The organism is Mesorhizobium sp. USDA 4413 (genome assembly GCF_056280365.1).
Map to the genome: position 1 here is coordinate 5,448,469 of NZ_JBVPRP010000001.1, position 113,770 is coordinate 5,562,238.

Sequence of the window (113,770 nt, forward strand, 5' to 3'; positions counted from 1 at the left end):
CTTCACCACCCAGGGCAATTTCTCGCGCTTCTTCCGCGACCATGTCGGCGTGCCGCCCACGCTCTACCGCGAAGCCGCAAGAGCGACGGCCTGAGGCGCCTGTTTTTCCGACTGGTTGATACGCACTTAAGACGCATTGATAAGCGCCGGCCCGTCGGCCGCCATAGCCTGCTCCCGATCTTTGCAAGGGAACCAGTCTATGGCGAAAGTCACCATTTCCAGCGTCATCGACGCGCCGGTCGAGCAGGTCTGGGCGCGCATCCGCGACTTCAACGGCCTGCCGGGCTGGCATCCGCGCATGGTGGAAAGCCATATCGAGGACGGCAAGGACGCCACCACGATCGGCTGCGTGCGCAATTTCCAACTGGTCAGCGGCGCGCGGCTGCGCGAGAAGCTTCTTGACTTCTCGGATGAGAACTTCCTGGTCAGCTACTCGATACTCGAAACGCCGCAGCCGCTCACCAATCACAAGGCGACGCTGCAATTGCGGCGTGTCACCGACGGCAACCGCACCTACGCCGAATGGACGGCAAGCTTCGACGCCGCGCCCGAGGAAGCCGACAAGCTGGCCGAGGGCATGGGCGCCAACGTCTTCCAGGGCGGCTTCAACGCCCTGAAAGCCCATTTCGCCGGCCAGAGCTGACGGGAGCGCGCCATGTCGCTTGCGCTGCAGACTTTTTCGAGCGTGAAAGACGCCAACGCCGCGCTGCAGGCCGCGGGCACGCGCTATCTGGGCGGCGGCACGCTTGTCGTCCGCGCGGCCAATGAAGGCGACGTTTCCGTCTCCAGCCTCGTCCGCGTCACCGATCCCGGCCTGTCGCAAATCGCGGTTTCCGGCGGCAAAGTCCGGCTCGGCGCTTCGGTCACCATGGCCGCGATTGCCCGTCATCCAGAGCTCTCCGCGCTTGCGCCGGCAGCGCGCGCCGTCGGCGGGCCGGCGATCCGCAACATGGCGACCGTCGGCGGCAATCTGTTCGCCCCTGCCCCTTATGGCGACTTCGCCGTGGCGCTGCTGGCGCTGGACGCGACCGTCGTCACCGAAGACGGCGAACTGCCGATCGAGACATTCCTGGCGGACCGCGACACCAGCCGCGCCGTCGTCACCGCCGTCAGCCTGTCGTTGCCCAAGACCGAGAGCTTCCGCTTTCTCAAAATATCGCGCGTCAAGCCGAAAGGGATCTCGGTGCTGAGCATCGCGGCGCTGATGCAACGCACTGCCGACGGCACCGTCACCTCCGCGCGCATCGCGCTTGGCTGCATGGCCGACCGGCCGATGCGCGCCAAAGCTGCGGAAAGGGCATTGCTTGGCTGTAAGCTCACGCCCGAGGAGATCGCGCCGGCGCTTGCGGCGGCTGGCGAAGGCATCTCGCCGATCACCGACCCGATCGCCAGCGCCTGGTATCGTGCCGAGGTGCTGCCAGTCCACCTCGGCAGGGTGCTGCTTGCTTAGTTTTGCCCGTCGGGGGCGCGTCTGTCCGAAGTCTCGGGCAGGCGCGCAGGGAGGAAAAATGGCTAAGGTCCCAGTTCAATTCACGCTCAACGGCTCCGAAAAGGCCGAATTCATTGAGAGCGGCACGACGCTGCTCCACGCCCTGCGCGACAAGATCGGCGATACGTCGCCCAAGGGCGGCTGCCACCAAGGCACCTGCGGCGCCTGCTCGGTCATCATCGATGGCGAGTTGCGGCTCTCCTGCCTGACACTGGCAGAAACCTGCAACGGCGCCGACATCAGGACGACCGCAGGTCTTGCCGAAGGCGGCGTGCTGCATCCGCTGCAGCGCGCCTTCCTGGATGCCTTCGCTACGCAATGCGGCTTCTGCACGCCGGGCATGATCATGGCCGCCAAGGTGCTGCTCGACCGCACGCCGAACCCGAGCCGTGAGGACGTGGTCGAGGCGCTCTCCGGCAACATCTGCCGCTGCACCGGCTACGAGCCGATCATCCAGGCGGTGCTGACCGCCGCGCGCGCCAATTCGCAGAACGCCGTTTGAGGGACCGCCCATGGAACTGCGCAAAGATTACTTCGCCGATGTCCGCAAGGACGGCCTCAACGAGATCGGCCAGCCGCGGCCGCGCCTGGATTCGCCGGGACATGTCACTGGCAAGACCGCCTATTTTGCCGACCGCAATTTTCCGGGCATGCTGCATCTGAAGATGGTGCGCAGCCCGCACCACCATGCCCGCATCCGCTCGATCGATACGGCCGAAGCGGAAAAGCATCCGGGCGTCGTCAAGGTGCTGACCGCCAGGGACGTGCCACACAATGTCTACACCATCCTGATCCTGATCCAGATCGGCCCCGAGGACGAAACCGTGCTCGCCGACGGCAAGGTGCGTTGGAAGGGCGAGGCGGTGGTGGCCGTCCTGGCCGAGACGGAACGCGCGGCGCAGGAAGCGGCCGCCAAGGTGAAGGTCGACTATGAGGTGCTCCCCGCGGTCTTCGATATGGAAGAGGCGCTGAAGCCCGGCGCGCCTTTGGTCAACGAATATCACGGCCAGAACTACTATCTTTACGACAGCGGCGAGTGCCGCAAGGTGCGCTTCGGCGATGTCGAGGCAGGCTTTGCCCAGGCAGACCACATTCTCGAACAGACCTACCAGTCCTCCCCGATCGAGCATGCGCCGACTGAGACGACCGGCTGCGTGGTGGCGCCCGAAGGCAACGACCGCTTCACCTGCTACACCAATACCCAGGCGATGTTCTTCACCCTCGACAACACCTCGATCATCCTGCAGATGCCGGGCTCGAAGCTGCACTTCGTCGGCGGCACCGTCGGCGGCGGCTTCGGCGGCAAGGTCGACGTCATCGTCGAGCCGATCGCCATCCTCGGAGCCAAGCTAACCGGACGCCCGGTCTGTTTTATCTACAGCCGCGAGGAGGAGATGCAGATCTCGTCGCCACGCGCGGCCGAAAAGGTCGTCATCAAGGACGGCGTCATGAAGGACGGCCGCATCGTCGCGCGCAAGGTGACCGGCTACACCGACGCCGGCGCCTATTCGCGCCACTCGCCCTATGGCGCGCAGAAAGGCGCGGCCCACTATCCCGGCCCCTACACGATCCCGAATGTCTGGATCGACACCTATTGCGTCTACACCAACCGCACGCCTTCGTCGGCCATGCGCGGCTTCGGCGTCACCATTGGCGACTTCGCGCTGGAGGTGCAGATGGACAAGCTGGCACGGCTGATCGGCATGGACCCGCTCGAATTCCGCTTCATCAACGCCTATCGCGACGGCGACATGAAGGCGCATCGCCAGCCGACCGAGGGCGCCGCGCTGATCGAATGCATGCAGGAAGCCTCGCGCGCCGCCAATTGGCCGGTGGCGGAAAAATACATGGCGATGTCCTCCTACAGGAAGGGAGCCTGAGATGGCGATCCGGCGTGGACGCGGCGTCGCCGCGATCAACTATCCGACCGGCATGAATCTCGGCGGCGACCCGACCCAGGCGCTGGTGCACTCGACGCCGACCGGCAATTTCATGGTTACGCTCTCCAGCGTCGATCTCGGACAGGGCATGAAACAGATCATGGCGCAGATCTGCGCCGAGACGATCGGCGTGCCGACCGACCGCGTCGTCATCGACACCGCCGACACCGACACCGGCCCGCACTGCATGGGCACCTTCGCCTCGCGCGGCACGCACCGCGCCGGCAACGCCGTCATCCAGGCGGCCAAGGAAGCCCGCCAGGTGATGCTGGAAGTGGCGGCCGAGGAGCTTGAGGTGAACGCCTCCGATCTCGAGACCGACGGCCAGGGCACCATCCAGGTCAAAGGCGCGCCGCAGAAATCGATCTCGATCTTCGACGTCGCGCTGTCGGCGCATTTCAAGCGCGGCCGCTCGATCTCCGGCCGCGGCATGTTCCTCATCCCGCGCTCCTATCCGGAGAAGGAGACCGGCGCGATGAAGCCGTCCACCTGCTATGCCCATGCCTGCACGGTGGCCGAGGTCGAGGTCGACGACGAGACCGGCGAAGTGACGGTGCTCACCGTGAAGAACGTGTTCGAGATCGGCCGTGCGCTGAACCCGAAGATGGTCGAGCAGCAGCTGGTCGGCGGCTCCTGGATGGGCATCAGCCACGCGCTCTACGAAACGACCGAGCCCTATTATCCGAGCCGCGACCATGGCGGCACCGATTTCAACCAGTATCTGATGCCGGGTCCGGGCGATCTCGCCGAGACCGAGATCATCGTGCTGGAGCGTCCCTCGGCCGATGGGCCGTTCGGCGCCAAGGGACCGGGCGAGATGTGCGCCAACCCGCAAATCCCGGCCATCGCCAATGCCGTGTTCGATGCGGTCGGGGTACGCATCGACACCCTGCCGATCACGCCCGAACGCATCCTGCGCGCGCTGAAGGCGCAGGCCGCGGGCTGAGCGGGACGATGACCCGCGCCGACGCTGTTGAAGTCGCCGCTTCGCCGGAGGCTATCGCCGAGCGCCTTGCCGCTTCGCGCTACCTGGCCGACGACAGCCTCGCCACCGCGATCTTCCTGGCGATCCGCCTGGGTAAGCCGCTGTTGCTCGAAGGCGCGCCGGGCGTCGGCAAGACCGAAGCCGCGAAGGCGGTTGCCCAACTGCTGGGCCGCGAGCTCGTGCGCCTGCAATGCTATGAAGGCATCGATGCCGGGCATGCGCTCTACGAATGGAACTACCAGCGCCAGCTGCTTGCGATCCGCCATGCCGGCGAACACGAGATCGACATCTATGACGACCGCTTCCTGATCGCCCGGCCGCTGCTGCAGGTGCTGCGGGCGCCGGAGCAGCGCGTGCTTCTGGTAGACGAGATCGACCGCTCCGACCATGAGTTCGAGGCGCTGCTGCTCGAATTCCTCTCCGACTTCCAGATCAGCATTCCGGAGCGCGGCACCATCCGCGCCGATTTACAGCCGATCGCCATCCTAACCTCCAACCGCACCCGCGAGCTCGCCGAGGCGCTGCGCCGGCGCTGCGTCTATCACTGGATCGGCTATCCCGACGCCCAGCGCGAGGCCGAGATCATCATGCTGCGCGCAAGCGATGTCGCCGAGGCGACCGCGAGAGCCGTCGCGAACGCCGTGCAGGAGATCCGCGCGCGTCCGCTGGCCAAACCGCCGGGCATCGCCGAAGCGGTCGAATGGGCCAATGCCGCCACCATCCTTGAAAAAGGGGGCAGCCCATGGCCGGAAGCCTTCCGCCGCGCCGTCGGCGTGCTGATCAAGGACGAGGAGGATTTGTCCGCGATCGCGCCGGAGCTGGGCAGGATTGTCGAGGAGGCGCTGGGGTGATGAGCAAAGGGGGGCGCGAAGGAATGAAGCGTGGGGAAAGCTTGCCTCGTCCTGCCATGCCTTTCCTCGGCTTCGCTCGCCTGTTGCGCCGTCACGCTTTCGCCATCGCGCCGGAACAGATCACCAGCTTCATGCAAGCGGTCACCCTGCTCGGACCGCGCTCGATGAATGACATCCGCGAGGCGGCACTCGCCACGCTGGCACCCTCGCCCGATCGCCGCGGTGAATTCGAGGCGCATTTCCGCGCCTATTTCTATGGCGACGCCAAGCCTTCGATTGCAGGCGAGGAGGAAGACGAAACCCGCGTCAAGGACGATCGCGGCACGCATAAGGAAGAGAACCAGATCGCCCGTCAGGAGAAAGGCGGCGAGCTGTCCTCGGCGCTCGAACAATTGAGCAGCCGCGATTTCCAGCGCGACGCCGATGGGCTTGGCCGGTTCCGTCGGCGGCTGGCCTCCGCCCTGCCCGTGCGCCGTTCCTTCCGCACCGCCCGCACGCGTTCGCGCGGCACGCTCGACCTCAGGCGCTCGCTCAGCGAAATCGTCAGTGCCGATGGCGACATCCCCTCGCCGCTGCTGCGTCGCCGCCAGACCGTGCCGCGAAAACTGCTGCTGCTCATCGATGTTTCCGGCTCGATGAAGCTGCACACCTCCGATTACCTCAACCTGGCCCACGCCGCCGTGCAAGGCGCGGGCCGCGCGGAAGTTTTTACCTTCGGCACACGGCTTACCCGCATCACTTCGGCGCTGCGCGTCCGCGATCGCGAGCAGGCGCTCGCCCGCGCCGCGGCGCTTGTCGACGATTGGGACGGCGGCACCCGCATGGGGCCGACACTGCTCGCCTTCCTTTCGGTGCCGCGTTTTTCCGCCTTCGCTCGCGGCGCCTGCGTCGTCATCCTGTCCGATGGCCTGGAACGCGGCGACCATGCCGAACTGGAGATCGCAATGCGCCGGCTGAGTGCCCGTGCCTTCCGGCTGTCGCTGGCGACGCCGCTCGCCGGCGATCCGCGCTTTCGGCCCGCAACGTCGGCGCTCCGCGCCATCTTGCCGCTGCTCGACGACCTGGTCGACGGCTCGTCGATCGGAAGCCTGACCGCTTTCATCCTGTCGCTCGCCCGTCCGGCGCCTGCGGCCGATTCCATCTGGAAAAGGGTATCGTGATGCAGAAAGCCATCGACGCGCATTTCCACATCTGGCGGCAAAAGGACCAGCCCTGGCTGGTCGGGCCGATGGTGCCGCGCATCTTCGGCCCCTACGAGCCGATCCGTCGCGACTATCCGATCACGGAGTTCCTCGAAGACCAGAAAGGCTCAGGCGTCGACAAGGCCGTCTATGTGCAGACCAACTGGGCCAAGGAGGATTTCGAGAAGGAAGTCGCCTTCCTGCAGAAGACGGCGGAAGAAACCGGCTGGCCGCACGCCATCGTTGGCTATGCCGACATGACGGCCGACGACGTGCGCCCGCAGATCGACCGTTTGATGAAATACAAGCTGCTGCGCGGCGTGCGCATGCAGCTCCACTGGCACGAGACGCCCGCCTTTCGCTTCGCCGCTTCGGCCGACCAGGTGATCGATCCGAAGGTGCGGAAGAACGTAGCGCGGCTGAAGGATTACGGCCTCTCCTTCGACCTCCAGCTCTTCCCGGCGCAGATGAAGGACGGACTGACCCTTGTCGGTGAAAACCCTGAGACGAATTTCATCCTCACCCATGCCGGCATGCTGACCGGCATGGAGCCGGAAACCACCGAAGCATGGAAGGCCGGCCTGCGCACGCTCGCCGCCGCGCCCAATTTCCACGCCAAGCTCTCCGGGCTCGGCACGTTCGAGCACCGTAACAACCCCAAACTTATCGCCTACATCGTTTACAACGCGATCGAAATCCTCGGCAGCGAGCGGCTGATGTTCGGCTCGAACTTTCCGATCGAAAAGCTCTGGACCAGCCACGCCGAGCTGATCAAGGCGCACCGTGCGGCAGTGGCCAGGCACGGCGCGAAAGCGGAGGCGGACATCTTCTGGAATACAGCGGAGAAGGTTTACCGGCCGGTTTAGCGCCGCCTTTCCTTCTCCCCTTGTGGGAGAAGGTGGATCGGCGCGCAGCGCCGAGACGGATGAGGGGTGTTCCAGCGGAGTGAGACGTTGGCTTTCCCTGGAGCACCCCTCATCCGTCGCCTTCGGCGACACCTTCTCCCACAAGGGGAGAAGGGGAAGTCGGTTTCACTTCACCTCGAATTGCGGGTCGAGCGGAATCTGCATCGCCGTGACGAGATGATTGGTCTGCCCCGCCAGGCCGATGATTGACACTAGCTCGCCGTGCTGCGCGTCGGTCATGCCCTTGGCCCGCGCCGCGGCCGTATGCGAGTGGATGCAATAGGAACAGCCATTGGCGGTCGAGACGGCGATATAAATCATCTCCTTGGTCAGCGGATCGATGGCGCTGTCGGCGACCATCACCGCCTTGAGCTGCTCCCACACCCGCTTCAGCGACGCCGGATCATTGGCCAGCCCGCGCCAGAAATTGTTGACGAAATCGGATTTGCGCGTCGCGCGGATATCGTCGAACACGGCCTTCACCGCCGGGATCTTTTCGATCTCGGCATCGGTAAGGAGTTTTGTCGTGGCCATGGCGTGATCCTCTGGTTTGAATCGTTGGTCGAATTCGTTGAATTAAGCGTTGCGCATAGACGGCTAACTCGTTTGTCCGATTCAGTTTTTAGCGCGGGAAAGCGCGCGGCCGCGGAGGTTGGCCGAAGCACCTCAGCTTCGTCATTCTAGGGCGGAGCAAGGAGCGAAGCGACGCGCGCAGACCCTAGAATCCTGTGTGTTGGTTTCGGTGTATGGTTGAAGTGGGAAGGAGACCGAGTGGATCCTGGTCGTCCTTTCGGACAGGCCGTGGCATGGCCCGGTCCCTTCCCACCGGTGAACCATCAACCTGAACAGTTGCACGGGGCTGTTCCAAGCAGACCCCGCACCACAGGAAGAGGCGTGGACATGATAATGCAGAACTATGTCGGCTGCGACATCTCAAAGCAGTGGCTGGACTTTTTTGATGAGACAAGCGGCCGTCTTCGGCGCATCGACAACCAGGCCGATGCGATCGCGGCCTATGTGGCGGGGCTTGATCCCAGTCGGGACTTCGTCGTCATGGAGGCGACGGGTGTCCATGACCGGCTGCTGCGCCATGCGCTGGCCAAGGCCGGCGTGCCGTTCTCGCGGCACAATCCGGCGCACACACACCATTATGCCAAGTCGACCAGACGGCGCGCCAAGACCGATCCGCTCGACGCCAGGATGCTGAGCGACTATGGCCGCCGCTACAACCCTGAGGCCGAGCCGGCGCCGCGCGAAGAAGTCGAGCAGCTTCAATCGCTTGCCGCTCATCGCGATCAACTGGTCGGGATGCGGGCAACGCTGAAGAAGCAACTCGGCGAGGCCTTCCAGGAGATCGTCATCACCAGCCTCAAAGGCCTGATCGCCGGCCTCGATGCACGCATCAAGGCGTTCGAGGGCCAGATCGCCGAAGTCATTCGTCAAGCCGAGGACGCCGCCCGCGATTACACGCTCATGGTCTCCGTGCCCGGCGTCTCCAAGGTCGGCGCATTCTCGCTGCTGGCGCTCTTGCCCGAGCTCGGCAAGCGCTCACCCAAGGCGATCGCCGCGCTCGTCGGCCTTGCCCCCTTCGACAACAAGAGCGGCAAGCTCACACGCAGGAGCCAGATCCAGGGCGGGCGATCACGCGTGCGCCGCGCCCTCTACATGGCAGCCCTAACGGCCATCAGAACCTGCGACCGGTTCAAAACCTTCTACACAGCGCTTGCTGCCCGGTCGGGCTCCAAGAAACTCGCCATCATCGCCGTCGCAAGGAAGCTCTTGGTCGTGCTCAACGCTATCATCAGAGACAAAACCGCATTCGCATGAACACAGTTGCCATGCCGTGACCTCGCGCGAAGGGTGCAGCGGAGCAGAATTCTGGACCGTAGCGGCGCCTAAAAGTAACGGAATGGATCCTCGGGTCTGCGCGCGTCGCTTCGGTCCTTGCTCCGCCCGTGGATGACGACATACCGGGCGCCTCGGTTAATCTCCATGGATGTTGATCCAACGTTGCGATTGTCCCTTTGCCCTGACGACTAATGCACTGCCGCATACATGATCTTCTCCTCCGTCGCCTCCGCCGGAGAGAACTCCTCGACGATGCGGCCCTGCCGGCAGACCAGGATACGGTCGGATAGGTTCATGATCTCGGGCAGGTAGGACGAGATGACGACCACGGCGAGACCCTCGTCGGCCAGCCGGTTGATGATCTGATGGATCTCGGCGATGGCGCCGACATCGACGCCGCGCGTCGGCTCGTCGAAGATGACAATGCGCGGCTGCTGCACCAGTCCCTTGCCGATCACCACTTTCTGCTGGTTGCCGCCGGATAGCTCGACCACGCGGGCATTGTCGTTGATCGCCTTGATGTTGAGCGTCTTCGTCCATTCGGCCGAAAGCTGCCGCATCTCCTGCTGATTGATGACCCAGCCCTTTTCGCGGCCGGCGGCAAGCAGCCCTCCGAACAGGTTCTCGGCAATGCCCATCGTCTCGAAGATGCCTTCGCTCTTGCGGTCCTCGGTGACATAAACGATGCCGTCGGCCACGGCCTCGCTCGGCACCAGGTAGCGCACCGGCTTGTCGTCGAGCTCGATCGCGCCACCGCGGAGGAAATCGCGCTTGTAGATGCCCGAGACGATCTTGAACGTCTCGGTACGGCCCGATCCGATCAGCCCGAAGACGCCTGTGATCTGGCCTTCGAAGATCGAAAAGGAATTGTTGCGCACGATGTTGCTCATCGAGATGTCCTGTACCGAGAGCACTTTCTTGCCGGCTTTGCGCAATTTCGTCTCGTCACGCTGGCGGTAGATCTGCCCCGTCAGCGAGCGCCCGACCATGGCGGCGACGATCCTGTCGCGGTCGAAAGCCGATGTTTCGTCGGTGATCACGAGTTCGCCATCACGCAGGATGGTGATGCGGTCTGCGATCATCAGCGCCTCTTCCAGCGCATGGCTGATGAAGACGATAGAGACGCCCCGGGCCTTCAGCCGGCGGATCAGTGCGAAGAAATGGCGCTTCTCCTCCGGCGTCAGCGTCGCCGTCGGTTCATCGAAGATGATGATCTCGGCATTGTGGTGGACGGCGCGCGCGATCTCGACCATCTGCCGCTTGGCCGCACCAAGCGTCGCCACCATGGCGTTGGGGTCGACCGGGAAATTCAGCGACTGAAGAAACTGCTGCGCCGAGATGTAAGTGCCGCGCAGCCGGTTGAGGAATTTCTCGGTGCCGAGATAGAGGTTCTGCGCCACCGTCATCGACGGCACCAGGCTGGTCTCCTGGAACACCATCGCGATGCCGGCCTCCAGCGCGGCATACGGCGAGGCGTAAGCCGTCTCGACGCCCTTGTGGAACATCTTGCCCGACGTCGCCTCGACGACGCCCGCGATGATCTTGGTCAGCGTCGACTTGCCGGCGCCGTTCTCGCCGAGCAGCGCGTGGATCTCGCCTTTCCTCAGATCGAACGTGACGTTCTTCACCGCCGGCACGCCGCGATAGGTCTTGGTGACGTTTTCGAGACGGACGATCGGTTCCATCAGAAACCTCCCGCGATTGCGTCGAGCGCCAGCACGCAATCACCGCCTTTCGAGGCGACGAACAGGCGTCCGCCCTGTTCCGCGATGCTGCAGATGCCGTGGCGCGTGCCGTTGGCGCGGCTATGCAGGCTGAATTGCGGCTGCAGGCTCCGGTCGAGCCTCACGACGAGGCCATAAGAGCGGCTGGGCGACCAGGGCTTATGGATACCCATCGTGCGGATGCCGCCGCATTGCAGCGGCTCGAGGAAGCTGCGGTTTGAGGCCAGCGCCGGCGCGATCCAATAGGCCGGCGGCACCTGGTCGATCATGTCCCGGCGATAATGCGTTTCCCGCAGCACGAATTCGATCAGCCGGTTGCGCGGCGCGAAAAGGGCCAGCCAGGCCCCACCGTCGCCGGCCGGCGAGAGCCGCGCGGGATAGCCCGGCAGATGAGTAAGCACAGTTGAGCGGTTTCCATTCGCGCCGTCGAAGAGCACAAGCTGATGGCGCCAGCTTTCGCTCACCAGCACATCGGCACCTACCGGGTGAAGCCCATAGGGAAAGGCGATGTCGCCGGCGATCTTCTGAAAACCGATGCCTCCTCGGCCGCATCGCCACAGCGCACCGGACGACCCCTTCTTCATCAGGTCGGCCGCCCATTGCGACGGCGCATGTTCGGCGGAGCCGTTGGCCAGCCACAGCGTGCCGTCATTGGCATAGGCAAGCGCCGTGATGCAGCGGATCTCGGCGGGCAACGAGACCTCCTTGCCGGCGATCAGCAGTCTGCCGCTTTCGAGCCCGACCGTCAGTTCGCTGGCGGGCGACAGCGCCAGCGCGGTGACGGGGGATTGAAAGGTCTCGACCACGACGGGCTCGGAACCGGCCGCAACCGCAAGGATCGCGTTGCCGCTGGAGACGAGCAACTGGCCATCGGCCATCAGCAGGTTGTCCGGCTCGGTCAGCTCGGCAAAGGCCGGCGCGTCGTCCAGCCGCGTGTTGGGACGGAAGGCGCCGTCGAGCGGCGGAATGGTGACCGCCTTGCCGCGAAAGACGTCCAGGATGGGATCGAGGATCATGGCTTGCCTCCCCAATAGGAGGCGGGGCTCGTCCAGGTCGGGTCGGCGCCCTCGATCTTGTAGCGCCCGATGCGGTTGTTGAGGATGCCGCCGACGAAAAGATAGCCCTTGTGCTCGCGCATCGAGGTGACCATCGGATGCGCGTTGCCCGAAAGATCGCCGAGCGTCTCGACGATGCCGCCCTTCTCGTTAAATTTCACCACGCCGCCGGTGTTGATGTTGGGGAACAGCCATTCGTCCTGCGGCAGGCGCCGGGTCATGCGCTTGCGCATATCGGGATGGCGCAAGGAGAGATCGAAGCTCGGCGTGCGCATGCCGAGCCACGCCATCCAGTAATTGCCGTCGGAGGCGCGATTGATGTTGTCGGGATAGCCCGGCATGTCGCGGATGACACATTCGGCGGTGCCGGCCTTCGGGCCTTCCAACCAGTAGCGATGCACGCGGCACGCCCAGCTTTCGGCGAAGAACAGCGACTTGCCGTCATGCGCCATGCACACGCCGTTGGTGTAGCGGTAGCCGTCGAGCAGCGTCTTGGTCGAGCCGTCCTTCGGGTCGTAGACCAAAAGGCGACCGGTGGCGCGGTTCTCGATCGAGTCCAGCGCCCAATCATGGGCATCATAGCGCTTGGTCGAATCCGTGAAATAGATGCGGCCGTCGGGCGCAATGTCGCAATCGTTAGGGTCGCGCAGGCGCGCATCGTCGACGATCGAGGTCCAGGAGCGCGCGGTCTCCGCCGACAGGCGCTTTACCTCACGCTCGGGCGAGACCGAATAGAGCCCCATGGCGCCGACGCAGCTGATCAGGTTGCCGTCCTTGTCGAAGGCCAAGCCCAGCGGAAAGCCGCCGATATGCGCAAATACCTCGGAGCGCTTGTAGTCCGGCGCGAAGAAACGCACGATCTCGCCGTGGCGGGTGCCGCAATAGAGATGGTCGTCGCGGTCGAGGATAACGTCTTCGGGTCCCTCCAGCTCGCCAAACCCGATATGGTCCGCGGCCGACAGCCGGTTGTCGAGCTCGTAGGACGTGCCGGAGCCCGGCGCGGCCGATTGCGTCTCGCCCATCTTGAGGTAGACCGGCGCGACATAGACCTCGTTCAGCACCTTGTGGCGGTTCTTCAGCCAGCGGATGTCGATGGTGACGGCGACGGCCAAAAGGATGCCGAGCACCATCTGGTTGGTGCCGGTGCCGTAGCCCAGTCGGATCAATCCGTTGGTCATGGTGAGCACGATGATCGCGCCCATCAGCCCCTTGACCACCGAGCCGCGTCCGCCGCCTAGGCTGACGCCGCCGACCACCGCCGCCGTCAGCGCCATGATTTCGAGGTTGAGGCCGGTGCCCGGCCCTGCCCCACTCAAGCGGCAGGCGATGAGAAAGCCGCCGATCGAGGCGCAGAAGCCGGAAAAGACATAAGTCATGAACACGGTGCGACGCACACGGATGCCGGCATTGTGCGCCGAGCGTCGGGAGCCGCCCACCGCCAGCACATGCCAGCCCGGCCGCGAGCGCGTCAGCGCGATATGCGTGACGACGGCAAGAATGATCGCCAGCCAGACCGAGACCGACAGGCCCCAGAAGGTGCCGTCGCCGATGAAGTCGAGCACGTCGGAGCTCGCTTGGGACAGCTGCACGTCGGCGGCATAGGCGGTGACTAGGATATCGAACAGCGCTCGCCCGAAGATGAAGGTAACCAGCGTGGTGAGGAAGGCGCGCAACCTGAGATAGCCGACCAGGTAACCGTTGATGGCGCCGAAGACGAGCCCGGTGCAAAACGCCCCGACCAAGGCCAGCCAGATCGACTGTTCGAGGATGAAGAAGACAAAGACGGCGGAAAAACAGGACAGCGCGAAGATCGAGCCGACCGAAAGATCGATGCCGCCGCCCAGCATCACCACGGTCATGCCGATGACCACCAGCGAGAACTCGCCAAGCTGGCGTGTCGATTCCTGCAGTGAGGTAAGCTTGAAGAAGCCCGGAATGGCCGAGCCGAACACGCCGAGCGTCGCCACCAACGCCAAGAAGGGAATAGCGTTGTCGGTCCAGCGTTTGGTCAGGATCTCGCCGACCAGATGGTCGGGCACGAGGTTGTAGCGCCAGGCCTGGAGGCGTTCACGGAAAGTCATCGGCTGTTGCTGTCATGAAACGGGAAAGAGGTGGCTGGAACGATCCGGCCACCTCACGGGATGCTTTTTGGGCGCGCGGCTTATTTCGCCGCCGCTTCGGCCTGCAGCGCCTTCAGGTCCCAGCAACTGTCGGGCTTGAGGTCGGCCTTGGTCGTCGCCTTCTCCAGCGTGTAGATGTAGGTGTGCGACGTGCCGGCCGGCTGGCCGCTCTGCAGCAGGAACTTGATAATGGCGTTCATGTCGCCCGACTGGCGGGCAAGATCCGTCATCACCACGGCGCCATAGGTGCCGTCTTCCAGCTTGTCGCAATCGGCCGCCTTCTCGCCGCCGCCGGTGGTGACCAGGAACACCTTGCCCTCGAGCTTCGCGTCGCGGATCGCGGCCGAGGCGCCGGTGGCGTCGCCATCCCAGAAGTCGATGATCGAGCAGATATCCGGATGCTGCTGCAGCATCGTCGTCGTCACATTGCGCGAGGTGGTCGCGTCCCAGTTAGAGTCCGGCTTTGCCACCACTTGGAAGTCGGGATGCTTCTCCAGCACCTTCATGATGCCGGCATACTGGTAGAGGCTGGAGGAGTTCGCCTGGTCGCCCTGCACCAGCCCGATCTTCTTGGACGAATTCTCGCCGCAGCCCTTGATCGCTGCTTCCGCCTCGAGCTGGCCGAGCTTGTCCCAGTCGCTGCCAACGAAGGCGTCAGCCGGGAAATTCGCTGGATTGTCGACCAGGATAACATAGGTGCCGGCGGCCTGCGCCTTCTTCATCAGCTTTGAATAGGAGTTGAGGTCGGGCGCGTGGATGATCAGCACGTCGGGCCGAGTGTCGGACGCGATGGCGTCGGTGATCGCCTGCGCGCCGGCATCGACCACCCAGTTCGGATCGCGGGTCTCGAACGTGCCGCCCCAGGCCTCGACCTCCTTCTTCAGATAATGCGCCCAGCCCTGCGCCAGGTCGAAGCCCATCGCCAGCGGCACCAGCATGACACGCTTGCCGTTGAGCGCCTTGGCATAGGCGGCAGGACCGGGATCGTCGGCGGCGAAGCCCGGCGCTGCGAAGGCGGTAATGGCGAGCGCCGTGGCGGCGGCCATCAATGTTTTCAACAGTTTCATGTTACATCCTCTGGTTCGGTTTTCATTGCCGGCCGATCGTCGCGATCGCCCCGGGTACCCCAAGATGGGCTAGCCCATCTGCTCTAAATGTCACCCTGCTGCGCCGTCTGCTCGTCGCGCGGATTGATGATGCCGTCGACGATGATGGCTCCGAGCAGGATCGCCGCCTTGATCAGGTTCTGGTAGAGCAGCGGAATGTCGATGATGGTCATGGCGTTGAGCAGGATGCCGATCAGCGCCGCCCCCACCAGCACGTTGCGCACCCCGCCCCTGCCGCCCGAAAGGCCGATGCCGCCGATCACCGCCACCAAAACGATGTCGTAGAGCAGCGTCGAATTGACGATACGGGTGTTGATCGAATGCAGGCTGGCTGCCGTCAAAAGCCCGGCGATCAGCGCCACGAAAGCCGAGAGCACATAGCGCAGCACCAGCATGGGCCGCACCGGAACGCCGATGTTGCGGGCAGCGACCGGATTGTCGCCGGCAAAATAAATGAAACGGCCCCATTTGGTGTAGTGCAGGAACAGGAAGACTAGGAAAGCCAGCCCGGCAAAGACGAACACCTCGACCGGAATATCGAGGAAGCGAACGCCGCCGAGCAGCTCGACCCAGTGTCCGCCGGGAACCGGCACGGCATCCTGCGTGATCAGTTGCGACCGCACATAGCCGAACACGAAAGAGCCGGTGGCCAAAGTGACGAAGATCGCCGGCACGTCGGCATAGGCGACGAGGAAACCGTTGAGCAGGCCGATGGCGAGTACGCCCGCCAGCACATAGACGAAGGCGAGCCCGTCCGAGGTTCCGGTGTTGAGCAATTGCAGGTACCAGGCGACTGACATCGCCATGATCGCGACCGCCGAGAGGTCGATGCCGCGGCCGATGATGACGACCGCCATGCCGAGCGCCAGGATGCCGAGCACCGAGACCGAGCGGACGATGGCGACCAGATTGTCGGCCGTCAGGAACCCGGGCAGGCCGAGCGCAGCGGCGGCGAACAGCAGGATGGCGATGGCAAAAACGATGCCTTCCTGATTAAGGCGCCTCCAGTTCAGCCAGCCGGTCGCATTCATGGCTTATGTCTTTCGCCCCGATGGCAAGGCTTGCCGGCCTCCATCCCGCACGAAAGCTAATCGGCTCAACAGCGGCTCGTCAAATGAATCCGCGTTCAAGACCCGCGCCTCTCCGACTATTTGCCGAGTGGACGCATCGATTACCGAAACTGGCGCAATAGGCGGAAACTCTTGTGCTTTTTGGCGGTTCGCCAACGCGATCGCGCGATCTGTGGAAGAACCCGTGCGAAGGCGGCGCCGCTGGCGCAATTTGCGTCCGCAAAATGCGCCCCGGCGCGACCTCAATTGTTTGTCGAATGGCCTGAAACCTCGGCGCCGGCATTGGCCGGCAAGATCAGGAAGCGCATCGCCGCGAGGTATCGAGCTGGGACACGGCTGCGTTGTCGGGAGTGCCGATCATGACCCGCTGGTTGAACAGCGTAAGGCCGGACCAGTCCAGAGCTTATCCAACAAACTTCCGTGTCCCGGTTTCGCCTGTTATGGATGAGCCCGGGGGTGGCCGAGGAAAACGCATGAAGCCCATCTATATCGACTACCTCAATGCTCTCGACATTGACGCACTTGCAATGACCGACGCCGAGATCATCGGCGCCGTCGAGGCCGGGCTCGTCGCGCAGGGTAACGGCCAGACCGTTATCGAGCCGCGCGTCCATCTCGAGCCCGATCCCTCCTTCCACGGCCACTTCAACGTGCTGCGCGGCTATGTGGCGCCGCTCGATGCGGCAGGCGTCAAGATCGTCGGCGATTATGTCGGCAACTACATGCATGGCCTGCCGTCGGAATTCGGCATCCTCAATCTTTTCGATCCGCGCACCGGCACGCCGCGCGCCATCCTCGACGCCACCGTCATCACCGACATGCGCACCGGCGCCGTCACGGCCATCGGTGCCAAGCATCTGGCGAAGAAGTCGTCAAAAGTGCTCGCCCATATCGGCGCGCGCGGCACCGCCTACTGGAACGTGCGCCTGCTCGACCATCTCTTCGATTTCGACGAGATCCGCGTCCATTCGCGACGGCCCGACAGCCGCGATAGCTTTGCCGCGAAGCTCGCGGGCGACCTGAGCAAGCCGGTCATCGCCGTGGCCGACTGGAAAGGCTGCGTCGAAGGCGCCGATATCGTCGTCGAAGCCTCGCGGCTGCCGGAACCGCAGCCGCTGCTCAAGACCGAATGGATCAAGCGGGGCGCGCTGGTGGTGCCCTATGGCACGATGAGCGCGGTCGAGCTGTCGCTGACCGACATCATGCAGAAGATCGTCGTCGACGACTGGGGCCAATGCAAAAGCGGCAAATTCGGCTCGCTGCGCGCCCATGTCGAGACGGGACGGCTGAGCGAAGCGACGCTGCATGCCGAGCTGGGCCAGATCGCCGCCGGCCTCAAGGCAGGCCGGCAAAGCGATGGCGAGACGATCCTGTTTTGGCATCGCGGCCTCTCGCTGTCCGACATCGCGCTCGGTAAGGCCATGCTCGCCAAGGCCAGCGAAAAGGGCATCGGCCAGAGGCTGCGCTTCGCATGAGCCCGCTCGTTCTCACCGGTGCGGGCGTCAGCATCGAGGATGTGGTTGCCGCCGCGCGCAACGCCTGCAAGGTCGAGGTCACGCCGGCCGTCCTCGAAAGGCTCGACAAGGCACGCCAGGTCCTCGATGCCGCCGCGGCCGGCGGCCAGCAGATATACGGGCTGAACAGGGGCCTCGGCGCCAATCTCGTCACCGCGGTCGAAGGTGACGCGAGCGCCTTCCAGCGCCAGCTGATCGAAGGCCGCAGCGCCGCGGTCGGCGAGGCCCTGCCGACGCCGGCGGTGCGGGCGGCGATGTTTGCCCGTCTTGCCATGCTCGCGCCCGGCGGCTCGGGCCTGTCGCCGCGCGTATTCACCGCGCTGGTCGAAGCGCTCAATGCCGGCGTGCATCCGGTGATGCCGTCGCTGGGCTCGATCGGCGCCGGCGACCTTTTGCTGATGACGGCGATCGCCCGCGTGCTGGTCGGCGATGGCGAAGCCGAATATCAGGGCCGCCGCATGCCTGCCGCCAAGGCGCTGATGATGGCGCGGCTGGCACCCGTCAGCCTTTCGCCGAAGGACGGTCTCTCCCTGATCAACGCCTCGGCGGTTTCAGCCGGGACCGGAGCGCTGGCGCTGACTGACGCGCTGTCGGCGCTCGACCAGCAGCAACAGGCCGGCGCGCTGACGATGGAAGCCATCGGCGCCAACCGCACCATCCTCGATCCGCGCCAGCATCAGGCGCGTCCGGGTGCCTGCCAGCAACTTGCGGCGAAAGCCCTGCGCGACCTGCTGGCCCGCGATGAAGCGCCGGCGCCGACCACCATCCAGGATCCGCTGTCGATCCGCTGCATGCCCTCGATCCATGGCGCGCTGATCCAGGCGATCGACCATGCCAGGCTGGCTGTCGAGATCGAGCTCAACGCCGCCGCCGACAATCCGCTGGTGCTTGCCGAGGATGAGCTGGTCATGTCGACCGGCAATTTCCACACCGCGTCGCTGGCGCTCGCCTTCGAGACGCTTGGCCTGGCGATCGCGCAATGCGCGGCGGCATCCGCCGCGCGCTTCGTCCAGCTCACCGGCTCGACGCGTCATGGCCTGCCGAAATACCTCTCGCCGGTGGGCGGCGCTTCCGCCGGCTTCGTGCCGCTGCAGAAGACGGTGACGGCCATCCTGGCCGCGATCCGCCACAAGGCCAATCCGGTGATGCTCGATTTCCTGCCTGTGTCCGAGGGCGTCGAGGATCACGCCACGCAGACGCCGCTCGCCGTCGCGAAATGCGCCGAGATGATCGCGCTGTGGCGGCGGCTGATTACCTTCGAGCTGATGGCGGCAGCGCAGGCTGTCGATTTGCGCGAGGGTATGACGCTCGCGCCGGCCACGGGCACAATCCACGCGGCCGTGCGCTCGCATGTGGCGACGCTCAAGGAAGACAGGCCGCTCGGCATCGATGCGGAAGCGCTTTACGCCGCCCTCGCCAGCGGAATTTGGCAAGGTCTCCCGGCAACCGGCTGACGCTTTTCGACCCTGGGTTCAGGGCTTTGCCTCCACCTTCTTCATGAAGAGGGTAAGCTCGTCCGGATCCATGTGCACGATATGCCTGTGTTCCGGATAGGCGCCGCTGTTGACGTCGGCGACATATTCGGAAAACGCCGCGATGCGCTCCTGCTGCAGCCGGTCATATTCGGCGGCGAAGTTGCGGTAGACTTTCGAGTGGCGCGGCATGTGACCGCGATTGGTGCCGAGAATATCCTCGGCAAACAGGTACTGGGCGTCGCAGCCGGTGCCCGCGCCCATCGACAGCATGATCAGCGAGGTGCGCTCGGAAATCGCCTTCGCCACCTCGACCGGCACGACCTCGATCTCGGCGCCGATCGCGCCGGCGGCTTCCAGCTGCTTCACCGCCTCGAACACCTTCATCGCCGTGTCGGCGGTCTTGCCGACGGCCTTGAAGCCGCCGGTCCAGGTGGCGCGAGACGGGATTAGACCGACATGGCCGATGACGGGGATGGCGTCATCGGCCATGCGCTTGATCGTGGCATAGCCGGCGCTGCAATAGACGGCGTCGGCGCTTGCCTTGTAGAGGCGGAACGCCCAGCGCACGAAATCGTCGGCCGTGCCGATCTCGTAAAAATTGTCGCCCGGCATGGTGAAGAGGCTGGGCGCGGCATCGCGATATTGCGGATTGAGCACCAGCTCAGGCGGCACGGAGACGATATCCACCCCTGCCCGCTCGGCGGCCTCCGCCTCCTCCAGCGTCAGCACGCGCAGCATGGTCAATTGCCGCTTGCCCTTCATGGCACGCAGATCGGCAACGGTTGGTCTCTTTCGGCTCATTGATGTATCCCTGTTGATTCGCAAACGGCCCTCAGCCGATATCGATCATCACCTTACCGGCCTCGACCCGGACCGGATAGGTCTTGAGGTTGACGCAGACCGGCGCGCCCTTGGCCTCGCCGGTCTTGTAGTTGAAGCGGCCATTGTGCTTGGGGCATTCGATGATGTCGTCCATGACCAGCCCGTCGGCCAAATGCGCTTTTTCATGCGTGCAGTAGCCGTCGGTGGCGAAGAATGCGTCGTCCGGCGAGCGGTAGATCGCGAACGTGCGGCCGCCATGGTCGAAGCGGATCACATCCTCCTCGTCCACATCGTCCACCGCGCATGCTTCGACCCACTCCGCCATCGTCCTTCTCCGGCCATCATATTCTCTGGATTGCATGCGGCGCCTATTCGGCGGCGGCCGCCGTTATGTCGAGATCATGGAATTCGCCGCGATAGGGCTTGGCCGTCGGCGGCAGTTCGCGCTTGAGATAGTAGTCCTCATATTTCAGCTGCCTGAGCAGCACCGGCCAGACCTCGCGATAGGCGTGCCACATCGACGGATTCGCCACCGGCAGATCGTGCTTGATCAGCTCATGCAGCTTCGGCAGCGCGTGGTAAGGCACCATCGGGAACATGTGGTGCTCCACATGGTAGTTCATGTTCCAGTAGATGAACCGGCTGATCGGGTTCATGTAGACGGTGCGCGTGTTCAGCCGGTGATCGGTGACATTGTCGGCCAGTCCGATATGCTGCAACAGCCCCGTCAGCACCATGTGCCAGGTGCCGTAAAGGCGCGGCACGCCGATCAGCACCAGCGGTATCCACGACCTAAGCGCGATCGCGACAGCGATCGTCACGGCATAGACGACCATATGCCAGCGCGCTGCGATCACCGCCTTGTGCTGCTCCATCTCAGGGATGTAGCTCTTCTCGTCGTCCGACAATGTACCGAAGGCTTGGCGCACCAACGTCGGCAGCGAATAGCGGAAGTCGAGGATGCCGGTGAAGGCCAAAGCCGCCTTGATGAGGTCCGGCGGCCGCATCACCGCGATCTCGGCGTCGCGGCCGACAATGATGGTGTCGGTGTGGTGGCGCGCATGGCTCCAGCGCCACTGCACGGGGTTGCGCATCAGCATGAAGGAGGCGATGTGGTAGACGACGTCGTTCATCCAGCGCGTGCGGAAGGCGGTGCCGTGGCCGCATTCGTGCCAGCGTGAGTCGCTCGAAGAGCCATAGAGCACGCCATAAACGAACAGGAACGGAACGACCCACCATGTGCCCCAGAACCAGACGATGCCGGCCGCCGAGCCCAGGATCGCAGAAATCCATATGATGGTGTCGCGGATCGCCGGCCCGTCGGAACGCTGCATCAATTCCTTCATGGTCTTGCGCGGCACGTCCGTGTGGTACCATTCGGCCGAGGCGAGCCCGGTCTCAATCGCCCTGCGCGTGCTTTCGCCGACAAGGCTGTAGTCGCGCTTCTTTGCCACCGTCACATCGGCCTCCAATCTTCACGCAGAGCTGGCAATCCGGTCCGCCGGCCGGAGAGCTCGCTATGGATAAATGTCGCGCTCATGCCCTCCCCGCCAGTCTTGGGAAATTGCCGGATGGTTGAGGATAATCCTGCTCTGGCTGACGGGCGATGGCCGCGATCCTTCGTTCCGCATCTGCGATCGCATCCTTGCCATCGAGGACGCGAAACACCGCGTCATATGCGCGGGTCTCGCCATGCTCCAGCCAGATCATCTCACCGCGCTCGCGCGCAGCCAGGTTGCCGAGCACATGGTGCGTCGAGGGCTCGATGCCAAGCGCATACTGCCCGGCCTGGAAATTCTGCCACTCGTAGCAACAAGGCAATTGGTCCTTGCGGGTGACGACCTCGAAGCCGAGGCCAAGCCGGTCGTTGACGACGGCGACCGGCACTTCGCCCTTGCTGTCGGCGCCCAGCTCATGCTGCCAGACCTGTTCGCTGAAGCCGAGCTGAGGCCCGGAAACGGTACGGTAGCCGACCTTCTGCGCCTGGTAGCGTTCGCCGGCATGTGCTGCCCAGACCACGTCACGGATCGGCGCCAGATAGCGCGAGCCTTCGTCGAGAAGCGGATGCCCGACATTGACATGATAGAAATACATATGCGGCGTGCGATGGAAGCCGTGATTGACGACCCGGTCCGAAAGCCGGATCTCGCTGCCGCCGACATCGGCCTCGATGCGGCGGATGAGATGCAAATCTTCGCCGAACACGCTTGCCTGCTGGACGATTCCCTCCGCCCACAAAACGCAGCGGTCGCCGTCCCAGTTTTCGCCATAGCCGGTGAGCCGCGCCGGAATGGTGCCGACGCGTCCATGCAGCGAGTGCGTCACCGTCTTGCGGCCCGGGTAATTGTAGTTCTCCGCCGGCACCTTGTTGCGGCCGAGAATGTGGTCGAGGCCGCAGGTGACCAGCAGGCCGGAGAAGGACCGTCCCCAGGCAAAGCCGTCCTCGCCTTCATAGTCGTGGAGGCCCGGGTTGCGAAAACCGCTCGGCGAATGCCAGCCGATCGCCTGGCCCTTGTATTCGCAATCGGCAATGTCGAGTGCACGGTCGATTAGCGCCGTGAAGCGCAGGCCCGACCCTGTGCGGAATTCGAGCATGCGGATGCCGCGCTCGACGCCGTCGCCGAGCGTCATCAGCCGCACGCCTGCGAATTGCGACAGCATGCCGGAACGTTCCGCGACCTGCCGCCGTGAAAGCGTCTGTCCGTAGAGCTTCACCATGCCGTCACTGCGCCCTTTTCATCAGGGCCGACAGGTCGGCGCCGGTTATCAGGCTTTCCACGGTCAGAAGGTCGGTGTCGGCGACCGTCTGCTCGGCGACGATCTCGCCGCGGCGCATGACGATGATGCGATCGGCGACTTCGAACACATGGTGGATGTTGTGGGTGATCAGAAGCACCGAATGCCCGGCCTCGCGCATCTCCTTGACGAAGCGCAGCACGCCATGCGTTTCCTCGACGCCGAGATTGTTGGTCGGCTCGTCGAGGATGATCACCTTGGCGGCGAACTGCATGGCGCGCGAGATGGCGATCGACTGGCGCTCGCCGCCGGACAGCGTCGAGACCAAGGCGTCGGCGTCGAGCTTCTTCGAAATGCCGACGCGCTTGAGCAGCGCCGAGGCCGCATCGCGCAGCTTGGCGAGGTCGAGCGGCGCGAACACGCCGAGCCATTTGAGATTGACCGGCTCGCGGCCGAGGAACAGGTTGCGTGCGATGCTGAGGTCGGGCGCAAGCGAAGTGTCCTGATGGATGGTCTCGATGCCGAGATCCATTGCCTCGCGCGTCGAGCGGATCGAGACCTTCTCACCCCGCACATAGATGTCGCCGCGATCGATCGGGAAGACGCCGGAGATCGCCTTGATCAGCGTCGACTTGCCGGCGCCGTTATCGCCAAGCAGCGCGACCACCTCGCCCTCCTTGAGCGTCAGCGAGGCATTCTTCAGCGCGCGCACGCTGCCGAAGGATTTTTGTAAGTTCTGCAGCCGGAGCACTTCCTGCATCATTGTCAGCTCCTTGCGGCGTTTTTCTGCAGCAGAGCGTGCAGGATGAGCATGGCGAGGATGATGACGCCGACGAAGATGTTGTAGGCGAGCCCCGGCACGCCGACGAGCACGATGCCGTTGCGGATCGCGCGCAGCATCAGCGCGCCGACGATGGTGCCGAGGATGGTGCCTCGCCCGCCGGTCAGCGCCGTGCCGCCGACCACCACCATGGCGATCACTTCGAGCTCATAGCCGGTTCCCGCCACCGGCGAGGCCGCCGAGATGCGGAAGGCGCTGATCATGCCGGCAAGCCCTGCGAGCACCGAGGTCAGGGTGAAAAGCCAGATCTTGACGGCGTCGGCCGGCACGCCGCGCGCCACCGCCGCGTTGCGGTTGGAGCCGATGGCGCTGATCCAGTTGCCGAGCTTGGCGTAGCGCAGCACATAGACCGCAAGCAGCGAGAGCCCGATGAACCACCAGAGCGAGGTGTAGAAGCGGAACGCGCCGATGTTGAAGCTGCCGGCGAGCAGCGTGACGAAAAAGCCCGGCTGGTCCCAGGACTTCAACGGAAAGCCCTGCGTGATGTAGAGCGCGGCGCCGCGTACGATAAGCAGCATCGACAGCGTCACCAGGAAGGACGAGATGCCGATCTTGGTGACGATGACGCCGTTGATGGCGCCGATCGCGATGCAGAGCAGCAGCCCGGCGAGCAGCGCCACGCCGATATCGACGCCGGCGTTCTGTACCAGGAGCATCACCACGACGGGGGCGAGCGCGAAGACCGCGCCGACCGACAGGTCGAATTCGCCGGCGGTCAGAAGCAGCGTCATGCCGAGCGCGATAATGCCGAGCTCCGGCAGGAACGCCATCATGTTGGAGATGTTGAGCGGCGACAGGAAATTGCCGTCGGCAACCGCGAACACCACCAGAAGCACGACGAGGATGACGAAGGAGGAGAATTGCGGCGAGCGCATCAGACTCGACTTGGCCTTCGCACGCCCCGCGCCATCTTCCGCTGTAACTGCCCCGGCTTGCTGGACCATGACTTGCTGAACCATGCTTTCTGCGTGGCGCCCGACGTTCACACGACGGGCGCCAGTTCTCTCACTTCTTGTCGTAGAGCTTCAGGATCGGCTCGACGCTGGAGGCGTCGTAGAGGCCGAAGGTGTGGATGTCGTAGCCGATCGGCTCGCCCGAAGCGGCGAGGCCGAGCAGCGCGACCGGCATGAAGCCCTGGGCCGACGGATACTGCCAGGCGGCGGCGTTGACGAAGCCGTCCTTGACCGCCTGGGCCGTCTCCTTGGAATTGCCCCAGCCGACGACCGGAATCTTGCCGGCCGGAATGCCCGCGCCGTCGAACACCCGCTTGACGCTGGCCGCAACGGAGTCGCCCAGCGCAATGATCGCCGGCGGATTGTTGGCGACCATATAGTCGGTCATCTTGGCGATGATGCCGGCCGGATCGGTGCCGCAGTCGACCACGTCATACTTGATGCCGAGCGGATCGAAGACGCCGGCGATGCCCTCGGTCTCGAGTTGCTGGTAGCTGGCGCCGGGCACCTCGACCGGCAGGAACACCTTGTCTCCCTGCTTCACCATCTTATGGTCGACGAGATACTTCGCCCAGATGGCGCCGGCTTCCTTGAGGTCGGCGCCGACATAGGCCTGGCGACCGGTTGCCGGATCGTCGGTGTTGAAGAACACGATCGGAATGCCGGCGGCCTTGGCGGCCTTCACTTCCTCGGTCCACAGACCTGGCTGCGCCGAGGTCGTAGCGATGCCGTCCGGCTTAGCGGCGAGCGCCGAGTTGAAGGCCTCCTTCTGCGCCGCCATATCGCCGCCGCTGAAGGAGATCTTGCAGGTCACCTTGAGCTGGTCGCAGGCCTTGGTCGCGCCGGCGTTCCAGTCGATCCAGAACGCGTCCGACGGGCCGCCATGCGACAAGAGATAAAACGTCTTCTGGCCGTCCTGCGCCTGCGCAGCTGAGCCGAAGGCGAGGCCCGCAAGCACAGTCGCCGCGGCCGCCAGTTTCAATCCGAATTTCAACATCTCGTTTCCTCCACTTGTCTGGTGCAAGCCGCAGGCGCCGCCGCGAAGCGCGGCGCCTGCGCAATCTCAGAGGCCGTTCTCGCGGAACTTCCCGTCGAGGAACTTCTTGGCGCGCGGCACGTCCTCTTCCGACAGATGTTCGATTATCACCGGGATGTTCGGATGCTTCTCGGCGAGACGCTTGAGGTAGAGGTCGTAATTCAGCGAGCCGAGGCCCGGCGCCGGCAGCTCGATCTCGCCGACACCGCGGAAGGTGTGGCTTTCCATTGCGTCGGCGTCACCGATATCGGCATGCTTCTCGGACTTGTCGTCGCCCGAGCGCTTCACGTCCTTGGCATGGGCGATCTTGATCTTGTCGGTCAGCGTGTCGAAGACCTGGTTGAGGATCTGGTCCATACGGTCGATGTTGTGGGACTCGAAATAATTGGTCGGGTCCATCAGCAGGCCGAGGCCGGGATGGTCGACCTGCGCGAACATCTTCACCGTCTCCTCGACCGAGCCGACGACGTTGTTGACATAGGTCTCGAGCAGGAACACCGCGCCGTGATCGTAAGCCGTCTGGGCAAGGTCGGCGATCACCTTGCGGCATTCCTCAAAACCTTCCTCGGTCTTGTTCTTCGGGTGATGCACCCAGTCGGACTCTGTGTTGTAGGTGCCGGTTTCCGAGATCACGTAAGGCGAGCCGAAATGGCGCGCATTGCGGATGATCTCCTTGAGATAACCGACGCGCTTCTCGCGCTCCGCTTTGTCCGGGTGGATGATGTTGGTGTAGCCCGACACGCAGCAGACCGGCAGGTTATGGTCGCGGAAGACATCCCGCACCCTCTTCGCCTTGTCCTTGGTGATCTGGCCCGCCGACAGGTCGATGTCCTTGAAGTGCAGGTCGAGCTGCACCGTGTTGAAACCGAGACCGCGGATCTTCTTTGCCGTCTCTTCGAGGCCGTACGGGAAATAGCCCGTGAAAATGCCTGCCTGCATCATGGTGTGAATTCCTCCTTGTAGCGATTCAGTTGATTCAGTTTGTCGGGATCTCGGAGAGCTTGACCGTGCGGCCCGCGGCCATCGAGCGATAGCCTGCCTCGACCAGCGCCATGGTCTTGACGTTGTCGGCAACGGAAAGCGCCGGCGGCGTGCCCGTCTTCACGGCATGCTGCAGCTGTTCCATCACGCCGATGAAGGCATGCGGGAACCACATCGTTTCCCAGCTCGGGCTCACCCATTCCCCGCCGGTCGTCTCGGCCGAAGCGTAGGTCAGCGTCGAGGCGGCACCCGTCGGCCAGCCGATCGTGCCCTTGGCGACGCCCTTGGTGCCGTCGACACGCCAGTTGATATGCTGGTCGTCCCTATAACCCTCTTGGCGCGGGCCGGACCAAACGTCCTCCAGCGACACGGCAAGCACGCCCGACGGGAAGCGCAGCGTCGATACGGTGATGCCGTCGGAGTGATCGAACTGGGTGCGCGGGTCCTTTCGCGTCAGCGTCGTGATCTCGTCCGGGTCGCCGAAAAGGAAGCGCAACACGTCGAGATGGTGCACGCTCATATTGGCGAGCGTCAGCCGGTCGTAGCCCTGAAGGAAGGTCTGCCAGTGCGGGATCGCATGCATGTCGATCTGCGCGAAGACGATGTCGCCGAGCGCGCCGCTGTCGATGATCTGCTTCAGGACGCGCATCGATTGGTCGTAGCGCATGTTCTGGTTGACCGAGAGGATCTTGCCGGCCTTCGCCGCCTCGTCACGCAGCTTGACGGCCTCCTCGACCGACAGCGCCAGCGGCTTTTGCGCCAGGATCGCCTTGATGTGCTTCTGCTTCAGCGCATGGCGGATCAGCGCCGGCTGCTGGTCGGGCGGGAAGGCAAGATCGATGATCTCGACTTGTTCGTCCTCGATCAGATGTTCCGGCGTGTCGTGCACCGTCGGAATGCCCCAGCGGGTGGCGACCTTCTCGGCGTTCGCCTTGGTGCGCGAGGCGATCGCCACAACCGGAAAGCCTGCTTCCTTGTAGGCCGCCAGATGACACTCGGCCATGATCATACCGGCGCCGACGCAGCCGATTTTGTAGTCCCTGGTGCGAACCTTGACGTCCGGCTCGAAGCCTTTTTCTGCCATTTCTTCCTCCCGAAATTCTGTCGCCGCGGCGGCCGTCACAACGCGCCTCCGTCCCGGCCGAAATAATGCACTCTGGCCGGCTCGCAGGATATCGCCACCATCGCATCCGGCCTGATGTCGGGCTGGCCGCGCAGCAGCGCCCTGAGCCGCGCCTGCCCGGCAGCGAGTGTCACCACGGTGTAGCCGCCGAGCGGCTCGACCTCGAACACCCGCGCCGGGCGGCCCGAGCCCCCTTCCGCCGTCTCGTTGTCCGTCCACGGCCGGACCTTGATGTCTTCCGGCCTGAGCCCGATCTCGATCGCCTCGGCCGGCGCTTTGTCGTCGGCGATGCGGATCACGCCTTCCGCAGCCTCGATCCCGCTTGCGCCGCGCACCGACGGCAGGATGTTCATCATCGGCGAGCCGAGCATGCGCGCCACATAGGCGCTGGCCGGACGGTCGTAGATTTCGGCCGGCGCGCCGATCTGCCTGATCCGGCCGTTCTCCAGGATCGCCATGCGGTCGGCGACCGACATCGCCTCCTCCTGGTCATGCGTGACATAGATCAGCGTCTTGCCGAGCTCGCGCTGGATGCGCTTCAGCTCGACGCGCGTTTCCTCGCGCAGCCTGGCATCGAGCGCCGAGATCGGATCGTCCATCAGATAGGCGGCCGGATCGCGCACCAGGGCGCGCGCGATCGCCACGCGCTGCCGCTCGCCGCCGGAAAGCTGCGCCGGCGGCTTGTGCAGGATATGGCCGATATGCAGCTTAGCTGCGACGTCGGCGAGGCGCTTTTCGATCTCGGCCTCGGCCACCTTCCGCTCGACCAGCGGGAAGCGGACATTGTCGCGCGCGCTCATATGCGGGAACAGCGCAAGGTTCTGGAACACCATGGCGACGTTGCGCTCGGCTGGCGAGACGCTGTTGACCGGCTTGCCGCCGATCAGGATCTCGCCCTCGTCCGGCTGCTCCAATCCGAGCACCAGCCGCAGGATCGTCGACTTGCCGGACAGCGGCGGCCCGAAGAAGCAGAAGAACTCGTTGTCGTTGACGGTGAAGGAAGCATCGTCCACGGCAAGTGTTTTGCCGTAGCGCTTGGTGACATTGCGGAAAACGATATCGGCCATGGCTCAGCCCGCCCTCACTGCAAGGCCGGTGGCTGCGTCGAAGACGCGCACCGACGAGGCCGGCGGCGCCACGACCGCCGTCTGCCCGACCGACAGGCCGACATCGTTCTCGAACACCGCCTTGACCGCACTCTCGCCTTCGCCCAGATGGACGATGGTGCGCGCGCCGATCCGCTCGACGAAGCTCACCGGCATCGAGAGCCCGCGCACGGCAAGCGTCACCTGCTCCGGCCGGAAACCGTAAAGCACGTCGCCACGCACCGCGCGCACGGCCGAAGCCAGGTCATCCGACAAGGGCGGTGTGACGCCGAGCGGTCCGAGGTCAATCACCAGCCCGCGGTCGCTTTGCGCCGGCCTGCCCTTCAGCAGGTTCATGCCCGGCGCGCCGATGAAGCGCGCGACGAAGACATTGGCCGGGTTGTTGTAGACCTCGAGCGGCGTGCCGACCTGCTGCAGCACGCCGTGATCCATCACCGCGATGCGGTCGGCCATGGTCATGGCCTCGAGCTGGTCATGCGTGACATAGACCATGGTCTGCCTGAACTGGCGCTGCAGCTGCTTGAGCTCGGTGCGCATCACCGCGCGGAAGGCCGCGTCGACATTGGAGAGCGGCTCGTCGAGCAGGAAGATCGCCGGCTCCATGATCGCCGAGCGGCCGATCGCCACGCGCTGCAGGATGTTGACCGACAGCCTGTCGGCCTTGCGGTCGAGCAGCGGCGAAAGCTGCAGCATCTCGGCGATGGCGCCGACGCGGCGATCGATCTCGGCCTTGGCGGTGCCGCGCATCTTCGGACCGTAGGCGAGGTTCTGCCGCACCGTCATATGGGTGAAGATGGCGTAGTTCTGGAAGACGAAACCGACGCCGCGCCGCCCCATCGGGACGCCGGCCATGTCGCGCTCGCCGAACAGGATCTTGCCGCTGGTCGGCTCTTCCATGCCGGCGATCATGTTCATCGTCGTCGATTTGCCGCAACCCGATGGTCCAAGCAGCGCCATGAACTCGCCATCGGCGATCTCGAGGTCCATCGTCTTCAGCGCGGCGAAGTCGCCGAACTTTTTGACCAGGTTTTGCAAGTGGATCGCGCTCATGCCGGCACCTCCCGGCTCTTCGCCATGCGCTTCATGGCGTAGACCGCGACGATCGAAAGCACGATCAGGATGGCGAGCGCGATGGCCGCCACATAGCCCCAGATCAGGTCCTGGGTGGTGACCTTGTAGATGTAGACGGAGATCGTCTCGGTGGCGACGCCCGGGCCGCCGCCGGTCATGATATAGAGCGTGTCGAAGATCTTGAAGTTCTCAATCACCCTTATCGCCAAGGCGATGATGATGATCGTCTTCATCTTCGGCAGCACGATGGTGGTGAAGCGCTGCCAGGCATTGGCGCCGAGCAATGTGGCCGCTTTCATTTGATCCTCCGGTACACCGACCAGGCCGGCGAGCAGGATGAGGAACATCAGCGGCGTCCACTGCCAGATGTCGGCGATCATCACCGCGATCAGCGCCAGGTTCGGATCGGAAAGCCAGGCGATCGTCACCGGCGTGCCGACGATGCGCGACAGGATGTCGTTCACCGGGCCGCCTGACTGGAACAGCATGAAGAACATGTAGCCGGCGACCGCTGGCACGACCATCATCGGCATCAGCAGGATCGAATAGAAGATGCGCTTGCCGGGAAAGTCGTCGGCGAAAAGCGTCGCCAGCGCCAGACCCAGCAGGAACTCCGCCGGCACGCAGACCAGCATAACGATCGCCGTGCGCTGCAAGGCGCTCCAGAAGCGTGTGTCGGCCGCGAGGTCGGTATAGTTGGCGAAGCTGTTCCACATCTCCGAGGCGTTCCACCAGCCGATGCCCGAAAGCGGCGACCAGTCGGTGACGCTGATGTAGAGCTGCATCAGAAGCGGAAAGGCCGAGATGAACAGCACCAGGATCTGCGCCGGCAAGGTCAGGCGGAAGCCCAGCCGCGCGCCCTCGTCAGGCGCGACGGACTTCGTCCGCGCGTCCATCTTGTCCTCCGAAATCGTCGCCGTCAGCGCGCTCATTGCTTGAGCGCTCCGAACGTCAGCCCGCGCACCAGATGGCGCTGGATGGCGATGCCCATGATCACCGGCGGCACCGCCGCGATCAGGCCGAGCGCGGCCTTGGCGCCGTAGAGCTGTCCGGTCATCGAGGACGACAGCGACGCCATGTAGACGGGAATCGTCACCCATTCGCGCGTCGTCAGCAGCAGCGCGATGAGATAATCCGACCAGTTGAGGATGAAGACGAAGAGCGCGGCGCTCGCCAGCGGCGCGCGCATCATCGGCAGCGTGATGCGGGTGAAGACGCGCAGCCGCGAGCAGCCCTCCACGAGCGCCGCTTCCTCGATCTCGCGCGGCATGTCGTCGAAGAAGGTCTTCATCAGCCAGAAGGCGAAGGGCAGCGTGACGATGCCATAGATCAGCGCCAGCCCCCACCATGTGTCGTTGAGGTTGAGGAACGCCCACATGATCATCACCGGGATCATCACCGCCATCGGCGGAAACAGCCTGAGCTGGATAAGCGCCAGCGGCAGGTTCTGGCCGGAGCCGAAGCGCGACAGGCCGTAGGCGGCGGCGGTGCCGGCCGACATGGCGATCACGGTCCCGAACACCGCCGACAAGAGCGACGACAGGATCGGCTTCACCGCCGTGTGGTCGAGCGCGACGATCAGGTCGTTGGTGGAGTGGCCGAACACGAATCGGAAATTGGCAAGCGTCGGCTGCTTCGGCCACCAGGTCAGGTCGGCGCCGGTCGCCGACCATTCGCCGATCGGCTTGAAGGCCATCGACACCATCCACAGGATCGGCACCAGCGTCACCGCCATCGCCGCGAGGATCGCGGCGTAGCGGAACATCTCGAAGGGAACGGAACGCTTCATCTGGCTGCTTTGCTGGTGGCGTTAGGAAGGAGGGGAAGAGCTGACGCCCCTCCCCTCCGGTTCTGATCCAGGGAGGCGGATCAGCTGATTGGATCGAGAACCGTGGGCCAGGCCTCCTTGTTGGTCTTGATGGCTTCGAGGAGCTTGTCCTCGCCGATGCGGCGCGCGATCTTCTTCCATTCGCGTTCGGTGTCGGCCATCGCCTGCTCCGGCGTCTTGGCCTTGGTCAGCGAGGCCACGAGGTTCTCGTCGAGCGCGTTGTGGAAGGCCGTGGCGCCGGGGTAGTTGATGGTCGGCACCGTGCGTGCCACCGTCTCGCGCACCACGTCCATGTGGTAGGCGTGATAGGTCTGGCGCACGAGCGGATCGGAGAAGTCCGAGAGCCGGAACGGATCGAGATAGCCGCCGGGATTGGCGCTCATCCAGGCATAGATGCGGGCAGAACCCAGCCACTGCAGCAGAAGGTAAGCGGCTTCGGGGTTCTTCGACTGCGACGAGACCATGCCGGTCAGCGAGAACCACAGAACCGAACGGCTGATCAGCTTGCCGTCGATCTCGCGTCCCGGCGGCAGCATCGATCCGATCTTGCCGGTGACGGCCGAATCCTTGTTGCCGGCATTGTCGAGGAATTTCGGCAGGTTGGAGAAGGCGCAGGTCATCGCAGCACCTCCCTTGGCAAAGTTGCCGTACTGCTCCGGCCAGCCCCACGAGATCGCGTCAGGCGAATGATGCGCCAGCGACTCCACATACTCCTTGGTGGCGGCGATACCGTGCTCGGAATTGATCAGCGGCTTGCCGTCGTCGCCGAACAGGAACTGGTTGGGCGAGGCCATCGAGACATAGCGCTGGTACCAGTTGGTGTAGCCCCAGCCCTGGTTGCGCAGGTCGGTCGAGCCGAACAGGCCCTTGTCCGGCCGCTGGAAGAAGGCCGCGACGTCGCTGTGCTGCTTCCAGGTCTTCGGCGGGGCAAGGTCGTAGCCGTATTTGTCCTTGAAGGCCTTCTGCTCGGCGGCGTCGCCGAACAGGTCGGCGCGGTAGACCCAGGTCTGGAAATCGCCGTCCAGCGACACGCCATAGGTCGAGCCGCGATACTGGTTGAGCAGCGACACTCCCTTGGCGCCGTTGACGTAACCCTGCTTCGGATCGTCCCATTCCGGCTTGTGCTTGGCGACGAAGTCGTCGAGCTTGGCGATGCCGCCGGTTTCGGCAAGATCGCCGAGGCGGTTCCATTCGGTCGAATAGATGTCGTAGGCCCCACCCTTGGTGGAGATGTCCTGCATCGTCTTGGTGAATTCCTGGCCGTTCGGCAGGCCGACGATCTCGATCTGGATGCCGGTTTCCTTCTCCCACAGATCCTTGATCGATGGCGCGCCGGCCGGGAAAGGCTTGGTCAGCTGGCCGATCGAGCCGTCGGACAGACCGAGAACGATTTTCGCCGGCGCCTTGCCGGCCGCCTTCAGCGCCTTGGCCGCCTCGACCGCGCGCCCTTCCGGCGTGTCGGGCCCGTACTGATAGCGCTCCGCGCCGTCGAAGCCGGTCGGCCCGCCGATCATGCCGGGCGCCAGCGCGTCTGCCGCGAAGGCGCGGCCGGGGCGAATGAATTGCGGTGCAATACCGGTCGCGGCGACGAACACCGCGGCCTTTCCTCCGGACGCCAGCAGGCGGCGCCGCGACATGCGGATCAATTGAGACATCGAATTCCTCCCTCGGGCCCGTTCCTCCATGGCCCGCGTGAGGGATATTGACGACAGCGTGTGAAGCCTGTCAACATCATAAATACTCAAAATACGTCATAAAATCGCAAGTGAGGGAGAAAATGCAGTCCGCCGAACCCATCATATCGCTCCCATTGCTTGGATTTGAGGGGCTTTCGCCGCGATCCGACCAGCTTGGCCGGACCTTCGGCGCCTTATGTACCGCGCCGGCTTGCGCGCAAGCCAAGGGCGGTTACATCATTTCACATCAGAATCGCGGTTGCGGCTGAGCGTTTCCGCGGAACTGAGTGGAAGCTGCGTGATTCTGATGCTTGCGATGAGGTGCTCGACGTGCGGTCAACCCTGACAGACATAGCCCGGGAAGCCGGCGTTTCTCCTGCCACGGTCGACCGTGTGCTGAACAACCGCCCGGGGGTGCGGGCACGCACGCGCGAGATCGTCATCGAGATGGCGCAGCGCCTGGGCTACATCGCCGAAACGCCGAACGGAAGTCAGCCGCGCGCCGTGCCGGGGCAGACGATAAGGCTCGACTTCGCCCTGCCGGCCGGCACCAACTCCTTCATCAAGCTCTTGCACCGGCACATCGAGGCGCAGGCGTTGACACGGCCCGATCTCGACGTCCGCGTCACCACCATCGAAGGCTTCAACCCCGACCGGCTCGCCCGCCTGCTGCAGGATCTGCACGGCCAGACCCAAGGTGTGGGCGTCATCGCGCTCGACCACCCGACGGTGCGCGAGGTGATCCGGTCGCTGTCGGCCAGCGATATCAAGGTCGTCACCATCGCCTCCGACATCCTGCATGTGCCGCGGGTCGCCTATATCGGCATCGACAACCGCGCCGCGGGCCGGCTTGCCGGCTATCTGCTCAACCGCTTCATGGGCGCCGGCCGTCCGGGCAAGGTGGCGTTGTTCGCAGGCTCGCTCGCCTATCGCGGCCATGAGGAACGCGAGATGGGTTTTCGCCATATCGTCGCCGAGGAATCTCCCAACCTCGAAATCGTCGAGATGCGCGAAATGCTCGATGACCGCGAGAAGGCCTATTCGGAAGCCTCCGCCCTGCTCGAGCGCCATCCGGATCTCGCCGCGATCTACAATGTCGGCGCCGGCAATACCGGCATCGCCCGCGCGCTGAAGGAGCGCGGACGCGCGAAGGAGATCCTCTTCCTCGGCCATGAGGTGACGGACGGCACGAAGGAGCTTTTGCTCGACGGCACGCTCGACGCGGTGATCGACCAGAATCCGCGCGTCGAGGCCAGGGAGGCGCTCAACATCCTGTCGCATTCGGTCAGGGGATTGCCCTACGAGCTCCATCAGCCACGGTTGCAGGTCATCTTCCGCGAGAGCATCCCGGAGATTTGAATCGTCTCGTCCTGGCTTCGAGCAGCAGCAGTTTCAGGCCGCGATCAGCACAGTGCTGTCCGGCGACCAGCTGAGCACCACGGGCTGACCTTCGGCCAGCCTCTCGGCCCCGGTGTTCTGGACGATCACCTTCAGCGTCTGGCCGTCGCGCTCGACGAAATAGGTGCTGTTGTTGCCGGCGAAGATGCGCTTCGAGACCCACCCTGCGAGCACGTTCGCATTGCCGGCACCGGCAGTCGCAGCGCCGGTCGAGATCCGGATGCGCTCCGGCCGCACGGCACAGCTCGCCTTGGCGCCGGCCGGCACCGATGCGCCTGTCGAAGCGGCGATCGTCGTGCCGTCCGACAGCTTGATCCCGGAGCCGGTCGCGTCGCCGCGAAAGATATTGGCGTCGCCGAGGAAGGTCGCGGCGAATTCGCTTTGCGGCCTGTCGTAAATCTCTTCCGGCGGCCCTTCCTGCACCAGCCGGCCGTCACGCAGGATGCCGATCCGATCGCTCATTGTCAGCGCCTCTTCCTGGTCATGCGTGACGAAGATGGTGGTGATGCCGATCTCGCGCTGGATGCGCTTCAATTCGATCTGCATGTCGACGCGCAGCGCCTTGTCGAGCGCGCCGAGCGGCTCGTCGAGAAGCAACACGCGCGGCTTGGTGACGATGGCCCGCGCCAGCGCCACGCGCTGGCGCTGGCCGCCCGAGAGCTGGTGCGGCTTTCGCCCGCCGAGCTTGCCGAGCTGCACGAGGTCGAGCGCGCGCTGCACTTCCGCTGCAATGGTCGCCTTCGGCTCGCCGCGCACCGAAAGGCCGAACGCGACATTGTCGGCGACGCTCATATTGGGAAACAGCGCATAGTTCTGGAACACCATGCCGATGCGCCGCTTCTCGACCGGCACGCGCTCGACGCTTTCGCCGCCGATGGCGATGCGGCCTGAGTCCGGAAAGTCGAAGCCGGCGATCTGCCTGAGCAGCGTCGTCTTGCCGCTGCCGGAGGGCCCGAGCAGCGCGTAGAAGCCGCCGTCCGGAAAATCGATCGAGACATCGTCCAGCGCCTTGTGCGCACCGAAACTGCGGGAGACGTTCGCTACCTGGACGCCGGCCATTATTATTTCTCTCCGCCGAATTTGAAGAAGCGCGCCGTGAGCAGCATCAGTGCCATCGACACGACAATGATGATGGTCGAGACCGCGTTGATCTCCGGGGTAAAACCCTTGCGGATCGCGGCATAGATTTCGACCGGCAGAGTCGTCTGGCCGGGCGTCGACAGGAAATACGAGACCACGAACTGGTCGAACGACACGGCAAAGGCGAACAGCCCGCCGGCGATCACTCCGGGCATGATCCACGGCAAGGTGACGCGCATGGTCACCTGCCACTGATTGGCGCCCAGCGAGCGCGCCGCCTCTTCCAGCTCTGGCGCGAAGGTCTGCAGCCGCGCCGAGACGACGACGATCACGTAGGGCAGCGCCAGCGCGACATGGCCGAGCAGGATTGCCACCAGCCCGCGGCCGATGCCGACTCCGAAGAAGAAGATCAGCATCGCGGTGCCGGTGATCAGCCATGGAATGGCGATCGGCGGAAAGAGCAGCGCCTGCAGGATTTTTTTGCCGCGGAACTCGTAGCGGTAGAGTGCCAGCGACGCCATCGATCCAAGCACGGTCGAGATCAAAGTGGTGATGATTGCGATCTCGATGCTGTTCCAGGTCGCCGCGATCAGTTGGTCGTTCTGCCAGAGCGAGGCATACCAGTCCGTCGTCCACTCGAAAGGCAATTGATAGAAGGGCGAGGCGTTGAAGGACATCGCCGCCATGATGATGATCGGCAGGTAGAGGAAGGCGAGCAGCAGCACGATGTAGAAGCGCCCGAGCCATTCGAGGATGCGCGTCGTCGCCATCAGCCGGCTCTCCGCAGGACCGGCGCGGCTAAAGCGAGGATGATCAGCACGACCGCGAGCAGGATGAAGGAGAGCGCGGCGCCCAGCGGCCAGTTGAAGACGGCGACGAACTGGTCCTCTATGACGGTGCCGTAGAAGGTGCCGGTGCGGCCGCCGAGGATGCGCGGCTCCATGAAGGAGCCGACCACCGGCACGAAGATCAGCGCCGCTCCGGCGATCAGGCCCGGCATCGAAAGCGGGATGATCACCCGCCACAGCACCTGCCGCCGTGAGGCGCCAAGCGATCGTCCCGCCTCGATCAGCGAGTCGTCGATGGCCTGCAGCGTGAGATAACAGGTGAGCACCATATAGGGCACATAGGAGTGCACGAGCCCGATGATGACGGCCGGATAGGAATACATGAGATCGATGTTGATCTTGAACGGCAGCACGGCGTTGAGCGCCGTGTCGAGAATGCCGCCTTCGCGCAGCACCATCGCCCATGAGAAGATCCGCACCAGCCCGTTCGACCAGAAGGGCAGGATGACGAGCAGGAAGATAGCCTCGCGGCTGCGGCCCTTGAGCACCTTGGCCAGCACATAAGCCGCCGGGTAGCCGATGACGACGCACCACAGCGTCACCTCGAGGCCGAGCCGCAGCGATGCAATCAGCAGCGTCGAATAGAGGCTTTGCGAGAAGAAAGCCGCGTAATTGCCGAGCGTGAACGACCACTCCTTTCCGGCCAGCGGCAGGTCGGTCATGAACGAGAAGAAGGCCATGGCCGACAGCGGCAGGAAAATCGCCACCGTCAGCCACAGATAGGCGGGAAGGAGAAGCGGCAGCGCCGGTCTCAGTCCGCGGCGCGAACCGATCGCAAGCTGGTGGGCCATTTTTTGCCTCTCCTCCCCGAAAGACGCCGACTACTTCACGTTGACTTTCAGCTCCTGCCACAGCGCCAGATACTTCTCGCGTTGCTCGTCCGTGATCGGTGCCTGGAACTGGATGCGCTTGGCAACATCCGGGCTACCCATGACCTTGCGGTTGAAGGCGTCCTCGGGCAGCGCCTCGACCGCCTTGGTGTTGGCCGAGACCGGCGCACCGACCTTGGTGACCCATTCGACGTAGAATTTCGGGTCGATCATGTAGTTGATGAAGGCCTCGGCGCCCGCGACGTTCTTCGAGCCGACCGGGATCGAGAACGCGTCGAGCCAAGCGACGGCGCCTTCCTGCGGGATGACCAGCGAGACCGGCAGCTTGAAATGCGTCTTGGCGCGGTCGGCCGAGCCGCTCCAATAGGTACCGATGTCGATCTGGTTGGAGGCGACCATCTGGTTCCAGTCGTTCTCCGAGCTCCAGAAGGTCTTGATTTGCGGCATCAGCGAGGTGAGCTTCGCCTTGACCGCATCCATATCCTTGATGTCGTTGATGTTCTGCCCCGATGCGATGGCGCCGAATTGCACCGCCTCGACGGCGTCGTCACGAATGATGACGCGGCCCTTATGCTTCGGATCCCACATCTCCGCGATGCTCGTCGGCGGCTTGTCGAAGGACTTGTCATTGATGGCCAGAGCCGTCAGGCCCCACACCCACGGCACGCCATAGACCTTGCCGTCATGGTTGAGCATCGGCGAGCCCGCCTTATCCTTGGCGATGTCGGCATAGTTGGAGAGCTTCGAGACGTCGATCGGCTGGATCAGCTTGCCGGCCATCGCCTGGTCGTTGAAGGCGGCGTTGATCATGACGACGTCGTAGAGGCCGGGATTGGTGCGGATCTTGGTCAGCATCTCCTGTTCGGAGTTGAAGAAGTCGTTGACCACCTTGTAGCCGGTCGCCTTCTCGAAATTGGCGACCGCCCATGGCTCGTCGGCGCCGTAGCCTTTCCAGTTGAGCACATGCACTTCCTCGGCGGCTTGTGCGGCCCAAGGGAATGTACAAACCGTGAAGGCTGAGACGAAGACGGCGGTGGCCGTCAGAAAAGCGGTCAGTTTGGGCATGCGCATGTTCTTTTCCTCTCATTGTTTGCCCGATTGACGGGCTTGTTAAGTTGCAGTCGCTTCCGCCCGGCCAAGCGCGGTCGTCGCGTCGCCGCGCTGGGTCAGGAATTCCTGGATTTCCGTGTCGGTCGGCGCCGAAGACCCGCCATGGCGGGTGACCGAAAGCGCCGCGGCCGCATTGGCGTAGCGTGCCGCCTCGCAAGGGGACATGCCGCGCGAAAGGCCGCTAACGAAGGCGCCGATATGCGTGTCACCGGCCCCGTTAGTGTCGACGGCTTCCACCTTGAAGCCGGGCACCGCGCGGGTGCCGCCATCGGCCATGCGCACGAGGCAGCCATGCGCGCCGGCGCGGATGACGACGCCTTCGGCTTTGCGGCAATGGTCGGCGAGCAATCGGATGGCGACGGTTTGTCCATCGCCGGCGCCGGCAATCTCGGCGGCCTCATTGGTGTTGCAGCTCAGCCAGGTCGTACGCGCCAGAACCCTGTCCAGGATCGGCCGGGGAATATCGGCGATCACCGGCGTCGGATCGAACACGAAAGGAATGCCGGCTGGCAGCGCCTCGATCCAATCCGCGAGCGCATCGCGGCTGCCGGGATAGCTCAGCGTATAGCCCGAGGCGAAAACCCAATCGCCTGGAACGACTTGAACCGGCTTCATCATGGCGAACGTGAGCCGGCTCTCGGCACCCGGCCAGGAGACGAAGGTGCGCTCGGCGTCGCCGCTGATCATGGCGACGCAATTGCCGCTGTCCATCGAGGGCGACGGCGGCGTCAGCGTTTCGATGCCTTCGGCGGCGAAAGCGGCGCGCAGGAAGTCTCCGTCCGGCCCGGTGCCCAACTGGCCGCCGAACACCACCTTCATGCCGGTGCGGCTTGCCGCGACCATCATGTTGAAACCGCCGCCGGCGACGCGGGCGTAGCTCGTCGCGGTCTTTTCCGTGCCGGCCGCGGGCAGGGCGTCGATGCGGTAGACATAGTCGACCACCGCGCTGCCGACATGGACGAGCCGTCCGCTCATGCGGCATCCTCCTTGCCAGGGCTGGCCTTGCGGCTGCGTGCGGCGACCAGATCCTCAGCCAGCGCGCGAATCTGCGCGATATCGATGCCACGAAGTTGGGCGATGCGATCCTGCGGCAGCTTCGACAGCCCGGCGCAGGCGCCGGCCATGCCGGCGGCAATCGCGCCGATCGTGTCGGTGTCGCCGCCGAGATTGGCGGCGATGACGGCAGCCCGCCACGCGTCGCCTTGCGCGACCTCCAGCACCGCGAAGGCCGCCGGCACCGATTCCTGGCTGGCGACGCCGGTGCCGACCAGGTCGACGATCAGCTTGATGGCTTCCTTCTCCGCCTTGCCGCGAACGAGTTCCTGCGCCCAGAGGATGCGCTGGGCAATGTCGCCACCAGTAACCCAATGGCCAAGCGCAGCACCAAGTTTTGCGGCAGCGACCGCATGGCTCGAAGCGGCGCGCCAGTCGCCGCCCGAAACGCCGAAACTGACCGCAGCAGCGACCCCGGCGGCCGAGGCGATGGCGATCGAGGTATTGTGCGTGGCCCGGCAGGTTTCCGCGACTTTGGCGACCAGCGCCTCGAGCGGCTCCGGCGGCATCATGATGCCGACCGGCGCGATCCGCATCGCAGCGCCGTTGGTGTCACCGCCGCGTCCAGCCTCCTCGGCCGGCGCGCCCTTGTTGATGGCGTCGATGGCGCGCTTGGTCGATGGTCCAAGCAGGTCGTAACTGCCGCGCGCCTTGACGTCCCGCTCCCAGTCGAGCAGCGCATTGACCCAGCGCGCGTGATCGAAGCGGTCGCCGGACTCGACGAGGATGCGGCCAAGCAACAGCGCCTGCTCGGTGTCGTCGGTGATCGTGCCGGCGGGCAGCCCTTTCGACACTGGGTGATCGGCTGAGGGTGCGACGAAATCCTCGACATGGCCATAGAGCGCGGCGATGCGGGCGGGCGACAGAAGCTGAGTCGGCATGCCCAGCGCATCGCCAAGCGCTCCGCCGATCAGCGCGCCCATGGCCGTATCGATCGCCTCCCCTGCCATGTTCAGAACTCCAGATGCAGCGCGAATTGCGCCGGGTTGAGCAGGCTGGTGACGAATTCGATGGCGCGCCCATCGGCGGCGCGCGTCAGGCGGCGTGTGCGCAGGAACGGCGCGCCGGGCGCGCAGGCGAGGATCGCCGCATCGGCCGCGCTCAGCATCTCGATGTCGACCCATTCCTCGCCGTGGTCGGGAACGAGCCCCGCCCCGCGCAGCGTCTGGTGCAGCGAGCCTTCACGCAAGCCGCGCAGCGGCACTTCTTCCAGCTCGGGCGATAAGGGCAAGCGGCTGCGCTCGATCGAAATGGCGTGGCCGTCATGGGCATTGGTGCGGGCGCGGTCGACGGCGATGAAGGACGGGCTCTCGACCCCGAGCCTGGCCGCCAGCTCCGCGTCCTCGATGATCTCGAGTCGCAACGTGCGCGTCTCGGCATTGGCGCCGGCATTGGCCAGCGCGCGCGACCAGCCGATCGCATCGTCGACCGGCATGCCGTCGAAGGTGACGAAGGAGCCGATGCCGACCTTGGTGGTGATGAGGCCGCGGCTCGACAGTTCCTCCAGCCCCTTGCGGACCGTGTTGCGGCTGACGGAAAAGCGCTGGACGAGCTCGTTTTCGCTCTGCAGGCGGTCGCCGAAGCCGAGCAGGCCTGAGCGTATCTCATGCTCCAGAACCGTCGCGATCTGCTCGGGCTTGCCCGTGCCGGGTGAGAGCTGCATCGCGCGACGGGCCATATCGATACCTGTTCAATGAACCTGTATGATCCTGTTCAGTAGCGTATCTGAAATGAAGCGTCAACGGACCGCTGTCCGATGCTCCGCTGGGTTAAACGAAGAAGAACTGCTCGATGCGCTGCTTGGCTTGCCGCAGCACCGGCAATATTTCGCGCTCCATCGCCTCGACCGAGAAACGCGCGGATTGCGTGGAGACGTTGATGGCGGCGATGGTGCGGCCGTCGCGGTCGGTAATCGGCACGGCGATCGAGCGCAGGCCGAGCTCCAGCTCCTCGTCGACGATCGCGAAACCATCGGCCCTTGCCCTATCGATGGCCTTGCCGAGCGCGGCGCGGCCGGTGATCGTCTTCGGCGTTCGCCGCTCGATGGACGCTTCCGCCAGGTAGGCCTTCAAGTCATCCGCCGACAGACCGGAAAGCAGCACCCGCCCCATCGACGTGCAATAGGCCGGTAGCCTGGTGCCGACATCGAGCGCGACGCTTAAGATTCGCCGGCCGGGAATACGCGCGACATAGACAACGTCCTCGCCAGACAGCACCGCCGCGTTGCAGGCTTCGTCGAATTTGCCGGCCACCTCGCGCATGACCGGCGCGGCAAAAGTCCAGAGCGAAGCGCCGCCGAGCCAGGTCCGCGCGACCGTCAAAAGACGCGGCGACAGCGAAAAGAGCCGGCCGGACTGCGACGCGTAGCCCGTGGCGACCAATGTCAGCAAGAACCGGCGAGCGCCTGCGCGGGTGAGATCCGCCTCCTCGGCCATCTCGGTCAACGTCATGCCGGCCGGATGGCGCGCGAGAATCTCCATCACCGCAAGGCCGCGTTCCAGCGAGCCGACGTGATCGCGTGAAATGGCTTCTTCTTCCACGAGCACCTCCAGACCTGCGTTGACTTAATGCGGAGCTTGGAGCTAGAAGTATCTCATTTAAAACAAATGTTCGCAATGCGAACTTTTTCCATCGACGGAGCCTTTGAGATGGTCAAGTTCCTGCCGCTGAAAGAAGCGGTCGCGGAAAACCTGCATGATGACGACACGGTCGCTTTCGAGGGCTTCACCCATCTCATCCCGACCGCCGCCGCGCATGAGGCGATCCGCCAGGGCTTTCGCGACCTGACCCTGATCCGCATGACGCCCGACCTGATCTACGACCAGATGATCGGCATGGGCATGGCGAGGAAGATCATCTTCTCCTATCTCGGCAACCCGGGCGTTGGCCTGTTGCGACGCGCTCGCGACGCCATAGAGAACGGTTTTCCCCGCGCCATCGAGGTCGAGGAGCACAGCCACGCCGGCATGGCCAACGCCTACGAGGCGGGCGCCGCGGGCCTACCCTGCGCGGTGTTCCGCGGCTATCGCGGCGCCGGGCTCGCCGCGGTCAATCCCAACATCAAGTCGGTCACTTGCCCCTTCACCGGCGAGGTGCTGGCCGCCGTCCCGGCGATCCGGCCGGACGTCACCTTCATCCACGCGCAGAAGGCGGACCGGAAAGGCAATGTGCTGGTCGAGGGCATCATCGGCATCCAGAAGGAGGCGGTGCTGGCGGCAAAGCGCGCCGTAGTGACGGTCGAGGAAGTGGTCGACAATTTCGACGACCTGCACCCCAACCTCACCGTGCTGCCGAACTGGACGATCGCGGCGATTTCCGTCGTTCCGGGCGGATCGCATCCGTCCTACACGCATGGCTATTACGAGCGCGACAACGCCGCCTATCTCGAATGGGACGAGATCGCCGCCGACCGCGACCGCTTCCAAGCTTGGATCCGGAAGAACGTCATCGAGAGCGACGCGGACGACTTTGCCGGCCGCGTCGAGCATCTGAGGAAAGCCGCATGAGCGACGCCAACGATATGGGCTTCACTCCCAACGAGATGATGACGATTGCCGCCAGTCGCGCCTTGAAAAGCGACGATGTCTGCTTCGTCGGCATCGGCGCGCCGTCGGCCGCCTGCAACGTCGCGCGGCTGACGCATGCGCCCGACATCACGCTGATCTATGAGAGCGGCACCATCGGCACGGCGCCCGATGTCCTGCCGCTGTCGATAGGCGACGGCGAATTGTGCGAGACGGCGGTCACCACCGTCGCGGTGCCGGAGATGTTCCGCTACTGGCTGCAGGGCGGCCGCATCTCGATCGGCTTCCTGGGTGCCGCCCAGCTCGACAAATTCGGCAACATCAACACCACCGTCATCGGCGACTATGCGCATCCCAAGACGCGCCTGCCCGGCGGCGGCGGCGCGCCGGAGATCGCCACCTCGTCGAGGCAAGTCTACATCACCATGGCCCAGTCGAAGCGCGGCATGGTCGAGAAGATCGACTTCTTCACCTCCTTCGGCCATGGCGACGGCGGCGACCATCGCAAGCGCCTCGGCATCGATACCGCCGGTCCGACGCTTTTGATCACCGATCTCGCCATCTGGAGACCGGACCCGGCGACCAAGGAGTTCACCGTGGTGTCGCTGCATCCCGGCGTCACGCGCGCGCAGGTGCAGGAGACTTGTGGCTGGGTCGTAAAATTCGCCGAGGCCCTTGACGCGACACCGGCGCCGACGGAACTCGAGCTGAAGACATTGCGCGACCTGCAGGCCCGCACCCAGGCGGCGCATCAAGGAACCGCCAAAGGGAAAGCTGCCTAGATGACAGAAGCCTTCATCTGCGATTACATCCGCACGCCCATCGGCCGCTTCGGCGGCTCGTTGTCCTCCGTGCGCGCCGACGATCTCGCGGCCGTCCCGCTCAAAGCGTTGGTCGAGCGCAACGTCGGCGTCGACTGGTCGGCTGTCGACGACGTCATCTATGGCTGCGCCAACCAGGCGGGCGAGGACAACCGCAATGTCGCGCGTATGGCGCTGCTGCTTGCCGGCTTGCCCCAGGACATTCCGGGTTCGACCGTCAATCGCTTGTGCGGTTCCGGCATGGATGCCATCACCATCGCCGCGCGCGCCGTCAAGGCCGGCGAGGCCGAGCTGATGATCGCCGGCGGCGTGGAATCGATGAGCCGCGCGCCCTTCGTCATGCCGAAGGCGGACACCGCCTTCTCGCGCAATGCCGAAATCTACGACACCACCATCGGCTGGCGCTTCGTCAACCCGCTGATGAAGAAGCAATATGGCGTCGATTCCATGCCGGAGACCGGCGAGAACGTGGCCGAGGATTTTGCCGTCAGCAGAGCCGATCAGGACGCCTTCGCCGTGCGCAGCCAGGACAAGGCAGTTGCCGCACAGGCCAATGGCCGCCTGGCGATGGAGATCACGCCTGTGACCGTTCCGCAGCGGAAAAGCGACGCGATCGTCGTGTCGAAAGACGAACATCCCCGCGCCGGCACCACCATCGAAGCGCTGGCCAAGTTGCCGACGCCGTTCCGCCAGGGCGGCACGGTCACGGCCGGCAATGCTTCCGGCGTCAACGACGGCGCAGCCGCACTCATCATCGCGTCGGAAGCCGCGGCGAAGAAGCACGGCCTGACGCCCATCGCCCGCATCCTCGGGGGTGCCGCCGCCGGTGTGCCGCCGCGCATCATGGGCATCGGCCCGGCGCCGGCCACCAAGAAGCTTTGCGCGCGTCTGGGCCTGACGCCCGACCGGTTCGATGTGGTTGAGCTCAATGAAGCCTTTGCCTCCCAGGGCATTGCCGTTCTGCGTGAGCTCGGCATTGCCGAAGATGCTGCGCACGTCAATCCAAACGGTGGTGCGATCGCGCTCGGTCATCCGCTCGGCATGTCGGGTGCGCGCATCACCGGCACGGCGGCGATCGAGCTACGCGAGCGCGGCGGCAAGCTAGCCTTGGCCACCATGTGCATAGGCGTCGGCCAAGGCATCGCGATAGCGCTCGAACGCGTTTGAAATGATAGAGGCACGCCAGCGTGTGCCGAGAACGTGTGCATCAATGACCTTGGCTTTCGACCTGCGCGGGCAGATGTCGTCCCGCGTGGCGCTCGTATGGGCGGTGGCGCGCATTGCCACTTCCTCGTCATGGGCGACCGCGACAAGCAGCGCCAGCGTCACGATCGAGCGCTCGCGCTTCGAGCAGCCGGGCCGCGCCCATCCCCATGCCGCCTCGGTGATCAGTTGCTGGAACGCCGGTCGAAATCGGTCGCGGCATCCTCGGCACGGTCGACACGGCGGCTGCCGAGCACTGAGCGGCGGACATCGAGACCGGTCCGGTAGCGGTTTTTCGTGACATCATCCATGAGCAGGCTTTCCCTCGGGCAACGAGGCGACGAAATCGCGGATCAGGCTGACGAGCGCTTCGGGCTGCTCGATGCACGGGATGTGCGCGGCATTGCGGATCACCTCAAAGCGCGCGCCGGGGATCAGCTCGGCCAGCGAGCGGACCAGATCCGGCGGCGTCGAACCGTCCTGGTCGCCGACGACACACAGCGTCGGCACCGCGATGCGCTGGGCACTGTCGGTGAAATCGGCATCGCGCACCGCCATGCAGGTGCCGATGTAACCCGGCAGCGCCTGCCGGGTGAGCATGTTGCGGCAGCCGGCCAGATCCTCCGCGCGCTTGGCATGGAACTCCGGTGTGAACCACACTTTCATGATGCCGTCGGCGATTGCCTCGATCCCGTCGCGCTCGACGGTCGCGATACGCGCCTTCCAGCTCTCGGCCGTGCCGATCTTATGGGCGGTGTCGCTGAGGATGAGCGCCTCGACGAGCTCCGGCCGGCGTGCATAGAGCTGCTGCGCGACCATGCCGCCGACCGACAGGCCGTAGAGCACCACCTTGTCGAAACCGAAATGATCGATGAGGCCGCTCAGATCGTCGGCGTGGTCGTCGATCGAGCGCACCCCGCTGCCGATATCCGACAGCCCATGGCCGCGCTTGTCATAGACCAGCATCGGCATTTCACCGGTGAGCCGCGCGACGACGTCGTCCCAGATGCGGAAATCGGTGCCCAGCGAATTGATGAAGATAATCGGACGCGACGTGCCGGTCGCCTCGATATGGCGATGATGCAGCGTGACGCCGCCTATGCTGACGAATGGCACGATTTCAATCCTCCAAAGCCACATTGCAAGAGCAATTTGGTTCGGTAAATCCAAACCGTCCAGGGTTGCTTCGGCCGCTCCCTCGGAGTGTGATGCTACCCGAGCGTCAGCCCCGCCTTCCTCGCCTCCTCGCGCAGGAACGGCAGTCCGACTTCGATGACGTCGCGCGGATCTTCCGCCACCGGCCGCCATACGGCGAGACCCCCGGCGATATCGACATCGACATGGTTCATGCTTTCGAGCGTGATCGCGCCCTCATAGCCGATATCGGCGATCGCCTTCATGCAGGCGGCCCAGTTGAGCATGCCGCGCCCTGGCACGCCGCGATTGGCTTCCGACACATGCACGTAGCCGAGATAGGGCGCCGCCGCCTCGAAACCGGAAGCAAAACTCTCCTCCTCGATATGCATGTGGTAGGTGTCGAGATGGATGAAGATGTTCTCGGCGCCGACCCGTTCGATAATCCGCGCCGCGTCGATGCCGCGGTTGATCAGATGCGTCTCGTACCGGTTGCAGGGCTCGATGCCGAGCTTGAGGCTGCGCGACTTCGCCGACTTCGCTGCCCGTTCGAGGAAGCGGCACATGCCGTCGATCTCGCGCTGCGTCGGCGCGCGGCCGGTGGTCTTGCCGATCGTCCCGTAGGTGACGCCGCCCAGTGCTTCGGCGCCGACCTCGTTGCAGACCGTGAAGGCCGGCTGCAGGAAGTCGAGCGCCTCGTCCGGCCGCTCGACCACGTCAAGCGCTCGCGGCAGGCCGAGCGAGGGGATAAGCTCAACGCCATAGTGATTAGCGAAGCCGCGCGTGCGCTTGGTGTCGATCTCCTCGGGTCTGAGCAGCGGGATTTCCATCAGGCCGATGCCGAGCTCCTTCAGCCGATCCATCTGCGGCTCGATGCGGGCGAGGTCCCAGACCGGCGCGATGGCAAAAGTGTGCAGTCCAAAGGTGTTCATGTCAGCCTCGTTGCTCATGCGCCGCCGCTGCGGCCGTATCGCCGCCGCCGACGATGCGGCTGACGACTTCGTTCATGTTGGTGTTGACGGTGACGAGATCGGCATCCGCCCGGCCGTGGCGCAGCACCACGATACGGTCGGTGACCGACAAAACGTCGTTCAGCCGATGCGAGATCAGGATGACGGCAATCCCTTCCGATTTCAGCCGCCGGATGAGGTCGAGCACGCTCTGCACCTCGCGCACGGCCAGCGCCGCCGTCGGCTCGTCCATGATGACGAGTTTTGGATTGAAGGTGAGAGCGCGCGCGATCGCCACGGTCTGCTGCTGGCCGCCGGAGAAGGACCCGACCGAGCGATTGATGGACGGCAGATGCGCGCCGAGCCGCTCGATCATCCTGGCGGCCTGGCGGTCCATCTCGCCTTTGTCGACGAAGCCGGGGAACAGGCCGAGCAATCGCTTCGTCGGTTCGCGTCCCAAGAAGATGTTCGATGCTACGTCCTGCTGCTTGGCCAGTGAGAGGTCTTGGTAGATCATCTCGATGCCGAGGCGCCGCCGTTGGCCGGGATCCAGCGCGAGGATGTCCTTGCCATCGAATTCGATCGAGCCTGTGTCGGCCCGGTAGATCCCGGTAATGGTCTTCATCAGCGTCGACTTGCCGGCGCCATTGTCGCCGACCAGCCCGACCACCTCGCCGGCCGCAACTGAAAGGTCGACGCCATGCAAGACATCGACCGCGCCGAAACTCTTGCGGATGCCGCGAAGCGAAAGCAGGGTCATACGCGTGACTCCTTCCGCACCTGGTACTGGTCGATGAAGACGGCGAGGATCAGCACCGCGCCGATCGCCATCTGCTGGTAGTAGGATTGGACGGCAAGCAGCGTCAGCCCGTTCTGCAGCACGCCCATGATCAGCGCGCCGATCATCGTGCCAAGGATCGAGGCGCGGCCGCCGAACAGGTTGGTGCCGCCGATAATCGCCGCCGTGATGGCGGTGAGCTCATAATTGATCCCTGCCGTCGGATCGCCGGCATTCACCCGTGCGGTGAAGAGCAGCCCGGCAAGGCCGGCCAGCGCGCCCGACAGCGTGTAGATGATGCGGCGATGATGCTCGACACGGATGCCGGCCGCGCGGGGCGGCACCTTCACTATCCCCCAGCGCCAGTGTGTGGCGGCCGAAGCGCGTATAGGCGAGCACCGCATGCGCGACGATCGCCGTCAGCACGAAGATGATCACCGGCATCGGGATGCCGAAGGGCCTGCCCTGCCCGATATAGACGATCTCGGGCGGCAGGCCATAAATCGCCCTGCCCTTCGAGATGACCAGCGCCAGACCGCGCGCAAGGCCCAGCATGCCGAGCGTGACGATGAAGGCCGGCACGAAGGCGCGGGTGACCAATTGTCCGTTGATGTAGCCGGCGATCCCGCCGGCCAGGATACAAGCGATCACAGCCAGCACCGACGGCCATCCGAGATTGACGGCGACGAAGGCGCCGGCCACGCCGGCAAGGCCCATGACCGAACCCAGCGAAAGGTCGAGCCCCCCCGAACCGATGACGAAGGTGGCGGCGATCGCCAGCACACCGATCGTCGAGGTGGCGAGAAGGATGTTGAGGAAATTGCTGAGCGACAGAAAGAAAGGCGACAAAAGTGCCATCGCCGTGCTCAGCGCCAGAAGCACCACCAGCGACTCCAGCCTGATGTGGAGCCTTTCGACGGATGCGCGCTGCACCCGAGCCCAGAAGCCGGGCTGTTCAGAAGCCATGTCTTTGCACCTTTAAGAGCGGGCAGTAAGGCAGTAGGCAGTAGGGCTTAGGCAGCAGGGAAAGGATGATAGCGGTGCGAGATGCATACTTCCCTACTGCCTACTGCCTACTGCCTACTGCCTATTCCCTCACTTCACATATTGCAGCATCGGCTCCTTGCCGGCGTCGAGCACGTCCTTGGTCAGCACCAAAGTGGGCACGGCAATACTTTCCGGGACCTTCTCGCCGCCAAGCGCCTTCTTGACGTTCTCCACCGCCTGCTTGCCCACGAGATAGGGAAGCTGCGCGACAGAGGCGTTGAGGCGGCCTTCCTTGATCGATTTCACCGCGTCGACATTGCCGTCGACGCCGATGATCGTCACCTGCGAACCCTTGCCCGCCGCATAGACCGACTCCACGGCGCCGAGCGCCATGCCGTCATTGGCGCAGAAGATGGCGACGAGATCGGGATGGGCGGTGAGCGTGTCGGTGGCGATCGAGGCCGCCTTGCCGCGATCCCAGTCGCCAGGCAGCGAGGCAACGACCTCAAGTCCGGGCGCGAGTTCCTTCAGCTTGTCGGCGAAGCCCTTGGCGCGCTTCTCGCCGGTGATGTTGCCGGACAGGCCCTCGATCACCAGCACCGGACCCTTGGCGTCCTTGCCGAGCTTGGAGACGAGATATTCAGCCCCTTGCGCGCCGGCGGCGACATTGTCGGAACCGATGTGGAAGGTGACCTTGACGCCTTCCTTGTCGAGAACGGCCTGATCGAGATTGTTGTCGAGGTCGACGATCTTGATGCCGGCGTCCTGCGCCGATTTCAGGCAGGGCAAGAGATTGGTCGAGTTGATGGCGGCGGTGATCATCGCCACCGGCTTGCGCTCGAGCATCGTATTGCAGAGATTGAGCTGCGGCTCGGCCGCCTGATCGCTCTCGGCCGCCTGCTGGAAGTATTTCACGCCTGCTTCCTTGGCGCCGTCGGCGACACCCTGGGCCATCGCGCCCCAGAACGGGTTGGCCAAAGTCTTCATCAACACGCCGTATTCGCCGTCCTCGGCTTTAGCCACGCCGACTGTGGCGCACGCAAGCGCCACGCCCATGGCAAGCGCAAATCGATTCATCTTTGGGAAAAGCGGTGTCATTCCATCCTCCATTTGTTGTTTGCGCCGGATGCCTCGGCCAGGGCCGGCGCCTTTCTTTGCGTTGTCGACAATGGGGGCTATTGTCGGTCTCCTCCCCCGGAATGCGGGCCGCTGCCTGGCGAGCCAACGGATTCCCGCATCAAAACCTTGCAGGGTTCGAGCCGCGCCCTGGGCGGTCCGCCGTCGCCTTCGATCCTGCGAAACAAAACCTCCATCGCATTGCCGGCGATCTCGCGCACCGGCTGCACCACAGCTGCGATCGCTGGCCATGTCGCCTGCATCCATTCGGCGTCGTCGAAGCCGACAAGCGAGATGTCGTTCGGGCAGTGCCAGCCGCGCCGACGGAATTCCGACAGCGCCACCAGAGTGCCCTTGAGGAAGAGCGAATAGACCGCTGTCGGCCGGTCGTCTCCAGCCTCTCGTTTGCTGAAATAGTCGCGAAGCAGCGTCCGCAAAGGCTCGACTTCGCTCTCGGAGAGCACGACGTCGATGCGGGTGTCGGGGGCAAGTTGGAGTGCGGCGCTGCGAAACCCTTCAAGGCGAGCGCGCACCGTTGCCGCCTGCTGGCCAAGCCCGACGACCAGGACGTGCCGGTGACCTTGGCCGACAAGCGCGCGCGCCACCTCGGCACTTGCCGCGGCGCTGTCGGCCGAGACCGTGTCGAAAGCGTCGTCGGACAAGACGCGGTCGATCAGCACGCCGGTCATGCCGTTGGCTTTCATGAAGGCGGCGGCCGGCCCGTGCTCGTTGCGCACCGGCGCCAGCACCACGCCGGCAACGCGCCAGTCATGCATGCGGGCAAGGATTTCTTTCTCGCGCGTTTCCGATTCACGGCTCGATGCCGCGACCAGCGTATAGCCGCGCTGCTCGGCAAGCCCTTCCAGTTCGGTGACCATCGAGCCGAAGAACTCGCTTTCGAATTCCGGCATGATTGCGCCGATGATGCGGCGTTTGGCCCTGCGCATGTCGGAGGCCAGAGGATCGACGCGGTAGCCCAGGCGTTCGACGGCATCGAACACACGCCGGGCGTTCTCCGGCCTCACCGTGGTAACGCCGGCCAGCACCTTGGAGACGGTGGCAGCGGACACGCCGGCATGGCTTGCCACGTCGTGAATCGACGGACGCCTCTGCTTGGCTTCCTGTTGCGCCATTGACCTCCTCCCGAGGGCAGACAGCGGGTTTCGCCGCCTCGCTAATCTAACCGATAAATCGATTTTTCGTTCTTGTAAATCGTTTCACCGGGAGTAAGACTGGAAAGATGTGTTGACGCGATCCAATCGTGTCCCGGGAGGAGAACATGTCCGCTAACACCTTGCCGCTGGTCATCAGCGCACCCGAACCGCGCACGCTCGACCTGATCTTCACGCCGCCGCAACTGGCCCGCCTTCGCAGCCATTATCGCATTGTCGAGACCACGCCGGAAGGCGTTTCCGCCTTACCCGCCGAAACGCTGGCGGAGGCGCGCTACATCATCGGTCAGCCGCCGATTTCAGCCGAGACGCTGGAGAAGCTTAAGGCGCTGCGCTGCATCTTCAACGTCGAGACCAACCTCCTCAACAACATGCCTTATGAGACGCTGTTCGCGCGCGGCATCCATGTCGTCACCACCGGCCTTGTCTTTGCCGAGCCGGTGGCGGAGCTTGGCCTTGCAATGGCCCTCAACCTTGCGCGCAACATCGTCGATGCCGACCTCGCCTTCCGGCAGGGCAAGGAATTGTGGGGCGGCGACGGCAATCAGACGGCGCGGCTCTTGTCCGGCGCCGATGTCGGCATCATCGGCTTCGGCGATCTCGGCCGCGCGCTCAACCGTCTGCTGACAGGTTTTCGCACCCGCACCAAGGTCTATGATCCTTGGTTGCCGCCGTCGATCCTGATCGACAACGGCGTCCAGCCGGCCTCGCTGGACGAGGTGCTGTCGCAGAGCGATTTCGTCTTCGTCGTCGCTTCCGTCACCAGCGAGAACCAGGGTTTCCTCGGAGCGGACTCATTCGCCAAAATGCGCAAGGGCGCGGCCTTCATCCTGCTCAGCCGCGCCGGGGTCGTCGACTTCCCGGCACTGATGCAAGCGGTGAAGAGCGGCCACATCGTTGCCGCAAGCGATGTCTTCCCGGAGGAGCCGCTGGCCAAGGACCATCCCGTCCGCGCCCTCCCCGGCTTCCTGCGCTCCGCGCATCGTGCCGGCGCGCTCGACATCGCCTTCAAGCGCATGGGCGACATGGTGCTGGAGGACATGGACTTGATCGACCGCGGCTTGCCGCCGCTGCGCTCGAAGCGTGCCGAACGAGAGACGGTGTCGAGGATGCGTTCCAAACCGGTCGACAGGAACTGAGCTCGAAGAGCTGCCTAAAGCGTGCCGAGCCGAAGCGCGTCGCGCGCGATCTTCCAAGCCGTCTCCACATGCCGCCGGGCCGCGGCCTCCGCCGCTTCCGGCTTGCGCGAACGGATCGCATCCATGATCGCGTGCATTTCAGCGATCGCCGGCTCGCGGCGGTTCTGCGACAGGATCGTCATCGAGCGCAGCTGGTTGATGCGGACATTGAGGCCGGTAACGATCTCCCAGGCGATGCGCTTGTCGGCGGCTTCGAACAGCACCTCGTAAAAGCTCGCCGTCGCCCGCATCACCTCGGCTGGCACGCCCGACGCCCACGCCTCGAGCAGCTTCGCCAGCGCCGCATCGAGCAAGGCAATCTGATCGTCGGTGGCCGAGGTGGCGCAAGCCCTCGCCGCTATGCCTTCCAGCAGCGCGCGCAACTCGTAGATCTCGTCGGTTCGGCCGAGATCTGGCTTCGCCACAGCCGGCCCGTGCCCCGGTATCATCTGCACAAGGCCTTCGGCCTCCAGTTGCCGCAGCACCTCGCGCACCACCGACCGGCTGACCCCGAGCTGATCGCATAACGGCCTCTCGACCAGCCTTTCGCCGGGCTGGAAATGAAAATCCATGATCGCCTCGCGCATGCGCTCCAGCGCCAGCGTCCTCAACGTCTTGGCGGAGCGGTCGATGCGAAGCGTGTCAGCCATTTTCCTCAATCCCTAGCCTCGTCACAAAAACAGATTCCATGACCGATTGACAAGGCACGCGGCACTCCATAGCATGGTATACCATAAGACGATACAGGAATCGATGCAGCCGCGAGCGGCTCCATCCCGAGGAATTTCATGCAGCCGGCCATCCGCAAGATCGTGACTTATACCGAGAACACGCTGATCGAGGGCGGCAAGGCAGCTCCGCGGCCGTTGCGCCTGATCGGCGTCGCCGCTGTGCTCACCAACCCATGGGCGGGCCGCGGCTTCACCGAGGATCTCTCACCGGAGATCCGCACTTTCGCACCGGTGCTCGGCGAAACATTGACCAATGAGATCATCGGTGTCGCGGGTTCGGGCGAAGCAATCGAAGGCTACGGCAAGGCCGCCATCTGCGGCACGTCGGGCGAGGTCGAGCATGCCTCGGCGCTGATCCACACCCTGCATTTCGGCAACCATTATCGCCGCGCCGTCGGCGCCAAGACCTATCTCGCCTTCACCAATTTGCGCGGCGGTCCCAACACGCCGATCATGATTCCGCTGATGGACAAGAACGACGAAGGCCGCCGCTCGCATTATCTCACCGTGCATTTCCAGATCGGCGACGCGCCTGCCCCGGACGAGCTGGTGGTGGCGCTCGGCGCGTCGATCGGCGGCCGGCCGCATCACCGCATCGGCGATCGCTATCAGGACCTGAAGGAGCTCGGAGACCTGCATGGCTGACGCCGCGACGATCCGCAGCAAGGCGACCGACGGCACCGGCTTCGTCCGTGCCGGTGCGGGCGCGCCGGTCCTGCTCATCCACGGCGTCGGCATGGATGCGGCGATCTGGCAGCCGCAGATCGCCGCCATGCAAGATCGGTTCGACGTGATCGCCATCGACATGCTCGGCCATGGCGCTTCGCCTTTGCCCCCGGAAAACGCCGGCCTCTCCCACTTCGCCGATCAGGCGATCCGCCTGCTTGATCATCTCGGCTTGGACCGCGTCGCTGTCGTCGGCCACTCGATGGGCGCGCTGGTGGCACAGGAAATCGCGCTTCGCGCCCCGGCTCGCGTCAGCGCGCTGGTCTGCCTCAACGCTGTCTTTCGCCGCCCTCCCGAGCTTGCGCAGGCAGTGCGCGAACGGGCGGCAGCGCTCGGCGGCCCCGGCGATCCGGCAGCCATCGCCGCGACGATCGCGCGCTGGTTCGGCAATCCGATTCCGCCGGGCCTCTCAGACGCGGCCGCGACGGCCCGCGCGGCGCTCGAAAGCGTCGACGCCGAGGGCTATGCCCGCACCTACCGCCTCTTTGCCAGCGCCGATACCGCACATGCCGATCGGCTGGCCGACCTTGCCGTACCTGCACTGTTCATGACCGGCTCGGAAGACCGCAACTCCACGCCCGCTATGTCGGCAGCCATGGCGCGTCTTGCTCCGGCAGGACGATGCCTGGTGCTGAGCGGTGAAAAGCACATGATGACAATCGCTTCGCCGCAAAAAGTGACTCCGCGCATCATGGCCTTTCTCGACCGGGTGGCAGATGTTCCCGCAAGCGCCGAGGCGGCTCCGGCGTTCGACGCCCCCGCATTCGATGCCCCCGCATTCGACGCCATGGAGTTCCGGCGTGCGCTGGGCTCATTCCTGACCGGCGTCACCATCGTCACCACCATTGACGAGGCCGGCGACCCGCGCGGCTTCACCGCAAACTCCTTCACCTCGGTCTCGCTCGATCCGCCGCTGGTGCTGGTCTGCATCGCCAAGAAGGCGCTGGGGCATCAGGCCTTCTCGGCCTCCAGGGGCTTTGCCGTCAACATCCTGGCGGAAGCTCAGAAGGCCGCGTCCGGAATCTTCGCCTCGAAGGCTCCTGACAAGTTCGCGTCCGTCGCGTGGCAGCCGGGACAGACCGGCAATCCGCTGATCGAGGGATCGGTCGCGGTGTTCGATTGCAGCATGGAGCAGTTGATCGATGCCGGCGATCATTCGATCCTCATCGGCCGCGTCCATGACTTCAGCCACAATGGTGCGCAGCCTCTCGGATACTGCCGGGGCGCCTATGTGACGCCGGGCCTCAGCCAGGAAGCACTTGCGGCTGCCGCTCCGCCCGGAACGGAAGTGGGCGCGATTCTGGAGAACGAAGGCCGCGTGCTCTTCTTCGAGACCGCAGAGGGGTTCCACCAATTGCCCGCCGGCCGGGGCCTCGGTGCCGCGAACGATGCCCGCAGCCTCAGGGGAAAACTCGCCGCCAAGGCGATCGATGCCGAGCTCGGCTTCCTCTACGCGGTGTGGGACGACGCGACGGACGCCGCGCGCACCCATGTCTATTATCGCGGAACGGTGGACGCCCCCGTCTCAGGCGACGGCCAGATCCGCTTTGTCGAGATCGAACGCATCGCCGAATTGAAGATCGCCGACCCGGCAGTGCGTTCGATGCTCGCCCGCTATGCGCGCGAGCGCGCCGAGGACACGTTCGGCGTCTATGTCGGCAACGAGGTCGAAGGCGAGGTCCGGCCGCTCGCCAAGCCGGCGCCGTCGGCGCCGATCCATTCCGGCCCATTCCATTCCGGCCAGCGGTGAGACCGATGAAGTTTTCGCTTTTCGTCCATATGGAGCGCTCGGACCTCGCCAAGCCGCATTCCGAACTGCTGGCGGAACTGGAAGAATTGGTCCTGCTGGCGGAGCAGGCCGGCTTCGAGACAGCCTGGATCGGCGAGCACCACGGGATGGAATTCACCATCTCGCCGAACCCGTTCATCAACATCGCCTATCTCGCCGCCAAGACGAAAACCATCCGTCTCGGCACCGGCACGATCATCGCGCCGTTCTGGCATCCGATCAAACTCGCGGGCGAAGCGGCGATGGCCGATGTCGTCACCGGCGGCAGGCTGGATCTGGGCATCGCGCGCGGCGCCTACAGCTATGAGTATCAGCGCGTCTTCCCCGGGCTGGATGCATGGGGCGCCGGCCAGCGCATGCGCGAGATGATTCCGGCGATCCGCGGCCTTTGGGACGGGGACTACGAGCATTCCGGCGAGTTCTGGCAGTTCCCGCCGACCACCTCGTCTCCCAAGCCTTTGCAAAAACCCTACCCGCCGATCTGGGTGGCGGCGCGCGACCCGAACTCGCACGATTTCGCGGTCGCCAACAGATGCCAGGTCCAGGTGACGCCGCTTGCCTCCGGCGATGGCGAGGTGGCGAGCCTGATGGAGCGCTTCAACGCCGCCTGCCAGGCGCATCCGGATATCCCGCGGCCGGAAATCATGCTCTTGATGCACACATTCGTCGCAGAGGACGCCGCCGACGCCGACAGCCTGACCCAGGACCTGTCGCAGTTCTACTGCCAGTTCGGCGCCTGGTTTCAGAACAAGAAACCCGTCCGCCAAGGCGTCCTGGAGCCGCTGACCGAGGAAGAGATCGCGGCGATGCCGCAATACGCACCGGAGAAGATCCGGCAGAACCTGGTCATCGGCGAGGCAGACGAGGTGATCGCGAGGCTGAAGACTTACGAGTCGCAGGGCTACGACCAGTACTCGATTTGGATCGACAGCGGACTTTCGCATGAGCGCAAGAAGAAATCGCTGCAGCTGTTCATCGACAAGGTGGTGCCGGCCTTCCAGGAGGCAGGCGCGCGATGAGCAGCACTGTCTTCAGGAACTACATAGACGGCCAGTTCACTGAGCCCGCCTCCAGCTTCGACAGCGTCGATCCGTCCACGGGCCTGCCCTGGGCGACGATGCCGGCCGCGTCCGTTGCCGATGTCGAGCGCGCCGTGGAGGCCGCGCATCGGGCGCTGCGTTCCGGCCCATGGTCGGCGATGACAGCAACAGCGCGCGGAAAACTGCTGGTGAAGCTCGGCGATCTCGTCGCTGCCAATGCCGGCCGACTGGCCGAGCTGGAAACCCGCGACACCGGCAAGATCATCCGCGAGACGCGCTCGCAGATCGCCTATGTCGGCGACTATTACCGCTATTATGGCGGGCTGGCCGACAAGCACGAAGGCGCCTTCATCCCGATCGACAAGGCCGATATGGAGGTGACGGTGCGGCCCGAACCGATCGGCGTCGTCGCGGCCGTCGTGCCATGGAACTCTCAGCTCTTCCTGTCGGCGGTCAAGCTCGGCCCGGCGCTGGCCGCCGGCTGCACGGTGGTTCTCAAGGCCTCCGAGGATGGCCCGGCGCCGCTGCTCGCTTTCGCCGAACTCGTCCACGAAGCCGGTTTCCCGGCCGGCAGCGTCAACATCATCACCGGCTTCGGCCACGATTGCGGGCATCGCCTGACAAGCCATCCGCTGGTCGCGCGCGTCGCCTTCACGGGCGGTCCTTCGACCGCCCGGCGGATCGTCGCCAACACGGCCGAGAACCTCGCCTACACGACGCTCGAGCTCGGCGGCAAGAGCCCGGTCGTCGTCTTCGCCGACGCCGATCTCGACAGCGCCGCCAATGCGGTCGTGGCGGGCATCTTCGCGGCGACAGGCCAGAGCTGCGTCGCCGGCTCGCGGCTCTTGGTCGAGCGATCGGTCAAGGATGATTTTCTCGCCCGGCTGAAACGCAAGGCCGAAGCCATAGTCATCGGCGACCCGCGGGACCCGGCGACCGAGATGGGCCCGCTGGCGACGGCGCGCCAGCGCGAACGGATCGAGGCGATCGTCTCGGAAAGCGTGGCGGCGGGCGGGCGGCTCGTCACCGGCGGCGCGCGGCCGAAGGACAAGACCGACGGATACTACTACGCGCCGACTATCATCGAGGCGCAGGACCAGGCCCTCGCCTGCATGCGCGAAGAGCTGTTCGGCCCGGTGCTCAGCGTGCTCGCCTTCGACATCGAGGCCGAGGCGCTGGCTTTAGCCAACGACACGCCCTTCGGGCTCGCTTCCGGCGTCTTCACCTCGAATCTCGCCAAGGCGCATCGCATGGCGCGCGGCATCCATGCCGGCGTCGTCTGGGTCAACACCTACCGCGCCGTATCGCCGCTGGTGCCCTTCGGCGGCTACGGCCTTTCCGGCCTCGGCCGCGAGGGCGGCCTGGACGCCATCCGCGACTACACGCGTCCGAAATCGGTGTGGATCCGCACCTCGGATGATCCGATCCCCGATCCCTTCGTCATGCGCTGAGGGCGTGACGAGGTTGGACTGCCAAGAACAAGAAACGGAACAAACAAATCAGAGGAGAACGACATGAAACTGATTTTTGCCGGCATCCTTGCCGGGTTGATGGCGACGACGGCCGCGAAGGCCGACGAAATGGTCTTCACCAGCTGGGGTGGGACGACCCAAGAAGCCCAAACCAAATCCTGGGCCGAACCATTCAGCGCTTCGTCGGGCATCAAGGTGTTGCAGGACGGTCCGACCGACTACGGCAAGCTGAAGGCCATGGTCGACGCCAAGAACGTCACTTGGGACGTCGTCGACGTCGAGATGGACTTCGCCATCAAGGCGGCCAAGGATGGCCTGCTCGAGCCGATCGACTTCGCCGTCGTGCCGAAGGCCGATCTCGACCCGCGCTTCTCGAATGAGAACGCCGTTGGCAGCTTCTACTATTCCTTCGTGCTCGCTTGGAACAAAGGCGCCGTCTCCGGTGAGCCCGCAAGCTGGGCCGACATGTTCGACACCAAGAAATTTCCCGGAAAGCGCACCTTCTACAAATGGTCGGCGCCAGGTGTGATCGAGATCGCGCTGCTCGCCGATGGCGTGCCGGCCGACAAGCTCTATCCGCTCGACCTCGACCGCGCGTTCAAGAAGCTCGACACCATCAAGTCCGACATCGTCTGGTGGGGCGGCGGCGCTGAATCGCAGCAGTTGATCGCCTCCGGCGAGGCCGCTTTCGGCCAGCTCTGGAACGGCCGCGTCTTCGCGCTGGAAAAGGATGGCGCCGACGTCGGCGTTTCCTGGAACCAGAACCTCACCGCCGCCGATGTGCTTGTCGTCCCGAAGGGCGCCAAGAACAAGGATGCAGCGATGAAATTCCTTGCCGCCGCGACCAGCCCCACCGGCCAGGCGAAATTCGCGGAAGCCAGCGGCTATGCGCCGATCAACACCAAGGCCAAGGCAGAGATGCCCGCTGAGGTGGTCAAGGGCCTGCCCGACGCCCATGTCGAGAGCCAGATCAACCTCGACATGAACTATTGGGCCGAGCATCGCGACGAGATCGCCACGCGCTGGTACGCCTGGCAGGCGAAGTGACGCGCGTTCCTTCATGACAAAATTCGGGACGGCACCGGCCGTCCCGATCGCCAATCCGGGATACCGAGATGTCGGTAGAAGCAGAGCAAGGGATCGCAACCCCTCGGATACCGGCAGGCCTTGGCGGCCTGCTTCCGGCGTTGATGCTTATCGGATTGTTTTTCGTCGTGCCGGTGCTGGCGCTGTTGCTGCGTAGCGTCACCGATCCCGCTCCGGGCCTGCAGAATTACGCGGCGCTGCTGGGCGACGGCACCTATGCGCGGGTGTTCTTCAACACTTTCCTGGTCGCCGCCGTCGTCACCATCGTCACCGTGCTCGTCGCCTTCCCCGTCGCCTGGATGCTGGCCATCATGCCGCCGGCGCTCGCCTCGATCCTGTTCGGCATCATCATCCTGTCGATGTGGACGAACCTGTTGACCCGCACTTATGCCTGGATGGTACTGTTGCAGCGCACCGGTGTCATCAACCGGGCGCTGATGGGCGCGGGCATCATCGACCAGCCGCTGCCGCTCATCAACAATCTCACCGGTGTCACCATCGGCATGGTCTATATCATGCTGCCCTTCATGATCCTGCCGCTGGTCGGCACCTTGCGGGCCATCGATCCGATGACTTTGCGCGCTGCCGCCCTTTGCGGCGCGAGCCCGCTTGCCGCCTTCCGCCGCATCCTTTTGCCGCTCTCGCTTCCCGGCATCGCCGCCGGCGGCCTGATGGTCTTCGTCATGTCGCTTGGCTATTTCGTCACGCCCGCGCTGCTCGGCGGCACGTCGAACATGATGCTCGCCGAAATGATCGCGCAGATGATCCAGTCGCTGCTCAACTGGGGACTGGGGAGTGCTGCCGCCTTCATCCTGCTCGTCGTCACCATGGCGCTCTACGCGCTGCAACTGCGCCTGGTCGGCGCAAGACGCACGACCGGAGGCGCCTGAGATGCTGCTCGACTATGACCGTCTCGGCTGGCTGAAGGTCGCGCTGCTTGCCTTCACCACGCTCGTTGCGGCCTTCCTTCTGCTGCCTGTGGTCTTCATCGTCCTGCTGTCCTTCGGCTCGTCGCGCTGGCTGGCGTTCCCCCCGCCCGGCTGGACGCTGAAATGGTATCAGGAGCTGTTTGCCGATCCGTCCTGGATCGAGGCCGCGCTGACCAGCGCCCGCATTGCTACGATGACGGCGATCCTCGCCGTCGCCATCGGCCTGCTCGCCTCCTTCGCGCTGGTCCGCGGCCAGTTCGGCGGCCGCGAGATCCTGCGCGGGCTGCTGCTCACGCCAATGGTACTGCCGGTCGTCGTTTTCGCCATCGCCATCTATGCCTTTTTTCTGAGGCTTGGCCTTGGCGGCACGACCGTCGGCTTCGTCGTCGCTCACACCGTGTTGGCGCTGCCCTTCGCCATCATCCCGATCGCCACCGCGCTCGAAGGCTTCGACAAGTCGATCGAGGACGCGGCCATCGTCTGCGGCGCGAGCCCGCTGCAGGCCAAGCTTCGCATCACCTTGCCGTCGATCCGCATCGGCATCTTCTCCGCCGCGATCTTTTCCTTCCTGGCCTCCTGGGACGAGGTGGTCGTGGCGATCTTCATGGCGAGCCCCACCTTGCAGACCTTGCCGGTCAAGATCTGGGGCAGCCTCCGCTCCGATCTCACGCCCGTGATCGCCGCCGCCTCCAGCCTGCTGGTCGCGCTTACGCTCGCCCTGATGATCGTGACGGCACTCTTGCGCCGAAAGCTGCAGACATGACCCAGCCCTTCCTCTCGATCCGCAAATTGCGCAAGGCGTTCGGCGCCTTCACCGCCGTTCACGATGTCACGCTGGATATCCCGAAGGGCGAGTTCCTGACCTTTCTCGGACCGTCCGGCTCAGGCAAATCGACCACGCTCTATGCCATTGCCGGCTTTCAGGATCCGACCTCCGGGGACGTGCTGCTGCAAGGCAAGTCGTTGCTTTCGGTGCCCTCGCACAAGCGCAACATCGGCATGGTCTTTCAGCGCTACACACTATTCCCGCATCTGACCGTCGCCGAAAACGTCGCTTTCCCGCTCCGCGTCCGCCGCCGGCCCGATGCCGAGGTCAAGCGCAAGGTCGCCGACATGCTCTCGCTGGTGCGGCTGGAAAACTTCGCCGAGCGGCTGCCTGCGGCTCTCTCGGGCGGTCAGCAGCAACGTGTCGCGCTTGCCCGCGCGCTGGCCTACGATCCCCCGATCCTTCTGATGGACGAGCCGCTCTCGGCGCTCGACAAGAAACTGCGTGAAGAAATCCAGGCCGAGATCCGCCGCATCCATCGCGAGACCGGCGTCACCATCCTCTACGTCACGCATGACCAGGAAGAAGCGCTGCATCTGTCAGACCGCATCGCCCTCTTCCGCGAAGGCCGCATCGAGCAGATCGGTACCGGTGAGGACCTTTATCTCAGACCCGCCACCGATTTCGTCGCCGGCTTTATCGGTAACTCGAATTTCCTCGCCGCGGAACATCTGGAAACGGTGGGCGGCACCTCCACCATCCGCCTCGCCGACGGCGCGCTCGTCTCCGGCATCAGCGCGAACGGCAGCTTGGCGCCCGGGCAGAAGACCAGGCTGATGATCAGGCCGGAAGCTTTTCGTTTGGAGCGCTCGCCGAACAATGCGGAGCTTTCGGTCGAGATCGTCGATGTCGCCTTCTACGGCGAGCGCCGGCGAATTGTCGCGCGCACAAGCGCCGGCCAGGAAATCGACATCCGGCCGACCTCCGCCGCGCTCGCGGCGCAGGAAGTAGCGCCTTCCCGTCGCCCGGTGTTTTTCGATCCTGGCGCGGCTTTCCTGTTTCCCGCCTGACCGTCGACTGCCCTTCGGGTGAACAAATTTTGATTTTGCCGCGATTGCCGGGTCAAGGCGGGCTCACACAACCTTGAATGCCGCAGCGCAACATGACCGATCTGTAAGCTGACAGCGCCGCATCGGCAGGACTACTGTCCCGCCGATCAACGAGGCCGATCTCAACCCCCAACCATCCTGAAAAGGCTTGATAATTCTTGCCTGCCACGTGGACGGCGCCATGAGCATTTCATCAACACAACAGCCCATTCGCAACCGGCCGAAGCGCTTTCGCAGCATCGTGCTTTTGGCCATACTCATCCTGCTCGGCGGCGGCTATGGCGTGTGGCGCAATCACGCCCACGCAAAGGCAGCCACGACCGCGGCGTCGGCGCAGCCCGCGCCCAAGGTCCCGGTCACCGTCGCCACCGTGCGGAAGGCCGATTTCCCGCTTTACCTCTATGGGCTCGGAACGGTCACGCCGCTTCGGCCGATCAGGTCATCCGGCGGTTGCAGCCGAAGCTTTCAGTCGTCCAGGGCGCGCGGCTGTTCATGCAGGCCTCGCAGGACGTGCGTGTCGGCGGCAAGCTGTCCGCGTTGCAATATCAGTATGTGCTCGAAAGCAGCGATCTCGACACGCTCGACAGCTGGGCGCCCAAGCTGCTGACGGCCTTGCAGCGCCTGCCCGAATTGCGCGACGTCTCGACCGACCAGATGAGCTCCGGCACAACGCTCACGCTGCAGGTCGATCGCGACCAGGCAGCGCGTTACGGACTGACGGCGAACGACGTCGACAACACGCTCAATGACGCCTTCGGACAGCGTCAGATCGCTCAGTATTTCAGGCAGCTTTCGACTTATGACGTGATCCTCGAGGTGCTGCCGTCACTGCGCGGCAATCTCAAGGCGCTCGACCAGATCTATCTGACGATGTCGAGCGGTTCGCAGGTGCCGCTCTCGGCCATCGCCAAATGGACGACCAAACCGGTTCAGCCGCTGGTCATCAACCACGAAGGCCAGTTCCCGTCGGTGACGATCAGCTTCAACCTGGCGCCCGGCGTGGCGCTCGGCCAGGCCACCGCCGCGATCGACAGGACCGCCGCCGAGATGCGGCTGCCTGCGACCATCCAGACCAACTACACAGGTACGGCGCAGGCCTTCCAACAATCGCTCTCTTCAGTACCGGTGCTTATCCTCGGCGCATTAGTCGTGGTCTACCTGATCCTCGGCATCCTCTATGAAAGCTACATCCACCCGCTGACTATTCTCTCCACCCTACCCTCCGCCGGACTTGGCGCGCTGGGCACGCTGCTCGTCTTCCATATGGAGTTCAACCTGATCGGGCTGATCGGCGTCATCCTGCTCATCGGCATCGTCAAGAAGAACGGTATCATGATGGTCGACTTCGCCATCGCGGCGGAGCGGGACCAGCATCTCAGTTCGCTGGAATCGATCCGCCAGGCCTGCCTGCTCAGGTTCCGGCCCATCATGATGACCACCGTGGTCTCGATGCTCGGCGCCTTGCCGCTGATGCTGGAGAACGGCACCGGCGCGGAAATTCGCCAGCCGCTCGGCTACACGATGTTCGGCGGACTGCTCGTCAGCCAGGCGCTCACGCTCTTCACCACGCCGGTCATCTATCTTTACCTGGACGACCTTTCGCATTGGCTGAGCTCGTTCGCAAACCGCGACGAAAGCCAGGAGGAGCCGGAACTCCCGCTGGACGAGGTCAGCCTTGCCCGACGCAAGCTGGCGGCCGAGTAAATCGCTGGCGGCAAGCGAACAATCAGGCGGACCGATATTCAGGCAGTCAGGGCCCGCAACGGTGAAGCCTCATCGGCGGGAGCGCCGAAATTGGCTTCGAGCCAGGCAATGGCGCTTGCGACATCTTCGATAACGAAGCGGGCAGCCGTCTCGCCCTGCGGCTTCACGCGGATCGATATGCCGCCTGCGGCATTGACCGTATCGAAACCGTTCTCGTCGGACGTGTCGTCGCCGAGGAAGACCGGACGCCTGCCGGTGAAAGGATCGAGCTGCATGAAGCGCCGGATCGCGGCGCCCTTGGCGGCTTCGAGCGGCATCAGTTCGACGCCGGTATTGCCGGCGATCACGCGGTAGCCCCGCGGCAAGCGCGCGAGCGCTGCCTCGACCAGCTCCGTCGCCCGGGCCAGAAGCTGCGGCGCAGCTCTCGTGTGAATGGCGAGCACCGGACCCTTGCGCTCGACATAGACGGCCTTGCTTGCGAGCTCCAGTTCGATCTCGTCGGCAAGTGCCGCCATATCCGCCGGCTCGTCCGCGGCTTCGATCTTTCCGTCCGGCAGGAGCCTGTGCTCCAGCCCGTAGAGGCCGGCGATCCGCAATTTCAGCGGGTCGAACAGATGGTCGACGGCTGCTATCGATCGCCCGGTGATGAAGGCGAGAGCGCCGTCGAGCCGCCGCTCGATCCTCTCCAGGAGAACGCGCAGTTCCTTGCTGACCGAGACGGCGTCGGGATGCGCCGCGTGCTCCAGCAAGGTCCCGTCGATGTCGAGGAAAAGCGCCCACCGGCCTTCGGGAAGCGGCGGGGTAAGGTCTGCCTGACTGTTCATCGGAATCCGACTGCCTGTTTGCGTTCGAACATGGATACGACATTGTCGCCGGTGGGGCTCGCCGGCCGGTCGTATGTGACCCGGTCCAGGTCTCCGCGCTTTCTCAGCCGCGCCGCGTCGAGCAGCATGCTGCCGGCCCAGCGAAAGACATTGTTGTCGCGCACGATTTCGCGCATGCGCCGCATGCGCTCACGCTGCTCGTCCGGTCCCATGGTCAGCGCCTGCAGCATCGCCTCGCCCATCATCGCCGCGTCGTAAGGATTGACGATCAGCGCCTCCAGCAGCTCGCGCGAGGCGCCGGCGAAGGTGCTGAGCAAAAGCACGCCCTGCTCGTCGTCGCGCGACGCGACGAACTCCTTGGCGACGAGATTCATGCCGTCATGCAGGCTGGTGACCAGGCAGATGTCGGCGGCGCGATAGAGTTCATAGACCGCCGCTTGCGAATGGTGCTCGGCCACCATGACCACCGGCCGATAGAATTCGCTGCCGTAGCGCTGGTTGAGCTCCTCGGCACAGCGCAGACATTCCTCGTGGAGTTGTTTGTAGGCCGGCAGCGTGCCGCGGCTCGGCGCCGCGATCTGCAGGAACACGACCTTGCCCACCATTTCGGGATGGCGAATGAACAGCTCTTCAAGCGCGTGGAAGCGGTCGAGGATGCCCTTGGTGTAGTCGAGACGCTCGACACCGACGCAGAGCTTGGCGCCGGCTGGAATCCTGAACCGCTTGCGGACGCGCACCCGGCACTCCTCGACGCTGGGCAAGGCTTTCAGGAGGTCGACCGGCCATTCGATCGAGATCGGATAGGAATGCACCAGCGTCACCTGACCGCCGTAGGAAATGGCGGCATCGGCGCGCTCGATGCGGCTTTCCATGAAGCGGTCGACGCTCTCGGTGAAGTTGTTGGCGTGGTACTGGGTATGGAAACCCACGATCGAACTGCCGAGCAGGCCGTCCAGGATGCGCTCACGCCAAGGGCAGATGCTGAACACTTCCGAGTTCGGCCAGGGGATGTGCCAGAAGGTGATGACGATCGCCTCGGGCAGACGCTCGCGGATCATGCGCGGCAAAAGCGCGAAGTGATAGTCCTGGACAAGCACGATCGGCCGCTCGTTGCGAGCCTCGGCAACCACCGTGTCGGCGAATTTGCGGTTGACGGCTTCATAGGCCTCCCAGTCCGACTCGCGAAAAATCGGCCGTGTGAAGGCGATATGGCAGAGCGGCCAGAGGCCCTCGTTGGCGAAGCCCAGATAATAACCTTGATACTCATCGTCGCTGAGCCAGACCCGGCGCAGCGTGTAGGAGGGATGGCCAGGCGGCACCTGCACGCGGTCGGTTCCGTCGACCACCGCCCGGTCGGCGCTGCCGCCGCCATAGGCGATCCAGGTGCCGGCGCAGGCTCGTGTGATCGGCTCCAGCGCGGAAACCAGTCCGCTCGCCGGCACGACAAGTTCGACACCGCCATCCCTGGTTTCGTTGTGGATATAGGGCTCGCGATTGGAAACGACGATCACCTGCGCATCCGGCAGTTCGTCGGCGAGGATCTTGCGCAGCGTATCCGGCGACCATGTCACCAGAGCCGCGTCGACCGACTGCCCGTTCTTCTCGAACTCACGCAGCATCTTTCGCGCCGCCTCGGTGGCAACGTCCTCACCTAGGCCCGGCAAAGTCGAAGTCCTCGGGTGATTGCGACGGTACCGGGAAAACGAAATGAAGATCGCGAATACGGAAAGTCCAAGGCTTGCGAAGATAAGGACCAGTAACAAGACGCCATATTGTGTCATTGAAATGCCAGGTCGCCTCCGGCCGTCCATTAATTGTTTTCGTTCTTGCCGGCCGCAGACGGGCAGACCGGGGTAGGTTTGGAACGCACAAACCGGCGATCAGTTCCGACATTTTCGACTGTTGAACGCAGGGTTGCAGCGCTTTGTTTATGTACGCACGATGAGCGGCACCTGGCCTTCATGCCGATCGGACAGAAAGGCTCCGACGCGGTCGCCGACCCGCTGGAAGGTGAGATCGATCGTCTTGTCGCCGACCGTCAGGTGCCTGATCATAAGGGTGTCGATGCCGATCGGCAGCCTCGGGCGCGTGACGTGCAATTCACCCTGCCAGCCATCGATCTCCAGCCCCAGGCATGCCTGCATCAGCATGAAGGTAGAGCCTGCCGACCAGGCCTGCGGCAGGCAGGCCACCGGATAGGCGATGGGCGCCTCGCCGGGCGCCCGTGCGAAACCGCAGAACAGCTCCGGCAGCCGCATGTTGAAATGCACGGCCGACTCGAACGTGCCGCTCATCAACCGCACCACACTGTCGCGTTCGCCGTAGCGTGCGAGGCCGACGCCGCAGAGCGCCGTATCATGCGGCCAGATCGAGCCGTTGTGGTAGGACATCGGGTTGAAAAACACCGCGTCGTCGGCGAGCGTCCTCAGTCCCCAGCCGGAATGGAAGGATGCCGACAGCAGCTGGTCGGCGACCAGCTTGGCACGCTCGGGCTGCGGCAATCCGACGAAAAGCAGGTGCCCGGCATTTGAGGTACGCACCTTGCAGGGCTGGCCCTCGCCATCGATGGCCAAGGCGTAGAAGTTCATGTCTTCCAGCCAAAAGTCGCGTTCCACGGCGACCCGCATTTCCTCGGCGCGGCCCTCCCAATGCTCGGCGTCCGCGAATTCGCCGCGGCGGCGTGCGAGCGCCGCCATGCCGCGGAAGGCGGCAAAGACATAGCCCTGCACTTCGACCAGCGCGATCGGCCCCTTGGGGATGCGGCCGTCGGCATGGAAAACCGAGTCGAAACTGTCCTTCCAGCCCTGGTTGGCAAGGCCCGACTCGGCGGCGCGCTGGTAGGTCACGAAACCGGTGGCGCGGCTCGCCTCCTCCGTCCATTCGGCGGCGGCTTTCAGCGAAGGCCAAAGCTTGTCGATGAAGGCCATGTCGCCGGTGCGGTCGGCATAGGCGGAAGCCAGATGGATGTAGAGCGGCGTGGTGTCGACGCCGCCATAATAGCGGCCGAAAGGAAGTTCGCGCAGCGTTGCCATCTCCCCCTTGCGCGTCTCATGCATGATCTTGCCGGGCTGGGAATCGCTGAAGGGCGAGGTCTCCGTCGCCTGATGCTCGGCCAGAAAAGCCAGCACGCCGCGCGCCAGCCCGGGATTAAGCCAGAGCATCTGCAGACTCGAGATCACGCCGTCGCGGCCGAATGCCGTCGAGAACCACGGGATGCCGGCATAGGGATAGGGCCCCGTCGGAAGCTCCGTGGTAAGCAGCGCCACATCGGCGCGCGCGCGCTCGACCCAATCGTTGAAGACACGGCCCGAGCTGTGCACCGTGGCGCCATGCCTGCGCTTGGCGCGCATGCCGAAGCGGGCCCGCGCCGCCGCGGCGCGGAAGCGGTCGCGATCGGGCGGATCGGCGACCTCGGGACCAACCTCGATATAGAGCACTTTTTGACTGCGCTTGGTCACCGCGATGAGGAAATCGGCGCGATTGTCGCTCAACTGTTCGGGCGCCTGCGAAAAGGAGATCGCGGAGAGTCGCGGCAGGCCGTCCAGACCGTCATAGCCGAGCAGCACCGAAGTCTTATCGGTTTTGGCGACATGCGTCGTGCCGCGCTTCACCCGGGTCGAGCCGCGCACCTCGAACATGTCGCGAAAATCGGCGGCGAAATGCAGCGAGACGGTGATGGTCGAATGCTCGCGGCTATAGTTGGAAAGCGTGATGCGCTCGAACAGCCTGTCCTGCCACAGCAGCCTGACACGTTCGATATGGATCGCACCCTGCGGAATATCGCGGCCTATGGCACTCTGGATCGGGAGATTGGTGAGGTTGGACGTGAACAGCACATTGTCCTGGCTGAGCGAGGCTCCGAGCAGCGACATCGGCCTGCCGCCGACGGTCAGCCGGAATTCGGAAAGCACGCGGGTGTCGTCGCGGAAGAAGCCGTCGCCCGACCCTCTGATATCGCCATAGGCATCGGCCACGGCGAAGCAGTCGCCCTGCTTGAGCGCAAAAAGCCGATGCGGTTCGCGTGGCGCGGTCTCGTCGAGTGAGGAAAGGGCTACGGCGGGATCGAGCTTGCGCTCGTCGAGCTCCATCATTCGTCACCTCTTTGTTTGCCCCGCCCTGGGCATGATGCCGAAAAGTGTGAAGCGGCTTTCGGGCGACATCATGCTCTATCTCTTTGATTTAGAGCCGGATTCGAATTTCAGGTCGAACAGACCTGAAAATCGTTCGGCTCTAAGGCATCAAGGTCAGGAGGCTTTGGCCTCCGGCGTGCCGGTCAGACGCATATAGGCAACAAGATAGTCGCGCGCCATTCTTGTCGCCGAGAACCTTTTCTCGAAGGCTTCCCTCACCTGCCGCCGGTCGAGATCGAGAAGCGCGGGCATCGACGCGACCGCACCGTCCACGCTGTCCACGACGAAGCCGGTGACGCCGTTATCGACGATCTCCGGCAGGGCGCCCTGGTTCCACGCAATCACCGGCGTACCGCAGGCCATGGCCTCGATCGCGACGAGGCCGAACGGCTCGGGCCAGTCGATGGGGAACAGCAGGCCCGCCGCATTGCCGAGAAACGCGGCCTTTTCGTTTTCCGTGATCTCGCCGACATAATCGACGCGGTCGCCGTCGATCAGCGCCTCGATGTTGTCGCGGAAATAGGCGCGGTCGTCGTCGCCGATCTTGGCCGCCAGCTTCAGCTTCAACCCGGACCGGCGCGCGATCTCGATGGCGCGGTCCGGCCGCTTGTCGCGCGACAGGCGTCCGAGAAAGGCGAGATATGGTTCCTCCGGCTGCGGCTCATAGGTCGGTTGGTAGGCGTCGAGCGGCAGCCCGTGGTGGATCGTGGCGAGCCAGTTCGCATCCGGCAGGCCACGCTTCTGGCTGTGCGAAATCGAGATCATCGGGAAACGCGGAAAGCGTTTGTAGGCCGGCGCCAGATCCACATAATCGAGCCGTCCATGCGGCGTCGTCACGGTCCGCCCCGCGATTTCTTCGAAGAACGGAAAATGCAGGAAGTGGCTGAGATGGAAATGGATGACGTCGAACTCTCCGGCACGCTCGCGCACATCGGCAAGCATCGCCAGATGCGCGGCGATCTCCGATTTCTTCGGCCGCGGATCGAGGCGTATCGCCTGGTCGCGTCCAGGCGCCAGCCTGGCCGACGTCTCGCTGTCGCCGCTCGCGAACAGAGTCACATCATGTCCGAGCCCGACCAGCGCTTCGGTGATGTAGAAAACGATCCTCTCCGTCCCGCCATAGAGTTTCGGCGGCACGGATTCATAGAGCGGCGCGACATGAGCTATGCGCATTTGGTCCCTCGGCTGCTGACGCGAGGCAAAATGCGTCAGCCGCGAGATCGTTCCTGCCCAATTGGCCGCGGGGCCAAAGCAATTCCAGGAAAAGTGCGAAGCGGTTAGCCTCGGCGCATCCGCCGTAGCCTTCCGTCCGGAATTGCATAAACTAATTTAGGCTGGGGCCTTGCGCCCACGCCGCGCCAGGATGTTGGCGACCAAGAGCAACAATATCGACAGCCCCATCATCAAGGTTGCCGCTGCAGTAATTGCCGGGCTCAATTTCTCCCGCAGTCCGATGAACATTTCGAGCGGCATGGTGCGCTGGCTGGCGCTGGCCAGGAACTGCAGGACGACCACTTCGTCAAAAGAGGTGACGAAGGCGAAGGCCGCTCCCGAGAGCACGCCGGGCAGGATCAGCGGCAGCATGACGCGGAAGAACGACGTCAGCGGCCTGGCGCCCGAGATAGCCGCGGCCCGCATCAGGTTGCGGTCGAAGCCCGTGAGGCTGGCGCCGACCGTCACCACAACGAAAGGGCTGGCCAGCGCGGTATGCGCCAGGATGATGCCGGCATAGGTGCTGGCGAGCCCGACGCGGGCGTAGAACAGATACGAGCCGACAGCGGTGATCACCACCGGTACGATCAGCGGCGACAACAGCAGTGGCATGATGATGCGACGTCCGGGGAACTTCTCGTCGGACAGCGCGATCGCCGTCAGCGTGCCGAGCGTCGTCGCGATCACCGTCGTGCCGAAGGCGACGATCAGGCTGTTGCCGATCGCCGACTGCCAGCGCTGCGTGCCGAGCACCACCTCGTACCAGCGCGTTGAGATCCCCTCCAGCGGAAAGATGAAGAAGGCGCCGCTGTTGAAGGAGAGCGGCACCGGAATGAGGATCGGCACCAGCAGGAACAGGATGACCAGCCCGCACCAGATCCACAGCAGCGTGATGCGGATGCGTTCGCCTGTTGTGGGATAGGGAGACAGCAGCATGGGCTACACCAGCTTCAGGCGGTCGAGACCAAGGACGCGCGCAAAGATGCCGAACAGCGCCAGCGTGAAGACGAGCAGGATGAAGGACAGCGCCGCCGCCATCTCCCAGTTCAGTTCGACATTGACGTAGTTGGCGATGAAATTGCTGATCAACTGGTCGCTCGCCCCGCCGATCAGCGCCGGGGTTATGTAATAGCCGAGGCACAGGATGAAGGTGAGCATGCAGCCGGCCATCACGCCCGGGAACACCTGCGGAATGTAGACGCGGCGGAAGGCGGTGAAGGGTCTGGCGCCCAGCGAATAGGCCGCCTTCATCTGCGAGGCTGGAATGGTGCGCATGACGCTGTAGATCGGCAGCAGGTGTGAACGGCAGCTGGATATGCGTCATGGCGATGATCAGGCCGATGCGGCTGTACATCAGGTCGAGCCGGTCGCTGGTAACGCCGATCAGAAGCAGGAAATCATTGACCAGTCCGAACTTCTGCAACAGCACCGTCCAGGCGGCGGTGCGCACCAGGATCGAGGTCCAGAACGGCAGCAGCACCGCGACGATCAGGATGGCCGCCAGCCCCTTCGGCACGTTGGCGATCAGATAGGCGAGCGGAAAACCGAGGATCAGCGTTGCCAGCGTCACCGATGCGGCGACGAAGAAGGTGCGCAGAAACACCTGGATGAAGATCGCCTGTTCGGGCGGCACCTGCTCGATGCCGCCATCGGCATTCCAGCGCAGGTCGAGCGCTGAGCAGATAGAAGGAGGTAAGGCTGCGGGTGCCGCTCCGGATGGCCGGCCAGGTCGACGGCGCGGACCAGAACGGCACCGATTTCACCGCGTCGAGCGCGGCCGGGCCGTCGGCGCTTTCGAGCTTGCGCACCGTCTTCAGCACTTGGCTGCGCGCGCCTGGCAGGCGGGCATTAAGGCTCTTGGCCAGCTCATAGGCCGTGCCTTTGGCCTGGTTTTCCTTCAGGTCCGCCGCCAACGCTGCGAAGGCGTCGTCGCCCGGCACCCCCTGGCCGTTCCAGTTGCCCAATGCCTGCGCGGTCTTCGGCAAGGCGTCGGCGATGGTCGGGTCGTAGACGGCGCGCGAGAGAAGCAGCACGATCGGAATGCCGAAGCTCAGCACCAGAAGGATGAGCAGCGGCGCCGCCAGAAGCAGCGAGCGCATCCGGTCGCCGAATTCGGCGCGCCGGAGCGCCGCCGACACGGACTTCAGGTCCCTGTCGGCGGCTGACCGGTCGCGGGCCAGCGTCGGCCGGTCGAGTTCGCTGGGCTGAAGCGCCGACATTTCGCCGTCCTACTGGGCGAGCCAGGCATTGAAGCGCTTGACGAGGTCCTCGCCATAGTCGCCCCAGAACTCGGTATCGGCCACCAGATAGGCGCCCTTGAGATGGTCGGGAGCATTGGGCAGCTTCGGCAGCGCATCGGGAGCGACGAAAGGACGCCGCGTCGGTGCGAACCGGGCCATAGGTGATGTAGCTGGCGAGTTTGGCGTTGTTCTTGGGCTCGCTGATATAGGCGAGATATTTGTAGGCGAGCTCCGTATTGCGGGCGCCCTTCGGAATGCTGATCATATCGTATTCGAGGATCTGGTTGTTCCAGACGATCTTGAACGGCTTCTTGTCGGTGTCGATGGCGTTTTGGATGCGGCCGTTCCAGGCGGTCGTCATCACCACTTCCTTGGAAGCCAGAAGCTGCGCCGGCTGCGCGCCGGCATCCCACCACACAATGTCCTTCTTGATGGTGTCGAGCTTCTTGAAGGCGCGGTCGACGCCCTCCGGCGTTGCCAGCACCTTGTAGACGTCGGCAGGTGCGACGCCATCGGCCATCAGAGCCCATTCGAGGTTCTGCGCCGGGACTTGCGCATGGCGCGCTTGCCCGGGAATTTCGTCGTGTCGAAGAGGTCGAGCACCGAGGTCGGCGCCTCCTTGAGCACGGTCGGGTCATAGGCGAGAATGTCGCCATAGGCATCCAGACCGACACCGCAATCCAGCGCCGACCCTTGAATGAATTTGTCGCGCGGTGCGATCTTGGAATAGTCGAGCCGCTCGAGGATGCCGGCGTCGCAACCCTGCAGCACGGTCGCGGTCTCGACCGTTACCAGGTCGATCGGCACATTGCCTGTCTCGACCATGGCTTTCACCTTGCCGAGATCGCCGAGATATTCCTGCTCGAGGATCTTGGCGCCGGTTTCCTTGGCGAACGGCTCGAACCAGGCCTTGCGCTGCGCATCCTGCCAGGCGCCGCCGCTTGCCATGATCGACAGCTCCTCGGCGAAAGCGGCGCCGGCGATGGTCACGCAGGCCGTGGCGGCCGCGAGCGCGATGAGATGTGTCCTCACATGTTTCATGATGGTTTCCCCTGTTTTGGAATGGCGCCGCCCGTTCCGGCATCGACCGGAAAGGCGCGGCAATCGTTGGGCGCGCAAGAGACCGTCACGGTCTCGCCGTTCGCCATCGTCGCTTCGGGGCCGACCTTGACGGTCAGCACCTGATCGTTGGCGAGCCTGGCCAGAAGGCGCAGGTGATCGCCGAGATAGATGCGCCCATCGACGGTCGCCGATAGCGCATTGCCGCCATTGACGGCGGCCGAGAGGCTGAGCCGCTCGGGCCGGACGGCGACGTGGCAGATGCTCCCTTGCGTCACCCCGACCGCCAGCGCGGTGATCTCGCCGCCGCCATTCAGCCGAACGCGGCATTGCTCTCCCGAAACGCGATCGACCACGCCCTCCAGCGTATTGTTCTCGCCGATGAAGCTCGCGACAAAGGAACTTTGCGGAGCGTTGTAGAGATCGTCCGGCGAGCCGAAGCTGGGCGATGCCGCCATTGTTGAACACCGCGACGCGGTCCGACATCGTCAGCGCCTCGCTCTGGTCATGCGTGACATAGACGATCGTGACGCCGAGCATCGTATGGATCTGCTTGATCTCGAGCTGCATGTGCTCGCGCAATTTCTTGTCGAGCGCGCCGAGCGGCTCGTCCATCAGCACCAGACTCGGCTGGAACACCAGCGCGCGGGCCAACGCCACGCGCTGCTGCTGGCCGCCGGAAAGCTGCGCCGGCCGGCGGTCCCCGAATTGCTTCAGCCGCACCATGTCGAGCGCGCGGCCGACGCGGGCCGCGATGTCGGCCTTGCTCACCTGACGAACGGAGAGCGGGAAGCCGACATTTTCCTCGACCGTCATATGCGGGAACAGCGCATAGTTCTGAAACACCATGCCTATGTTGCGCTGGTAAGGCGGCAAGCGATCGACCGGCTGTCCTTCCAGCGTGATCGTGCCATGCGTCGGCCGCTCGAAACCGGCGAGCATGTTGAGCGTCGTCGTCTTGCCGGAGCCGGACGGACCGAGCAGCGTCAGGAACTCGCCCCGCGCGACGGCAAGGTTCATCCGCGTGACCGCGAAGCTGCGGCCGTCGTAAGATTTCTCGACGTCGGCGAATTCGACGAAGCCTTGGCCGGCGCTCGCTTGCGCGGAATGCGCAATCGCTGTTCCGCCGGTCGGTGCGAAGGCCTGGCCGACTCTCATCGCGCGCAATCCCGGCTGCCGTCGAGCGATTCGTTACATGCTTTGCGATCCATGCTTCGTCCTCCCGGGTGCGGTCTGCCGAAACAGCGCTGTCCGACTTGTATGGTCACACAATTAAGCTGAAATCCACCATAGATGCGGACAACTTTCCCAGTCAAGCCGGAAATTGTATAGTTATTTTTGCGAGGTTTGATGTCGGACAAGGTCTATTGTGTGGATCATTGTCTTATGCTAGATGCCCGACAAAGTGAGACGTGCCGCAGTTCGAATCCCTCATGCTCGAAGATCTTCGCCTCACCGAGGATGAAAGCCCGGTCTATCGCCGTCTGGCCGACGCGATCGCCGAACGCATCGCCGCGGGCACGCTCGCCGTGGGCGACCGGCTGCCGCCGCAGCGCGAGATCGCGCGCGCCCTGGGCATCAACGTCACGACCGTGACGCGGGCGCTGTCCACCCTGCAGGAGCAGGGCCTGCTCGAGGCACGCCCTGGACGCGGCACGACGGTCGCTGCCCGCGACATTGTCGAACGTCCAGGATTCGTGTCCGCGTCGAGCGACCAGAGCGGCATCATCGACCTCTCCGTCAACCGGCCGCCCACGTCAGCCTATCTCGACGCGCTCGCGGCGCTGATGCCGCGCCTTTCAAAGGATCGCCATTACGCCTCGCTGCAGGATTATCATCCGCCGGAGGGGCCGCTTTGGGGACGCGCGGCGGTCGCCGATTGGCTGAAATCGGTCGCAGGCGATGGCGACCCAGACCGTGTCGTGCTGGCAGCCGGCGCCCAGCATGGCCTCGACTGCGTGCTTGGCGCCGTGACCAGGGATGGCGAGGTGATACTTGCCGACGAGGTGACCTACCAGGGCATCAACGCGCTGTGCCGGGTCCACGGGCTGGACTTGCGCGGCGTCGCCATGGATCGCGGCGGCATGCGCCCGGACGCCTTCGAGGCTGCCTGCACGCAGCTTCGCCCGCGTGCCGTTTTCCTCGTGCCGACGTTGCACAATCCGACGACGATCACGCTGAGCGAGGAGCGCCGGCATGAACTGGCCGCTGTCGCGCGGCGCCACAATGTGCTGATCATCGAGGATGACGTCTACCGGCCCCTGGCCGACGATCCGCCGGTCTCCTTCGCCAGCCTCGAACCCGAGCTGACGATCCATCTCGGCGCGCTGTCCAAATGCCTGGCGCCCGGCCTGCGCCTCGGCTTCGTTATCGCCCCGCGCCCGATCGCCGGCCAGGTCGCGGCGGCGCTGCGCATCAATTGCTGGAGCATAAGCCCGTTGACGGCGCTGATCGGCGCCAGGCTGATCGAGGAAGGTGCCGCCGGCCGTATCATCGATATCCAGAAACAGGAGTTGCGCCAGCGCCAAGCGATCTTGAGCGAAATCCTCGGTCGCTTCGACATCCAGGCGCATCCGACATCGACCCATGCCTGGCTGCGCCTGCCGGAGCCCTGGCGCGGCGCCGGCTTTGCCCGCACCTGCCTGGAGCGTGGTGTAGCCGTGTTGCCGGGCGACGCCTTCGCCGTCGGGCGCGAGCCGGCGCAGCACGGCGTGCGCATCAATGTCGGCGCGGCGCGCTCGCTCGAGGACCTGCGCTCGGCGCTCACCACCATGGCCGAGTTGCTCGCCGCCGGCCACCTGCAGCTGCCGGGCTTCGTCTAAGATCATGATCTCCGCGCCAAAATCCGTCGAGATCGCCGTCATCGGCGCCGGCGTCGTCGGTCTGGCGAGCGCCCTGCGCCTCGCTGGCGAGGGTCGCGAGGTCCTGCTCATCGACCCGAACGAGCCCGGCTCGGGCGCTTCGTTCGGCAATGCCGGGACAATCGCGGAATATGCCTGCATGCCGGTCGGCAATCCCGGTGTGCTGCGGGCTTTGCCGAAGCTGCTGCTCGATCCCGACAGTCCGTTCTCGCTGCGCTGGGCAGCGCTTTTCCAGCTCGCGCCCTGGCTCATCCGCTTTGTCCGGCAGTCGCTGCCGGCGGCAACCCGCGCCAATGCGCTGGCGCTCGCCGGCCTGCTCGCCGAAGCGTTGCCGGCCTGGGGCGAAATGGTTCAGGAGGCCGGGCTTCAGGATCTGATGCGCCGAAACGGCTGCCTCTATGTCTACCGCCGCGCCGGCGATTTTGCCGCCTCCGAAGGCGGGCGGGCTTTGCGGGCCGAGCTCGGTGTCCATCAGCAGGTCCTGACCGCCGACCAGGTAGCCGCGCTGGAACCGCGGCTTGCGGCGTTCGAGACCAAAGGCCTCTATTTCCCGGATTCGATCAATGTCAGTGACCCCAGGGCGGTGATGGCGCGGCTGACGGCCGCCGCAGCCGCCAGGGGCGCTCAATTCATGCGCGCGAGCGTGACCGGCCTTGCATCGGGTGCCGCCGGCGTGCGGCTGAGCGGCCCGGACGTCGCTGTCACGGCGCAAAAAGTGGTGATTGCGGCGGGCGCGCGATCCCGCCCCCTCGCTGCCCAAGCCGGCGACATGATTCCGCTGGACACCGAGCGCGGCTACCATCTCGAATTTCCGACCACGGCGCCTTTGCTCAACCGCCCGGTCTGCCCGGTCGATCTCGGTTTCTACATGACGCCGATGGACGGCAGGCTGCGGGTTGCCGGCACCGTCGAGCTCGGCGGGCTTAACGCGCCGCCCAATCCGCGCCGCCTCGCGCTGCTCGATCGCGGCGTACGGCAGTTCTTCCCCGATCTCGGCCGGCCATCATCGCAATGGCTTGGCTTCCGGCCGTCGCTGCCGGACTCGCGCCCGGTGATCGGTCCCTCGACGAAATCGCCGGACGTGATCTACGCTTTCGGCCACGGCCATCTCGGGCTGACGCTCGCCCCGGCGACGGCGCGCTGGATCGCCGGCTTCATCGCGGGGCGAGGTGTGCCATCGGCCGCCGAATTTTCCGCGAAGCGCTTCGGCTGAGCCACCGCGCCAGGCAGCCGACAATTTCCGGCATCTTGAAATTTGAAACGCAGCCTCCCGCATGACCGGCCCAAACTTTGTACTTTGCGGATCCCGACCATGCGTCTCCAGAACTTTGCAAAGGGCGACAGACGTTTCGGGGCCTGGCTCTCCGAGGCGGTCGAGCCACTGCGGCAGGCGAAACCCGCCATCGAAGCGGAAGGCCGCGAGGCGGTGCGCGAGATCGTCGCCTCTGGAGCCGGCGTCGGTTTCGTCTCGGCGGCGGAGTTCGGCCATGATGCGCGGCTGGTGCCGATTACGATCGACGCGCCGGCGACGCTGATAGACGAAGCGTTGATCTGCCAGCGCGAACGCAGCGACGGCGAGCTGGTGCGCGCCTTCCTCGACATGGCCCGTTTGATGTCGGGGATTGAGCCAGGTTCTTACGTGGATCCGGGCCCAGCCGCGGTGACCCGCCATACGGTGTTGCCGACATCGTCGGCAATCAGCAGCGCCCCGGATTTATCGACGGCAACGCCGACCGGACGACCCCTCGCCTCACCCTTGTCGTTGAGGAAGCCGGTGACGACGTCTTGCGCCATGCCGTTCGGATGCCCGCCGCTGAACGGCACGAAAACCACCTTGTAGCCGTTGAAGCGAGTTCGGTTCCAGCTGCCATGCTCGCCGACAAAGGCGCCGCCGCGATAGGATTGCGGCAGGCTGTTTGCGGTGTAGAAAGCAAGCCCGAGCGGCGCGACATGCGAGCTCAACGCGTAGTCAGGTGGGATGGCCTTGGCCACCATGTCCGGCCGCTGCGGCATGACGCGTGGATCGACATGCTGGCCGTAATAGCTGTAGGGCCAGCCATAGAAGGCGCCGTCCTTCACCGAGGTCATGTAGTCCGGCACGAGGTTCGGCCCGAGCTCGTCACGCTCGTTGACCACTGTCCAAAGCGCCTTGCTTTCCGGTTCGAACGACAGGCCGTTGGGGTTGCGCAGCCCGCTAGCGAAGATGCGCCAGCGGCCGGTGGCGCGGTCGACCTCCCAGATCGCGGCGCGGTCCTTCTCGGCCTGGATGCCGTTCTCGGTGATGTTGCTGTTCGAGCCGACGCCGACATAGAGCAGCGAGCCGTCAGGGCTCGCCACCAGGCTCTTCGTCCAGTGGTGATCGATCGGTCCGCCTGGCAGTTCCGTCAGCACCTTGCCCGGCGCCGTGATCTTGGTGTCGCCCGGCTGGTAGGGATAGCGCACGATCGCGTCCGTGTTGGCGACATAGAGATCGTTGCCGACCAGCGCCACGCCGAAGGGCGAGTTGAGGTGGTCGAGAAACACCCCCTGATAATCCAGCTTGCCGTCGCCATTGGTGTCGCGCAAGAGCGTGATGCGGTTGCTTGGCCCGCTATCGCCGCCGGAAGTGACCCAGCTTTCGACCCAGCCCATGATGATGTCTTTCGGCCGTTTGACCGATGCCTCGTTCGGCGCCTTGGATTCCACCACCAGGATGTCGCCATTGGGCAGCACGTAAAGCGAGCGCGGATGCTGGAGCCCCTTGGCCAGCGCCTCGATCTGCAAGCCTTGCGCGACGGTCGGCTTCTCATCGTTTTTCCAGCCGACCACCGAGGCCAGATGCATAGGCGGGAACAGGTATTGGGTTATCTCCGGCAGCTTCGGACTGGGGCCGATCTGCGCGTTCGGATCGGTGTTGTCGTCGCTGCAGGCGGCAAGGCCCAAAGCCATTGCGCAGCAAAGCGCCGCAATCGGCCATCTTAGATCGCTATCAAACCGTCTCATCGGCCACTCCTACGTGATGGCGATAGACCAGGCCCCAGCCGAGCCAGCCGGTGAAGAGCAGGATGATCACCACCAGCGCCGAGAGCATCAGCCCGGTCGGCACGACGGACGTCCAGGCATCGCGCGTGTGGATCAGCATGTTGAAGAAGGACAGGATAAGCGCCACGATATTGCCCGCCATGTGCAGCCACGCGGTCCGCTGAGCGCGTATCCTGCGACCGCCAAGAAAGTCGGTCAGCCCCGCGATGGCAGCCAGAATACCGACGATGACACCGACGGTTACAAGCCAGGCCGAAAAATTGGCCCAGGTCATTTCGGCAGTCCACCAATAGACGATATCGGTGAGAAAGGTCCCTACGAAACAGGCGATCGGGATGGTTACGAGCATGGGGTGGATGGGATGGCCGGCTATGCTTGCCGTGGATCGCGGGTTATCCATGCGGAAGCTCCTTTCCGCGCTGCTGCTCAGGCTTAACAGCGCAAAAAGGCGAATGTTCCTGCTGAAATCCTAGCGCTCACCAGAAGGTGAACGCGCGATTCTCAGCCATGGCCGGCGCGGAATAGCCCTTCCGAGAGGGGCCGGGTGCACATTTTCGCCGACGACAATCACGTAAGCCGCGCAGCATGCCACTTCAGATGATCGTCCATGAAGGTCGAGATGAAATTGTAGGAATGGTCGTAGCCTTCCTGCATGCGCAAGGTCAGATCGATGCCTGCCTTCTTGCATGCTTCTTCCAGCAGCCATGGGCGCAGACCGGTCCTGCAGGAAGCCATCCGCCGTGCCTTGGTCGACGAGGAATTCCGGATACCGCTTGCCATCCTCGATCAGCAGCGTCGCGTCATAGGCGCGCCAGCTCTTTTCGTCCGCTCCGAGGTACTTCTCGAAAGCGGGCCGCGACCAGCCGGCCGTCGACGGTTGTACGATCGGCGCGAAGGCCGAGCAGCTCCGGTAGCGCTCTGGATTCTTCAGCGCGATCGTCAACGCGCCATGTCCGCCCATCGAATGGCCGAAGATGGCCTGCCGTGACATGTCGACCGAGAAGTTGGCGGCAACGAGCGCGGGCAATTCCTCGGCGATATAGGAATATATCCGGTAATTCTTGGCATAAGGCTCTTGTATAGCGTCGAGGTAAAAGCCGGCGCCGCAACCGAATTGCCAATTGTCCTTCTCGTCCGGAACGTCGGGCCCGCGCGGGCTGGTGTCGGGACACACGACGACCAGCCCGAGCTCGGATGCCATCCGCCGATACTCGCCCTTGTCCATGACATTTGCATGCGTGCAGGTAAGGCCCGACAGGTACCACAGGATCGGACACGGTCCGTCCTTGACCTGGGGCGGCACGAAGACGGCGAAGGTCATGTCGCAGGCTAAGACTTCGGAAGCGTGCGAATAGACGCCCTGGATGCCGCCATGCGATTTCGATGTGGAAACGACCTTCATCGGTTCTGCCTTTCGTCAGGAAATCTCGATCCGGCATAACCACCGGCCGGAACTCGCGCAACCTTGCGCCTTGCATATCTGTTCCTCCGTTGCCGGAAACACCGGGGAAGACGCGCGCCTGGCACAGTCCGATTATGTGAAACGCCCTTTTAGCTTTCCTTGTTTGAGGTCGCCGGCTGCGGGAGTAATAGTCGCGTCGGAATTCGTGAGGAGGAGAAGGATGACGCTGAACTTCGACCCGAGGGCGAAGGCCGCCACGCTCTATCATGGCGAATTCCGGCCGATGTTCATCGGCGGCAAGTGGGTGGCGGCGCAATCCGGTGAGGAGATGCAGGCGCTGAACCCCGCGACGGGCGAAGTGCTGGCCACCGTGCCGCGCGGCGGAGCCGCGGATATCGACGCGGCGGTGGCTGCCGCGCGGGCCGCGTTCGAGGGACCTTGGTCCAAATTCTCGCCCTACGAGCGGCAATGCGTGCTGCTGCGGATCGCCGACCTGTTCGAGAAGCATTGGGAAGAGCTCAGCGTCTCCGACACGCTCGACATGGGATTGCCGATCACGCGCACGCTGGCCAACCGGCGCCGCGTCATCGGCATGTTGCGCTTCTATGGGGGCATGGCGACCGCGCTGCATGGCGAGACGATCGACAATTCGATCCCCGGCGAGATCGTCTCCTTCACCCGGCGCGAGCCGGTCGGCGTCGTCGGCGCGATCATTCCCTGGAATGCGCCCACCGCTGCTTCGATCTGGAAGATCGCGCCGGCTCTTGCCACTGGCTGCACCATCGTGCTGAAGCCCTCGGAGGATGCATCGCTGACGCCGCTCCTGATCGCGAAGCTGATGCAGGAGGCCGGCGTCCCCGACGGCGTAGTCAACATCGTCACCGGAACCGGCGCCGAGGCCGGCGCGCGGCTCGCCGAGCACCCGGACGTCAACAAGATTGTCTTCACAGGCTCGACGCTAACCGGACAAGCAATCGCGCGGGCTGGTGTGACCAACCTCAAGCGTGTTTCGCTGGAGCTCGGCGGCAAGTCGCCGATCATCGTCTGCCGCGACGCCGACATCGACAAAGCCGTGCCGGCCGCGGCGATGGCGGTGTTCGTGCATTCGGGCCAGATCTGCATCGCCGGCTCGCGCCTGTTCGTGGCGCGCGAGATCCATGACGAGTTCGTGCGCCGCGTCGCCGAGTTCGCCGGCAAGCTGCGCATCGGCCATGGCATCGAAGCGGAGACGGAAATCGGGCCGCTGATCAATGCAAGGCAGGCGGGCAAGGTGGAAGGCTTTATCAGGTCCGGTAGCGACGAAGGCGCCAAGCTGGTCGCCGGCGGGTCGCGGCTGACGGGCGAGCTCTATGACGGCGGCAACTTCATCGCGCCGACGGTCTTCGGCTCCGTCTCGGACAAGATGACGATCGCGCGGGAAGAAATTTTCGGTCCGGTCATTTCGGCGATGCCCTTTGACACGCTGGACGAGGTTGTCGCGCGCGCCAACGCGACGCCCTACGGTCTGGCGGCCGGCATCTTCACCACCAGTCTCGGCACCGCGCACAAGCTCGCCCGCCGCGTCAAGGCCGGCTCGGTCTGGGTCAACATCTACCATGCCATCGATCCGGCCGTGCCGTTCGGCGGCATGAAGATGTCCGGCTACGGCCGCGAGGGCGGCGTCGAGCATCTGCACGAATATCTTGAGACGAAGGCGGTCTGGATCCAGACCGACTAGGTCGCCCATGAAGTTGGCAACCGGCTCGTCGCAGCGGGGTTGCGATGCGAACTGCTTGAGCTTGTTGAAGAAGCGCTCGACCAGATTGCCGAGGCTCTTCCGTGGCGACGTGCGCTTGCTGCCGGCTTTCTCAAGCCTGCGGCGGTTCGCCGGCATAGGCACGCGCGATAAGGGCCCGGATCGGTTCCCGCTCCAGCGCCCGCGGGTTCCAGTAGGGATTGGCCAGCGCGCGGTCCGTCGCGATGTCGATCCCGTCGGCTGGCATGCCGATCTCGGCGAGCCCGCGCCGTGCCCCGATCCGGCCGGCGAGATCGTAGAGAGCCATCGCGGGGTCGTCCGTCTTCAGCACGGCCCGCAGGGTTTCCATGACGGCCGGAACGGCGGGCGCATTGTAGGCCAGCGCATGCGGCAGCACGATCGTATGCGTCTCCGCATGCGGCAGATCGAAACTGCCGCCGAGCGTGTGGCAAAGCTTGTGGTGCAGCGCCATGCCGACCGAACCGAGGCAGATGCCGCAAAGCCAGGCGCCGTACAGCGCCTCGCAGCGCGCCTCGCGGTCGTGCGGGCTCCCGGCGATCACCGGCAAGGCGCTTGCCAACGCGCCTATGGCTTCGGTCGCCATTAAATCTATCACTGGGTTGCTTTCCCTGGCATAGAGCGCCTCGACCGCATGGGCGATGGCGTTCATGCCGCTCGTTCCCGACAAGGAAGCGGGAAGCGTCATCGTCAGATCGACGTCGTAGATCACCACTTCCGGCAGCACTTTCGGGCTCGATTGGGTGACCTTCACGCCATCCTTGGTCTCGCCGAGGATCGGCGTCATTTCCGAGCCGGCATAGGTCGTCGGCATCACGATCTGCGGCAGGTCGGTGCGCAACGCGATCGCCTTGGCGAGGCCTGTCGTGGAACCACCGCCGACCGCGACCAGCCCATCGGCCTGAAGCTCCGCCACGACCTTCAGCGCGTCCTCGGTCACGGGCACGGGCGTGTGCATCGTCGCCCCGGCATAGACCCCGGCCGCCGTGCCGCCGAGCGATCCGGCAAGACGCCGGGCGTCCGCCTCCTGCGGCGGCGTCGCCAGCACGAGCACGCGTTTCAGTCCCAGCCGGTCGATCTCCTCCGGCAGCCTTGCGATCGTGCCCGACCCGAAGACGACGCGTGCCGGCTGGCCGTTATAGACGAAGCTTTTCATCGAGCGCCTCCCCGTCAGCCGCGGTTATATGCCCTCGGCATGAAAGTTAGCGACGAAGAGGCGCGCGCGTAAGTGCACCTGCCGGTGATATTCGGCAACCGGGATCTGTTCGCCGTCGGACGCTGGCGTTGGCCGATTGCGCCGCTCCATCGGCGCGGCCGAAGATCGCGCCGCGACGTTAGGCGATCCGCTGCTCGAACTGCGCGATGTCCGCGCTCTTTCGCAGACCGGTCGCGACGACCGACACGCGGAATTTTCCCGCCAACGCCTGGTCGAAAATGGCGCCGACGATGATGTCGGCATCGGCGTCGACTTCTTCCCTGATCCGCGTCGCGGCCTCGTCGACCTCGAACAGCGTCATGTCCATGCCACCGCAGATCGACACGAGCAGCCCCCTAGCGCCCGACATTGAGGCTTCGTCGAGGAGCGGATTGGCGATCGCCGCCTCGGCCGCGATCTTGGCACGCCCCTCTCCGGAGGCCTCGCCGGTTCCCATCATCGCCCGTCCCATGTCCCGCATCACCGACTTCACGTCGGCGAAATCGAGATTGATCAGGCCTTCCTTGACGATGAGGTCTGTGATGCAGCCGACACCGGCGTAGAGGACCCGGTCCGCCATGGCGAAGGCATCGGCGAATGTGGTCCTGGCATCGGCAACCCTGAAGAGGTTCTGGTTCGGGATAACGATCACGGTGTCGGCGCTCTCGCGCAGCCGCTCTATGCCTTCCTCGGCCGCCTGGGTCCTGCGCTTGCCTTCGAAGACGAAAGGCTTGGTGACGACGGCAACCGTCAGGATGCCGGCGTCGCGCGCGGCGCGCGCGATCACGGGCGCCGCACCGGTTCCCGTGCCGCCGCCCATGCCGGCGGTGATGAAGCACATATGCGTTCCCGCCAGATGATCCATGATCTCGTCGATGGATTCCTCCGCTGCGGCACTTCCGACCTGAGGCAGCGATCCCGCGCCCAGGCCCTCGGTCACATGCGCGCCCAACTGGATCAGCCGCGACGACTTCGACATGGTGAGCGCCTGCGCGTCGGTGTTGGCGACGACGAACTCGACGCCCTGCAGCCCTTCGGCGATCATGTTGTTGACGGCGTTGCCGCCGGCGCCGCCGACCCCGACGACGGTGATCTTGGGTCTCATCTCCAGGATTTCCGGCTTGGCGGTCATTTTTTCATCTTTCTGCCAAAAGCACCTGCGGCCCTGCCCCACGATGCGGGACCGGAACTACAAGCACGCGAATCAGGCGACCCCCACCAAGCGCAGGGAATCAGAGCAGGCGCTTCCCTGCAAGGTCCGCTGACATTCTGTCCAGGCGCAAATGCCCCTGCCGAGAGCTGGAAAGGGTTCAGGGGCTCGGGTGATCCGAGCCGCCGCCGTTGCAGAACTTCCTATTGCGTCACCGAAGTCGAGGTGCCCCAGGTGTCCGATAGCACGTAGCCTTGCGGATAAGGGTCCGTCGGATCGAGATAATAATTGTGCTCGCCCGTGATCCAGGCCCTGCCCGTTATCTGCGGCACGATCGCCTTGCGCCCAGTGACTTCGGTGAGCTCGAGGATCTTGCCGGTGAAGCGCGAGCCGATGATCGATTCATGGATCAGCACCTCGCCTTCCTTCATCTGACCCCGCGCCTGCAGCACCGCCATGCGGGCCGAGGTGCCGGTCCCCGTCGGGCTGCGGTCCGAGCGTCCGGGCGAGACGATGCAGGTGTTGCGCGTGACCTTGCCCGGTCCCTGGAACGGCATGGCGAACTGGACGATGGACACGCCACGCACATTGTCGAACTGCGGATGCACGACATCGAGCTGCTCGCGTGCCGCGCGGCGGACCTTCTCGCCGGCCACGGCCAACTCGCGCGCCTCGTCGGGAACGACTGAGAAGCCAAGCGCCTTGGCATCGACGATGGCGTAGAACATGCCGCCGTAAGCGATATCCACCTTCAGCGTTCCCAACCCCTCGACTTCGATATTGGCATCGAGGCGCTCGGCAAAGGCTGGCGCGTTGCGGAAGGTGATCGACAGACATTTGCCGTCGCGGCATTCGGCGCTGACCTCGATGACGCCGCCCGGCATGTCCAGCTTGAAGCGCGTCTCGGGCTCCTGCATCGGCACCATGCCGGTCTCGAGCAGCACGGTGGCGACGCAGATCGTGTTGGAGCCGGACATCGGCGGATATTCGGTCGGCTCCATGATGATGGCGCCCGCGGCGCAATCCTCGCGCGTCGAGGGCACCAGGAGATTGACATGACGGGCAACGCTGCCGCGCGGCTCGCAGATCAGCATGCGCCTGATATGGTCGTGATCGCGCTCCATCGTGATCATCTTTTCCATCATCGTGCGGCCCACGGGCGGCAGCACCCCGCCCACGATGACGTCGCCGATCTCCCCCTCGGCATGGCAGCCGACGACGCGGATGCTGGTTTTGGTGCGCATTGCTTGTTCTCCCTGTCCGGCGCGGCCTGGCAAGTGGTCCTGCTTGGGGACAAACTGACCAAACTGCGCGCCAGCCTCAAGGAGAATTCTGACCGCCAAGGTTTTTCCGGCTGCATGCCGCGCTGATGGCGAAATCGGTCGATCCGCTCCGAAGCGAACAGCGCTATCCGTCCGCCAGTGCCGTCACCTCGCGACGGAAAGGCAGCGCGTCGCCAATATCGGGTTCGTCGAGCTCGCGGGCGAAGCGGTGGCCGGCATAGGTTGCCCAGGCGATCGGCCCCGGCGCTTCCGCATCGCCGATGACCTTGATCGAACGGATGCCGTTGCCGGCCCATTCGTTTTCTCTTGCCTTGAGCTCGCGCCAGACAGCGTCGTCCTGACTGCGCGAGGTGACCAGGACGACGGCATCGGCCGCCAACTCCTGTCGTGCGCCGGTATAGACGCAGGCCATCACGACTCCGCCTGAAGCGATGTTCGTGACAGTCCTGTTGAGGACGATATCCACTCCGAGTTCCGCCAGGCGGCGGTGGATGGCGCCCTGCTCCAGCGTGTTGCGGGTCCAGTCCGAGACATAGGCCGACGGCGTCACCAGGGTCACCTTCGCGCCCTGCCGCGCCATCAGCTCGGCGAGAACCCCGCCCATGTAATAGTGGTCGTCGTCGAACAGTACGATCTTCCCGGAGGGCAGCTTGCCGTCCATCAGGTCGTCGGGCGTGTAGACCGGCATCGCGGCGTCGATCGGCATCGGCACGACATGGGCGCGCGCGACGCCGTCCCGCCGCCAGCTCGATCCGGTGGCGATGGCGACGTTCTGGAAGCCGAAGGACAGGATATCGTCGGCCGACAGCCGGCTTTCGAAATAGATGTCGACATTCGGCATCTGGCCGAGCTGATACTGACGATAGTCGCGCACCCTGCCCCAGGCCGACAGGCCCGGCAGCAGGCACTCGCGCGCCACGCGCCCGCCGAGCGCGGTGCCCGCTTCAGCTATCGCCACCTGATAGCCGCGTAGGCCGAGCGCGCGGGCGGCCTCAAGTCCGGCCGGTCCGGCGCCGACGATCAGCACACTGTCGCTGTCGCCCTTGGCCTGCATGCGCTCCGGATGCCAACCCTTGCGCCACTCCTCCATGAAGGTCGGGTTCTGCGTGCAGCGCGAGATCGACATCGTCATATCGCCGGTGATGCAGATGTTGCAGCCGATGCACTCGCGAATGTCCTCGATGCGACCCTCCTCGACCTTCCGCGGCAGGAAGGGATCGGCGATCGACGGCCGCGCGCAGCCGATGAAATCCAGCGTGCCCGATTTGATCATCCTGACCATCACGTCCGGCGAGGTGAAGCGGCCGACACCGACGACCGGCTTCGAGGTCAGCTTCTTGATGCCGGAGACGAGGCCCTCCTGCGCCGCCTCTTCCTTGAAGCGCGACGGCCCGGAGCAATCCTCCCAGGCGCCATGGGCGAGATCCCAGAGATCGGGCAGCTCGGCATGCATCTCGATCAGGTCGCGAACTTCCGAATTGGCGAAGCCGAGCTCGCCGATCATCTCGTCCAGCGACAGCCTGAGCGTCAGGCCGCACGTGTCGCCGATCGCATCGCGCCCTTCTTCGATCAGTTCGCGCATCAGCCGCGAGCGGTTCTCCAGCGAGCCGCCATATTCGTCGCTGCGCTGATTGGTGGCGGTCGACAGGAAATGCTGGATGATGCCGAAGCCGTGCGCGCCGTAAAGGCACACAAGGTCGAAGCCCGCCTGCTTCGCGCGCTTGAAAGCATTGCGGTGCCAGCGGCGCAGGTCGCGGATATCCTCTCTGTCCATGGCGCGCGCCTGCACCGGATCGTTGGTGAAGGTGCGGATCGGCAGGGCCGACGGCCCGCGCGGAACCTCCTTGGTGTAAAGGTTGGGACCGTTGATGCCGGAATAGGCGAGCTGGATGCCGGCGAGCGCCCCGTGCTCGTGCATGGCTTTCGCCATCTTAGTCAGAGCCGGAATGTCGGCGTCGTCCCACAGGCGCAGCTCGATGAAGGGCGTGATCTCGGAGGTGTGATGCATCTCCGTCTGCTCGGTGAAGATGACGCCCCATCCGCCTTCGGATTTCATGCGCCGCATCTCGGCCGCGGCCGATGGATCGCGAAAGCCGCCGCCATTGCAATGCGGAACCTGGTAGAAGCGGTTTTTGGCGGTCACCGGACCGATCTTCATCGGCTCGAACAGAATGTCGTAGCGTGGGTCGCGCATAATAGCTTCCTTCATGCCGGCTCGGTCCTGCCGATCCGCCGAGATTACTCATAAGTTGGCGTCGGCGCGGGAAAACTACGGAATTCTTCCGTGCGGATTAGGACGCGCCTAACCGCGCATCCGGGGATTAGCCTGCGATGAACCGGGGCTGAGCCAAATTCGACTTCAGGGCGGCGACCGCTCGATGTAGACAACCGGCTGCGGGCAACGGGGACAACAGACATGGACAGCATCAGGATCCTCGAAAGGCTGATCGCCTTCCCGACGGTGAGCCGCGTCTCGAATCTCGACCTCATCGGCTACGCGGCGGACCTGCTCGAAGCGAACGGCATAGCCAGCCAGCTCATCCACAGCACGGACGGCCACAAGGCCAATCTCTTTGCCACGATCGGACCGGCCGACAGGCCCGGCATCATGCTCTCCGGCCACACGGATGTCGTTCCCGTTGACGGCCAGGACTGGACCCTGCCGCCATTCGCGATGACCGAACGTGACGGCAAGCTCTTCGGGCGCGGCGCGGCGGACATGAAGGGTTTCGTGGCCTCATCGCTCGCAGCCTGCATCAAGGCCTCGAAAATGCCGCTTCACACGCCCTTGCATCTGGCGCTCTCCTACGACGAGGAGGTCGGCTGCCTGGGCGTTCGCGACCTGATCGACATGCTGAGCGCGGCGCCGCAACGCCCGCTGCTCTGCATCGTCGGCGAGCCGACCAACATGCAGGTGGCGACGGGACACAAGGGCAAGCTCGCGGCTCGCGCCCTCTGCAAGGGCCGTGAAGGCCACTCGGCGCTCGCCCCGCTGGCGCTCAACGCCATCCATCTCGGCTGCGACTTCGTGCGCGCCCTGCGCGACGAACAGGACCGGCTTGCCCGCGAAGGCGCCCGCGACGGCGACTACGATATTCCCTATACGACTGTGCATGTCGGCAAGATCAATGCCGGTGTGGCACTCAACATCGTGCCCAATCTCTGCGTGGTCGATTTCGAGATCCGCAACGTCGCCGCCGACGATGCTGCAGGCATTCTCGACCGGCTGCGGACTGCCGCCTCGCGCATTGCCGCCGACGCTGCTTCGATCGCGCCCGAAGCGGCGATCGACATCGACATCACCAACACCTATCCGGGCCTCGATACGCCGGCGGCGTCGGATGCGGTGGCCTTCGTCAAATCGTTGACCGGCGCCAACAGCACCATGAAAGTCGCTTTCGGCACGGAGGGCGGATTGTTCAGCCGCGATCTCGGCACGCCAGCGGTCGTCTGCGGTCCGGGCTCAATGGCACAGGGACACAAGCCGGACGAATTCGTCAGCGTCGAACAGTTGCGGCGTTGCGACGAGATGCTGGAAAGACTGCTGTCGCGGCTTGCCGACGGCTGGCCGTGATGTCGCTCACTTGACGATGCGTTCGGTGCCGAAGACACCCTGCTCGACGACGAAGCGGCGGCAATGGTCGATGAAGGCTTGCACCGTCAACGTGCGGTGCTCGGCATTGGGCAAGGCAATTCCCATGGTCAGCGGCCGGATGTCGCCCAGCAAGGGCACGAAGACCAGCAGCTTGCCGTCTGGCGACATGGCGTTGAGCGGCCGCATGTTGGCGATGCCATAGCCGAAGCCGTTGGCGACCATCGAACGCATCACGGCGATGTCGCCGGTGCGCTCGGCGATCCTGGGCCGCAGGCCCTGGAAAGCCGAGAGGAAATATTCGCGGCTGTAAGGAAGATCGAGCAGCACCATGGGTTCATCGACCAGTTCCTCCGGCGTGATCCCCGCCCTCCCCGCCAAGCGATGCGCGGCCGGCAGCATTACATAGGCAGGCAGCTGCACCAGCGGCTCGAAGGTCATGTCCTGCGACAATTCGAGATCGTAGGTGAGCGCTGCGTCTATCTCGCCGCGCTGCAGCATCTCGAACAATTGCCCCTGGTTGCGCTCGAACTGCCTGACGCGCACCTCCGGAAAGGCGTCCTCGAATTTCCGGCGCAGCGCCGGCAACACGATCTGCGCAAAAGTCAGCAGACAGCCGATCGCCAGCGGCCCACGTACCTTTTCGGCGATATCGCCGGCAATGTCATGCAGCGCATCCGCATCGTTGAGCAGCCGCGCGGCTTCCTTGAGGAACAAGCGCCCGCCCGCCGTCAGCGCCAGCGCGTGCGAGTGCTTGCGCACGAAGAGCTGGACGCCGAACTCCGCTTCGAGTTGGGCGATCGACGCCGAAATCGAGGGCGGCGAGACATTCACCTGCTCGGCCGCCTTGGCGATCGAGCCGGCTTCACCAACGGCGACGAAATATTCGAGTTGTCTGAGCGTGAAGCGGAGCGGCATGGTCCTATGTTGCCGGTTTGCACCCTGTGATCAAGTCGCGGCCGCTCCTCAGTACTTGATCCAGGTGGTCTTCAGCGCCGTGTATTTGTCGAGCGCATGCAGCGACAGGTCCCGCCCGAAGCCGGACTGCTTGAACCCGCCGAACGGCGTCATCGGGCTCAGCGCATCGACCGTATTCACCGAAACCGTGCCAACGCGCAGCCTCTCCGCGATGCGGTGCGCCCGCGACAGGCTGTCGGTCCACAGCGATGCCGCCAGGCCGTAGACGCTGTCATTGGCAATCCGAAGTGCTTCGTCCTCGGTGTCGAAGGCGATCACCGACAGCACCGGGCCGAATATCTCATCGCGGGCAAGCGGATCTTCAGGCGAGACATTGTCGAAGATCGTCGGCTGCACGAAGCTGCCGCGCCCATCGATCGCCACCCGGTCGCCGCCGGCCACCAGCCGAGCCGACCTCCTGCCGCCATCGATGAAACGCATGACGGTCGCGGCATGCCGCGCGTCCACCATCGCTCCCATCTTGGACGCCGGGTCAAGAGGGTCGCCGGGTTGCGTCGCTGCCGCACGCTCCGCCAGTTTCTCCACCAGCGCATCCTTGATGCCGCGCTCCACCAGCAGCCGGGAATTTGCCGAGCACACCTGGCCCTGGTTGAAGAAGATACCGAAGGCAGCCATGTCGGCGACCGCGTCCAGATCGCGGCAATCCGCGAACACCAGATTGGGGCTTTTTCCCCCGGTCTCCAGCCAGACCTGCTTCATATTCGACTGGCCGGAATATTGCATGAACAGCTTGCCGACGGCGGTCGATCCTGTGAAGGCGAGACAATCGACGTGCAAATGGCGGCCAAGCGCCTGGCCGGCGGTTTCGCCGAGGCCCGGCACCACATTGAGCACGCCGGCGGGAAGGCCCGCCTCCATGGCGAGCTCGGCCAGCCTGAGCGCCGAGAAAGGCGACTGCTCGGCCGGCTTCAGCACCACCGAATTGCCTGCCGCCAGCGCCGGCGCACATTTCCAGGTCGCCATGTCGAGCGGAAAATTCCACGGCACCACGGCGCCAACGACGCCAAGCGGTTCGCGCCGCACCAGCGCCAAGTCGCCCTGCCCGGTCGGCGCCACCTCGTCGTAGACCTTGTCGATCGCCTCGGCATACCACTGGAAGGTCGCCGCCGAGCCCGGCACGTCAATGGTGGCGGCATCCTTGACCAGCTTGCCCATGTCCAGCGACTCCAGCAGCGCGAGCTCCGGCAGGTTCTCGCGCAGCAGCTCCGCCAGCCGCAGCAGCACTTGCTTGCGATGCGCGGGGGCCGCTCGCGACCAGACGCCGGCCTCGAAGCTGCGCCTGGCCGCGGCGACGGCAAGGTCGACATCCTCCTCTCCGCAGGAGGCGACCTCTGCGAGCGTCGCTCCCGTGGCCGGATTGATGCTGGCGAAGGTCCGGCCGGAGCGCGCCGACACCGGCTTGCCGTCGATGAACGCCTTGTCGCGAAAACGGATCGCGGACGCCTTGCCGACCCACTCCTTGTGGCTGAGTTCGCTCATGCTGGCTCCAGAACCGATCGGACTATTCGTCGCCGGGAACGCCGTAGCTCGGCGCATCGGACGGGTTGAGGGCGCGGGTGACATAAGCATCGAGCTGGGGCTTGTAGATGTCCCACAGCACCGCCAATTGCTCGATCGGGCAGGCCTCGGTCCAGTCGCAACGCAGGTCGGCAACGGGCCAGGACACATCGCGCACCAGCTTCATTCCGGCGGAGCGGACGGGCCCCGCCTCCCCGCCCGCCTTGAGCGCGGCGCGCATCGTCGCGATCAGCCGGTCGCCAAGGTCGCCTTCGGAGGCAAGGAAAGCGTCGACCATGGCTTGCGGAATGCCGGCGTTCGCGAGCAGGTTGCCGCCACATGCGACGTCTTCGCCACGCCCCTCGGCCCAGATGCCGAGCGCCTTCGGCCCGGAATGGATCGCGCTGCCCCCCACGGCGTCGACAGCCAGTATCTGCCGGTACTCGATAAAAGCGCCCGTGCGCTTCAGGATCGCGACGGCCTCCGTGGCGGAGGCGCCGCGCGCCATCAGTTCCAAAGCCCGCGGCCCGAGCGTCGGGTCGGTAACGTTCTGGCTGGCGACCGCGCCGACGCCAGCCTGCGCGTAGGCGCAGCGGGCCGCGACCGCGGGGGAGGACGAGGATACTGCCACACCGAACATGCCTGTGCGCCTGCAGCGCGCGACGATGGAGAAGGTCATGGCGCTTTAGTCCGGAATGACGGCGGTGCCGTCGATCTCGACCAGCCATTCCGGCCGCGCGAGCGCCGACACGACCAGTCCGGTAGAAACCGGATGCACGCCCTTGATGTATTCGCCCATCGTCCGGTAGACGGCCTCGCGGTGGCGGACATCGGTGATGTAGACAACCACCTTCACCAGATGCTCCATCGTGCCGCCGCATTCCTCGATGAGCTGCTTGATATTCTGCATCACCTTGTGCGTCTGCTCGGTCGGATCGTGGCTGTCGATGTTCTTGGCCGTGTCGAGGTCCTGCGGACACTGGCCGCGCAGATAGACGGTGCTGCCGCCGCGCGTGACGACGGCCTGGCAGAGATCGTTGTCGAGCTTCTGCTCGGGATAGGTGTCTTTCGTATTGAATTTGCGAATTCGCGTATGCGCCATCTTGGTCTCCATCAGGCCGGCTAGCAGCGTCAGCTTTGGTCAGGCGTCCACGGGCTCGCGCTTTGCGGCGGCGTGGTAGGCCAGATATTTGCGCTGCGTCGAAATACGGTCGGCCACGTGCTTGGCATCATGCCAGACACCCCAGATGAAGCTCGACCCCCTGCGTGACTGCCAGGGCAGCCCCAGGAAATAGATCCCGGGCTCGGTCGAGACGCCGCGCTGATGCCGTGGCCGGCCCTTCTCGTCGAAAGCGTCGACCTTCAGCCAGCTGTAGTCGACGGCAAAGCCCGTCGCCCAGATGATCGTCGCGATCCCAGCCTTGGCCAGATCTAGCTCGCGGATCGGATTGGTCACGCATTCCGGGTCGGGGTCGATCCGGCGGGCCTCGGGCTCTTCCGGAAGGTCGAGCCCATTGCGGGCAACATAGGCGTCAGCCTCGTCCAGCAGCGACATCAGGCTGGCGTCGCCTCGGGCAATATTCTTCGCAAGGTCGGGCGCGAAGGTCATCACGCCATCCTGATATGTCTTTGTCATGCCGACCAGCGTAAGTCCCTGCGCTGCCAGGCGGCGGAAGTCGATCGTCTCGCCGCCGCGCGCGCCGCTGACCGCGATTGTGACATGCTCCGTGCCGGGTCCCGGGGTCTCGAGGTCCCATTTGCCGAGAACCCCCAGCCACCAGCAGAAGTCACGCCCACGATAGGCCCGTGGCGGACGGTCATGCGGGCCGACCGAGAGATAGACGCGCCTGCCTGAGCGCTGCAGCTCATCGGCAATCTGCACGCCAGACGATCCCGCGCCGACCACCAGCACGGCGCCCTTTGGCAACTGCGCGGGGTTGCGATACGCGCTGGAATGGATTTGCAGGATGCCGGCAGCGGCGGGAACGAGAGGCGGGATGACGGGAACCTGGAAAGGCCCGGTCGCGGCCACGACGCTGTTGGCTTCGATCACGCCGTCCGAAGTCTCGACGCGAAATCCCGGACGGCCGACATTCCTTTGCACCAGCTTGACCTCCACGCCGCAGCGGATCGGCGCGTTGATCTGCTTGGCGTAAGCGACGAAATAGTCGGCGACCTCCTCCTTGGACGGAAAGCCGTCGGGACCCGTCACGGGAAACTCCATGCCCGGAAACCGGTCATGCCAGGCCGGGCCGTTGGCGACGAGGGAGTCCCAGCGCTGCGAACGCCAGCGCTCGGCGATCCGGCCGCGCTCGAGAACGAGATGAGGCACCCCGCATTTGCTAAGATGCTCGCTCATGGCCACCCCGGCCTGGCCACCGCCGACAACGAGCGTGTCTATCTTCTCAACCGACATATCCACGTCTCTTCCGATGGGGCTTTCGCCGCTGCGATGGAGGTCCGGTTTGCTTTTAGGGACGGGCTGGCGGAGCGAAAATTATGATTTCATGTGTCAGTGCTTAGCTTATCCCTAAACGCTCCAGCGGCATCGCAGAGCTGAGTGCGAATTCCTGCGACCAACATCGACGATATCACCTCCGAACATTGCAGGCTTAGGCAAGCCCTAAGCACGGGTACCGGAAAAAATTATTCTTCCGCCTCGGATTTGGTGGTTGCTTGCTTTCAACACCCGCATGAGAGCGACGACCGCTGAGATTGAAATGGCGCGAGACACCCTTTACGCAAACGGCGCGCTATACACGGTCGATGCTGCGAACCCCGTTGCTGAGGCGATGCTTGTTCGCGGCGACCGCATTGTGGCTGTCGGGTCTTCGTCCTCCGTCAGGGCGCAAGCATCCAAAGACGCTGAAATCGTCGATCTCCAAGGCCGGTTCGCAATGCCGGCTTTCATCGACGCCCATGTCCATTTTGCCTGGGGAAGCAAATATCTTGATGAGGTGCGGTTGCGCGAAGCGAAGACCTTTGGCGACGTCCTTACGCGCTTGAAGGCCTATTCGCATGCCAATCCTGACCGGGCATGGATCGTGGGCAGCGAGTTCAGCTACGGCTACCCCGATCTCCCCGAAGGCGGCTTCCACAAATCGCTTCTCGATCAAGTCGTTGCCGATCGTCCGGTTTTCTTCCGTTCCGGCATGGCGCACGCCGCCTGGGTGAACAGCAAGGCGCTGGAACTTGCCGGCATCAGCCGGGGCACGCCCGACCCTGAGGGTGGCGAAATCGTTAGAGATGCGAGCGGTGAGCCGACCGGATGGCTGAAGGAGAAAGCGTGGTCCAAGTTTGAGGCGCTGGTCTCCCAACCCTCGCAATCCGATATGCGATCCGCGTTGCTCTCCGCCATCAAGGAAGCAAACCGTTTGGGATTGTCGCGGGTCCAAAGCGCGGGCATGGATGACGAAGCGGTGCCCTTGCTTGCTGAGATATTTGCGAGTGGCGAGCTGAGCCTGCGGTTCAGTCTGTCGAGTATTGTAAATCCGGACTCGAACATCGACGAGGTGATCGCGCGCGTGTCCGGATGGAGGGATGACCTCGACCCTGACTTTCTCGACGGACGTGTGATCAAATTCTTCCTGGACGGCGTCTTGGAATCCCATACCGGCTTCATGCCCCAGGGCTACGCCGACAAACCGGGCGAAACCGGAACATGCCTGTGGAAGGCAGCGGCCTACAACGCGGCCGTCAGCCGTTCGCAGCAGGAAGGATTTCAGGTCTGGACGCACGCGATCGGAACGGGCGCCATCGAGATGGCCCTCGACGCCTATGCCGCGGACGGGGAACGCTCAAGGCGGTGCCGGCCCCGGGTAGAGCATTGCGAAATACCCACCGCGCGCGACATCGAGCGTTTTGGCGAGATAGGAGCGATAGCAAGTTTCCAACCCGCGATGATCTATCCACGCGACCAGTGGCTCGGGATGGAGGGAGTGTGGGAAGAAGTGCGTGTCGGCTCCGAGTCCTTGCCGCGGGCCTTTCCTGTTCGTTCCATTCTTGAGGCAGGAGGCGCCGTCGCGTTTGGAACCGATTGGCCCATCGTCGACCTCAATCCGCTCATTGGCATTCGCAATGCGGTGCTGCGCCAAAGCCTGGACCACCAGCCGGAAACAGGCTGGGTCCCGCAGCAAAGGATCACGGTCGCGCAGGCGCTCCACGCCTATACGCTGGGGGCAGCCTTTGCCGGCCACCGGGAAAAGGATGAGGGAAGTTTGGCGGCGGGGAAGCTCGCCGATTTCGTCGTCCTTTCCGATGATCCGCTACAGGTCGAGCCGCACAGGATCGCGGATATCAAAGTGCTGAAAACGATCGTCGGCGGCAAACCGGTCTGGGAAGAACCCGCGGCCGAGACCGCGTCTTGGGGGGTGGATGGAAGCGACGGAATTTGACTACATCGTCGTGGGCGCCGGCTCGGCCGGTTGCGTGGTCGCCAATCGGCTGAGCGCCGATCCATCGGTCAGAGTGTGCCTGGTCGAGGCCGGCGGCAGCGACAACAGCCTGCGGGTCAAGGTTCCGGCGGGCATCCTCTCGCTCTACGGCAACCCGAACTACGATTATTGTTTCGTCGGCGTGCCGCAACCCCATCTCAACAACCGCAGGATTCCGGTCAACCGCGGCAAGGCGCTGGGCGGATCGAGCTCGATCAATTCGATGGTCTATATTCGCGGCGCCGCCGAGGATTATGACGAGTGGGCAAGGCTCGGCTGCGCCGGCTGGGCTTATCGCGACGTGCTGCCCGTGTTCAGAAAGCTGGAGCGCAATCTGCTTGCCCAGGATCCGCGCTATCATGGCACCGACGGAGAGCTTTTGGTCGACAATCCGCGCGATCCGAACGTGCTTTCGAGCATGTTCGTCAGGGCCGGTGAAAATGCCGGCCTGCCTGCCAACACGGACTTCAATGCCGAAAGCCAGTTCGGTGTCGGAATCTACAACGTCACGCAGGATCGAGGGCAGCGCTTCAGCAGCTTCAGCGCCTTCATGCGTCCCGTCCTCGGTCGCAGGAACCTGACGCTGCTCAGCCAATGCGAGGTGATCGATCTCGTCATCGCCGAGGGCCGCGCGACAGGCGTGCGCGTGCGGCATGAGGGTCGGCAGAAACTGCTCTCCGCCAGCCGCGAGATCGTGCTTTCGGCCGGCGCCATCAACTCGCCCAAGATCCTGATGGCGTCGGGGATCGGTCCGGCAGACGAACTCAAGCAGATCGGCATCACGCCGGTGCTCGACCTGCCCGGCGTCGGCAAGAACCTGCAGGACCATGTCGACGGCATGATCACCGTGCGCTCCAGGAGCACCAGGACGCTCGGCCTGTCGATCGCCAATCTGCCCCGCATCACGGCAGCGCCCTTCCAGTATTTCGCGCGCCGCAAGGGCATGCTCACCACCAATTACGTCGAAGCCGGCGGCTTTGCGAAGACCAGGCATGCGAACGGCCTGCCCGACATCCAGTTCCATTTCGTGCCGGGCTATCGCAGCCATCGCGGCCGACTGATCGAATACGGCCACGGCTACGCTGTTCACACCTGCGTGCTTCGGCCGAAAAGCGTGGGTGAGATCAGGCTGTCGCGCGACAATGCTCGCCGCGAGGTCCTGATCGACCACCGCTTCTTCACGCATGAAGACGACGCCATGGTGCTGGTCGAAGGCATCAAGATCGCGCGCCGGATCCTTGCCTCGTCCGAGTTCGACGCGGTGCGCGGCAAGGAGATGCTGCCCGGCAAGAATGTCTGCAGCGACGACGAGATCCTCGCCTATCTGCGCGCCGAGGCGCTGACCGTCTATCACCCGGTCGGAACCTGCAAGATGGGAACGGACGATATGGCGGTCGTCGACCCGGCGACCCTCAAGGTGCGCGGCGTGGACGGGCTTCGCGTCGCGGACGCCTCCGTCATGCCGAAGCTGATCGGCGGCAACACCAACGCGCCAAGCATGATGATCGGGCAAAAGGTTTCGGAGATGATCCTGGGCTCGGGGCAGAACGGTCAAAGGTAGGGAACCTAAACCCCTTCGACGCTAGGGCAGTTCAGCGTTTGCACGCCGAACTGCCCCAACTATCTGAGATTGCTCTCAGTGATCCTCGTCAATCTCGTCGTGCAAAAGCCCGAGGATGCGGCGCTTGAGCGCGATGAAGTCGGGCTCGAGGATCACGTCCATCGAGCGCGGCCGGGGTATATCGACCTTGATCTCGGCCTTGATCTTGCCGGGCCTCGCCGTCATCACCAGGACGCGATCGCCCAGAACCAGCGCCTCGTCGATGTCGTGGGTGACGAAGAGCACCGTTTTCTGTTGCCGTTCCCACACGCGCAGGAGCAGCTTCTGCATGGTGCCGCGCGTCTGGCTGTCGAGCGCGCCGAAGGGTTCGTCCATCAAAAGGACGGCCGGGTCGTTGGCGAGGGCGCGCGCGATCGCCACGCGCTGCTTCATGCCGCCGGAAAGCTGCGCAGGATAGTGGTCGGCGAAAGGCGCAAGGCCGACCTCGTTGAGATACTGGTCGACGATCTGCCTGCGCTGCTCCGCCGGCAGCCCCTTGCGCTTCGGCCCATATTCGACGTTGGCGCGCACCGTTAGCCAGGGAAACAAGGTATAGCTCTGGAACACCATGCCCCTGTCGGGGCCGGGCTCGATCACTTCCCTGCCATCGACCTTGATGCTGCCCGAGGTCGCGTCGTTGAGGCCGGCGGCGAGATAGAGCAGGCTGGATTTGCCGCATCCCGAAGGGCCGACGATGACGCAGAATTCATTCTTGGCCACCTTCAGCGACACATCGTCCAGCGCCAGCACGCCATTGACGTCACCATAGCGCAGCGTCACGTCCTCAATGGCCATCGTGGTCCCGGCCGCACGCGCATTGGCAGAGGCCATGCCGCCCAAATTGTTCGCCTTGACGGTTTCGGTCATCACTACCCTTGGTCCGGCTGCGGTTTGCGAGGATGCGTTCAAGATCAAGGTGCCCATGGCGCGACCCTTGCCCGGAGAATGCGGAATGCCGTGTCGGTGATCAGGCCGAGAAGCCCGATCGCGGCGATGGCCATGAAGATCACGTCGACCTGGAAGCCGCGCATCGCCTTGAGGCTGATATAGCCGAGGCCGCTCGACGCGGCGACGAGCTCGGCCACGACCAGATAGGTCCAGGCCCAGCCCATGGTGACGCGAAGCGTGTCGAGGATCGCGGGAAGCGCTGCAGGGAAGATAACGTGCCACACCGCTTCTGAGCGCTTGGTGCCCAAAGTGTAGGAGGCGTTGACCAGGTCCCTGGAGACGCTGCGCGCGCAGTCGGAGATCATCACCAGCTGCTGGAAGAACGTGCCGAAGAAGATGACCGCTATGCGCTGCTCGATGCCGATGCCGATCCACAGGATGAACAGCGGCACGAAGGAAGTCACCGGCAAGTAGCGGATGAAATTGACCAGCGGCTCGAGCGGCGCCTGCACCGCCCGATAGGTGCCCATCCACAGCCCCAGCGGCACCGCGATCAGCGAGGACACGATGAAGCCCAGGATCACCACCTTGGCGCTTGTCAAAGTGTGGTAGAAGAGGCTGCCGTCCAGCGACATGCGATAGGTCGTCTCGAGCACCGTTCCGGGCGTCGGCAGGAACATGTTCGGCACGACGCGGCCGTAGGACAGCAAAGCCCAGCCGCCGATCACGACCACCCACATCGCCAGTGCAAGCGTGGTTGCCGTGCCGGCGGGGATGTTGGCGAATGGGGTCGTCAGGCGCGTCCACGCCGTCCGCCTCTGTGCCATGGATGGCCTCCGTAGAACCTAAACGCGAAAACCTGGCTTCGAAAAAACGGCGTTGGCCCGGATGGCCCAACGCCGGCGATCCGAAGGCTCACTGTTCCTTGATGAAACCGGTGTCGAGGATGGTCTTCGAGTCGATCGTCATCTTGAGCTTGCCGGCCTTGCCCCAGATATCCTGTGCGAAGTTCACCAGGTCGGCCGCTTCGCTCTTCTCCGGAGTGCCGAAGAATTCCAGGTTGCGGGCGCGATCGTAGTAGCGCACGCCTTTGGCCCCGGCCGCGAAATCCTCGGGCTTCTCCAGATAGCCGCCGATACCCTTGGCCATGATCTCATAGGCCTTCTCCGGATTGGTCTTGATGTATTCCACCGCCTTGTAATAGCCCTTGATGAGAGCCTTCACGTCCTCGGGGTGCTTCTCGATCAGGTCGCATTTGAGCGCGATCACATCGACGATCAGGCCAGGCGTGGTCGTGGAATCGATCAGCACTTTGCCCTTGCCGCCCTTGCGCACTTCGGTGAGATGCGGCTCCCAGGTCACCGCGGCCGGAACCTGGCCAGCGATGAAGGCCGTCGCGGCGTCATCGGCGGTCATGTTGGTGACGCTGACGTCGTCCTCGGTCATGCCTTCCTTCTTCAGGAGCACGTTGAACCAGAATTCGGAAACCGAGCCCTCGTTCAGCGCGACGGGCTGGCCCTTCAGATCCTTGAGCGACTTGACGTCGGGCTGGGTGACGACCCCGTCGCCGCCATGGCTGTCGTCGAGCGCCACCACATATTTGAAGCAGAGCTCGTCCGAGCGGTACTTCATCAGCTCGTCGACGGTGGAGGCAGCGCCATCCAGGTCGCCGCCGGCGACCGCCGCCATGTAAAGCGCTGATTCCTCGATGATCTTCAGATCGACATCGACGCCGGCTTCCTTGAAGTAGCCGAGATCACGGGCAAGAAACAGCGGCCCGTAGCCCACCCAGGTCGTCATGCCGAGGCGGATGGCGCCGGCATTGGCGGGAGCGGCAAGCCCCAGGCTGAGCAGGCCCGCGGCGGCTGCGGTCATCAGGCAGTTTCGGAATGTCTTCATTGTCGTAGTTCCCCATGGCTGTTGCCGGCATCGGCCCCATTCAACGGCCCATGCCAAGCGGCGTTTTGGCAGCCGCTCTCTTGTTATGCGTCGCCTCCCAGGCGAGCCCAGCGTGTTCTAGGCCTGCAAGAGAGCATCCGGGCCGGATCGCAAAAAGAAGTCTTTTTCTGTCTTTTGCTTCGCTGAAACCGAAGCAGCGAGCCGAGCTTGGCTGACGCGCTTGAATTGACGGTGCAAAGCGACTGCGGCTCCGAGGGCGCCGACAGATACGGCGATGTCCGCGGACAGCCCGCTGACCAAGAAATCCTTGCAAGTAGACGGCTTGTCCAACATGAATCGCTTGGACAGCCTTGCCAGGCAAAAGCGGGCGAGACGATGGAGGAAGGAACCGATCTCCGATGCGGACAGTTTCTTTTAGTTGTTTGAGAACCCGGTGTTTCATTTGTCCATTTGTGAAGTGATGGACGAGCCATTGCACCCGCCCGCAATGGTGCCAACGACATGACTGGCCCTTCGGGCTGGCAGAAGAGGAGAATGCGATGAAGAAGAGCTGGAAGAAACCGACCATGTGCCAGGTTGCTGCGGGCTTCGAAATTTCGCGGTATCTGCCTGCTGAAATTCCTCCCAGGAAGTAGGCCGCAAGGGTGCATGTCCCTGGCAGCAGGGGCATGCACCCCGCCGCATCAGAGGGAAATAAGGATACGAAGCTGTCTGCCGCCGACAAGCCGGCCGGGTGGGCCGCGGAGTGGGCGTTTGCCATGCGCGTGAAGATCATCGGATCGGCAGCGGGAGGCGGCTTTCCGCAATGGAATTGCAATTACCGCCTGAGCCGCGGAGCTCGCGCCGGCATGCCTGGCCTGCGTTCGCGAACTCAATCGTCCATCGCCGCATCGGCGGATGGAACAGGCTGGGTTCTCTTCAACGCATCGCCCGACATCCGTCAGCAGATTGCGCAAACGCCCGAGCTGCAGCCCGCGGCCGATGCGCCGCTGCGCTCGACACCGATCCGCGCGGTGGTGCTGACCAATGCCGACGTGGACCATGTCGCCGGCCTGCTCAGCCTGCGTGAACGACAGCCTTTCGCGATCTATGCAACGGCGCAGGTGCTGGCGACGCTGGAGGCCAATTCAATCTTCAATGTTCTCGATCCGGCGATCGTGCCTCGGCGCCTGCTGGCGCCGACGCAGGAAATGGCGGTCTGCGGCGCGGACGGCCACCCGACCGGCGTGGCGGTCGAGCCCTTTCCTGTGCCAGGCAAGGTCGCGCTCTATCTTGAGCAGGGAGGCGATCCCGGCGCCAATTTCAGCTCCGACACGGGCGACACGATCGGTGTCCGTATCAGCGGGGCCGACGGTCGCGGCGCCGTTTTCTACGTTCCGGGCTGCGCACGCATCGATGCCGCGCTGCGCATGCGCCTGGCCGATGCCGCCTGCCTTCTGTTCGACGGCACCGTCTACACGGACGACGAGATGATGACCGCCCGCGTCGGCCAGAAAACCGGCGCACGCATGGGGCACATCGCGATGTCCGGAGAAGCGGGTTCGATCGCCGGCCTCGCCGATGTGAAGATCGGCCGCCGCATCTTCATCCATATCAACAACACCAATCCTGTTCTGGACGAGAATTCCGCCGAACACGCGGCGGTCAACGCCGCTGGCTGGGAAGTCGCCGCCGATGGCATGGAGATGGAATTTTGAGCGATTTCCACGATGCGGCCCGAGGCGGCTTGTCTAAGAGCGAGCTCGAGGCCGTGCTGCGGCGGGTCGGCGACGAGCGCTATCACAACCGCCATCCTTTCCATCACAGGATGACCGCCGGGGCCCTGTCGAAGACCGAGATGCAGGCCTGGGCGCTGAACCGCTATTGCTACCAGGCCGTCATTCCGCGCAAGGACGCCATGATCCTGGCGCGCGCCGAGGATCCGGCGTTTCGCGCCGCCTGGCGCAAGCGCATCGAGGACCATGACGGCGAGGACGGCTGGAGCGGCGGCATTGCGCGCTGGCTGCATCTGGCGACCTCGCTCGGGCTCGATGCCGAAGCCGTCAAGAGCGAAAGGCTGGCGCTGCCGGCGACACGTTTCGCCGTCGGCGCCTACCTGTCGTTCTGCACGAACCGGACGCTGCTCGAGGCGGTCACATCGTCGCTGACCGAGATGTTCTCGCCGCTCATCATCGGCGAGCGGGTATCGGCGATGCTGGCCCGATACGATTACATCACCGAGGACACGCTGGCCTATTTCAGCCGCCGGCCCGAACAGGCGTCGCGCGACGCGGACTTCGCCCTCGCCTATGTGCTCGCCCATGCCGACACGGCCGAACGCCAGCAGCAGGCGATCGATGCGCTGGTGTTCAAATGCGATGTACTCTGGGCCATGCTCGATGCGCTCCAGCATGCCTATGGCGCGCCGGGAAACATACCACCCGGCGCCTTCCGCCCGGAGGCGGCCCTATGATGGCGCTGCGCGAAAGGGCCATCGTGTCGTTGCGGTCGGCGCCATCGCTGCCCAGACATGTGCGCATACAGTACGACCCGGTGCGGCAGGCCTTTGCCGTGCTTTCGCCGGAGAAGGTGTTCTGGCCGAACGAGATCAGTCTCGACATACTGCGCCGCTGCGACGGGCAGTCCAGCGTCGAGCGCATCATCGCCGATCTTGCGGCCGACTATGACGCGGATCCGCAGGACGTGGCGGCCGACGTCGTCGCCTTCCTGCAGGAATGGTCGGACAAGCTTTTGGTGAAGCTATGAGTGCGCCCCTCCTGCCTCCGATCGGCATGCTGGCGGAATTGACGCATCGCTGCCCGCTGCAGTGCCCTTATTGCTCCAACCCGCTCGAACTGCTGAAGGCCAATCACGAGCTCGACACGCAGACCTGGCTCGATCTCTTCACGCAGGCCGCCGATCTCGGCGTCCTGCAGGTGCATCTTTCCGGCGGCGAGCCGACGCTACGCCGCGACCTCGAGCAATTGATCGCCGGGCTTTCGGCGCGCGGCGTCTACACCAACCTCATCACCGCCGGCGTCGGCATTGCCGAGGGCCGCATAGAGGCCTTTGCCGAAGCCGGTCTCGACCACCTGCAACTGAGCTTCCAGGGGGCCCGCCCGGTGACCACCGACCGTATCGGCGACCACCGGGGCAGCCACGAGAAGAAGCTGGAGACGGCGCATCGCGCCCGCGCGGCCGGACTGCCCCTCACCATCAATGCGCCGGTCCATCGGCACAACATCGAGGAAGTGCCGGAATTCATCGACCTCGCCCTCTCCTTGGATGCCGAGCGGCTGGAGATCGCTAATGTTCAATATGCCGGTTGGGCGCTCGCCAACCGCGACAGGTTGATGCCCGACCTGGCGGCGGTCAACCGACAGGCGGACATCGTCGCGGCGGCGCGCGAAAGGCTCGCCGGCATCATGACCATCGATTTCGTCACGCCAGATTATTTTGCCATCTATCCCAAGCCATGCATGGGCGGCTGGGCGCGCGACGCCTTCATGGTGGCCCCCGACGGCACCGTGTTGCCGTGCCATGCCGCCCAAACGATTCTCTCGCTCCGCTTCGAGCGCTTTGGAGACCGCAGCCTCGCCGAGATCTGGGCCGATTCGCCGGCATTCAACGCCTTTCGCGGTACCGAGTGGATGCAGGAGCCGTGCCGAAGCTGCGAGCGTCGCGAGGTCGATTGGGGCGGTTGCCGGTGTCAGGCGATGGCGATTGCCGGCGATGCCGCGGCAACGGATCCGGCCTGCGTCAAGTCACCGATCCACAATCGAATGGCGATACTGACCGACGCTGCCCTGGCGCAGGCGGCGCCGGAAGGAAATGAAAGCTTCATTTTCCGGCGGATCGGCGCCACAACCCGGCCTGACACGCCGGCTGAGCCTGCCCGCCGATGAGCAAGTAGCTTTCCCTACGCAAACCGCGCTTCCCGGCTGCGACCTCAAGCAAGCCCGAACCGCTCGACGGCCCGCATGATGCCCCGCAGTTCGGCAAGGCCCTTGAGCCGCCCGATCAGCGAATAGCCGGGATTGATCCTGGTCTTGCCGATGTCGTCGGCCAGAAGGTGTCCATGATCGGGCCGCATCGGAATGCGCCAGTCGGCCCGGCCCTCCTCGCGGCGGCGCGCCTCTTCCCGCATCAGGGCGAGGATGACATGCGCCATGTCCGTGCCGCCCTCGAGGTGCTCAGCCTCATAAAACGAGCCGTCCTCCTCGATGGTGACGTTGCGCAGATGAACGAAATGGATGCGGGCCGCGAATTCCTTCACCATGGCGACAATGTCGTTGTCGGCGCGCGTGCCATAGGAGCCGGTGCAGAAGGTCAGCCCGTTCGCCGGACTGTCGACGGCATTGAGGATGAAGCGCGCATCCTCTGCGGTCGAGACGATGCGCGGCAGGCCGTAGAGCGAGAAAGGCGGATCGTCGGGGTGGATGCACATGCGCGCCCCGACTTCCTCGGCCACCGGAATGATCTCGCGCAGGAACCAGGCGAGATTGTCGCGCAATTCCTGCGGCCCGATCGCATCATAGTCGGCCAAGGCCTCGCGAAAGCTGTCGCGGTTGTAGGCGCGCTCGGTGGCGGGCAGGCCGGCGATGAGGTTGCGTTCGATCCTGTCGATCTTCTCGTCGCTAAGCTGCTTCAACCGTGCTTCCGCCTCGGCGATGCGGGCAGGCATGTAGCCGGATTCGGCATTTTTGCGCTTCAATACAAACAGGTCGTAAGCGGCAAAATCGATCGCATCGAAGCGCAGTGCATAGCCCGTCGTCGGCAAGCGGTAGGCCAGATCCGTGCGGGTCCAGTCGACCACCGGCATGAAATTATAGCAGATCGTCGCGATGCCGGCCTTGGCCAGCGCGCGGATCGTATCCCTATAGAAGCCGACATAGCGGAGCCGCTCCGGCGAACCGATCTTGATCGAGTTGTGGACCGGAATGCTCTCGACCACCGACCAAGTCAGCCCCGCCGCCTCGATGATGCGCTTGCGCTCGAGGATGTTTTCCAGCGGCCAGGCGCGCCCGTCATAGATGTCGTGCAGGGCCGAGACGACGCCTGTCGCGCCCGCCTGCTTGACATGATCCAGGGTCACCGGATCGTCCGGACCGTACCAGCGCCAGGTTTGTTCCATTTGCCGCTTTTCCTCCGTGAGAGGTCGCCAACTTATTGTTGGACCACAGCGGGAGTCAAATTAAAATTGGCGCCTGTGAGGGGCTGCCCCGCTTTGGGTAAAACCGAGAAAAATCGCCAGCATCAAGCCCAAGGCCGGTTGTTTTCCTCGAATCATACTATATGTTGGTCCAACAATTGGGAGGGTCAATGCCGGAGAATCCTCAGGCTGCACGTGACAATGTCGCCGCCCGCCGCGCCGGCTCCGCAGTGGACACCGCCGCCGGCCAGATCCTCGACCTCATCCGCGTGCGGCAGCTGAATGTCGGCGACGTGCTGCCGACGGAGCGTGAGCTCAGCGAGATCACCGGCGCCAGCCGCAACACGGTGCGCGAGGCGCTCCGCACCATCCGCACCTATGGGCTGATCGAACCCAAGCCGCGCGTCGGCGCGGTGCTGGCCGACGGTCAAAGCATAGCCGTCCAGAATTTCTTCGCCGCGCATATGGATGTCTCGCGCTCATCCTTCGCCGACATCCAGGGTTTCAGGCGCATCATCGAGGTCGGCATCGGCGATCACATCGTGCTCAATGCCACAAGCGAGCAGATCGAGGCGCTCGACGCGATCAACGCCAGGATTATCGAAAGCCGCTCGATCGAGGAAGCTGCTGAGAACGACTTCAATTTCCACATGGCGCTGATCGGTCTGGCGGACAATCGGATGCTGACGGATATGTATTCCTTCCTGTCCCCGGTGATCCTGCGGATCATGACCATCGGCAAGGAAATGCGCCCGGTGCTGGCCGACACCCGTGCCGCGCATGGCGAGATCATCGCCGCCCTGCGCGCGCGCGACAGGCTGGCTTACGCCTATCTGATGAGCCGCCATCTCGATTTCGCCCTGCGGTTCCTGCCGGAAGAACCGGCTCCCCAGACGTGACCAAAGGAGTTTCAGCAATGAAGGATTTTGACAGCAAGGTCGCTTTGGTGACCGGAACGACCGGGATCGGTCTCGCAGCCGCCAGGCGCCTTGCGGCCGGGGGCGCCGCGATCGTCGCCTGCGGCATCGACCGCTCGGCCAATGCGGCGATGAGAGCGGAGCTGGAAAGCTCCGGGGCCGGCGCTCTGGTCGTGGATACCGACGTCTCCGTGCCGGAGGAGGTCCGCGACGCCATTGCAGCCGGTGTCGCTCGCTTCGGCGGCCTCGACGTGATCGTCAATTCCGCGGCGGTCCATCCCTATGGAACCGCGACCACGACCGAGTGGGAAACCTGGAACAAGGCGATGACGGTCAATGTCGGCTCGATCTATCTGACCGCCCATTTCGGCATCCCGGAAATGATCAAGCGCGGCGGCGGCGCCATCGTCAACGTCGCCTCGGTGCAGGGTTTCGCCTGCCAGCAGAACGTCGCCGCCTATGCCACCACCAAGGGCGCCATCCACACGCTGACGCGTTCGCTGGCGCTCGACTACGCGGCCGCCGGCATCCGGGTCAATTCGGTCAGCCCCGGCTCGATCCGCACGCCGATCCTGGAGAAGGCCGCGCGCGGCGACAACGGCAGCGATGCCGATGTCGAGGAAGCCTATAGGCGCTTCGGCGCGGCCCATCCGCTCGGCCGCATCGGCGAACCGGAGGAAGTGGCGGAGCTTATCGCCTTCCTGTGCTCGTCAAAGGCCGGCTTCTGCACCGGCGCGGACTACAAAATAGACGGCGGCCTGACCGCCGGCATCGGCGTGAAGTGACCATGAACATTGGTCTTGGCCTCTACCGGAAATCGCTGACATCAGACAATTTCCGCTTTGCCCGCCAGGCGGGCGCCACACTTGATGCAACCAAAGGTCCGATCTCCCGGCAGGAGTTCCGCCGCCATCAGCCGACGCCTCGCCGATCAGTTCCGCTCCCTGCAAAAAAGGCAACCTCAGTCCCTGCTTTGCGTTGGTCCCTCGGGGCCAAGCAGGAGGACATTCAATGCCGCTCACCGCTTTCGCTCTCAATTGCACACTCAAGATGCCCAAGGACGACGAACGATCCTCCACCGACCGAATGCTCGCGGAGCTGACCAAGGCCCTGGTTGCGCATGACGTCGAGTGCGAGACGGCCCGTGCGCTCGCGCATGAAATCAAGCCCGGCGTGCTTTCAGACATGGGCGAAGGCGACGACTGGCCGAAGCTGCGCAAAAAGATCCTGGCGGCCGATATTTTCATCCTTGGCCTGCCGATCTGGATGGGACAACCGTCGAGCGTTGCCAAGCGCGTGATGGAACGGATGGACGCTTTCCTGTCGGAAACCGACGACCGCGGGCGCATGCCGGCCGCCGGCAAGGTCGCGCTGGTGGCGATCGTCGGCAACGAGGATGGCGCGCATCACTGCCATGCCGAGTGCTATCAGGCGCTCAACGATGTCGGCTTCACCGTTCCTGCTAATGGCGGAATCTATTGGGTCGGGAAAGCGATGGGCGACGTCAATTTCGTCGATCTGCCCGGCACACCTGAAAAGGTCGTCGGCATGATCAAGATGGCGGCGTCCAACGCCGCTCATCTGGCCGGGCTCTTCAAGACGAAAAACTATGTCGGCGTACCTGCCGACGGTTGATGCCGCTCAGCCCAAAGGACATGACAGCCGAAGCCCTGCGGGAACGGGCGACTAGACTATTCACTCGAATTTCCGACGAAGCCCTTCAGCCCTGCGGATGAACCTGCGGCAATGCGGCCTCGAGCGACCGCTCGAACGCATCGACCAAAGCATCGATCTGCGTCTCGGTGATGATCAGCGGCGGACAGAAGGCGATCGCGTCGCCCATATTGCGCGAGATGACGCCATTCTGCTGCAGGAAGCCGTTGACCAGCGCCCCGAGCGCCGCGGGCTTGCCCCAGGCCGCCTTGGTCGCCTTGTCGGCGACGAGCTCCGCGGCGGCGATGAGACCGACGCCGCGCACCTCGCCCACCAGCGGATGCGAGGCGAGCTTGCGCAGCCTTGCCTGCAGGTGCGCGCCGACCTTGCGCGCATTGCCGACGAGGTCGCGCTCCTCGATCAGCTTGATGTTCTCCAGCGCGACGGCCGCGGCGACCGGATGACCGCCGCCGGTGAAGCCGTGGCCGAAAGTGCCGATGCGGTCGCTCTCGTCGGCGATCGGCCCGAAAACCTTGTCGTTGATGAGCAGCGCCGAGATCGGCAGGTAGGAGGACGAGATCTGCTTGGACAGCACCATGATGTCGGGCTTCATGCCGAAGGTCTGTGAACCGAACATTTCGCCGGTGCGGCCGAAGCCGCAGATCACTTCGTCGGCCACTAGCAGGACGTCGTACTTCGACAGCACCGCCTGGATCTTTTCCCAGTAGCCGGCGGGCGGAACGACGACGCCGCCGGCGCCCATGATCGGCTCGCCGATGAACGCGGCAATCGTTTCAGGCCCCTCGGCGAGGATCAGCTTCTCGAGCTCATCGGCGAGCCGCGCGGAAAACTGCTCCTCGCTCTCGCCGGGCTCCGCATCGCGCCAGTGATGCGGCGTCGACGTGTGCAGGATGTTGGCGATCGGCAGGTCGAAGGAGAGATGGTTGTTCGGCAGGCCGGTGAGACTTGCCGAGGCGATGGTGACGCCATGATAGCCGCGCTTGCGGCTGATGATCTTCTTACGCGCCGGCTGGCCGAGCGCGTTCGAGCGATACCAGATCATCTTGATCGCGGTATCGTTGGCCTCGGAGCCGGAATTGGTGAAATAGGCCTTGCTCATCGGCACCGGCGCCATCTGCACCAGCTTCTCGGCCAGGTCGATCAGCGGCGAGTGCGCCTTGGAGCCGAAGTCGTGATAGAAGGGCAGCTTCGACATCTGCCTCGTCGCGGCATCCACCAGCCGCTTTTCCGAGAAACCGACCGCGACGCTCCACAAGCCCGCCATCGCCTCGATATAGCGGTTGCCGGCGATGTCTTCGACATAGATGCCATCGCCCTTTTCGATCACCAGTGGCCCCGCTTCCTGGTGCTTGCGGGCATTGGTGTAGCCATGCATGTGGTAGCGTATGTCGCGCGCTTCGGGGGAATTCGGTCTGGCGTCCATAACGGGCTCGTGTCTGCAGGCGTGCAAGCGAAGACGTGCGGGCGAAGATAGGACCGTCCCGCCTATCGTTAAGTCCACGGCCCTCCTCGCATTTGGAGTGTTTGATGCATCATCGCGCGGTCCGCCCGCAAGAGCCGCCCTGTCACGATCGATAGCGCCATAAGATTCTGCACACTGTCCGAACAAAGTTTTGGACACCAGCTATACGATCGTTGAGAAGGCAGCGACGCGCCGCCGGCGCAACCGAATGGACGGGCATGGAACAGGTAGACTGCGTAATTGCCGGCGCCGGCGTCATTGGTCTTGCGGTCGCGCGTCGTTTGGCGGCGCTCGGTCTCGAAACGCTGGTCCTCGAAGCGGCGGACGCTATTGGCACCGAAACGAGCTCGCGTAACTCGGAAGTCATCCACGCCGGCATCTACTATCCTGAAGGCTCGCTCAAGGCGCGGCTCTGCGTTGGCGGGCGCGAGATGCTCTATCGCTATTGCGCCGAACGTTCGATCCCGCATCGACGCTGCGGCAAGCTGATCGTAGCCACCGACGAGGCCCAGGAACCGGTGCTTTCATCCATCCGCGCCAATGCCGCCGCTTGCGGCGTAGACGATCTGCGCTTGCTGGACCCCACCGAGGCGCGAGCGCTGGAACCGGCGCTGCATTGCACGGCCGCCCTGCTCTCGCCCTCCACCGGCATCGTCGACAGCCATGCGCTAATGCTGGCGCTCCTCGCCGATGCCGAGAACCGCGGGGCCGTGCTTTCCCTCAACACGCGGATAGCTGGCGGCCGGATCGAAAGCGGCCGCATCGTGCTCGAGACGGCCGGCACCGCAAGCGGCGAACGCTTTGAAATCGCCACTCCGCGTTTCGTCAACGCCGCAGGCCTCGGCGCGGTCGCCCTTGCCGGCGCGCTCGTGGGATTCGACCGCAAATTCCTGCCTGCGCTTCGTTATGCCAAGGGCAATTATTTTTCCACCACCGACCGGGCGCCGTTTTCAAGACTGATCTACCCGGTTCCGGAGCCGGGCGGGCTGGGCGTCCACCTGACGCTGGACCTTGGCGGCACCGCCCGCTTCGGTCCGGATGTGGAGTGGACGGATACGCTCGATTACCGCGTCGATCCGGCGCGCGGCAAACGCTTCTACGATGCGATCCGCCAATACTGGCCGGATCTGGCCGACGATAGTCTGCAGCCGGCCTATAGCGGCATTCGGCCGAAACTCTCTGGACCGGGCGAAGCCAACAGCGACTTCGTCATCCAGGATGCGACCACCCACGGAAGTGCCGGCCTGGTCAACCTGTTCGGCATCGAAAGCCCGGGACTGACCTCCAGCCTGGCGATTGCCGAACATGTGACGCGCAGCCTCGCACCGGGTACACGTTGATGGACAGCCGGCGAGCTTCGATGCCGCCATGGCGAGCTGCCCGGCGCGTCTAGGAGAACGCTTCCGGGGAGCCGATCAAAACAATTGCCAAACGGACGAAACAATAGCTGCGGTAGCGTGTTCTGCTTTCGATGGGTGTGTGGGCATTTCTCATCTGGAGGCGATGATGAGTGCTAATAGCCTCGATGTTTTCGACAAGACGATACAGACCACCAACATCTGGCTGAAGGAAATCATGGATGATCTCGGGCCCGATCGGCAGCTGGCGTGGCATACACTTGGCGTCGTCCTGCGGACCTTGCGCGACAGGCTGCCGCCGGACCTGGGGGCCAATCTCGCCGCCGAGTTGCCGCTCCTGATCCGCGGAGCCTACTACGATCAGTACAATCCGTCCGATCAGCCAACCCGCGACCGATCTATCGACGAGTTTCTGGACCCGGTTGCGGACGGATTGAAGGCCACGCGGCCGGTCGATCCCGGCGATGCGGCGCGCGCCGTATTCAAGACGCTCGCCCATCATGTCGATCTCGGCCAATCGGCCAAGGTGCGCGACGCCCTGCCCCGGGACGTTCAGACGCTTTGGCCGGGCAGCATCGGCGCATAGGCGGTTTCCCCAGCCGACCTGGGCCTCCGGCGCACGGTCCCGGCATTGTGCTGCTTTTGACGATGTCGAAAGCTTAGGGGCTTCACGGGCCTTCCGATGGGCAGACCGCCTTCAACTCACCGCTACGGATTTCCCCGAAAATACCGAGCAGGCGGGATTTCTCGTAGCGGAGAAGCCTCGTCCGGCGCGGGTTTGCTCCGCACGCCGCCAATAAGGGAACCAACCGCAATCCTACTGGTTCGGAAGCCAACAGCGGAGTCTCGCCATGCCCAACGCAGCCGAAATCCTCGTCGACACCTTGATCGCCTGGAACGTCGAGGTCGTCTTCGGGCTCCCCGGTGACGGCATCAACGGCGTCATGGAGGCGCTGCGCAAAAACCAGGACAAAATTTCTTTCGTTCAAGTGCGACACGAGGAATCGGCCGCATTCATGGCCTGCGCCTACGCGAAGTGGACAGGCAGGCTCGGCGTGTGCCTCGCAACGTCCGGACCCGGCGGCACCCACCTTCTGACCGGCCTTTATGATGCGAAGCTCGACCAGGCCCCGGTGTTGGCGATCACCGGCATGCAGTTCCACGACCTTATCGAGACATTCACGCAGCAGGACGTCGATCTGACCCGCGTCTTCAACGATGTGAGCGTCTACAACGTCCAGGTTTCGGATGCCGCGCATATGGAGAACGTGGCGAGCCTCGCTTGCCGGACGGCGCTCGCACGCAAGGGCGTCGCTCATCTTTCGATCGCCAGCGATATCCAGGAACAGCCCGCCGATGCGGCCAAGCGGTCCAAGCGCAACCGGCCGGCGCACACGCCGCAGGACATGTTCGCCCCCCACTGCCTCGCTCAGGATGCGGAGTTGGACAAGGCCGCGGCCATCCTCAACGGCGCGCGGCGCGTGGCAATTCTGGCGGGACGTGGGGCGATCGGCGCGGCTGCCGAACTCGAACAGACCGCGCGGCTCCTGCAGGCGCCGATCGCCAAGGCGCTGCTCGGCAAGGCGGTGCTGCCGGACGATCATCCCTACACAACCGGCGGCATCGGCATTCTGGGCACCTTGCCCTCGCAGCAGGCGATGGAAACCTGCGATGCCGTCCTTATTGTCGGCTCGACCTTCCCTTACATCGAATATTATCCGCAGCCGGGCAAAGCTCGTGGCGTCCAGATCGACTGTGACGCTCAGCGCATCGGGTTGCGTTTCCCGGTCGAGGCCGGCCTCGTCGGTGACGCGGGCGAGACCTTGCGTGCCCTCAACAAGCGGCTCAAGCAGAAGGCCGACGGCGAATTCCTGGCGACGGCGCAAGGCGCGATGCAAAAATGGCGTGAGATGATGCGTCAGTCCGAAGACGGCTCGGCCCATCCGCTCAAGCCGCAACGTGTCGCGCGCGCTTTCGGCGAACGCCTCGCCGAAAACACGGTGTTGGCGACCGATTCCGGCCAGAACACGGAACTGGCCGCGCGCCATGTCGATCTTGGCGCCGGACAGGCCTTCGGCGTTTCGGGCGCGCTTGCCTCCATGTCCTGCGGTTTGAGCTATGCCATCGCCGCCGGCATTGCCTTTCCGGGCCGACCGGTCGCGGCAATCGTCGGCGATGGCGGTCTCGCCATGCAGCTCGGCGAGTTTTCCACGGCGGTGCGCTACGGCATTCCGCTGAAGC

Annotated in this window: 100 protein-coding genes and 6 pseudogenes (2 of these 106 running past the window's edge); 43 read left to right on the top strand and 63 right to left on the bottom strand. The window is 64.4% G+C overall.

Annotated features, from left to right (window positions below; translation table 11 throughout):
• The 9 genes from ACVMIM_RS26625 to ACVMIM_RS26665 all read left to right on the top strand — a co-directional run.
• On the top strand, positions 1–94 hold the final stretch of the coding sequence (locus ACVMIM_RS26625) for a helix-turn-helix domain-containing protein (RefSeq protein WP_476115511.1). 734 nt of this gene lie to the left of the window's left edge; 94 of the gene's 828 nt are visible here — the last part of the coding sequence; its start codon lies off the left edge, out of view; the stop codon is at positions 92–94.
• 105 nt (positions 95–199) lie between these two features.
• The gene (locus ACVMIM_RS26630) at positions 200–643 is read left to right on the top strand and encodes an SRPBCC family protein (RefSeq protein WP_476115513.1); all 444 of its coding nucleotides are present in this window, start codon (positions 200–202) and stop codon (positions 641–643) included.
• A gap of 12 nt (positions 644–655) precedes the next feature.
• Positions 656–1,450: an FAD binding domain-containing protein gene (locus ACVMIM_RS26635; protein ID WP_476115515.1), complete on the top strand. Its 795-nt coding sequence runs from the start codon at positions 656–658 to the stop codon at positions 1,448–1,450.
• Positions 1,451–1,508: 58 nt separating this feature from the next.
• Positions 1,509–1,991: a (2Fe-2S)-binding protein gene (locus tag ACVMIM_RS26640; protein ID WP_476115517.1), complete on the top strand. Its 483-nt coding sequence runs from the start codon at positions 1,509–1,511 to the stop codon at positions 1,989–1,991.
• 10 nt (positions 1,992–2,001) lie between these two features.
• Positions 2,002–3,369 (top strand): xanthine dehydrogenase family protein molybdopterin-binding subunit, encoded by a 1,368-nt coding sequence (locus ACVMIM_RS26645; RefSeq protein WP_476115519.1) that lies wholly within the window; start codon positions 2,002–2,004, stop codon positions 3,367–3,369.
• Position 3,370: 1 nt separating this feature from the next.
• The gene (locus tag ACVMIM_RS26650) at positions 3,371–4,375 is read left to right on the top strand and encodes a xanthine dehydrogenase family protein molybdopterin-binding subunit (RefSeq protein WP_476115520.1); all 1,005 of its coding nucleotides are present in this window, start codon (positions 3,371–3,373) and stop codon (positions 4,373–4,375) included.
• A gap of 8 nt (positions 4,376–4,383) precedes the next feature.
• Positions 4,384–5,265 carry an AAA family ATPase gene (locus ACVMIM_RS26655; protein WP_476115522.1) on the top strand — a complete coding sequence of 294 codons (882 nt, stop codon included), beginning with the start codon at positions 4,384–4,386 and terminating at the stop codon, positions 5,263–5,265.
• 23 nt (positions 5,266–5,288) lie between these two features.
• Positions 5,289–6,425 carry a vWA domain-containing protein gene (locus ACVMIM_RS26660; RefSeq protein WP_476115524.1) on the top strand — a complete coding sequence of 379 codons (1,137 nt, stop codon included), beginning with the start codon at positions 5,289–5,291 and terminating at the stop codon, positions 6,423–6,425.
• Entirely contained in the window at positions 6,425–7,312 is an 888-nt protein-coding gene (locus tag ACVMIM_RS26665; RefSeq protein ID WP_476117370.1) for an amidohydrolase family protein, read from the top strand. Before ACVMIM_RS26660 ends, ACVMIM_RS26665 begins: the two co-directional genes overlap by 1 nt.
• Positions 7,313–7,477: 165 nt before the next feature.
• Here ACVMIM_RS26665 and ACVMIM_RS26670 read toward each other — a convergent pair whose 3' ends face one another.
• Positions 7,478–7,885: a carboxymuconolactone decarboxylase family protein gene (locus tag ACVMIM_RS26670; protein WP_476115526.1), complete on the bottom strand. Its 408-nt coding sequence runs from the start codon at positions 7,883–7,885 to the stop codon at positions 7,478–7,480.
• Between the two features lie 366 nt (positions 7,886–8,251).
• Between ACVMIM_RS26670 and ACVMIM_RS26675 the strand changes: the two genes are divergently transcribed.
• Positions 8,252–9,178: an IS110 family RNA-guided transposase gene (locus ACVMIM_RS26675; RefSeq protein ID WP_476111376.1), complete on the top strand. Its 927-nt coding sequence runs from the start codon at positions 8,252–8,254 to the stop codon at positions 9,176–9,178.
• Between the two features lie 209 nt (positions 9,179–9,387).
• On the opposite strand, the gene ACVMIM_RS26680 is transcribed toward ACVMIM_RS26675, so the two are convergent.
• The 5 genes from ACVMIM_RS26680 to ACVMIM_RS26700 all read right to left on the bottom strand — a co-directional run bounded on the left by ACVMIM_RS26680 (position 9,388) and on the right by ACVMIM_RS26700 (position 16,235).
• The gene (locus ACVMIM_RS26680; RefSeq protein WP_476115527.1) at positions 9,388–10,884 is read right to left on the bottom strand and encodes a sugar ABC transporter ATP-binding protein; all 1,497 of its coding nucleotides are present in this window, start codon (positions 10,882–10,884) and stop codon (positions 9,388–9,390) included.
• On the bottom strand, positions 10,884–11,939 hold the full coding sequence (locus tag ACVMIM_RS26685) for a hypothetical protein (RefSeq protein WP_476115529.1): 1,056 nt from the start codon (positions 11,937–11,939) through the stop codon (positions 10,884–10,886). The genes ACVMIM_RS26680 and ACVMIM_RS26685 overlap by 1 nt, the downstream gene beginning before the upstream one ends.
• Positions 11,936–14,059: an ABC transporter permease gene (locus ACVMIM_RS26690; RefSeq protein WP_476115530.1), complete on the bottom strand. Its 2,124-nt coding sequence runs from the start codon at positions 14,057–14,059 to the stop codon at positions 11,936–11,938. The genes ACVMIM_RS26685 and ACVMIM_RS26690 overlap by 4 nt, the downstream gene beginning before the upstream one ends.
• 80 nt (positions 14,060–14,139) lie before the next feature.
• A complete protein-coding gene (locus ACVMIM_RS26695; protein WP_476115532.1) occupies positions 14,140–15,165 on the bottom strand; it encodes a sugar ABC transporter substrate-binding protein in 1,026 nt (341 codons plus the stop codon).
• An 83-nt stretch (positions 15,166–15,248) separates the two neighbouring features.
• A complete protein-coding gene (locus ACVMIM_RS26700) occupies positions 15,249–16,235 on the bottom strand; it encodes an ABC transporter permease (protein WP_476115534.1) in 987 nt (328 codons plus the stop codon).
• Between the two features lie 512 nt (positions 16,236–16,747).
• Here ACVMIM_RS26700 and ACVMIM_RS26705 point away from each other — a divergent pair.
• Complete coding sequence (locus ACVMIM_RS26705; RefSeq protein ID WP_476115536.1) at positions 16,748–17,749, top strand: ornithine cyclodeaminase family protein; 1,002 nt, start codon at positions 16,748–16,750, stop codon at positions 17,747–17,749.
• A complete protein-coding gene (locus ACVMIM_RS26710) occupies positions 17,746–19,242 on the top strand; it encodes an HAL/PAL/TAL family ammonia-lyase (protein WP_476115538.1) in 1,497 nt (498 codons plus the stop codon). Before ACVMIM_RS26705 ends, ACVMIM_RS26710 begins: the two co-directional genes overlap by 4 nt.
• Positions 19,243–19,260: 18 nt before the next feature.
• On the opposite strand, the gene ACVMIM_RS26715 is transcribed toward ACVMIM_RS26710, so the two are convergent.
• The 14 genes from ACVMIM_RS26715 to ACVMIM_RS26780 form a co-directional block, all read right to left on the bottom strand.
• Complete coding sequence (locus tag ACVMIM_RS26715) at positions 19,261–20,064, bottom strand: 3-methyl-2-oxobutanoate hydroxymethyltransferase (RefSeq protein ID WP_476115540.1); 804 nt, start codon at positions 20,062–20,064, stop codon at positions 19,261–19,263.
• Between the two features lie 31 nt (positions 20,065–20,095).
• Positions 20,096–20,410, bottom strand: coding sequence for a MocE family 2Fe-2S type ferredoxin (locus tag ACVMIM_RS26720; protein ID WP_278048260.1), 315 nt, complete (start codon positions 20,408–20,410; stop codon positions 20,096–20,098).
• Positions 20,411–20,453: 43 nt separating this feature from the next.
• Positions 20,454–21,539, bottom strand: coding sequence for a fatty acid desaturase family protein (locus tag ACVMIM_RS26725; RefSeq protein ID WP_476117372.1), 1,086 nt, complete (start codon positions 21,537–21,539; stop codon positions 20,454–20,456).
• A gap of 82 nt (positions 21,540–21,621) precedes the next feature.
• Positions 21,622–22,803 carry an aldose 1-epimerase family protein gene (locus ACVMIM_RS26730; protein WP_476115542.1) on the bottom strand — a complete coding sequence of 394 codons (1,182 nt, stop codon included), beginning with the start codon at positions 22,801–22,803 and terminating at the stop codon, positions 21,622–21,624.
• 4 nt (positions 22,804–22,807) lie between these two features.
• Entirely contained in the window at positions 22,808–23,584 is a 777-nt protein-coding gene (locus ACVMIM_RS26735; RefSeq protein ID WP_040996008.1) for an ATP-binding cassette domain-containing protein, read from the bottom strand.
• Between the two features lie 2 nt (positions 23,585–23,586).
• Positions 23,587–24,537: an ABC transporter permease gene (locus ACVMIM_RS26740; RefSeq protein ID WP_476117374.1), complete on the bottom strand. Its 951-nt coding sequence runs from the start codon at positions 24,535–24,537 to the stop codon at positions 23,587–23,589.
• A gap of 130 nt (positions 24,538–24,667) precedes the next feature.
• Positions 24,668–25,612, bottom strand: a complete 945-nt coding sequence (locus ACVMIM_RS26745; protein WP_278048263.1) for a sugar ABC transporter substrate-binding protein — start codon at positions 25,610–25,612, stop codon at positions 24,668–24,670.
• Between the two features lie 66 nt (positions 25,613–25,678).
• Positions 25,679–26,593, bottom strand: coding sequence for a sugar phosphate isomerase/epimerase family protein (locus ACVMIM_RS26750; RefSeq protein WP_476115544.1), 915 nt, complete (start codon positions 26,591–26,593; stop codon positions 25,679–25,681).
• Between the two features lie 34 nt (positions 26,594–26,627).
• Positions 26,628–27,716 carry a Gfo/Idh/MocA family protein gene (locus ACVMIM_RS26755; protein ID WP_476115546.1) on the bottom strand — a complete coding sequence of 363 codons (1,089 nt, stop codon included), beginning with the start codon at positions 27,714–27,716 and terminating at the stop codon, positions 26,628–26,630.
• A 35-nt stretch (positions 27,717–27,751) separates the two neighbouring features.
• The gene (locus tag ACVMIM_RS26760) at positions 27,752–28,822 is read right to left on the bottom strand and encodes an ABC transporter ATP-binding protein (protein ID WP_476115548.1); all 1,071 of its coding nucleotides are present in this window, start codon (positions 28,820–28,822) and stop codon (positions 27,752–27,754) included.
• A gap of 3 nt (positions 28,823–28,825) precedes the next feature.
• The gene (locus tag ACVMIM_RS26765) at positions 28,826–29,911 is read right to left on the bottom strand and encodes an ABC transporter ATP-binding protein (RefSeq protein WP_476115549.1); all 1,086 of its coding nucleotides are present in this window, start codon (positions 29,909–29,911) and stop codon (positions 28,826–28,828) included.
• Entirely contained in the window at positions 29,908–30,864 is a 957-nt protein-coding gene (locus ACVMIM_RS26770; protein ID WP_476115551.1) for a carbohydrate ABC transporter permease, read from the bottom strand. Before ACVMIM_RS26770 ends, ACVMIM_RS26765 begins: the two co-directional genes overlap by 4 nt.
• Positions 30,861–31,721, bottom strand: coding sequence for a carbohydrate ABC transporter permease (locus tag ACVMIM_RS26775; protein WP_476115552.1), 861 nt, complete (start codon positions 31,719–31,721; stop codon positions 30,861–30,863). The genes ACVMIM_RS26770 and ACVMIM_RS26775 overlap by 4 nt, the downstream gene beginning before the upstream one ends.
• Positions 31,722–31,801: 80 nt before the next feature.
• Positions 31,802–33,415, bottom strand: a complete 1,614-nt coding sequence (locus tag ACVMIM_RS26780; protein ID WP_476115554.1) for an extracellular solute-binding protein — start codon at positions 33,413–33,415, stop codon at positions 31,802–31,804.
• Positions 33,416–33,766: 351 nt separating this feature from the next.
• Between ACVMIM_RS26780 and ACVMIM_RS26785 the strand changes: the two genes are divergently transcribed.
• Positions 33,767–34,795 (top strand): LacI family DNA-binding transcriptional regulator, encoded by a 1,029-nt coding sequence (locus ACVMIM_RS26785; protein ID WP_476115555.1) that lies wholly within the window; start codon positions 33,767–33,769, stop codon positions 34,793–34,795.
• Positions 34,796–34,828: 33 nt separating this feature from the next.
• On the opposite strand, the gene ACVMIM_RS26790 is transcribed toward ACVMIM_RS26785, so the two are convergent.
• From ACVMIM_RS26790 to ACVMIM_RS26825, 8 genes are all read right to left on the bottom strand, one after another.
• Positions 34,829–35,893, bottom strand: a complete 1,065-nt coding sequence (locus tag ACVMIM_RS26790; protein ID WP_476115557.1) for an ABC transporter ATP-binding protein — start codon at positions 35,891–35,893, stop codon at positions 34,829–34,831.
• A 2-nt stretch (positions 35,894–35,895) separates the two neighbouring features.
• The gene (locus tag ACVMIM_RS26795; RefSeq protein WP_476115559.1) at positions 35,896–36,684 is read right to left on the bottom strand and encodes an ABC transporter permease; all 789 of its coding nucleotides are present in this window, start codon (positions 36,682–36,684) and stop codon (positions 35,896–35,898) included.
• Positions 36,684–37,553 carry an ABC transporter permease gene (locus ACVMIM_RS26800; protein WP_476115560.1) on the bottom strand — a complete coding sequence of 290 codons (870 nt, stop codon included), beginning with the start codon at positions 37,551–37,553 and terminating at the stop codon, positions 36,684–36,686. Before ACVMIM_RS26800 ends, ACVMIM_RS26795 begins: the two co-directional genes overlap by 1 nt.
• A 30-nt stretch (positions 37,554–37,583) precedes the next feature.
• The gene (locus ACVMIM_RS26805; RefSeq protein WP_476115562.1) at positions 37,584–38,663 is read right to left on the bottom strand and encodes an ABC transporter substrate-binding protein; all 1,080 of its coding nucleotides are present in this window, start codon (positions 38,661–38,663) and stop codon (positions 37,584–37,586) included.
• Between the two features lie 39 nt (positions 38,664–38,702).
• Complete coding sequence (locus tag ACVMIM_RS26810) at positions 38,703–39,677, bottom strand: PfkB family carbohydrate kinase (protein WP_476115564.1); 975 nt, start codon at positions 39,675–39,677, stop codon at positions 38,703–38,705.
• A complete protein-coding gene (locus ACVMIM_RS26815) occupies positions 39,674–40,705 on the bottom strand; it encodes an ADP-ribosylglycohydrolase family protein (RefSeq protein ID WP_476115566.1) in 1,032 nt (343 codons plus the stop codon). The genes ACVMIM_RS26810 and ACVMIM_RS26815 overlap by 4 nt, the downstream gene beginning before the upstream one ends.
• 2 nt (positions 40,706–40,707) lie before the next feature.
• Positions 40,708–41,433 (bottom strand): GntR family transcriptional regulator, encoded by a 726-nt coding sequence (locus ACVMIM_RS26820; protein ID WP_476115567.1) that lies wholly within the window; start codon positions 41,431–41,433, stop codon positions 40,708–40,710.
• A gap of 91 nt (positions 41,434–41,524) precedes the next feature.
• Complete coding sequence (locus ACVMIM_RS26825) at positions 41,525–42,295, bottom strand: IclR family transcriptional regulator domain-containing protein (RefSeq protein WP_476115568.1); 771 nt, start codon at positions 42,293–42,295, stop codon at positions 41,525–41,527.
• 108 nt (positions 42,296–42,403) lie between these two features.
• Here ACVMIM_RS26825 and ACVMIM_RS26830 point away from each other — a divergent pair, with 108 nt between their 5' ends.
• Genes ACVMIM_RS26830 through pcaF form a run of 3 tightly spaced genes read left to right on the top strand, consistent with a single transcriptional unit; the run spans position 42,404 to position 45,267 of the window.
• The gene (locus ACVMIM_RS26830; protein WP_476115570.1) at positions 42,404–43,261 is read left to right on the top strand and encodes a CoA transferase subunit A; all 858 of its coding nucleotides are present in this window, start codon (positions 42,404–42,406) and stop codon (positions 43,259–43,261) included.
• A complete protein-coding gene (locus tag ACVMIM_RS26835; protein WP_476115571.1) occupies positions 43,258–44,061 on the top strand; it encodes a CoA-transferase subunit beta in 804 nt (267 codons plus the stop codon). The genes ACVMIM_RS26830 and ACVMIM_RS26835 overlap by 4 nt, the downstream gene beginning before the upstream one ends.
• Positions 44,062–45,267, top strand: coding sequence for a 3-oxoadipyl-CoA thiolase (gene pcaF, locus ACVMIM_RS26840; protein WP_476115573.1), 1,206 nt, complete (start codon positions 44,062–44,064; stop codon positions 45,265–45,267).
• A gap of 69 nt (positions 45,268–45,336) precedes the next feature.
• Here pcaF and ACVMIM_RS26845 read toward each other — a convergent pair.
• The 8 genes and pseudogenes from ACVMIM_RS26845 to ACVMIM_RS26880 form a co-directional block, all read right to left on the bottom strand.
• Positions 45,337–45,614 (bottom strand): annotated as a pseudogene (locus tag ACVMIM_RS26845) (carboxymuconolactone decarboxylase family protein); the annotation flags it as partial.
• Positions 45,607–46,419 (bottom strand): 3-oxoadipate enol-lactonase, encoded by an 813-nt coding sequence (gene pcaD / locus ACVMIM_RS26850; RefSeq protein ID WP_476115574.1) that lies wholly within the window; start codon positions 46,417–46,419, stop codon positions 45,607–45,609. The gene pcaD and the pseudogene ACVMIM_RS26845, both read right to left, overlap by 8 nt.
• A gap of 95 nt (positions 46,420–46,514) precedes the next feature.
• Positions 46,515–47,369: a sugar phosphate isomerase/epimerase family protein gene (locus ACVMIM_RS26855; RefSeq protein ID WP_040996244.1), complete on the bottom strand. Its 855-nt coding sequence runs from the start codon at positions 47,367–47,369 to the stop codon at positions 46,515–46,517.
• Position 47,370: 1 nt separating this feature from the next.
• Positions 47,371–48,147 carry an ATP-binding cassette domain-containing protein gene (locus ACVMIM_RS26860; protein WP_278048283.1) on the bottom strand — a complete coding sequence of 259 codons (777 nt, stop codon included), beginning with the start codon at positions 48,145–48,147 and terminating at the stop codon, positions 47,371–47,373.
• Positions 48,144–48,464, bottom strand: a complete 321-nt coding sequence (locus ACVMIM_RS26865) for an ABC transporter permease (RefSeq protein ID WP_476117376.1) — start codon at positions 48,462–48,464, stop codon at positions 48,144–48,146. The genes ACVMIM_RS26860 and ACVMIM_RS26865 overlap by 4 nt, the downstream gene beginning before the upstream one ends.
• A complete protein-coding gene (locus tag ACVMIM_RS26870) occupies positions 48,367–49,131 on the bottom strand; it encodes an ABC transporter permease (protein WP_476115576.1) in 765 nt (254 codons plus the stop codon). Before ACVMIM_RS26870 ends, ACVMIM_RS26865 begins: the two co-directional genes overlap by 98 nt.
• A gap of 129 nt (positions 49,132–49,260) precedes the next feature.
• Positions 49,261–50,250 (bottom strand): sugar ABC transporter substrate-binding protein, encoded by a 990-nt coding sequence (locus tag ACVMIM_RS26875; protein WP_476115577.1) that lies wholly within the window; start codon positions 50,248–50,250, stop codon positions 49,261–49,263.
• Positions 50,251–50,327: 77 nt separating this feature from the next.
• Positions 50,328–51,401: a LacI family DNA-binding transcriptional regulator gene (locus ACVMIM_RS26880; RefSeq protein ID WP_040996055.1), complete on the bottom strand. Its 1,074-nt coding sequence runs from the start codon at positions 51,399–51,401 to the stop codon at positions 50,328–50,330.
• 146 nt (positions 51,402–51,547) lie between these two features.
• Here ACVMIM_RS26880 and ACVMIM_RS26885 point away from each other — a divergent pair, with 146 nt between their 5' ends.
• Positions 51,548–52,579 (top strand): hydroxyacid dehydrogenase, encoded by a 1,032-nt coding sequence (locus ACVMIM_RS26885; protein WP_476115579.1) that lies wholly within the window; start codon positions 51,548–51,550, stop codon positions 52,577–52,579.
• 14 nt (positions 52,580–52,593) lie between these two features.
• On the opposite strand, the gene ACVMIM_RS26890 is transcribed toward ACVMIM_RS26885, so the two are convergent.
• Positions 52,594–53,268 carry a GntR family transcriptional regulator gene (locus ACVMIM_RS26890; RefSeq protein WP_476115580.1) on the bottom strand — a complete coding sequence of 225 codons (675 nt, stop codon included), beginning with the start codon at positions 53,266–53,268 and terminating at the stop codon, positions 52,594–52,596.
• A 138-nt stretch (positions 53,269–53,406) separates the two neighbouring features.
• On the opposite strand from ACVMIM_RS26890, the gene ACVMIM_RS26895 reads away from it, so the two are divergent.
• The 9 genes and pseudogenes from ACVMIM_RS26895 to ACVMIM_RS26935 all read left to right on the top strand — a co-directional run.
• A complete protein-coding gene (locus ACVMIM_RS26895; RefSeq protein WP_476115582.1) occupies positions 53,407–53,994 on the top strand; it encodes an amino acid synthesis family protein in 588 nt (195 codons plus the stop codon).
• Positions 53,987–55,825 carry an alpha/beta fold hydrolase gene (locus ACVMIM_RS26900; protein ID WP_476115583.1) on the top strand — a complete coding sequence of 613 codons (1,839 nt, stop codon included), beginning with the start codon at positions 53,987–53,989 and terminating at the stop codon, positions 55,823–55,825. The genes ACVMIM_RS26895 and ACVMIM_RS26900 overlap by 8 nt, the downstream gene beginning before the upstream one ends.
• A gap of 5 nt (positions 55,826–55,830) precedes the next feature.
• Complete coding sequence (locus ACVMIM_RS26905) at positions 55,831–56,883, top strand: LLM class flavin-dependent oxidoreductase (protein WP_476115585.1); 1,053 nt, start codon at positions 55,831–55,833, stop codon at positions 56,881–56,883.
• Positions 56,880–58,355 (top strand): aldehyde dehydrogenase, encoded by a 1,476-nt coding sequence (locus ACVMIM_RS26910; RefSeq protein ID WP_476115586.1) that lies wholly within the window; start codon positions 56,880–56,882, stop codon positions 58,353–58,355. Before ACVMIM_RS26905 ends, ACVMIM_RS26910 begins: the two co-directional genes overlap by 4 nt.
• 63 nt (positions 58,356–58,418) lie before the next feature.
• On the top strand, positions 58,419–59,423 hold the full coding sequence (locus ACVMIM_RS26915) for an ABC transporter substrate-binding protein (protein WP_040996068.1): 1,005 nt from the start codon (positions 58,419–58,421) through the stop codon (positions 59,421–59,423).
• 68 nt (positions 59,424–59,491) lie between these two features.
• Positions 59,492–60,352, top strand: a complete 861-nt coding sequence (locus ACVMIM_RS26920) for an ABC transporter permease (protein ID WP_476115588.1) — start codon at positions 59,492–59,494, stop codon at positions 60,350–60,352.
• A 1-nt stretch (position 60,353) separates the two neighbouring features.
• Positions 60,354–61,154, top strand: a complete 801-nt coding sequence (locus ACVMIM_RS26925; protein ID WP_278048295.1) for an ABC transporter permease — start codon at positions 60,354–60,356, stop codon at positions 61,152–61,154.
• The gene (locus ACVMIM_RS26930) at positions 61,151–62,227 is read left to right on the top strand and encodes an ABC transporter ATP-binding protein (RefSeq protein WP_476115590.1); all 1,077 of its coding nucleotides are present in this window, start codon (positions 61,151–61,153) and stop codon (positions 62,225–62,227) included. Before ACVMIM_RS26925 ends, ACVMIM_RS26930 begins: the two co-directional genes overlap by 4 nt.
• Before the next feature lie 432 nt (positions 62,228–62,659).
• A pseudogene (locus tag ACVMIM_RS26935) lies at positions 62,660–63,970 on the top strand (efflux RND transporter permease subunit); the annotation flags it as partial.
• Between the two features lie 38 nt (positions 63,971–64,008).
• On the opposite strand, the gene otsB reads toward ACVMIM_RS26935, so the two are convergent.
• The 9 genes and pseudogenes from otsB to ACVMIM_RS26980 all read right to left on the bottom strand — a co-directional run bounded on the left by otsB (position 64,009) and on the right by ACVMIM_RS26980 (position 74,593).
• On the bottom strand, positions 64,009–64,794 hold the full coding sequence (otsB, locus tag ACVMIM_RS26940; RefSeq protein WP_476115591.1) for a trehalose-phosphatase: 786 nt from the start codon (positions 64,792–64,794) through the stop codon (positions 64,009–64,011).
• A complete protein-coding gene (locus ACVMIM_RS26945) occupies positions 64,791–66,575 on the bottom strand; it encodes an alpha,alpha-trehalose-phosphate synthase (UDP-forming) (protein WP_476115593.1) in 1,785 nt (594 codons plus the stop codon). The genes otsB and ACVMIM_RS26945 overlap by 4 nt, the downstream gene beginning before the upstream one ends.
• Positions 66,576–66,722: 147 nt before the next feature.
• Positions 66,723–68,885: an amylo-alpha-1,6-glucosidase gene (locus ACVMIM_RS26950; protein WP_476115594.1), complete on the bottom strand. Its 2,163-nt coding sequence runs from the start codon at positions 68,883–68,885 to the stop codon at positions 66,723–66,725.
• 153 nt (positions 68,886–69,038) lie between these two features.
• On the bottom strand, positions 69,039–70,097 hold the full coding sequence (locus tag ACVMIM_RS26955; RefSeq protein WP_476115596.1) for a glycosyltransferase family 4 protein: 1,059 nt from the start codon (positions 70,095–70,097) through the stop codon (positions 69,039–69,041).
• A gap of 156 nt (positions 70,098–70,253) precedes the next feature.
• A complete protein-coding gene (locus ACVMIM_RS26960) occupies positions 70,254–71,072 on the bottom strand; it encodes an ABC transporter permease (protein ID WP_476115598.1) in 819 nt (272 codons plus the stop codon).
• Positions 71,073–71,075: 3 nt separating this feature from the next.
• Positions 71,076–71,411, bottom strand: a complete 336-nt coding sequence (locus ACVMIM_RS26965) for an ABC transporter permease (protein ID WP_476115599.1) — start codon at positions 71,409–71,411, stop codon at positions 71,076–71,078.
• Positions 71,412–71,533: 122 nt separating this feature from the next.
• Complete coding sequence (locus tag ACVMIM_RS26970) at positions 71,534–72,355, bottom strand: hypothetical protein (protein WP_476115601.1); 822 nt, start codon at positions 72,353–72,355, stop codon at positions 71,534–71,536.
• A 9-nt stretch (positions 72,356–72,364) separates the two neighbouring features.
• A pseudogene (locus tag ACVMIM_RS26975) lies at positions 72,365–73,417 on the bottom strand (ABC transporter substrate-binding protein).
• Positions 73,414–74,593, bottom strand: a pseudogene (locus ACVMIM_RS26980) (ABC transporter ATP-binding protein). Before ACVMIM_RS26980 ends, ACVMIM_RS26975 begins: the two co-directional pseudogenes overlap by 4 nt.
• A 275-nt stretch (positions 74,594–74,868) precedes the next feature.
• Between ACVMIM_RS26980 and ACVMIM_RS26985 the strand changes: the two are divergent.
• The 3 genes and pseudogenes from ACVMIM_RS26985 to ACVMIM_RS26995 all read left to right on the top strand — a co-directional run.
• A complete protein-coding gene (locus ACVMIM_RS26985) occupies positions 74,869–76,257 on the top strand; it encodes an aminotransferase-like domain-containing protein (RefSeq protein WP_476115602.1) in 1,389 nt (462 codons plus the stop codon).
• Between the two features lie 4 nt (positions 76,258–76,261).
• Entirely contained in the window at positions 76,262–77,509 is a 1,248-nt protein-coding gene (locus ACVMIM_RS26990) for an NAD(P)/FAD-dependent oxidoreductase (RefSeq protein WP_476115604.1), read from the top strand.
• Between the two features lie 180 nt (positions 77,510–77,689).
• A pseudogene (locus tag ACVMIM_RS26995) lies at positions 77,690–77,914 on the top strand (LysR family transcriptional regulator substrate-binding protein); the annotation flags it as partial.
• A gap of 17 nt (positions 77,915–77,931) precedes the next feature.
• Here ACVMIM_RS26995 and ACVMIM_RS27000 read toward each other — a convergent pair.
• From ACVMIM_RS27000 to fghA, 3 genes and pseudogenes are all read right to left on the bottom strand, one after another.
• Positions 77,932–79,278 carry a PQQ-dependent sugar dehydrogenase gene (locus ACVMIM_RS27000; RefSeq protein WP_476115605.1) on the bottom strand — a complete coding sequence of 449 codons (1,347 nt, stop codon included), beginning with the start codon at positions 79,276–79,278 and terminating at the stop codon, positions 77,932–77,934.
• Positions 79,265–79,717, bottom strand: coding sequence for a DUF2231 domain-containing protein (locus ACVMIM_RS27005; RefSeq protein ID WP_476115607.1), 453 nt, complete (start codon positions 79,715–79,717; stop codon positions 79,265–79,267). Before ACVMIM_RS27005 ends, ACVMIM_RS27000 begins: the two co-directional genes overlap by 14 nt.
• A gap of 167 nt (positions 79,718–79,884) precedes the next feature.
• Positions 79,885–80,719, bottom strand: a pseudogene (gene fghA, locus ACVMIM_RS27010) (S-formylglutathione hydrolase).
• Positions 80,720–80,939: 220 nt separating this feature from the next.
• Here fghA and ACVMIM_RS27015 point away from each other — a divergent pair.
• Positions 80,940–82,436, top strand: coding sequence for an aldehyde dehydrogenase family protein (locus ACVMIM_RS27015; RefSeq protein WP_476115608.1), 1,497 nt, complete (start codon positions 80,940–80,942; stop codon positions 82,434–82,436).
• Between the two features lie 130 nt (positions 82,437–82,566).
• Here the strand turns inward: ACVMIM_RS27015 and ACVMIM_RS27020 are convergent, their stop codons facing one another.
• The 4 genes from ACVMIM_RS27020 to ACVMIM_RS27035 all read right to left on the bottom strand — a co-directional run bounded on the left by ACVMIM_RS27020 (position 82,567) and on the right by ACVMIM_RS27035 (position 88,294).
• On the bottom strand, positions 82,567–83,628 hold the full coding sequence (locus ACVMIM_RS27020; protein ID WP_476115610.1) for a maleylacetate reductase: 1,062 nt from the start codon (positions 83,626–83,628) through the stop codon (positions 82,567–82,569).
• A gap of 178 nt (positions 83,629–83,806) precedes the next feature.
• On the bottom strand, positions 83,807–84,799 hold the full coding sequence (gene ftsZ, locus ACVMIM_RS27025; protein WP_040996104.1) for a cell division protein FtsZ: 993 nt from the start codon (positions 84,797–84,799) through the stop codon (positions 83,807–83,809).
• A 221-nt stretch (positions 84,800–85,020) separates the two neighbouring features.
• A complete protein-coding gene (locus ACVMIM_RS27030; RefSeq protein ID WP_476115612.1) occupies positions 85,021–86,061 on the bottom strand; it encodes a proline racemase family protein in 1,041 nt (346 codons plus the stop codon).
• Positions 86,062–86,224: 163 nt separating this feature from the next.
• On the bottom strand, positions 86,225–88,294 hold the full coding sequence (locus ACVMIM_RS27035; RefSeq protein ID WP_476117378.1) for an oxidoreductase: 2,070 nt from the start codon (positions 88,292–88,294) through the stop codon (positions 86,225–86,227).
• Between the two features lie 222 nt (positions 88,295–88,516).
• On the opposite strand from ACVMIM_RS27035, the gene argE reads away from it, so the two are divergent.
• Positions 88,517–89,674 (top strand): acetylornithine deacetylase, encoded by a 1,158-nt coding sequence (gene argE / locus ACVMIM_RS27040; protein WP_476115614.1) that lies wholly within the window; start codon positions 88,517–88,519, stop codon positions 89,672–89,674.
• 6 nt (positions 89,675–89,680) lie between these two features.
• Here argE and ACVMIM_RS27045 read toward each other — a convergent pair whose 3' ends face one another.
• From ACVMIM_RS27045 to ACVMIM_RS27065, 5 genes are read right to left on the bottom strand one after another with little or no spacing between them, the layout of a single operon-like run.
• Positions 89,681–90,610 (bottom strand): LysR family transcriptional regulator, encoded by a 930-nt coding sequence (locus ACVMIM_RS27045; RefSeq protein ID WP_040996110.1) that lies wholly within the window; start codon positions 90,608–90,610, stop codon positions 89,681–89,683.
• Between the two features lie 48 nt (positions 90,611–90,658).
• Positions 90,659–92,149 carry an aldehyde dehydrogenase gene (locus ACVMIM_RS27050; protein ID WP_476115615.1) on the bottom strand — a complete coding sequence of 497 codons (1,491 nt, stop codon included), beginning with the start codon at positions 92,147–92,149 and terminating at the stop codon, positions 90,659–90,661.
• Between the two features lie 22 nt (positions 92,150–92,171).
• The gene (locus ACVMIM_RS27055) at positions 92,172–92,846 is read right to left on the bottom strand and encodes a DUF1028 domain-containing protein (protein WP_476115617.1); all 675 of its coding nucleotides are present in this window, start codon (positions 92,844–92,846) and stop codon (positions 92,172–92,174) included.
• Between the two features lie 6 nt (positions 92,847–92,852).
• On the bottom strand, positions 92,853–93,269 hold the full coding sequence (locus ACVMIM_RS27060; RefSeq protein WP_476115619.1) for a RidA family protein: 417 nt from the start codon (positions 93,267–93,269) through the stop codon (positions 92,853–92,855).
• A 39-nt stretch (positions 93,270–93,308) separates the two neighbouring features.
• Positions 93,309–94,583 carry a flavin-containing monooxygenase gene (locus ACVMIM_RS27065; RefSeq protein WP_040996118.1) on the bottom strand — a complete coding sequence of 425 codons (1,275 nt, stop codon included), beginning with the start codon at positions 94,581–94,583 and terminating at the stop codon, positions 93,309–93,311.
• A gap of 256 nt (positions 94,584–94,839) precedes the next feature.
• Between ACVMIM_RS27065 and ACVMIM_RS27070 the strand changes: the two genes are divergently transcribed.
• The gene (locus ACVMIM_RS27070; protein WP_476115620.1) at positions 94,840–96,561 is read left to right on the top strand and encodes an amidohydrolase; all 1,722 of its coding nucleotides are present in this window, start codon (positions 94,840–94,842) and stop codon (positions 96,559–96,561) included.
• Positions 96,542–98,161 carry a GMC family oxidoreductase gene (locus tag ACVMIM_RS27075; protein WP_476115622.1) on the top strand — a complete coding sequence of 540 codons (1,620 nt, stop codon included), beginning with the start codon at positions 96,542–96,544 and terminating at the stop codon, positions 98,159–98,161. Before ACVMIM_RS27070 ends, ACVMIM_RS27075 begins: the two co-directional genes overlap by 20 nt.
• A 75-nt stretch (positions 98,162–98,236) precedes the next feature.
• On the opposite strand, the gene ACVMIM_RS27080 is transcribed toward ACVMIM_RS27075, so the two are convergent.
• From ACVMIM_RS27080 to ACVMIM_RS27090, 3 genes are all read right to left on the bottom strand, one after another.
• Positions 98,237–99,031 (bottom strand): ABC transporter ATP-binding protein, encoded by a 795-nt coding sequence (locus ACVMIM_RS27080; RefSeq protein ID WP_442920197.1) that lies wholly within the window; start codon positions 99,029–99,031, stop codon positions 98,237–98,239.
• 80 nt (positions 99,032–99,111) lie between these two features.
• Entirely contained in the window at positions 99,112–99,915 is an 804-nt protein-coding gene (locus ACVMIM_RS27085) for an ABC transporter permease (protein WP_476115623.1), read from the bottom strand.
• A gap of 88 nt (positions 99,916–100,003) precedes the next feature.
• Positions 100,004–100,987 (bottom strand): ABC transporter substrate-binding protein, encoded by a 984-nt coding sequence (locus tag ACVMIM_RS27090; protein ID WP_476115625.1) that lies wholly within the window; start codon positions 100,985–100,987, stop codon positions 100,004–100,006.
• A 758-nt stretch (positions 100,988–101,745) separates the two neighbouring features.
• Between ACVMIM_RS27090 and pqqB the strand changes: the two genes are divergently transcribed.
• The 4 genes from pqqB to pqqE are packed head-to-tail and all read left to right on the top strand — an operon-like array spanning position 101,746 to position 104,871.
• Positions 101,746–102,684, top strand: coding sequence for a pyrroloquinoline quinone biosynthesis protein PqqB (gene pqqB, locus ACVMIM_RS27095; RefSeq protein WP_476115627.1), 939 nt, complete (start codon positions 101,746–101,748; stop codon positions 102,682–102,684).
• Positions 102,681–103,439: a pyrroloquinoline-quinone synthase PqqC gene (gene pqqC / locus ACVMIM_RS27100; protein WP_476115628.1), complete on the top strand. Its 759-nt coding sequence runs from the start codon at positions 102,681–102,683 to the stop codon at positions 103,437–103,439. Before pqqB ends, pqqC begins: the two co-directional genes overlap by 4 nt.
• A complete protein-coding gene (gene pqqD / locus ACVMIM_RS27105; RefSeq protein ID WP_040996262.1) occupies positions 103,436–103,732 on the top strand; it encodes a pyrroloquinoline quinone biosynthesis peptide chaperone PqqD in 297 nt (98 codons plus the stop codon). Before pqqC ends, pqqD begins: the two co-directional genes overlap by 4 nt.
• The gene (pqqE, locus tag ACVMIM_RS27110) at positions 103,729–104,871 is read left to right on the top strand and encodes a pyrroloquinoline quinone biosynthesis protein PqqE (RefSeq protein ID WP_476115630.1); all 1,143 of its coding nucleotides are present in this window, start codon (positions 103,729–103,731) and stop codon (positions 104,869–104,871) included. The genes pqqD and pqqE overlap by 4 nt, the downstream gene beginning before the upstream one ends.
• 44 nt (positions 104,872–104,915) lie before the next feature.
• On the opposite strand, the gene uxuA is transcribed toward pqqE, so the two are convergent.
• Entirely contained in the window at positions 104,916–106,100 is a 1,185-nt protein-coding gene (uxuA, locus tag ACVMIM_RS27115; RefSeq protein ID WP_476115631.1) for a mannonate dehydratase, read from the bottom strand.
• Positions 106,101–106,288: 188 nt separating this feature from the next.
• Here uxuA and ACVMIM_RS27120 point away from each other — a divergent pair, with 188 nt between their 5' ends.
• The 3 genes from ACVMIM_RS27120 to ACVMIM_RS27130 all read left to right on the top strand — a co-directional run bounded on the left by ACVMIM_RS27120 (position 106,289) and on the right by ACVMIM_RS27130 (position 108,670).
• Positions 106,289–107,017, top strand: a complete 729-nt coding sequence (locus ACVMIM_RS27120; RefSeq protein ID WP_476115633.1) for a FadR/GntR family transcriptional regulator — start codon at positions 106,289–106,291, stop codon at positions 107,015–107,017.
• Positions 107,018–107,034: 17 nt separating this feature from the next.
• On the top strand, positions 107,035–107,820 hold the full coding sequence (locus ACVMIM_RS27125; protein ID WP_476115634.1) for an SDR family NAD(P)-dependent oxidoreductase: 786 nt from the start codon (positions 107,035–107,037) through the stop codon (positions 107,818–107,820).
• A 226-nt stretch (positions 107,821–108,046) separates the two neighbouring features.
• Positions 108,047–108,670, top strand: a complete 624-nt coding sequence (locus tag ACVMIM_RS27130) for a flavodoxin family protein (protein ID WP_476115636.1) — start codon at positions 108,047–108,049, stop codon at positions 108,668–108,670.
• Between the two features lie 85 nt (positions 108,671–108,755).
• Here the strand turns inward: ACVMIM_RS27130 and ACVMIM_RS27135 are convergent, their stop codons facing one another.
• On the bottom strand, positions 108,756–110,132 hold the full coding sequence (locus ACVMIM_RS27135; RefSeq protein WP_476115637.1) for an aspartate aminotransferase family protein: 1,377 nt from the start codon (positions 110,130–110,132) through the stop codon (positions 108,756–108,758).
• 257 nt (positions 110,133–110,389) lie between these two features.
• Here ACVMIM_RS27135 and ACVMIM_RS27140 point away from each other — a divergent pair, with 257 nt between their 5' ends.
• The 3 genes from ACVMIM_RS27140 to ACVMIM_RS27150 all read left to right on the top strand — a co-directional run.
• Complete coding sequence (locus ACVMIM_RS27140) at positions 110,390–111,511, top strand: NAD(P)/FAD-dependent oxidoreductase (protein WP_476115639.1); 1,122 nt, start codon at positions 110,390–110,392, stop codon at positions 111,509–111,511.
• 166 nt (positions 111,512–111,677) lie between these two features.
• Positions 111,678–112,115 (top strand): DUF2267 domain-containing protein, encoded by a 438-nt coding sequence (locus ACVMIM_RS27145; protein ID WP_476115641.1) that lies wholly within the window; start codon positions 111,678–111,680, stop codon positions 112,113–112,115.
• Between the two features lie 265 nt (positions 112,116–112,380).
• Positions 112,381–113,770: the 5' portion of a thiamine pyrophosphate-dependent enzyme gene (locus tag ACVMIM_RS27150; protein WP_476115642.1), read on the top strand. Its footprint extends 371 nt past the window's final position; only the first 1,390 of its 1,761 coding nucleotides appear in the window; the start codon lies at positions 112,381–112,383; its stop codon lies off the right edge, out of view.

Coding starts and splice junctions, on each gene's coding strand:
- ACVMIM_RS26955 (WP_476115596.1), bottom strand. CDS start 70,097: ATGCGCATAGCTCATGTCGCGCCGCTCTATGAATCCGTGCCGCCGAAA.
- ACVMIM_RS27135 (WP_476115637.1), bottom strand. CDS start 110,132: ATGGACGCCAGACCGAATTCCCCCGAAGCGCGCGACATACGCTACCAC.
- ACVMIM_RS26780 (WP_476115554.1), bottom strand. CDS start 33,415: ATGTCTCAATTGATCCGCATGTCGCGGCGCCGCCTGCTGGCGTCCGGA.
- ACVMIM_RS27125 (WP_476115634.1), top strand. CDS start 107,035: ATGAAGGATTTTGACAGCAAGGTCGCTTTGGTGACCGGAACGACCGGG.
- ACVMIM_RS26875 (WP_476115577.1), bottom strand. CDS start 50,250: ATGACACCGCTTTTCCCAAAGATGAATCGATTTGCGCTTGCCATGGGC.
- ACVMIM_RS27015 (WP_476115608.1), top strand. CDS start 80,940: ATGACGCTGAACTTCGACCCGAGGGCGAAGGCCGCCACGCTCTATCAT.
- ACVMIM_RS26870 (WP_476115576.1), bottom strand. CDS start 49,131: ATGGCTTCTGAACAGCCCGGCTTCTGGGCTCGGGTGCAGCGCGCATCC.
- ACVMIM_RS27005 (WP_476115607.1), bottom strand. CDS start 79,717: ATGGATAACCCGCGATCCACGGCAAGCATAGCCGGCCATCCCATCCAC.
- ACVMIM_RS26740 (WP_476117374.1), bottom strand. CDS start 24,537: ATGCGCTCGCCGCAATTCTCCTCCTTCGTCATCCTCGTCGTGCTTCTG.
- ACVMIM_RS26835 (WP_476115571.1), top strand. CDS start 43,258: ATGAGCGACGCCAACGATATGGGCTTCACTCCCAACGAGATGATGACG.
- ACVMIM_RS26965 (WP_476115599.1), bottom strand. CDS start 71,411: ATGCGCACCATTCCAGCCTCGCAGATGAAGGCGGCCTATTCGCTGGGC.
- ACVMIM_RS26680 (WP_476115527.1), bottom strand. CDS start 10,884: ATGGAACCGATCGTCCGTCTCGAAAACGTCACCAAGACCTATCGCGGC.
- ACVMIM_RS26755 (WP_476115546.1), bottom strand. CDS start 27,716: ATGGCAGAAAAAGGCTTCGAGCCGGACGTCAAGGTTCGCACCAGGGAC.
- ACVMIM_RS26685 (WP_476115529.1), bottom strand. CDS start 11,939: ATGATCCTCGATCCCATCCTGGACGTCTTTCGCGGCAAGGCGGTCACC.
- ACVMIM_RS26810 (WP_476115564.1), bottom strand. CDS start 39,677: ATGAGCGGACGGCTCGTCCATGTCGGCAGCGCGGTGGTCGACTATGTC.
- ACVMIM_RS26830 (WP_476115570.1), top strand. CDS start 42,404: ATGGTCAAGTTCCTGCCGCTGAAAGAAGCGGTCGCGGAAAACCTGCAT.
- ACVMIM_RS27090 (WP_476115625.1), bottom strand. CDS start 100,987: ATGAAGACATTCCGAAACTGCCTGATGACCGCAGCCGCCGCGGGCCTG.
- ACVMIM_RS26700 (WP_476115534.1), bottom strand. CDS start 16,235: ATGAATGCGACCGGCTGGCTGAACTGGAGGCGCCTTAATCAGGAAGGC.
- ACVMIM_RS26765 (WP_476115549.1), bottom strand. CDS start 29,911: ATGAGCGCGATCCACTTGCAAAACCTGGTCAAAAAGTTCGGCGACTTC.
- ACVMIM_RS26820 (WP_476115567.1), bottom strand. CDS start 41,433: ATGGCCCGTCGCGCGATGCAGCTCTCACCCGGCACGGGCAAGCCCGAG.
- ACVMIM_RS26630 (WP_476115513.1), top strand. CDS start 200: ATGGCGAAAGTCACCATTTCCAGCGTCATCGACGCGCCGGTCGAGCAG.
- ACVMIM_RS26750 (WP_476115544.1), bottom strand. CDS start 26,593: ATGATGCAGGCAGGCATTTTCACGGGCTATTTCCCGTACGGCCTCGAA.
- ACVMIM_RS27055 (WP_476115617.1), bottom strand. CDS start 92,846: ATGACCTTCTCCATCGTCGCGCGCTGCAGGCGCACAGGCATGTTCGGT.
- ACVMIM_RS27075 (WP_476115622.1), top strand. CDS start 96,542: ATGGAAGCGACGGAATTTGACTACATCGTCGTGGGCGCCGGCTCGGCC.
- ACVMIM_RS26880 (WP_040996055.1), bottom strand. CDS start 51,401: ATGGCGCAACAGGAAGCCAAGCAGAGGCGTCCGTCGATTCACGACGTG.
- ACVMIM_RS27045 (WP_040996110.1), bottom strand. CDS start 90,610: ATGCCGCTCCGCTTCACGCTCAGACAACTCGAATATTTCGTCGCCGTT.
- ACVMIM_RS27085 (WP_476115623.1), bottom strand. CDS start 99,915: ATGGCACAGAGGCGGACGGCGTGGACGCGCCTGACGACCCCATTCGCC.
- ACVMIM_RS26730 (WP_476115542.1), bottom strand. CDS start 22,803: ATGGTGAAGCTCTACGGACAGACGCTTTCACGGCGGCAGGTCGCGGAA.
- ACVMIM_RS26855 (WP_040996244.1), bottom strand. CDS start 47,369: ATGAACACCTTTGGACTGCACACTTTTGCCATCGCGCCGGTCTGGGAC.
- ACVMIM_RS26665 (WP_476117370.1), top strand. CDS start 6,425: ATGCAGAAAGCCATCGACGCGCATTTCCACATCTGGCGGCAAAAGGAC.
- ACVMIM_RS27130 (WP_476115636.1), top strand. CDS start 108,047: ATGCCGCTCACCGCTTTCGCTCTCAATTGCACACTCAAGATGCCCAAG.
- ACVMIM_RS26805 (WP_476115562.1), bottom strand. CDS start 38,663: ATGCGCATGCCCAAACTGACCGCTTTTCTGACGGCCACCGCCGTCTTC.
- ACVMIM_RS26715 (WP_476115540.1), bottom strand. CDS start 20,064: ATGAGCCGAAAGAGACCAACCGTTGCCGATCTGCGTGCCATGAAGGGC.
- ACVMIM_RS26815 (WP_476115566.1), bottom strand. CDS start 40,705: ATGGCAGGGGAGGCGATCGATACGGCCATGGGCGCGCTGATCGGCGGA.
- uxuA (WP_476115631.1), bottom strand. CDS start 106,100: ATGGAACAAACCTGGCGCTGGTACGGTCCGGACGATCCGGTGACCCTG.
- ACVMIM_RS26905 (WP_476115585.1), top strand. CDS start 55,831: ATGAAGTTTTCGCTTTTCGTCCATATGGAGCGCTCGGACCTCGCCAAG.
- ACVMIM_RS26720 (WP_278048260.1), bottom strand. CDS start 20,410: ATGGCGGAGTGGGTCGAAGCATGCGCGGTGGACGATGTGGACGAGGAG.
- ACVMIM_RS26945 (WP_476115593.1), bottom strand. CDS start 66,575: ATGACACAATATGGCGTCTTGTTACTGGTCCTTATCTTCGCAAGCCTT.
- ACVMIM_RS26640 (WP_476115517.1), top strand. CDS start 1,509: ATGGCTAAGGTCCCAGTTCAATTCACGCTCAACGGCTCCGAAAAGGCC.
- ACVMIM_RS26925 (WP_278048295.1), top strand. CDS start 60,354: ATGCTGCTCGACTATGACCGTCTCGGCTGGCTGAAGGTCGCGCTGCTT.
- ACVMIM_RS27080 (WP_442920197.1), bottom strand. CDS start 99,031: ATGGCCTCTGCCAATGCGCGTGCGGCCGGGACCACGATGGCCATTGAG.
- ACVMIM_RS26910 (WP_476115586.1), top strand. CDS start 56,880: ATGAGCAGCACTGTCTTCAGGAACTACATAGACGGCCAGTTCACTGAG.
- ACVMIM_RS26705 (WP_476115536.1), top strand. CDS start 16,748: ATGAAGCCCATCTATATCGACTACCTCAATGCTCTCGACATTGACGCA.
- ACVMIM_RS26675 (WP_476111376.1), top strand. CDS start 8,252: ATGATAATGCAGAACTATGTCGGCTGCGACATCTCAAAGCAGTGGCTG.
- otsB (WP_476115591.1), bottom strand. CDS start 64,794: ATGAACAGTCAGGCAGACCTTACCCCGCCGCTTCCCGAAGGCCGGTGG.
- ACVMIM_RS26770 (WP_476115551.1), bottom strand. CDS start 30,864: ATGAGCGCGCTGACGGCGACGATTTCGGAGGACAAGATGGACGCGCGG.
- pqqD (WP_040996262.1), top strand. CDS start 103,436: ATGATGGCGCTGCGCGAAAGGGCCATCGTGTCGTTGCGGTCGGCGCCA.
- pqqB (WP_476115627.1), top strand. CDS start 101,746: ATGCGCGTGAAGATCATCGGATCGGCAGCGGGAGGCGGCTTTCCGCAA.
- ACVMIM_RS27140 (WP_476115639.1), top strand. CDS start 110,390: ATGGAACAGGTAGACTGCGTAATTGCCGGCGCCGGCGTCATTGGTCTT.
- ACVMIM_RS26915 (WP_040996068.1), top strand. CDS start 58,419: ATGAAACTGATTTTTGCCGGCATCCTTGCCGGGTTGATGGCGACGACG.
- ftsZ (WP_040996104.1), bottom strand. CDS start 84,799: ATGACCGCCAAGCCGGAAATCCTGGAGATGAGACCCAAGATCACCGTC.
- argE (WP_476115614.1), top strand. CDS start 88,517: ATGGACAGCATCAGGATCCTCGAAAGGCTGATCGCCTTCCCGACGGTG.
- pqqE (WP_476115630.1), top strand. CDS start 103,729: ATGAGTGCGCCCCTCCTGCCTCCGATCGGCATGCTGGCGGAATTGACG.
- ACVMIM_RS26885 (WP_476115579.1), top strand. CDS start 51,548: ATGTCCGCTAACACCTTGCCGCTGGTCATCAGCGCACCCGAACCGCGC.
- ACVMIM_RS26745 (WP_278048263.1), bottom strand. CDS start 25,612: ATGTTGAAATTCGGATTGAAACTGGCGGCCGCGGCGACTGTGCTTGCG.
- ACVMIM_RS26860 (WP_278048283.1), bottom strand. CDS start 48,147: ATGACCCTGCTTTCGCTTCGCGGCATCCGCAAGAGTTTCGGCGCGGTC.
- ACVMIM_RS26645 (WP_476115519.1), top strand. CDS start 2,002: ATGGAACTGCGCAAAGATTACTTCGCCGATGTCCGCAAGGACGGCCTC.
- ACVMIM_RS26695 (WP_476115532.1), bottom strand. CDS start 15,165: ATGAAACTGTTGAAAACATTGATGGCCGCCGCCACGGCGCTCGCCATT.
- ACVMIM_RS26795 (WP_476115559.1), bottom strand. CDS start 36,684: ATGGCGACGACGCGCATCCTCGAATGGCTCGGGCGCTTCTACATCGTG.
- ACVMIM_RS26920 (WP_476115588.1), top strand. CDS start 59,492: ATGTCGGTAGAAGCAGAGCAAGGGATCGCAACCCCTCGGATACCGGCA.
- ACVMIM_RS26690 (WP_476115530.1), bottom strand. CDS start 14,059: ATGACTTTCCGTGAACGCCTCCAGGCCTGGCGCTACAACCTCGTGCCC.
- ACVMIM_RS27120 (WP_476115633.1), top strand. CDS start 106,289: ATGCCGGAGAATCCTCAGGCTGCACGTGACAATGTCGCCGCCCGCCGC.
- ACVMIM_RS26660 (WP_476115524.1), top strand. CDS start 5,289: ATGAAGCGTGGGGAAAGCTTGCCTCGTCCTGCCATGCCTTTCCTCGGC.
- ACVMIM_RS26775 (WP_476115552.1), bottom strand. CDS start 31,721: ATGAAGCGTTCCGTTCCCTTCGAGATGTTCCGCTACGCCGCGATCCTC.
- ACVMIM_RS26710 (WP_476115538.1), top strand. CDS start 17,746: ATGAGCCCGCTCGTTCTCACCGGTGCGGGCGTCAGCATCGAGGATGTG.
- ACVMIM_RS26655 (WP_476115522.1), top strand. CDS start 4,384: ATGACCCGCGCCGACGCTGTTGAAGTCGCCGCTTCGCCGGAGGCTATC.
- ACVMIM_RS26635 (WP_476115515.1), top strand. CDS start 656: ATGTCGCTTGCGCTGCAGACTTTTTCGAGCGTGAAAGACGCCAACGCC.
- ACVMIM_RS27050 (WP_476115615.1), bottom strand. CDS start 92,149: ATGAGCGAACTCAGCCACAAGGAGTGGGTCGGCAAGGCGTCCGCGATC.
- ACVMIM_RS26895 (WP_476115582.1), top strand. CDS start 53,407: ATGCAGCCGGCCATCCGCAAGATCGTGACTTATACCGAGAACACGCTG.
- ACVMIM_RS26960 (WP_476115598.1), bottom strand. CDS start 71,072: ATGCTGCTGTCTCCCTATCCCACAACAGGCGAACGCATCCGCATCACG.
- pcaF (WP_476115573.1), top strand. CDS start 44,062: ATGACAGAAGCCTTCATCTGCGATTACATCCGCACGCCCATCGGCCGC.
- ACVMIM_RS26760 (WP_476115548.1), bottom strand. CDS start 28,822: ATGGCCGATATCGTTTTCCGCAATGTCACCAAGCGCTACGGCAAAACA.
- ACVMIM_RS27065 (WP_040996118.1), bottom strand. CDS start 94,583: ATGTCGGTTGAGAAGATAGACACGCTCGTTGTCGGCGGTGGCCAGGCC.
- ACVMIM_RS27060 (WP_476115619.1), bottom strand. CDS start 93,269: ATGGCGCATACGCGAATTCGCAAATTCAATACGAAAGACACCTATCCC.
- ACVMIM_RS27145 (WP_476115641.1), top strand. CDS start 111,678: ATGAGTGCTAATAGCCTCGATGTTTTCGACAAGACGATACAGACCACC.
- ACVMIM_RS26735 (WP_040996008.1), bottom strand. CDS start 23,584: ATGATGCAGGAAGTGCTCCGGCTGCAGAACTTACAAAAATCCTTCGGC.
- ACVMIM_RS26900 (WP_476115583.1), top strand. CDS start 53,987: ATGGCTGACGCCGCGACGATCCGCAGCAAGGCGACCGACGGCACCGGC.
- ACVMIM_RS27030 (WP_476115612.1), bottom strand. CDS start 86,061: ATGCGCACCAAAACCAGCATCCGCGTCGTCGGCTGCCATGCCGAGGGG.
- ACVMIM_RS27020 (WP_476115610.1), bottom strand. CDS start 83,628: ATGAAAAGCTTCGTCTATAACGGCCAGCCGGCACGCGTCGTCTTCGGG.
- ACVMIM_RS26790 (WP_476115557.1), bottom strand. CDS start 35,893: ATGGCCGGCGTCCAGGTAGCGAACGTCTCCCGCAGTTTCGGTGCGCAC.
- ACVMIM_RS26930 (WP_476115590.1), top strand. CDS start 61,151: ATGACCCAGCCCTTCCTCTCGATCCGCAAATTGCGCAAGGCGTTCGGC.
- ACVMIM_RS26970 (WP_476115601.1), bottom strand. CDS start 72,355: ATGTCGGCGCTTCAGCCCAGCGAACTCGACCGGCCGACGCTGGCCCGC.
- ACVMIM_RS26650 (WP_476115520.1), top strand. CDS start 3,371: ATGGCGATCCGGCGTGGACGCGGCGTCGCCGCGATCAACTATCCGACC.
- ACVMIM_RS27000 (WP_476115605.1), bottom strand. CDS start 79,278: ATGAGACGGTTTGATAGCGATCTAAGATGGCCGATTGCGGCGCTTTGC.
- ACVMIM_RS26890 (WP_476115580.1), bottom strand. CDS start 53,268: ATGGCTGACACGCTTCGCATCGACCGCTCCGCCAAGACGTTGAGGACG.
- ACVMIM_RS26990 (WP_476115604.1), top strand. CDS start 76,262: ATGATCTCCGCGCCAAAATCCGTCGAGATCGCCGTCATCGGCGCCGGC.
- ACVMIM_RS26950 (WP_476115594.1), bottom strand. CDS start 68,885: ATGATGGAGCTCGACGAGCGCAAGCTCGATCCCGCCGTAGCCCTTTCC.
- ACVMIM_RS26800 (WP_476115560.1), bottom strand. CDS start 37,553: ATGGCCCACCAGCTTGCGATCGGTTCGCGCCGCGGACTGAGACCGGCG.
- ACVMIM_RS26670 (WP_476115526.1), bottom strand. CDS start 7,885: ATGGCCACGACAAAACTCCTTACCGATGCCGAGATCGAAAAGATCCCG.
- ACVMIM_RS27035 (WP_476117378.1), bottom strand. CDS start 88,294: ATGCGCGACCCACGCTACGACATTCTGTTCGAGCCGATGAAGATCGGT.
- ACVMIM_RS26985 (WP_476115602.1), top strand. CDS start 74,869: ATGCTCGAAGATCTTCGCCTCACCGAGGATGAAAGCCCGGTCTATCGC.